The sequence below is a fragment of the Nocardioides hankookensis genome (assembly GCF_042658885.1).
GTDB classification, from domain to species: Bacteria; Actinomycetota; Actinomycetes; order Propionibacteriales; family Nocardioidaceae; genus Nocardioides; species Nocardioides hankookensis.
Map to the genome: position 1 here is coordinate 113,950 of NZ_JBHSRJ010000004.1, position 113,819 is coordinate 227,768.

A 113,819-nucleotide genomic window follows, 5' to 3' on the forward strand; every position below is an offset into this window, starting at 1 on the left:
CGCCGCGGTCGTCAGCCCGCCCTCGAGGAAGCAGTCCTCCCACAGCCAGAGCTCCGCCAGGCCCGCCGCCTCGGCGTGCTCGACGACGGCGCGCAGCTCCTCGGGCGGCGACTGCGGGCGGAAGACGACACCGGTGACCAGACTCATGCTGCTCACGCTCTCATGTCGATCCGACACCCGCTCGCCCGTCATCGCGGTGTACGAGGATGAAGTCCCACCACCGAGGAGTGACCGTGAAGTACCTGATGTTCGTCGCAACCGACCCCGACCGACCCGCCGACGTCGACGAGACCGGCACCGTGCCGATCGAGGAGTGGGTGGAGAAGAACGACGCCGCCGGCACCCGCCTGCTCGGCGAACGGCTCCGCCCCGCCGACCAGGCCGTCGTCGTACGCCGTCGCGACGGCAAGGTCAGCGTGACCGAGGGCCCGTTCGCGGAGACCCATGAGTGGATCGTCGGCTTCGACGTCCTGGAGTGCGCCGACCTCGACGAGGCGATCGAGGTCGCGGCCGCGCACCCGATGGCCGCGTCGGGTCGCCTGGAGCTGCGGGCGTTCTGGGAGGACTGACCCTCAGGACGCGATGTCGGGGCTGACGCCGTCGTCGCGGGCGGCGACCCGGGCGCGGTTCTCGGCGCGCCGGTCGACGAACTTGGTCGCCTGCGCGTCGAGGGCCTCGAGGAAGGCGCCGAGCTGCTCGCGGGCCTGCTCGCCCTCGGGGCCGAGGTCGGTGCGGTCGAAGACGTTCCACGCGCGCAGCACCGGCATGATCACCTCGTCGTGGTGCAGCCGCAGGTCGTAGATCCCGGCTTTCGCGATGATCATCGAGCTGCGCCGGAAGCCGGCCATGGTGGCGCCCGGCATCTCGAAGCCGATGACCTCCTTGGCGATCGCCTGCATCGTGGCGTCGGGCGCGATCTCCAGCGCCGCGGCCACGATGTTGCGGTAGAAGATCATGTGCAGGTTCTCGTCCTTGGAGATCCTGGCCAGCATCTTGTCGGCGATCGGGTCGTTGGTCACCTTGCCGGTGTTGCGGTGGGAGACGCGGGTCGCGAGCTCCTGGAAGGACACGTAGGCGACTGCCTCGAGGGCCGTCTTGTCGCCGGAGTCGTAGCCGGAGGTCATGTAGTCCATCCGGGCCCGCTCGAGCTCGACCGGGTCCACGCCGCGGGTCACGACGAGGTAGTCGCGCATCGCGATGCCGTGCCGGTTCTCCTCCGCGGTCCAGCGCCCCACCCACGTGCCCCATGCCCCGTCGCGACCGAAGCGGGTCGCGATCTCGCGGTGGTACGACGGCAGGTTGTCCTCCGTCAGCAGGTTGGTGAACATCGCGGCCTTGGCCGTCTCTGACAGCTGCGACTGCTCCGGCGCCCAGTCCTCACCGCCGAGGAACGCGAAGTCGCGCCCCTGGCTCCACGGGACGTAGTCGTGGGGGTGCCACTCCTGGGCGACCCCCAGGTGGCGGTCCAGGTTCTCGGCGACGACGGGCTCGAGTGCCTCGAGCAGGTGCTCCGGTGCGGTCACCCGGCCATCGAACCACTTCTAGACTGGCAGCACCATGACCTCCAAGACCACGACGAAGCTGCGCCTCGGTGTCCGTGCCCTCGACAGGCTGATGAAGTCCACGCCCGCGATGTCGGTCGCCAAGATGACGCCCGAGCAGCTCGAGAAGGCGCAGACGACGGTCATCCCGGACGGTGGTGTCGCGGCGCTGCTGCTCGGCCGGCTGCGCAAGGGCGTCACGGTCCGCACCGACAGCTTCCCGGCGCGCGGCGGCGACCTGCCGCTGCGGATCTACACGCCGGACGCCTGGTCGCGGACCCCGCGACCGGTCGTGCTGAACATCCACGGCGGCGGCTTCGTGCTCGGCAGCGCCCGGCAGTGCGACTGGATCTGCAGCACCGTCGCCGCGGACCTCGACGCCGTCGTGGTGTCGGTGGACTACCGGCTCGCGCCGTCCCACAAGTTCCCGGCGGCCGTCGAGGACTGCTACGACGCCCTGCTCTGGACCGCCGCCCACGCGGCCGCCCTCGGCGGCGACCCGGCGCGGATCGGGGTGATCGGCGACAGCGCCGGTGGCAACCTCGCCGCCGTCGTGTCGATCATGGCCCGCGACGAGCACGGACCGGCGATCGGGCACCAGGCGCTGGTCTACCCGGCCACCGACATGACCGACGCCTCCCGCGACGACGAGTCGTTCCTGGGCAACGTCCTGGGCATCGTCCTCAGCAACGACGACATCGAGGTCTTCCGCGAGCACTACCTCAGCGAGGAGGTCGACCGCACCGACTTCCGGCTCTCGCCGATCCTCGCCCCGGACCTCTCCGGCCTACCGCCCGCGGTGGTCGTCGTCGCCGGTCTGGACCCGCTGCACGACAGCGGCGTCCGCTACGCACAGGCCCTCGCCGATGCCGGCAACGACGTGACGGTGGAGGACTTCCACCAGATGCCGCACGGGTTCCTGAGCTTCCCGTACTTCTCGCACGCCGCCCGGCCCGCGATGGCCGCGATCGTCGCGTCGCAGCGCGCCGCGCTCTATTGACGTACGCCGAGCGGTGCGACCCACCGCTCGAGTGCCGCGGCGACCGCCGCGGGCGAGATCGGCTTGGTGAGGTAGTCGTCCATGCCGGCGTCCAGGCAGCGCTCGCGGTCGCCGTCGATCGCGCTCGCGGTCATCGCGATCACCGGCGTACGCCGCCCGTCGGCCTCGCGGACCCGGATCTCGCGGGTCGCGGCGAACCCGTCCATGACCGGCATCTGCACGTCCATGAACACCAGGTCGTAGTCCCGTGCGGCCATCGCCGCCAGGCCCTCGACGCCGTCGTCGGCGAGGTCGACCTCGAAGCCGCACGCCCGGACGATCCCCTCGGCGACGATCTGGTTGATCTCGCCGTCCTCGACCACGAGCACCCGCCCCCGGGACGGGGCCGCGACCGGGTCGGCCTCGCTCGGCTGCGGCACCGGCGCGGGGCTCGCCGGCGTGAGCACGTCGAGCAGTGTCGTGCGCAGCCGCGAGAGCGGGACCGGCTTGGAGAGCAGCGCGGCGAACCCCGCCGCAGTCGCCTCGGCCGGGCCGACGGCCGGGCTCGACGTCAGCAGCACCAGCACGGTGCCGTCGAGCTCGGGCGCGGCGCCGACCGCGCGGGCCAGGTCGAGGCCGTTCATCCCCGGCATGCACAGGTCCAGCACGCCCAGGTCGTACGGCGTGCTCGCGGCCGCCGCGCGGGTCAGGGCGTCCAGCCCGCTGGGCCCGTCGGCGACGACGTCGACCGTCATGCCCCAGGCCGTGAGCTGGTCCTCGAGGATCATCCGGTTGGTCGCGTTGTCGTCGACGACGAGCACGCGCTCGCCGACGAGGACGTCGCGGGTGGGGAGGGCTGCGGGCCCCGGCTCGTCCACGACGCCGAGGGGCACCGAGAACCAGAACGTGCTGCCCTGGCCGAGCACGCTGTCGACGCCGATCGCGCCGCCCATGGCCTCCACGAGCTGGCGGCAGATCGCGAGGCCGAGGCCGGTGCCGCCGTACCGCCGCGTGGTGGACGAGTCCGCCTGGGAGAAGGGGTCGAAGAGCCGGGTCAGGTCGGTGGTGTCGACGCCGATGCCGGTGTCGCGGACCTCGAACCGCACCGTCGCGACGTCGGCGCCGTCGGCGCGGCGACCCGACTCGTCCCACTCGGTCGTGCGGCCGGTGACCTGGGCGCGGACCACCACCTCGCCGGTCTCGGTGAACTTCACGGCGTTGCTCGCCAGGTTGAGCAGCACCTGGCGCAGCCGGGACGGGTCTCCCTGGAGCCGGGACGGCATCCCGGGCGTGCAGGAGGCGAGCAGCTCGAGCTGCTTCTCGCCGGCCGACTCGGCCACCAGCTCGGCGACCTCGTCCACCATCCGCACCGGGTCGAAGTCGATCGTCTCGAGCTCGAGGTGCCCGGCCTCGACCTTCGAGAAGTCGAGGATGTCGTTGATGATCATCAGCAGCGCGTCGCCGGCCGTGCGCACGCCCTCGGCGTACGTGCGCTGCCGGTCGTCGAGCTCGGAGGCGAGCAGCAGGCCGGTCAGCCCGATCACGCCGTTCATCGGGGTCCGGATCTCGTGGCTCATGGTCGCCAGGAACTCCGACTTCGCGCGGGAGCCCTCCAGCGCCGCGTCGCGGGCGGCGGCGAGCTCGAGGCGAGCCTGGCTCTCGGAGCGGAGCAGCCGCGCCGTGCGCACGAAGGCGAGGGCGACGAGCGACAGGTTCCCGAGGAGCATCGTCGACGGATCGATGACCATGCCGAGGCGACTGCCCAGCGACCACAGGGCCGTCGGCACCAGCAGCGGGACGATCGCGATGATGAGCTTGCCGTGCGTCCGTCGGTCGTCGAGGTCGTGCTGGACCCCCTCGACCGCGGTCGGCCGGCGCAACGTCGCGGTGGCGAGCGCCATCGAGCTGAGCATCCAGCCGGCCTGCGCGAACGCCGAGAAGGTGCCCTCGATGGCGAGCACGTAGAACGCGAGGTCTGAGAACAGCCAGCACCAGATGCCGATCGCGAGCGGCACTCCGACCGCGCGCCGGGTCCGGCCGTGCAGCAGGGCGCGCAGCGCGAGCCCGATCAGCAGGGCGTCGAGGACCGGGAAGGCCACCCAGGCCACCCGCGTGAACTCGCCGGTCGTGTCCTCGGTGGCGAGCTGGTCGACGGTGCAGGTCCACACGACCAGCACGCTCACGACCGCGACGGTCACCACGTCGAGCAGCGCGTCCGGAGCGAAGCGGCGTCCGTCGCTCCGGGCGACGGTGACCACCACGAGCGCGCCGACCAGGCACGCATAGCCGATCAGGTACGGCGCGTCCGCGACCGACCGGTCCGCCTCGCCGGTGCTCCAGGTGTGGGCGACGAGCACGGCGTCGCCGACCGCGGCCAGGGTGATGCTCGCGGTGAGCAGGGCCGGGACCAGGCGTCGGCCCGGTGCGGCGCCGAGGAGACCCAGGACGGCCAGGACCACGGGGACGATGTTGCCGAAGAGGTACGTCGCGTCGCCCAGCCGTCCGCTCGGGCCGGCCAGGTGGATCGCGACCACGGCGACCTCGATCGCCCACAGGACGCGCACGACCACCGTGCGTCGACTCGCTTCCACACGCCCCCCTGCGTTCGCCGCGTCGGTGCCCCACCTACGCCAGGTCGTCCCTATCGGCACCAGCGGGCGGGACCTGCGAACTTGTGACCACTGGTGCAGGCGTGACGTATCGTGCGCGGGTGCGAATCTCGGCCTCGGCGCTCCCGTGTCCCTGAAGCTGGTGCTTCCCCTCCTCCTGACCGCCGGCCTGCTCGTCCCCGGCGCTGCCCCCGCCGACGCCGCTGCGCCGCCACGGGCCACGCAGCGGGCGGACGTGCCCTGCCAGGACGAGCAGATCGGCGCCCAGGAGAAGCTGCCGACCCGCATGCTGATGGCACCCGGCAACGGCGGACCCGGTCTGACGCTCTCGCTGTCGCTGGCGGCTGCCTCGGTCGGGCCGCTGGCCCCGTCGAGCGAGTACGTGGCGCGCACCAAGACCACCCTGACGCGGGCGCGGCTCGAGCAGGTCGAGCGAGACGGCCTGCGCACGGCGTACTTCGCGGGTTGGCGCTCCCAGGTGCGCCAGGACACCAGGCGTCTCGTCGAGCGGGTCGCGACCTGCCCGGACGAGGCCCAGACGCTCCTCGGCTACAGCCAGGGCGCCCTCGTGGTCCGCACCATGCTGCGCAACCTGTCCCGTACGGCGACGGGACGCGACGTCCTCGACCACCTCGCCGGAGTCGTGCTCGTGGGCGATCCGACCGCCAACCCGCGCGAGCGCATCACCCACCTGGGCGGCTCCCGCGGCACGGGCATCCTGCCGGTCCGGGTCCCGCTGCCCCGCACGCTGCTCAGCCGCGGGTTGGTCACGGCGCTGTGCACCGGCGACGACCCGGTCTGCAGCTCGACGAAGAAGTCCCGTCGGGGCAAGCCGACCCGGGCGACCGGGCACCAGCGGGTGGAGAGCCACCTCGGCTACAGCCTCGGGTTCAGCGGCCACGACACCAGCACGAAGGCGAAGCGGATCGGCTGGCAGATGGGCGCCCAGCTGGACGCGCGGCTCCGCACGACCCCGACCTGGACGACGAACAGGCTCGGCCTGTCGCCGGCCAGCCAGTTCTTCACTCGCGAGGGGGACCCGTTCACCCAGCCGGCGACTGCCGCGGGCTTCGTGCTGGCGCCGGCCGCCACGACGCTTCCCGCCGGGGTGGTGGCGTCGTCGGACCTGGACCTGTCGGGGACCGCGCCCGACCCCGACCACGACGACGTCGTGGTCGGCTACACGAGCACGACGGTCGCTCCCGCGGTCGTCCGGCAGCAGAGCTTCTCGCTCAACTCCTGGGCGCGGCAGACGGCCCGGCCCGGCGTGAGCCGCATCAGCCACGCCCTCGGCGGAGGCCCCGCCAACGGCGAGAGCTACCAGGCCGACGTGTCTGCCGACGGTCAGCACGTCGCCTTCGTCTCCCGGGCCTCCGACCTGGTTCTCGGCGACCCCAACGGCGCGGCGCCCGACGTCTTCGTCTGGGACCGCGGGACGGACACGACGAGGCGGCTGGGCGTCGGGGACGAGTCGACCGGCTGGCCCCAGCTCTCCGCCGACAGCCGCTACGTCGAGTTCACCACCAAGGCCCAGCTGGCCGGTGACACCGACAGCCTGGCCGACGTCTTCGTCTGGGACACCCAGGCCGACACCGTCCAGCTCGCGTCGCCCGGCACGGCCGTCCCGGTGTCCGCCGGCTCGATCACGCCCGACGGCTCGACCGTGTTCTTCCGCGAGGACCCGACGGGTCAGGGCGCGATGGGCAACACCGTCCGCAGCTGGGACCGGGTGGGGGAGACGGTGAGCACCGTGGCGCCGCCCGCGAGCCAGGACTGGATGGTCGACCCGGAGTTCGGTCGGCCGTGGGTCGCCTCGCCTGACGGGCGCTACGTCGCGGTCGTGCAGCAGTCAGGGGCAGGACCGGCGGCGCTCTGGGACCGGCAGGCCGACGCGCAGCACGGGTCCGCCTGCGTGACGGCGTACGACGCCCGCTCGGCGTACGGCGACGTGGCCGCCGACGGCAGTGTCTTCTCGTACGCCGAGTACCAGACGCCCGCCAGCAGCCGCTACCCGGTCAACAGCGTCATCGAGTGTGCGACCGCGAGCGGCACGAAGGCCATGGCCACGAACGCGCCGACGCTCCAGTTCGGGTCGACCGGTCAGTTCGAGCTGACGACCAGTGCCGTCGTCCCCCAGTTCCGGGCCCGCCCCGCCGGTGCCTGGACCCAGCCCGTCGGTGCCGGCGACCTCCGGGGGTACGGCAACATCTACACGGTCGGTCTGGCCACCGCGGACGACGACGCGTCGACCGTGGTGTTCGGCTCGGCCAAGGCCAACATCCTGGAGACGGACCCGGCCCAGTACGGGCAGAGCGAGGTCTACCTGTGGGACCGGACGGTCAGCCCCTGACGTCCTCGCCGGCCGTCGTGCTCGCCAGGTGTGCGGGTACGACGGCCAGCGCGGCCACGGCGAGCAGCGCCGCGAGCGCGAAGACGTAGAACCCCCACGGGTAGGCGATGCCCGCGGTGACGAGCGCGCCGGTGATCGAGGGACCGACGATGGCGCCGACGCGGCCGATGCCGGCGGAGAGCCCGAGCGCGGTGCCCTTGAGGTAGTCGGGGTAGAGGTGCCCGACGAAGGCGTACACGAGCACCTGGGCGCTGAACACGAAGACGCCGGTGACCAGCACGGCGACGTACACCAGCGCCGTGCTCTCGAGCTTGATCGACAGCAGCGCCAGGCAGACCGCGGCGATGCCGAACCACACCAGCACCGTCGGCTTGTTGCCCCGGGAGTCGGAGATCCGGCCCGCGACCAGAAGACCGGTGACGGCGCCCAGGTTGAGGACCAGCAGCAGCGTCGTACCTGCGTTGATGGAGTAGCCGGCCTCGCCCATGATCTTGGGCAGCCAGGTGTTGAGGCCGTAGACGAGCAGCAGGCCCATGAAGGACGCGACCCAGAGGCCGAGGCTGATCCGCAGGAACGGGCCGCGGACCACGTCGGCGGCGCGGCTCGGCCGCCGGGTCTCGGGGGCCTCCTCGCGGGAGCGGAGGTAGGACTCCGACTCCGGCAGCTTGACCCAGAAGACGGGCAGGAAGAGGAGTCCGGCGACACCGCCGATGACGAACATCGCCTCCCAGCCCCACGCGTCGATGACCCACAGCGCCAGCAGCGCGGTGAGCACCGCGCCGACGTGGTAGCCGGTCATCACCCGGGTCATCGCGCTGCCGTTGCGGGAGGCGGGCGCGTGCTCGGACATGAAGGCGAGCGCGATCGGGAGGCAGGCGCCCATGCCGAGGCCGCCGAGGAAGCGCAGGGTCGTGAAGGCGGCGACGCTCGGGGCGAACGCGACCGCGATCGTCAGCACCGAGAACCACGCGACGCAGGCGATCAGCGTGCGGCGCCGCCCGAACGCGTCGGTCACCGGCCCGATCACGGCGGCGCCGATGCCCACGCCGACCAGGCCCATCGTGGCGGCGGTCGTCAGCGAGGCGTCGGTGAAGCCGAGGTCGCCGGACTTGCTGATGACGGGGATGACCGCGCCGATGACGACGAGGTCGAAGCCCTCGAGCGCGACGGCGAGCCAGCACAGCACGATGGGCCAGAGCCCGGTGGCGGTCGGCGTACGACGTCCGGTGTCGATGGTGGCGGGTCTGGTGCTGGTCATGGTGGAGCCTTCCGAGAGGTGTGCCCACACGGTGTCCCGGGGGAGAGCGCGGTCACACCTCGGACTTCCACTGACCGGAAGTGGTGACCGATGGGTAACCTGCGCCACACCGGCCCGCGCGGACGTGCGAGGATCGCGCCCGTGAGCACGAGTGTGGAGACCAGTGACGTCATCGTGGTGGGCGCCGGCCTGGCCGGGCTCGCGGCCGCGGCGGAGGTAGCGGACGCCGGCAAGCGGGTGCTGCTGCTCGACCAGGAGCCCGAGCAGTCACTCGGCGGCCAGGCGTTCTGGAGCCTGGGTGGCCTGTTCTTCGTCGACAGCCCCGAGCAGCGCCGGATGGGCATCAAGGACTCGCGCGACCTGGCCATGCAGGACTGGCTCGGCAGCGCGCAGTTCGACCGCGAGGAGGACCGGTGGCCGCGCCGCTGGGCCGAGGCGTACGTCGACTTCGCGTCCGGCGAGAAGCGTGCCTGGCTCCGCGAGATGGGTCACCGCACGTTCCCGATCGTCGGCTGGGCCGAGCGCGGCGACGGCCGCGCCGACGGGCACGGCAACTCGGTCCCGCGCTTCCACATCACCTGGGGCACCGGCCCCGGCGTGGTCGACCCGTTCGAGCGACGCGTGCGCGAGCACGCCGCCACCGGCCGGCTGACCTTCGGCTTCCGGCACCAGGTCGACGACCTCATCGTCGAGGACGACGCCGTCGTGGGCGTCCGCGGCACGCTCCTGGAGCCCAGCGCGATCGAGCGGGGCAAGGCGTCGAGCCGGGTCGCGGTCGGCGAGTTCGAGCTGCGCGCGCAGGCGGTGATCGTGACCAGCGGCGGCATCGGCGGCAACCACGACCTGGTCCGCAAGACCTGGCCGAAGCGGCTCGGCACGCCCCCGAAGACGATGGTCGCCGGCGTCCCCGCGCACGTCGACGGCCGGATGCTCGGCATCACCGAGGCGGCCGGCGCCCGGGTGATCAACCCGGACCGGATGTGGCACTACGTCGAGGGCATCCGCAACTGGGACCCGATCTGGGACAACCACGGCATCCGGATCCTGCCCGGCCCGTCGTCGCTCTGGCTCGACGCGACCGGCAAGCGGCTGCCCGCGCCGTACTTCCCGGGCTTCGACACGCTCGGCACCCTCACGCACCTGCGCACGACCGGCTACGACTACTCGTGGTTCGTGCTCACCCAGAAGATCATCGAGAAGGAGTTCGCGCTCTCCGGCTCGGAGCAGAACCCCGACCTCACCGGCAAGGACATCAAGCTGCTGCTCAGCCGGGTGAAGTCCGGGGCGCCCGGGCCGATCGAGGCGTTCAAGCAGCACGGCGACGACTTCATCGTGGCCGACGACCTGGCCGACCTGGTGCGCGGGATGAACGAGGTGGGGGACAAGCCCCTGATCGTCGAGGCCGAGCTGCGCGAGCTGATCGAGGCGCGCGACCGCGAGATCGACAACTCCTTCACCAAGGACGCCCAGGTGACCGCGATCCGCGGCGCCCGGACCTACCGCGGCGACAAGCTGATCCGGGTCGCGAGCCCGCACAAGATCCTCGACCCCAAGGCGGGTCCGCTCATCGCCGTACGCCTCAACGTCCTGACGCGCAAGACGCTCGGCGGCCTGGAGACCGACCTCGACGGGCGCTGCCTCACCTCGGACGGTACGCCCCTGCCCGGGCTGTACGCCGCGGGCGAGGTCAACGGCTTCGGCGGCGGCGGGATGATGGGCTACAACGCGCTCGAGGGCACGTTCCTCGGAGGTTGCCTCTTCTCCGGTCGTACGGCGGGCCGGGCCGCCGCCCAGGCCATCTGAGCCGAGTCGGGACTTCTGGTCACCCGATTCGGGAGTTCTGGTCACGCGCCGCGCAGCGGCGAACCGGTTGTCGTCCACAGGCGCAGTACGGCGGCGTTGCTCCACAGGTACGGCGCCGCGCCGCCCGGTGACCGGGGGCTGATGCGCACCCTCGGGTGATGAACCAGTCATGGCCAGAGGTCCCGTTCACCCGTGCCGACCTCGTCGAGCTGGGCCGCACCCCCGCCGACCTGCGCCGCGGTCGACGTCGCGGGGAAATCCGCCAGGTCGTCGTCGGGGTCTGGGTCGCCGCGTCGGCGCCCGACACCCTGGACCTGCGGGCGAAGGCCGTCGCCCGGGCGGTCCCGCCGCACCACGTGGTCACCGATCGCACCGCCGCCTGGCTTCACGAGGTCGACGTCCACGTGCGAGCCGAGCACGTGGCCGGTCCGCCGATCGAGACCTGCGCACTCCGAGGCAACGAGCCGACCGTGCGGGCCGGCACCGACGGTCGCACGCGCGACCTCGCACCGCGCGACGTCATGGAGCTCGACGGCGTACTGGCCACCACGCCGCTGCGCACCCTCCTCGACCTCGGCTGTCACCTGCGGCGCCGAGAGGCGTACGCCGCGATGAATGCCCTCGCGCGTGGCCACCGGCTCAGCGTCGACGACGTCCTCCGTGAGATACCCCGGTTCCGAGGCCGCCGCGGGGTGATCCAGCTGCGCGAGCTCGCGACCCTGCTCGACCCGAGCATCGAGTCCCAACGCGAGTCCTGGCTCCTGATCACCATCCACGACGCCGGCCTGCCGCTGCCCGAGCCGCAGTACTGGATCGTGATCGACGGAGTGCCGACGTACCGTCTCGACTTCGCCTATCCCTGGCTGCGCGTCTGCGTCGAGTACGACGGCCGCGACGCGCACGACGGGCGGGAGGCGTACGACGAGGAGCGTCGCGGCTGGCTGCGCCGCCATGGCTGGACCGTGATCGTGGTCCGCGACGGCGACTTCACGGGCGAGGCGCTCGACCGGTGGCTCCGCGAGCTCCGCGCGGCGCTGGTCCCGGCGTACTCGAACCGTCGGTGGTGACCAGAACTCCCGACTCGGGTGACCAAGAGTGACGACTCGGGTGACCAAAGGTCACGACTCGGCGGGGAGTCAGTGGGCGCCGGTGAGGTTGAGGCCGACGACGCCGGCGACGATCATCGCGAGTGACAGGGCCTTGACCCAGCCGAGGGACTCGCCGAGGAAGAGGTAGCCGACGACGGCGACCAGCGCGGTGCCGGCGCCCGCCCAGATGGCGTAGGCGACGGACACGGGGACGGTCTTCACGATCACCGTGAGCAGCCAGATCGCGGCGGCGTACCCGGCCATCACCGTGATCGTCCAGGGGACGTTCGTGAAGCCCTGGGCCTTGGGCAGCAGGGCGCTCGACGTCACCTCCAGGGCGATGGCGACGGTGAGCAGGATCGCGGCGAGCATGATGAGTTCTTCCGTGTGTAGCGACTGCTACAACTGTAGCACTCGCTACGCTGGGGGCGTGAGCCGCCGTGACGACCTGCTGGACCAGGTCACCGACCACGTGCTCGAGCACGGCCTGGTCGGCCTGACGCTGCGCCCGGTCGCCGCCGCGATCGGCACCAGCGACCGGATGCTCATCTACCACTTCGGCAGCCGCGACGGCCTCGTCTCCGCCGTCGTCGCCCGCGCAGGGGACCGCAGCGTGGTGGCCGTCGACGCGCTGCCGGCGGCCCCGAACGTCCGGACCGCCGTCAACCGGCTCTGGGCGGCGTACGGCGAGGAGCCGCTCAACCGCTGCATGGACGTCTACGTGCAGGCCGCCGCGACCGGACTGTTCGGGAGCGAGCCCTACCTGAGCGAGGCGCGGGCCAGCAACGAGCGCTGGACCGCGGCGCTGCGCGCCTTCCTGGTGCGCAGCGGCGCCCCCGTCCGTCGGGCCGGGCGCATCGTCACCCTCGTCGACTCCGCGCTCTACGGCTTCCACCTCGACCTCGCCACCGACCCGTCCGACGAGCTCGCCCGCGGGGTCGACGACCTCGCTCGGGCGGCCCAGGCCCTGGCGGGGTGACGCCCGGTTGACCAGGGCGAAACACCTCGTCGCCACAATGGCGCGGTGACCGATCGCCTCGCCGCCGTGCACCCCGACCGCATGCACCTGGGCCTGATGCTGGCCCTGACGTTCACGACGGGGATCGTCGACGCCGTCGGCTACCTCGGTCTCGACCGGGTCTTCACGGGCAACATGACCGGCAACGTGGTGATCCTCGGCATGGCGCTGGTCGGCGCCGACGACCTGCCGATCCTCGGCCCGGCACTGGCGCTGATCGGGTTCATGGCCGGGGCCGCGCTGGGCGGCCGGGTGCTGCGTCGGGCCGACCGGGCCTGGACCGGCCTGACGACCTGGCTCTTCCTCGCGGTGGCGGTCGTGACCCTCGGGCTCGGCGTGACGCTCCTCGTCGTCGGCGAGTCGCCGTCGCGGCCGGTGGGCATCACCGTCACGACCCTGCTCGGCGCCGCGATGGGGGTGCAGGCGGCGACCGCCCGGTTCATCGCGGTCAAGGACGTCACCACGGTCGTCGTCACCTCGACGATCACCGGCCTCGCGGCGGACTCCGTCCTCGGCAGCGGCAAGGGCGGCGGCAGCGCCCGCCGGGCCGCGGCTGTCGTCCTGATCCTGGCCGGCGCCGCCACGGGTGCCGCCCTGCTGCGCTGGCACCTGGGCGCCGGTCTCCTGCTCGCCGGCGTGGTGATCCTGGCGACCGTCGCTCTCGGCGCGACGCACGCGCGGGCGTGGGAACGGCGTGCCGTCGCGCGCGTCGGGCTGTCACGCGGTGACAACGTGGACACCGCGTGACAACCGAGCGCGGCCAGGCGTCAGCCCGCCACGTGTCCGTAGCGCGTGAGCACGAGCCGCTCGAGCAGCTGCGCGACCATGTAGAGCAGGATCGAGGCGAGCGTCGTGACGACCAGCAGCGCCCAGACGGTGTCGTACTGGTAGAGCGCGAGCGCCTGGTTGACGGCCTTCCCGACGCTGTCCGGCGTCGTGTAGAACTCCGCGATCAGCGCACCCGTCACCGCGCCCGGCACCGAGATCCGGATCGCGGCGAAGAAGCTCGGCAGCGCGTGCGGGAAGGCCACGCGACGCAGCACGGCCGACTCGGAGCCGCCGTACACGTGCACGACGTCGACCATCTGCTGGGTCACCGACCGGAGCCCGAAGGAGATCGTCACCAGCGCCGGGAAGAAGACGACGATCCCGCTCATCGCGGCGACCGTCCAGAAGCCGTTGCCCACCACGAGCGTGATGATCGGCGCGAGCGCCACCAGCGGCACGGTCCGCACGATCATCGCCACCGGCATGGTTGCCGCCTCGACGCCCTTCCAGAGGTACGTCGCGGTTGCGACCGCCGTCGCGGCCAGCAGCCCGGCGGCGAAGCCGATGCCGGCGTCGATCAGCGTCTGCCACAGCGGGTGCAGCACCGACGAGCGGTTCTCGCTGGCGGAGTCGTCGCTGAAGAGCCAGCTGAGCACCTGCTCCGGCGTCCGCGCGACCAGCTCGTTGACGCCACCGACGTTGAGCAGCACCTGCCACGCGATGACCAGGCAGACCAGCACGAAGAGCAGGTTGAAGAGCGGCCGCCCGACCGCCTTGAGCGCGGTCACGGCGCGGTGCCCTTCGCCCAGGGGGTGACCATCCTGCCGATCCAGCCGATGGCGAAGTAGGCGAGCCCCGACACCAGTGCGCAGCCGAGCCCGAGCGACCAGGCCAGCGCCGTCTCGCGGTTGTTCTGGGCGAGGTAGAGCGACGGGCCGACCCCGATCTCGAGGTGCTTGTCGAACCACTCGCCGAGGAGCGCGCCGAGGTACGCCGCGGGCGCCGCGATCTGGAGGGTGGCGAAGAGCGCCGGCAGCGCGGAGACCACCCGCACCCGGCGCAGCTGCTGGACCCGGCCACCGCCGTACACCTCGACGACGTCGAGGCTCGCCTGGTCGACGTTGCGGAAGCCGAGGACGGCGCCGACGACGGTGGTGAAGATGACCGAGATGGCGGCCAGGTCGATGGCGGTGGGGGAGGTGCCGCCCTTGACCGGGATCTCGTGGGCGACGATCAGGATCGGCGCGAGCACCACGATCGGCAGGCAGTAGGTGATGACCGCGAACTGCATGACGACGGGCTCCAGGAACGGCAGCAGCAGCACCAGCACGGCGAGGACCAGCGCGATGCTGACGCCCCAGGCGTAGCCGGTCGCGGCCTCCTTGAGGGTGACCGAGAAGATCTCGCGGTAGTAGTCGAAGCCGCGGTCGCGGAAGACCGCGACGACGTCCGGCGGTGGTGGCACCTGCTTGGGGGTGAAGAAGAGCTCGGCCAGGACCCACCACAGCCCGACGACGGACACGATCCCGATGACGCCCGGGACCCAGCGACGGAGCCGGCCGGCCATCAGTCGCCCATCGCGGCGCCGCCGGTGCCGAAGAGCAGCTCGGAGGCGTGGTCGTGCAGGGCGTGGAACTCCGGTGTCCGCATCATGTCCGGGGTGCGCGGGCGCGGCAGGTCGACGTCGATGACCTCCTTGACCCGCCCGGGCCGCGGGCTCATCACGGCGACCTTGTCGGAGAGGAAGATCGCCTCCGCGATGCCGTGGGTGACCATCAGCGTGGTCGCCGGCTTCTCGGTCCAGATCCGCAGCAGCTCCAGGTTGAGGCGCTGGCGGGTCATGTCGTCGAGGGCACCGAACGGCTCGTCGAGCAGCAGCACGCTGGGCTTCACGACGAGCGCGCGGGCGATCGAGACACGTTGCCGCATGCCGCCCGAGAGCTGGGAGGGACGCGACTTCTCGAACCCCTCGAGCCCGACCAGCTGGATCAGCTCCTTGACCAGCGCGTCGTCCGCCTTCTCGCCCGAGACCTGGAAGGGCAGGCGGATGTTGGACTCGACGCTGCGCCACGGGAGCAGCGCCGAGTCCTGGAAGGCGATCCCGAGCTCGTGGTCGCGCCGCAGCTCGGCCGGTGTCTTGCCGTCGACCAGGGCTCGGCCGCTGGTGGCGGTCTCGAGGCCGGCGAGGATCCGCAGGATCGTCGACTTGCCGCACCCCGACGGCCCGAGCAGCGACAGGAAGCTGCCGCGGTCGGTGTGGAGGGTGGCGTCCTGGAGGGCGGTGACCTCACGTCGCCCGGAGGCGAACGTCTTGGTGAGGTCCTGGATGTGGATGCCGGTGCCGGAGGCAAGCTCGCCCTTGAGGGCGTGCTTGCCTCCGGTCGGTGTGGACTCTTGGCTCATCAGCCCTTGAGGTCCGGGTTCTCGGCGTACACCTCGTCGACGAGCGAGCTGTCGAAGAGGTCCTCGGTCGAGATGTCGATGCCGGCCGCCTTGATCGAAGCGATGTTGGCGTCGATCATCTCCGGGCTCATCGTGAAGAGCCCGTTGGCGTCGGTCTCGTCGCTCTTGACCAGGACCTCGCACTGCTGCTTGGCCTGCTCGATCTCCTTGTCGAGCTCGAGCGGCGGGTCGATGTCCTTGCCGTAGTCGTCGACCGCGAGCTTGGCGCCCTCCTCGTAGCCGGCGTCGCCGTTGCAAGCGTCGGTCCAGCCCTGGATCTCGGCCTTGAGGAAGGCCTTCACCTCGTCGGGGTGGTCGGCGATCATGTCGTCGGTCGTGATCACGGTCTCCGCGACGAACGGCAGGCCGTTGTCGGCGAAGGGGAGGTCGACGGTGTCGAAGCCGTCGCCCTTCACCAGCAGCGACTCGTTGGTCAGGTAGGCGACCAGGCCGTCGATCTGCTTGTCCTCGAGCGGCGAGATGTCGAACGAGTTCGGCACGATCGTCAGGCAGCTGGGGTCGATGTCGTTGGCCTTGAGGAAGGCGTTGAAGAGACTGAGGTTGGGGTCCTGGACGCCGATCTTCTTGCCGCACAGGTCGGCGGGCGTGGCGATGTTGCCCTTGTCGGCCAGCGACAGGATGCTGAACGGGTTCTTCTGGTACGTCGCGCCGACGATCTTCAGCGGGAAGCTCGAGTTCGCGACGGCGGCCGCGGTCGAGACCGCGTTGCTGAGCCCGAACTCCGCCTTGCCGGTCGCCACGATCTCCTCCTGCGCGACCGGCCCGGCGAGCAGGTTGACCGAGGAGAAGCCGGCGTCCTTGTAGTAGCCCTTCGAGTCGGCGATGAACTCGCCGGCGAACTCGGAGTTCTTGATCCAGGACAGCTGGACGCTGACGTCGCCGTAGTCCCCGCCCTCGGCCGCGGCGGAGCTGGAGTCGCCGGAGGCGCCGTCGGAGCCGTCCGAGTCGGAGCCGCAGGCCGCGAGACCCAGCGTGGTGACGGCGAGGACGGCGGTGAGCTGGAGCGCGGTGCGTCGGGCACCCTTGCGCGACAACCTGTGCGACCGGAACGACAAGGTCATGGGGTTTCTCCTAGGTACGGCGGATCACGGGCGTCCGAGACGGCCCGAACGTAGGAGCGCCACGTTGCGGAACTTCGCGACCGACGTAACGCGAGCGTTAAAACGCTCGTTTCAGCGCCGCTCCCCGAGGAAAAGTCCGTTGTCGTCAGGTGGTGGTCAGGACCACCAGCTGCTGCGTCGCCCGCGTCATCGCCACGTAGTGGTCGACGACGCCCTCGATGCCGGTGCCGAACGACCCGGGGTCGATCAGCACGACGAGGTCGAACTCGAGGCCCTTCGACAGCACGGGCGTCAGTGCACGCACCCGGACCGTCGTCGGCGTCGCCGTACCGTCGGCGCTGATGACGCACGCGATCCCGTCCGCGTTGTCGTCCAGCCAGGACCCGAGGACCCGGTCGAGGTCACCGGCCGCGCCGTGGACGACCGGGAGCCCGCTGCTGCGGATCGACGTCGGCACGTTGGCGTCGGGGAGCGCGGCCCGGATGACCGGCTCCGCCTCGGCCATCACCTCCTCCGGCGTGCGGTAGTTGATGCTCAGCGACGCGATCTCGACCTGGTCGAGGCCGACCCGCTGGAGCCGTTCCTGCCAGGACTCGGTGAAGCCGCGCCGGGCCTGCGCGCGGTCGCCGACGATGGTGAGGCTGCGCGAGGGGCAACGCGCCAGCAGCATCCGCCACTCGGCGTCGGTCAGCTCCTGGGCCTCGTCGACGACGACGTGCGCGAACGGTCCGTCGAGCGGCTCGGACTCGACCGTGCGCAGGCCGCTCTCGTCGACGAGCGCGTCGCGCAACCCCTCCTGGCGCAGGCTCGTGACGATGCCGCCGTCGTCGTCCGCGGCGATGAGGTGGTCGACGACGTCGGCCATCTGCTCGCGCTGCGCGGCGATGTCGGCCGCGCGCTCGCGCCGGATCCGCGACGTCTCCGGGTCCCCGAGCCTGCGGCGGGCAGCGTCGAGCAACGGCAGGTCCGAGACCGTCCAGGCCTGGGGGTCGTCGCGCTGGAGGGTGCGCACCTCGTCGGGCTCGAGCCAGGGCGCGCACCTGCGCAGGTAGGCCGGCACGTCCCACAGGTCGCCGACCACGTCGGTCGGCTCGAGCAGCGGCCACGCCTTCGTCAGCGTCGAGCGCAGCCCGACGTGCTGGTTGAGGGCACGACGGACCTGGTCGTGGGTGGCGTCGGCGCCGTCGAGGTCGTCGTACTTCTCGAGGAGGATCGTGACCAGCTCCTCCCAGATGTCGTCGCGGGCCTCGTTGTGCGGGCTGCCGGCGACGGAGTCGAAGGCGTCGCGCCAGTCGTCGGCGCTGAGCCAGAGGTCGGCGTACGCCGTCTCGATCTCCATGCCCTCGGTCGGCGGTTCCTCGTAGAGCCCGACCGCCGGCTCGATGGCGCCGACCATGGCGGTCGTCGCCTTGAGACGGGCGACGTGCGGGTCGGCCTCCGGCGGGAAGGCGCCGGGGACGGGGACGAGGTCGCGCAGGGTGCAGGTCTGCACGCCCTCCTCGCCGAGGCTGGGCAGCACGTCGCCGACGTAGGAGAGGTAGGGCTGGTGCGGCCCGACGAAGAGCACGCCGCCGCGGCGGTGGCCCAGGCGCGGGTCGGCGTAGAGGAGGTACGCCGTGCGGTGCAGCGCGACGACGGTCTTGCCGGTGCCGGGGCCGCCGTCGACCACGAGCGCGCCGCGGGAACCCGCGCGGATGATGGCGTCCTGGTCGGACTGGATGGTGCCGAGCACGTCCCGCATCCGCGACGAGCGGCTGCCGCCGAGGCTGGCGATGAACGCCGACTGGTCGTCGAGCGCGGCGGCGTGGCCGTCCAGGCCGGCGTCGGTGAACACCTCGTCCCAGTAGTCGCTGATCCGGCCGGCGGTCCAGCGGTAGCGGCGCCGGCTCGCGAGCCCCATCGGGTGCGCGTGGGTGGCGCCGAAGAACGGCTCGGCGACGGGCGAGCGCCAGTCGACCAGGAGCCGGCCACCGGTGCTGTCGGTGAGCCCGAGGCGACCGACGTACACGGCCTCGCCGTCCTCGCCGACCATGTGCCCGAGGCAGAGGTCGAGCCCGAAGCGGCGCAGGGTGCGCAGGCGGGCCGTCAGCCGGTGCACCTCCTGGTCCCGGTCCAGGGCGACCTGCCCGGCCCCGCCGGCCTCGCCGTCGCGGGCGCCCTCGGGTGCACCGGGGTCGCGGCGGGCGGTGTCGAGGCGCTCGGAGAGGTCCGCGATCGACCGCGCGAGCGAGTCCGCGATGGCCGCGAAGTGCTCCTCGTCCGCGGCGATCAACCGGGGGTCGGCCTTGGCGGCGAGGTCGTCGGGCAGGGCGAAGGCGCTGGTCACGACAGGAGATTCTGGGGGCTGGTGGGGGCCTTGCCGCAAGCCCGGGGGTCGGCTATACGTTGGAAGTGGAGGGGGTCAGTACTCGACCCGGTCTCCCTTGCTGAGCCAGGCCTCGAACGGCGCGAACGAGTCCGCGTGCCGGTTGCCGTGGACCAGCGTCGGCCAAGTCGTCCGGTCGCGCGCGAAGAGCTCGTAGAACTCGCGGTCGTCGAAGCCGCCGCGCGCCGCGTCGTCGCGGTCCGCGGCGTACACGACCCGGTCGAGCCGGGCCCAGAGCGCGGCGGAGACGCACAGCGGGCAGGGCTCGCAGGACGTGTAGAGCACGCAGCCGGCCAGCGAGAAGTCGCCGAGGTCGGCGCAGGCGGCACGGATCGCAAGCACCTCGGCGTGCGCCGTGGGGTCGTTGTCGCGGGTCACCCTGTTCTGCCCCGTCGCGAGCAGGGCGCCGTCGCGGACGATCACCGCGCCGAACGGCCCGCCGCCCTCGGCGACGTTGGCCACGGCGAGCTCGAGGGCGTGGGCGAGCCAGGTCTCGTCGGTCATGGGGTCTCCTGTGTCGTGGCCAGTCGCCAGAGCCGGTCGCGGCTCATCGGCAGCTCGTGGGGGCGGACGCCCAGGGCGTCGCGCACGGCGTTCGCGATCGCCGGCGCGACCGGGTTGTACGGCGCCTCGCTCATCGACTTCGCGCCGCGCGGACCGAGCTCGTCGTACGTGTCGGCGAAGAGCACCTCGGTCGGCGGGACGTCCGCGACCTGCGGCACCCGGTAGTGGCGGAACGCCCGCGTCACGACCTCGCCGTCGCGGACGACCATCTCCTCCTGGAGCGCGCTGCCGAGGGCCTGGGCGACGCCGCCCTCGACCTGCCCGCGCAGCTGCTCGGGGTTGATCACCCGGCCCGCGTCGACGGCGTGCACGGAGCGCAGCACCCGGAGCTCGCCGGTGACCCGGTCGACGGCGACCCGGACACCGTGCACGTTGAACGCGACCGAGCGGGGCGTGCCGGAGTGGTGGCCGGAGCGGCTCAACGGTGGGGTCTCCCCGGCGTCGAGGGCGGCGCGCAGCGCGCGGGCGGCCCGGGTCACCGCCATCCCGGCGACCACCGAGCCGGTGGAGCCGAAGGCGCCGGTGTCGTACGCCGCCGCATCGGTGTCGGAGGAGTGCAGCCGGATCCGGACCGGGTCGATCCCGAGCTCCTCTGCGACCAGCTGGACGTGCACGGTGGCGGAGCCGTTGCCGAACTCGGCGCTGCCGACCCCGACCGTGACGGTGCCGTCGACGTCGATCGCCACGGTCGCCTCGCTGTGGTGGCCGCGCGGCGGGATGGTGGCGATCATCGAGGCCGCCGTGCCCTCGCCGACGGCCCAGCCCTCCGGCGCCTGCTCGCCGCCGGTGGCCAGCGCCTCCTCGACCAGGTCGAGGCACTGGTCGAGGCCGTAGCTGCCGAACACCAGGTCGACGTCGGGCGCGTCGTTGACGATGAAGTCGTCGCCGGGGCGGACGACGTTGCGGCGGCGCAGCTCGACGGGGGAGAGGCCGAGCTCACGGGCCAGCTCGTCGAGCGCAGACTCGATGCCGAAGATGACCTGGCCGAGGCCGTAGCCGCGGAACGCACCCGAGGGCAGGTTGTTGGTGTAGACGGCCTCGGCGTCGACCCGCTTGTTGGCGCAGCGGTAGAGCGCGACCGACTCGTGGCAGCCGTGGAAGAGCACGCCGACCGAGTGGTTGCCGTAGGCGCCGGCGTCGCTGAGCACGTCGACGACCAGCGCCGTCAGCACACCCTCGGCGTCGGCGCCCGCGGTCACCGACACCCGCATCGGGTGCCGGCACGGCGCCAGGGTGAACTGCTGCTCGCGGGTGAGCTCGAGCTGGACGGGCTGCCGGAGGCGGAGGACGGCGAGGGCGACCAGGTCCTCGACGAGCATCTCCTGCTTGCCCCCGAAGCCACCGCCGACCCGGCCCGCGACCACGCGCACCCGGTCCTCGTCGAGGCCGAGGACATGGGCGAGCTCGGCCCGCACCAGGAACGGCACCTGCGTGCTGCTGCGGACGACGAGGCGGCCGTCCTCGTCCAGCCACCCGCGGGCGCCGTGCGTCTCCAGCGCGGCGTGCGTGACGCGCGCGGTGCGCCAGGTGCCGCTCACCGTCGCGGCGGCGCGGGCGAGGCCGGCCGTGACGTCGCCGACCTCGCCGTGCGTCTGGGCCACGACGTTGCGGCCGGTCTCGGCGATCCGGGACTCGGGGCCCTTGTCGTCGTGCAGGAGCGGCGCGCCGGCGGCCCGGGCGGCCTCCGGGTCGAAGACGGCGGGCAGCACGTCGTACTCGATCTCGACCAGCGCCGCCGCCAGCTGCGCCTCGCGCACCGAGGTGGCGACGACGGCCGCGACCCGCTGGCCGCGGAAGCGGACGACGTCGTCGAGCATCCGCGTGTCGTCGGGGTCGTCGAGCCGGCTCTCGTGGCGAGCGGTCGAGTAGAGGACGTCGGGGACGTCGAGGTGCGTGAGGACGAGGCGTACGCCGGGGGCCGCCTCCGCCCGGCTGGTGTCGATGCGGGTGATCCGGGCGTGGGCGTGCGGGCTCTGCACCAGCGCCGTGTGCAGCACGCCGGTGGCGGGCAGGTCGAGCGTGTAGGCCTCGGCGCCGGTGACGACGCGCTGCGCCGCCGGGGCGCCGAGCGAGGCGCCGAACGCCGCCCCGTCGGCCGTCGTCGGGCCGACGTTGGTGCGACCCGCCAGCGCGTCGCGGATCGAGCGGTAGCCGGTGCAGCGGCACAGGTTGCCCTTGAAGCAGCGCTCCAGCGCTGCCCCGTGGCGAGCACCCTCGGGCGCACCGGCCGCGGTCATCACGAAGCCCGCCGTGCAGAAGCCGCACTGGAAGCCGGCCGCGTCGGCGAACGCCCGCTGCACCGGGTGCGGGTCCTCGGCAGTGCCGAGCCCGGCCAGTGTGGTGACGTCGTGCTCGACGGCCCGGGCTGCCGGGTAGAGGCAGGAGTGCACGGGCGCACCGTCGACGTGCACCGTGCAGGCGCCGCAGTCGCCGGAGTCGCAGCCCTTCTTGACGTCCAGCCGGCCGGCGTCGCGCAGGAAGGTGCGCAGGCACTGGCCGGGCGCGGGGGTCGTGCCGACCGGCTCCCCGTTGACCTTCATGCCGCGAGCTCCTCGCGCACCTCGCGGGCCAGCACGCCGGTGACGTGGGCGCGCCAGTCGGCGGGCCCGTGCGGGTCGTCGAACCAGCAGTTGACCGAGGCCAGCCCGGCGTCGAGGTCGTCGACGTCGAGCACGACCGGCCGCGTGGTGGACGCGGTCAGGGTGACGGTGCGGCCGCAGCCGACGACGACGGCGGCGGCCCGCCCGAGCCGGGTGAGCGCCGTACGCCGGAACGCGAGCGGCTGCGACAGGGCGGTCAGGGGTACGTCGACCGCGCGGATCACCTCGCCGGGCAGCAGCGTGGTGGTGCCGGCGCCGGTCACGAGGTCGGCGACCGGCTGCACGCGCGAGCCGCCGTCGGGGGTCCAGACCTCCACGGACGCTCCCAGCCCGGCGGTGAGCGAGACCATCGCGCCTGCGGGCAGGGCGAGGGCGAGGTTGCCGCCGACGGTGGCGAGGTGCTGCACCTTCCACGACATCAGGAACGAGTCGGCGGCGGCCGACACCAGCGAGGCGGCCGGTCCCCAGGGGGCACCGAGCACCCGCTCGATGGTGCACGTGGCGCCGATCCGGAGGACGCCCGGAAGCTCCTCCCAGTCCGGCCACCCGAGCGTCGTCAGGTCGACCAGCCCGCTGACCTCCGGCTGCGGCTCCGAGAAGAGCCAGGTGCCGCCGGCGAGGAGCGTCTCGCCCGTGGCGAGCGTCAGGTCGTCGCGCCCACGCGCCAGCCGGTGGCTGGTGACGGTGACCAGGTCCATCACTCGACCTCGGCGAGCCGGCCGTAGGACGCGCTGATCTCGGCGACCCGGTCGCGAGCGGGCCGGCCGAGCGTCGACAGCACGCCGTCGGCGACCACGCTGACGAGGCTCATCGCCGCCGCGTAGCTGTCGAAGGCCAGGGTGCTGTTGACCGGGCACTCCAGCCAGTACGTCGCAGCGGCTGCGTGCCGGCGCGCGGTCGGGTCGGCGACCAGCACGACCGTGGCACCCGAGCGCCCGGCCTCCTCCAGGAACCCGCCGAAGTCCGCGGGCCGGCGCCGGAAGCCGACGACCACCACGGCGTCGTCCGCGCCGAGGTCGGCCAGCTCCTCGCCGAGCACCTGGCCCGGCAGGGGAGCGAGCCGCACGTCCCCTCGGGCGTGGGCGAGCTGCTGGCGCAGGTGCAGCGCCACCGGGTGGCTGTTGCGCCACCCGACGACCAGCACCCGCCGGGCGCCGGCGAGCAGGGCGACCACGTCGCCGAGCGCCGGGCTCTCCAGCGCGTGCCGCAGCGACTCCTGCTCGTGCGCGAGGTGGTCGAGCACCGTCGACGCACCGTCGAGGCGCCGCGGCTCGCCCGCCGTGCGCAGGGCACGCAGGTGGTCGCGCACCTCGTCGAAGTCGGTGAAGCCGAGGCTGCGGAAGAGCCGGCTCATGGTTGCCTTCGAGACGCCGGCCAGGTCGGCGAGCTCCGCGGACCGGTAGGTCGCCAGGTCGTCGAGGTGCTCCATCAGCGTCTCGGCCGCCCGCCGCTCCTGCGGCGAGAGGACGGCGTACCGCTGCGTGATCCGCTCGTCGATGCGCTCACTCATGCGCGTGCTCCGATCCGGGCCGCGACCTCCAGGACCGCCCGCTCCAGCGCGTCCAGCCCGGCGGTGACGTCGAGCTCGCGGACGTCCTCCTCGGGGTGGTGGCTGATGCCGTCGTGGCAGCGCAGGAAGAGCATCCCGACGTCGGTGGTGAGCCCGACCGCCATCGCGTCGTGCCCGGCCCGGCTCCACAGCCCGACCGGGTCGTCGTCGCCGGTGCTGCGGATGCCCGCCATGACGGCCTCCTGGAGCCAGGGGGCGCAGGGCATCGCCGGCGCGTGGTGGGTCTCGCGGACCTCGAGCCGCAGCCCCCGCCGCGCGCACGACTCCTCGATCTCGGCGCGCAGGCTCTCCCACATCGCGTCGCGCTCGGGATCGGTCGCGGCCCGCAGGTCGAGGCTGAGGTCGGCGCGGCCGGGGATCACGTTGATCGCGCCGGGCTGGACCTCGATCCGCCCGACGGTCGCGATGCACTCCGACGCCCGGGCGCGCTGCTCGATGAGGACGATCGCCTCGCTGGCGCCGACCAGCGCGTCGCGCCGACGGGGGTACGGCGTACCGCCCGCGTGCCGCGCCTCCCCGATGAACGAGAGGCGGAACCGCCGCGCCCCGGCGATCGTGGTGACGTAGCCGAGGGACCGGTCCTCGGCCTCGAGGTAGGGGCCCTGCTCGATGTGCGCCTCGAGGTAGCCGACCAGCTCGTCGGGCCGGCGCGCCGCATCACCGACCCGGCGCGGGTCGAGCCCGAAGTCCAGGAACGCCTGGTGCAGCGTGACGCCGTCGCGGTCGCGCAGGTCCCACCAGTCCTCCTCCCAGACGCCGGCCAGCGCCTGGCTGCCGAGCAGCGCCTTGCCGAAGCGGGTGCCCTCCTCGTCGCTGAAGCCGATGACCTCGAGGGCGAAGGGCAGCTCGCGGTCGCGCAGGCGCTGGGCGACGGCGATCGCCATCACGACACCGAGCATCCCGTCGTACGAGCCGGCGTCGGGCACCGTGTCGAGGTGGGAGCCGACGAGCAGTGCCGGCAGGCCGGGCGTCGAGCCCTCGCGGCGGCCGCACTGGTTGCCGGCGGCGTCCTGCCAGGTGCGCAGCCCGGCCTCCTCCATCCAGCGCCCGGCGACGGCATTCGCGCTGGCGTGCTCGCGGGACAGGTAGACCCGCTCCAGCTGCGGCGGGGTGGCGGTGAAGCGGTCCAGCTCGGCGCACCGGTCGAGCACCTCGCGTGCGGTCGTCACGACGCGTACACCTCCTGCGCGGCGGCCACGCCGCCCGTCGTGCGCAGCACCTGCTCGAGCGCCGCGAGGGTGGTCAGCACGGCGTCGGTGCGGGCGTTGTAGCCCATCGTCCCGATCCGCCAGACCTTGCCGTGCAGCGGACCGAACGACGTGCCGATCTCGATGCCGAAGTCCGCCAGCAGGGTGGCGCGGGCCGCGTCACCGTCCATGCCGTCCGGGATCTCGACCGCGACGACGTTGTGCATCTTGTGAGCGACGTCGCCGAAGACGCCAAGACCCAGTCCACGCACGCCTTCCAGCATCGCGAGCCCGTGCAGCGCATGGCGCTCGACGGCGGCGTCCAGCCCCTCCTCGACGAGCAGCCGGGCGCACTCGCGGGCGCCGTACAGCATCGTGGTCGCCTCGGTGTGGTGGTTGAGCCGGCGCGGGCCCCAGTAGTCCATGACCTGCGCGAGGTCGAGGTAGTTGCTCGCGATCCGCTCGCCGGGGGCGTCGGTCTCGTCGTCCGCCCGGATCCCGGCCTCCACGTGCTTGCGTCCGTCGATGACGGCGGCGGCGCGGTCGGAGATCGTGATCGGCGCGCTGCCCGACGGGCCGCCGAGGCACTTCTGGAGCCCGGCGGTGACGACGTCGAGCCCCCAGGCGTCCGCCTCGAACGCGTTGCCGCCGAGCGACGCGGTGGCGTCGCAGTAGAGCAGCACGTCGTGGCGCCGGCAGATCTCTCCGAGGTCGGCGAGTGGTTGGCACATCGTCGTGGACGTGTCGCCCTGGACGACGGCGAGGACCTTCGGCTGCACGCGGCGTACGGCGTCCTCGACCTGCTGCGGCTCGAAGACCTCGCCCCACGGCACCTCGATGGTGTGCACCTCGGCGCGGCAGCGCTCGGCGATCTCGGTGAGCAGGTGGCCGAACCGGCCGAAGACCGGCACCAGCACCCGGTCGCCGGGCTCGAGCAGCGACACCAGCGCGGCCTCGATGCCGGCGCGCGAGGTGCCGTCGACGAGGAACGTCTGCTCGTTCGCGGTGCGGAAGACGTCGCGGTAGAGCGCCATCGTCTCGTTCATGGTGGCGGTCATCCACGGGTCGTACTGCCCGACCAGCTGCGCCGACATCGCCCGCAGCACGCGCGGGTCGGCATTGATCGGCCCGGGGCCCATCAGCAGCCGCGGGGGCGGGTCGATGGGACCGATCACGCGGCTCGTCACGAGGGCCTCCTCAGCTGCTGGCCCCACCGGTGGTCGGGGCGGTCGACGTCGATGGCGTTGCCGCGCACGACCGACCGCGTGACGCGGCCGCCGTAGGTGATCCCGTCGTACGCCGAGATCGGGTTGCGGTGCGCGAGCCGGGTGGCCTCGATGCGGAACTCGACGCCGGTGTCGTAGACGGCGAGGTCGGCATCGGCGCCGACCTCGATCCGGCCCTTGGTCGTCAGGCCGACCAGGTCCGAGGTGTTGCGCGACATCCAGCGGCTGACGTGCTCGAGGCCGATGCCGCGGCGCCGCGCCTCGTGGGCCACCGCGCTGAAGCCGACCTGGAGCCCGGACACGCCGCCCCAGGCCTGCTGGAGGTCGCCGCCGCCGCGCCCCTTCTCCTCGGCGGTCGAGGGTGAGTGGTCGCTGACGACCATGTCGATGATCCCGGACCGCAGGCCCTGCCAGAGCTCCTCGCGGTTGCCCGCGTCGCGGATCGGCGGGCAGCACTTGAACTGCGAGGATCCGTCGGGGATGGTCTCGGCCGCGAAGCACAGGTAGTGCGGGCAGGTCTCGACCGTGACCCGCAGCCCCTCCGCCTTCGCGTCCGCGATCGCGTCCAGGGCGCGCGCGCTGGAGAGGTGCAGGACGTGCACCCGCGCGCCGGTCTCGCGGGCCCCGTCGAGGACCCGCGCGATCGCGGTCAGCTCCGCCGCGTCGGGCCGGGAGTGCAGGAAGTCGCGGTAGGCGCGGCTGGGCTCCGAGGGCGCGACGTCGAGCACCTGGGCGTCCTCGGCGTGCACGATCATCAGCCCGTCGAAGCGCGCGACCTCGCGCAGCGCGTCGTGGAACTGGTCGGGGTCGAGCGGCGGGAACTCGTCCACGCCGCTCGGCGCCAGGAAGCACTTGAAGCCGAAGACACCGGCCTCCCACAGCGGCTCGAGGTCGGCGACGTTGCCCGGCACCGCACCGCCCCAGAAGCCCACGTCGACCATCAGCTCGTCGGCGGCCGCCTCCTGCTTGAGCCGCAGGTGCTCGACGGTCGTGGTCGGCGGGATCGAGTTGAGCGGCATGTCGACCAGCGTCGTCGCGCCGCCGAGCGCGGCGGCCTCGGTGGCCGAGACGAAGCCCTCCCACTCGGTGCGACCGGGCTCGTTGATGTGCACGTGCGTGTCGACCACGCCGGGGACGACGTACGCCGTGTCCGGCACGCGCAGCACCACCCCGTCGACGGGGTGGTCGAGCGCCTCGATCGAGGCGATCCGGCCGTGCTGGACCACGACCGTGGCCGCCGTCAGCTCCCCGTCGACGAGCACGCGCTCGGCCTGCAGGGCGTCGATGCGCACTCAGCCCTCCTCTCGGAGCGCGGTCTCTCGCAGGACGGTCGCCTCGATCAGCCCGTAGGGCCGGTCCGCCGCGTAGAAGACCTCGCCGGGGTTGTCGAGCCCGAACGGCTCGAGGTCGACGAGGAAGTGGTGCTTGTTGGGGCAGCTGATGTGGATGCTGCCGGCCTCCGAGACGGCATCGAGCGCGGCGACGCCCATGGCGTGGATGGTCTGTTGGAGGGCGAGGCTGTGGGTCGAGGCGAAGGCGTCGAGCATCGCGGCCCGGACGGCGTCGTACGCCGCGTCGTACGAGTCCGGCTCGCCGGCGTAGCGCCACGTCGCGCTCACGCTGGTGGCCAGGACCCGGTCGTCGGTCTCGGCCAGGGTCGTGTAGCGGTCTCGCGGGAAGCCGTGGAACTCGCTGCCCGTCGACTTGAGCACCACCAGGTCGGTGAGGCCGGCGCTCACCATCGTCTGCTCGCCGTCGGTCTCGACGAGCGCCGTCCGGGTCTCCTGCCCGCTGCGGACGAAGGAGTGCCCGTTGGCGGGCAGTCGGTGCCAGGAGTACTGCTCGGCGCTCAGCCAGGTCCCGGTCACCCACGGCTGGGCCCGCCAGTGCCCGGCCAGGACGAGCAGGAAGTCCTCGGGCGAGGTCACGCCGTGCTCGCGGGCCAGCGCGTAGACGGTGTTCTTCTGGGTGTCGGTGGCGTGCACGTGGGCGTTGTCGCCGTCTGTGTACGCCGTCGCGAAGTCGCCGCGCAGCTGGGTCGTGACGTTGAGGTCGTGCAGCACGTGGTCGTCGCTGCCGCGGTCGACCTTGACGACCCGCACCTCCGCCTTGCCGTGCTGGAGGTCGGTCAGTGCATAGGCCATCAGGACCCCCGGTAGGTGGTGTACGAGTACGGGCTGAGCAGCAGTGCCACGTGGAAGTGGTCGTCGCTGGTGTCGACCTCGAACGTGAGCGCCACGGCGGGGAAGAACGTGTCCCGCTCGTGCTCGGCGAACCAGACGCCCGTCTCGAAGCCGATCAGGTAGAGCCCCAGGTCGAGGTCGAGGTCGAAGCGGACCCGGCCGTCTACGTCGGTGGTCGTGGTGGCCAGGTCGGTGCCGTCAGCGTCGGACACCGTGACGCGCATGCCGACCGCGGGCACGCCGTACGTCGAGTCCAGGACGTGGGTCGAGAGGGTGCTCATGAGACGAGTCCTTCCAGGCGGAGCAGGGCGATCTCGCGCAGCTGGCCTGCGGTGACGGCGAGCTCGGTGTCCGGGTCGTTGGCCAGCCGCTCCTCGAGCAGCGCCAGGATCTCCTCGGCGCTGCGCCCCGCCGCGCGGACCAGGTAGATCCGGTCGAACCGCTCCTCGTACGCCGCGTTGCCCTCGGCCAGCCGGCGCTGGACGTCGGCGTCGTGCGGGTCCACCCCCGCCTGCTCGCTGCCGGACATCTGTGCGCTGGTGCCGGAGCCGGCGTGCCGCTCGCCGATCCGCGGGTGGTCGGCGAGCGCCTGCTCGACCTGCGCCGGTGTCCAGGTCCGCGCGAGGGCGTCCGCCTGGCCGAGCAGGTCCGCGAGCCCGGCGTACGGGCGGCCGTCGACGACGCCGGCCACCCAGGCGTCGATGTCGACGCACGGGCGCACCGCGTCACCGGCCTCCGTGGCCGGCATCGAGTTGAACTCCTCCAGCAGCAACGTTCCTCCTCCGGCCGTGACACTAGGGATCCGATGTAAAGCCGGACCGAAACAACCGTTTCAGAGACGTTACTTCTCCGGGTCAGTCCAGGTCGATGGCCAGCTGGAGCAGATCTCGGTCGCGGCCGGGCCCGGCGACCAGGCAGACCCCGACCGGCAGCCCCTGCGGCGTGCTGCGCGGGACGCTGACGGCGGGCAGCCCGCCGAGCCCGGCGAGGCAGGTGAGCGACATGTTCGCGGCGCGTACGGCGTCCAGGCCGGCGCCGACCAGCGGCGCGACCGTGGCCGCCGACGGGAGCACCAGCACGCGGTCGCCGACCAGCTCGCGGATCCGCGCCCGGGCCGCGTCGACCACGGTGCGCGCGGCCGCCGCGCGGTCGTCGTCGATCAGCGCCGCCGCCTCGAAGCGGCTGCGCACGTCGGCGCCGAGCTCGTCGAGCCGCGGCGCCACCCAGGCGCCGCGCTCCTGCCAGGCCTCCCAGGCCTGGAGGGTCTGGAACGCGGAGAGCCAGCCCGGCAGCTCACTCAGGTCCCACGACTCCCGCATCGCGCCGTGCTCGGCGGCGTACCTGTCGACGACCGTCGCGACCTCGTCGCTGGCGATGGACAGGAGGCCGGGAACGCTGACCAGGTCGCTGGCCGGGTTGCGCGGAGTCGGCGGCAGCACGACCTCCGCGACCTGCTGGAGCAGCTCGGCGCTCCGGGTCACCCAGCCGACGGCGTCGAAGGACCGGGAGAGCGGAAGCAGGGCGTACGTCGAGGCCGCGCCGTGCGTCGTGCGGATGCCGAAGAGCCCCTGGTACGCCGCCGGCACCCGGATCGAGCCACCGGTGTCGGTGCCGAGCCCGATGCTCGCCTGGCCGAGCGACACCGCGCTGCTCGAGCCGGACGTCGAGCCGCCGGAGATCCGCAACGGGGCCTTCGGGTTCGGGGGCGTGCCGTAGTGAGCGTTGGTGCCGGCCAGGGAGTAGGCGAACTCGTCGGTGCGGGCGATCCCGCGCACCGACGCGCCGGCCTCGAGCAGCAGCTCGACTGCCCGGGCGTGCACCGGCTCGACGCGGGCCTCGGCCAGCCAGGCCGGGTTGCCGGCGCCGACGCGGTGGCCCTGCACGGCGTACAGGTCCTTGACGGCGACGCTCTCGCCGTCGAGCGGGCCGCTGCCGAGCGGCGGCACGAGCGGGTCACCGACGACCCGCCAGATCCGGGTGTCGAGCGCCGGCGCCGGCACCGAGACGTGGGCGGCCGTGACCTGCCAGCCCTCGTCGGTGCGCACCCACATCTGGGTCTGCTGGCCGCGCCCGCCGCGGGCGAGCTCGGTGACCGCGATGACGAGCGCGTGGTCGTCGTCGACGGCCTGCACGTGGGTCTGCACGATCCGGCGCTGCGGTGCGCCGCCGCGGCTGCTGCGGAAGGCGCTGATCTGGTCGTGGCCGACGAGCAGGCCGTGGGCGTCGCCGCGCAGCGTGGTCGGGCCGTCGGCGAACAGCCGGTCCAGTGTCGGGACGTCGTCGGCCATCAGGGCGCGCTCGTACTCCCAGAACGCCTCGACGAGTCCTGCAGGCACAGGGGTCATGCAGGGAAGTCTGCCGTGCGGATGCGTGCGTGCACGCCCTTCACGACGTCGACGACCTGGGAGATGTTGAAGTCGGTGGCCGCCGAGAGGTAGGCGTAGGCCAGGCGCGGGTCCATGCCCCAGCGGCTGCTGAGCAGGGCGATCGCGGCCCGCACGCAGTTCTGCACCGCGACGTCGAGGTCCTCGTCCATGCCGGTCGGGACCAGGAACTCCGAGGTCTCCGCGAGCGGGCCGGCCAGCTCTCCGAAGCGGCGTACGGCGCTCTCGTGCGGCACCACGTCGAGACGGACCGTCGCCCGCAGCGAGGCCTCCATCGCGGTCAGCGACACCTCGCCGTCGCCCTGGGCGAAGTGGGGGTCGCCGACGTAGGCCAGCGCGCCGTCGACCTGCACCGGCAGGTAGAGCGTCGCGCCGACGGTGAGGAGGTTGATGTCGATGTTGCCGCCATGAGCACCGGGCGGCACCGAGTGCGGGCGCTCGCCGTCGGAGACGGCGACGCCCATGATCCCGAGGAACGGCGCGAGCGGGAACTCGACCGTCGGCCCGGCTCCGGGCTGCAGCGGCAGCCGGCCGTGGGTGCCGCTGTCGTCGACGGTGGCGAAGGCGCTGAAGACGTCGCCCTCGAGCGGGTACTCCCCGGGCAGCGCCCCCTTGCCGTGCCGGTTGGAGATCACGCCGTACGGCACCCGGGGGAGCGTCTCGACCACCGTCATCGCCAGCAGGTCGCCGGGTCGCGCGCCCTCGACGCGCACCGGCCGGCTGACCACGTGCGGCCCGTCGACCCCGAACGTGTGCGGCACCTCGCTGGCAGCGATCTCGATCGCGTCGTCGAGCACGCCCGCCACGTCGTACTGCCCGAAGAACCGCTTCGGGTCTCGACCCTGGTCCTCGAGGATCCCCTCGTGGCTGACCGTGTCGAAGGTGACCTCGGTCCCCGGCTCGACCGTCAGCACCGGGTCGTCGCTCGCGCACGGCAGCCGGCCCCAGAGCACGTGGTCGGCCGTCGACGGCAGGTAGCGGTCGCCCCAGATCGGCCCCGACCCGGGCTGCAGCAGGTCGCTCATGCGCAGCGAGGCTAGGCAACGCGTGTTTCAGGCGTGTTCCGCCGGTGGGTCTCGATACGCCGTCGTTCGTTCCTCACGACGCCTACTCGACCAACGACAAGATCCTCGCTGGTCGAGTAGCGAGCGCCAGCGAGCGTATCGAGACCCGTCAGCTGTACAGGCGGTCCACGACGTCGGAGTACTTGGTGTTCACGACCCGGCGCTTGAGCTTCAGCGTCGGGGTGAGCTCCTCGGACTCGGCGGTCCACTCGACGCCGAGGAGCTCGAAGGACTTCACCTGCTCGGGGCGGGAGAGGCGCTCGTTGGCGGCGTCGACGGCCTGCTGGACCATCGCGCGGATCTCGGGCTTCTCGGCCAGCTCGGCGAGCGAGCCGAACTCGAGCCCCATCTGCTGCGCCATGATCGGCGCGATCTCGCCGTCGAGGGTGAGGATCGCGACGACGTACGGGCGGCTGTCGCCGATCGCCATGGCGTGGCCGATGAGCGGCGACTCCTTGAGGAAGTTCTCGATGTTGGACGGCGCCACGTTCTTGCCGGCCGAGGTGATGATCAGCTCCTTCTTGCGGTCGACGACCGCGAAGAAGCCATCGTCGTCGAGGGTGCCGATGTCGCCGGTGTGCAGCCAGCCGTCGTCGTCGATCAGCGCGCGGGTGGCGTCCTCCTGGAGGTGGTAGCCGGGGGTGTTGACCGGGCCGCGCACCAGGATCTCGCCGTCCTCGCCGAGCGTGATCTCCATGCCCGGGTTGGCGCGGCCGACGGTGCCGAGCTTGAAGCCGCCCGGACCGTTGGCGGTGACGGCGCCACAGGTCTCGGTCATGCCGTAGACGTCGTAGACCTTGAGGCCGAGCCCGGCCATGAACTTCGCGACGTCGAGCGGCATCGGCGCCGCGGCCGAGCCGGCCCAGGTGACCTGGTCGAGACCGAGCAGCAGCTTGAGGAAGCCGAGGATGCCCTCCTCGGCCTGCTGGTACGCCGCCTCGATCTCCGGCGTCATCACGCCGCCGACCTCCTGGGCCTCCACCCAGGCGAGCGCGGACGCCATCGCGGTCTCGACCATCTCGCGGTTGTCGGGGTCCGCGGCGAGCTTGGCGGAGAGCCCCGTCTTGATCTTCTCCCAGACCCGCGGGACGCCGAAGAACATCGTCGGGTGCACCTCGCCGAGCGTGGCGAGCAGCTGCGCCGGGTCGTCGATCGCGTGCACGTGCCCGCCGATCACCTGCGGCCCGTACAGCCCGAGGACCCGCTCGGCGATGTGGGCGAGCGGCAGGTAGCTCACGCCGACCTGCGGCTCGGTCAGCCCGGAGGACTCCTGGGTGCCGACGGTCTCGAAGAGCACGTTGTGGTGGGTCAGCACGACGCCCTTCGGGTTGCCGGTGGTGCCCGACGTGTAGAGGATCGTGGCCGGCGCCTCGGGGCTGAGCTCGGCGGCGCGGGCCTCGACGGCGCCGGGGTTCGCGGCGCGGTACGCCGCACCCGCGGCCACCAGGGCCTCCCACTCCTCGTCGATCATCACGACGCGCAGGATGCTGTCGACCTCGTCGAGCGCCTTGCCCCACCGGGCCCGGTGGTCGGCGGTCTCCACGAAGACCACGCTCGGCCGCGCCTGCGACGCGATGTAGGCGACCTGCTCGGGGGAGAGCGTGTTGTAGATCGACATCGGCGTCGCCGCGGCGTGCACCGCGCCCATGTCCGCGAGGAAGTGCTCCACCCGGTTGTTCGCCATGATCGCCACGGTGTCGCCCGTGGCCACGCCGATCTCGATCAGCGCCGCGGCCATGTCGAGCGCCCGCTCACGGGTCTCGGACCAGGTCAGGGTGCGCCACGACTCGCCCTCCGGCACGTGGTGCTTGTCGGAGTACGCCGGCTCGTCGCCGTACTGACCGACGGTGTCGGCCAGCGCGTCGACGAGGGTGCGCCCCTCGACCTCGGCCTGGATGCGGGTTCGCTCGGTGAGCACGGCGTCGGACATCGGTCGCTCCTGGTGCACGTCGGGGTGGCGTGCGTCACAGCCTCCCCGATCCGTACCCCGAGGCGCCAGGGAACGTTCGAAAACGCCTCGGGGTTCCGCGAGCGTCAGATGCCGAGCGAGCGCCCGATGATCTCCTTCTGGATCTCGGTGGTGCCGCCGTAGATCGTCTGGATCCGGCTGTCCGTGAAGGCCTTGGCGATGGGGTACTCCATCATGTAGCCGTAGCCGCCGTGCAGCTGGACGCCGGCGTCCACGACCTGCTTCTGCAGCTCGGTGGTCCACCACTTCGCCATCGACGCGAGCGCGGGGTCGACCTCGCCGGCGTTGAGCTTGAGGATGCAGTCGTTGATGAACACCCGCGCCACGTGGGCGTACGTCGCCATCTCCGCCAGCACGAAGCGGTTGTGCTGGAACGAGCCGATCGGCTTGCCGAACGCCGTGCGCTCCTTGGCGTAGGTCAGCGAGATGTCGAGGACGTGCTCGATCGCGGCGACCGCCATCGCGGCGATGGAGATGCGCTCCTGGCCGAGGTTCATCATCAGCGAGATGAAGCCGGAGCCCTCCTCGCCGAGCAGGTTCGCCTTCGGCACCTCGACGTTGTCGAAGAACAGCTCGGCGGTGTCCTGGGCCTTCATGCCGACCTTGTCGAGGTTGCGGCCGCGCTCGAAGCCCTTCATGCCGCGCTCGACCACGAGCAGGCTGATGCCCTTGTGGCCGGCGTCGGGGTCGGTGCGGCAGACCACGATGACGATGTCGGAGAGGATGCCGTTGCTGATGAAGGTCTTCGACCCGTTGAGGACGTAGTGATCGCCCTTGTCGACGGCGCTCGTGCGGATCCCCTGCAGGTCGCTGCCAGCGCCCGGCTCGGTCATCGCGATCGCGGAGATCAGCTCGCCGCTGACGAGGCCGGGCAGCCAGCGCTGCTTCTGCTCGTCGGTCCCCAGCGCGGAGATGTAGGGGACGATGATGTCGCTGTGCACCGGGAAGCCGGGTCCGCTGGCGCCGACCCGGGCCATCTCCTCGGCGACGACGGTGTTGTAGCGGAAGTCCTTGACCCCGGCGCCGCCGTACTCCTCCTCGACGTCGAAGCAGAGCAGGCCCGCCTCGCCGGCCTTGGTCCAGACCTCGCGGCTGACCTGGCCGTCCTTCTCCCACTCGTCGTGGAAGGGGACGACCTCCTTCTCCAGGAAGGTGCGCACCGAGGTGCGGAAGTCCTCGTGCTCCTGCTCGTAGATGCTGGGACGCTCGGTCATCAGCTGACCCACTCCTTGATCTGGGCGACGGTGCCGACGGGGTCGTCGGACACGGGGGAGATCTGCAGGTTGGTCACGCCGGCCTCCTTGAAGGCGGCGATCCGCTCCTGGACGTACGACGCGGGGCCGACCAGGTTGCCGGCCTCGAGCCACTCGAGGGGCACCAGTGCCTCGGCCTCCTTCTTCTTGCCGTCGAGGTAGAGGTCCTGGATCTCCTTGGCCTCCTTCTCGTAGCCGTAGTGGCACGCGAGCTCGTTGTAGAAGTTCTTGCCGCGGGCGCCCATGCCGCCGACGTACAGCGCGTACATCGGGCGCATGAAGTCGAGCAGCGCCTTGGTCTCGGGGCCCTCGCCGATGGCGGTCATGCCGCCGGCGGCTATCTCGAGCGGCGCCAGGTCTGCGGAGCGCTTGGCCGCGCCCTTCGCGAGGGCCTCGCCCCAGACCTGCTGGGCCTTCTCGGGCAGGAAGAGGAACGGCAGCCAGCCGTCGGCCAGCTCGGCGGTCATCGCGACGTTGTTGTCGCCGAGGGAGGCGACCCAGATCGGGACGACGTTGCGCTCGACCTGGGTGAGGATCTTGAGCGGCTTGCCGAGACCGAGGCCCTGGTCGGCGGGCAGCGGCAGCGTGAAGATCTTGCCCTGGTGCTCGAGCCGCTCGCGGCGCAGGCCCTGGCGCATGATCGAGATGACCTCACGGGTGCGGCCGAGCGGACGGTCGTAGGGCAGGCCGTGGAAGCCCTCGATGACCTGCGGGCCGGACGCGCCGAGGCCGATGATCGCGCGGCCGCCCGACACGTTGTCGAGGCCGGCCGCCGTCTGCAGCAGGGCGCTCGGCGTCCGCGAGAAGACGTTGAGGATGGCGGCGCCGATCTCGATGGTCTCGGTCTTGGCTGCCAGGTAGCCCATCAGCGTGGGGGAGTCGAAGCCGTAGGCCTCCGCGACCCAGACGGTGTCGAGCCCGGCCTTCTCGAGGGCGACGACCTGGTCGGCGGCCTCGCGGGGGTTGCCGGAGTACATGAGGGGGGTCGAGAGCTTCATTGTGACAGCATAACTGTCACGGTCGTGCCGGGGTCAACGTGTGGCCACGTGGACGATCCGGAGCACCCCCTGGTCGTCGCGCCCGAGGGTGAAGACCGCCTCCCGGTAGTCGGTGTACGCGCCGTCCGGCGGCACCTCGCGGTAGAGCGCGGTCACGGCGGTCGCGTCGTCGTACGCCGAGATGGAGCGCAGCGCCCGGGTGCTCTCGACCTTGGCGTCGACGTGGCCGTAGCCGACGGGCAGGTCGGGGGTGCCGAGCGGGTGCCAGAGCGCCAGCGCCTCGTCGCGGAGGTCCGCGTTGAGCAGGTCGACGTACGCCGCGACCACCTGCTCCGCCGTCGAGCTCGCGTCCACCGCGGGGACCGGTCGGCCGGTGTGCCTGACCAGCCGGTCGAGCACACGCTGGGCCTCGGGCCCGGGCGGGCCGCCGATGCCGCGGCCGTCGTTCCAGATGCCGCACCAGCCGTCCGCGGTGACCAGGTCGCCCCAGCGGGTCGTGCCGACCAGCACCCAGCTGGGCGTGTCGACGGGGCACTCGTCGTTGCTCACGGGCTCGTGGTGGTCGGCCCGGTCGGCGAGAAGGACGGCCAGGTCGTCGGCGGAGACCGGCACCCCCTGCGGGTCGTGGTCGGTCTCGGTCTCGTAGCTGACGCAGAGGGTCGCGACCATCATCTCGTCCGGCCGGGCGACCGGCGAGGTCCCGGTGCCGGAGTCGGACTGCTGGTCGCCGCACGCGGGGCGGGCGCGAAGTTGGGGAGCGAGCCTCGCGCGCTGGGCACGTTGGGCGCGCAGCAGGGCGATGAACCTCGACCACGGGCGCTCGGGGTGAGCGCGGGTGCTGGTGCCGACCCGCAGCTCGTGGCAGCCGTAGAGGTCGCCGCCGACCGGGACGATCCGGCCGTCGGCGTACTCGAAGGCGAGCAGGTAGCCGATGCCGAGGTCCAGCTCGCAGCCCTTCGGTGGCGCCTGCGGGGTCTGCTGGTTGACGACGTCGGCGAGCTCGTCGACGTCGGTGACCAGCGCGTCGGAGGGCGTGTCGAAGCCGGCCCCCGTGCCCTGGCACAGGTGCACCGCCACCGCGCCGGCGGGCACGGTCTCGGTGTCGGCCTGCGCCCGGGGAGCCGGGCAGGTGAACGCCTGCGGCTCCGGCGGGGTCGGGGTGGGGGACGGTGTCGGCGTGGCAGGGTGCGTGACGCCCGGCTGGTCGCCGGAGGTCAGCGTGGGGACGACCGCGAGGGCGACGACGGCCACGGCCGCCACGACGACGACGGAGACCGTCGTACGGCGGCGGTGCCTGCGGTGCAGGTCGCGCGCGGCAGCGGCGCGGCCGGGTGCCGGAGGCGGCTGGGGCACCAGTGCCTGGAGCTGGTCACGGAGCCGGTCGTCGGTCATGCGTCCTCCTCGTCGCGCAGCACGGGGGAGGAGCGCAGGGCGGCGATCGCCCGGGCGGCCTGGCTCTTGACGGTCCCGACGCTGCAGCCCAGGACCGCGGCGGTCTCCCGCTCGGTGAGGTCCTCGACGTAGCGCAGCACGACCACGGCCCGCTGGCCTCGGCTCAGCGTGGTCAGCGCCGCGAGCAGGTCGCGGCGCAGCGCCAGGTCCGGTGCGGTCGTCGGCGTCTCGGGCAGGTCGGCGGTCGCGCGCTCGCCGTTCCAGCGGCGCCGCCACCAGGAGACGTACGTCGTGAACAGCGCGCGACGTACGTACGCCTCGAAGCCGCCCGCGTCGGCGATCCGGTCCCAGCGGCCGTAGGACTTCGCGAGCGCCGTCTGCACCAGGTCCTCCGCGAGGTGGGCGTCGCCGGTCAGCAGCCAGGCGCTGCGCCAGAGCGCGTCGCCGCGGGCAGCGACGAAGTCGTCGAACGACCCCGCCTGCTCCCGCTCCTCGGCCACCGCAACCCCGTCCACCCGCACACTCCTTCCAGCCCCGGAACGCGCTGGAGGTGCCGAAAGGTTGTCAGGTGGAGCTGCGGCCGTGCCAGCTGTCCCAGAGGGCCGCGTAGGAACCGCCCGCCTCGACCAGCTCGTCGTGCGAGCCGAGCTCGGCGATCCGGCCGTCCTCGACGACGGCGACCCGGTCGGCGTCGTGGGCGGAGAAGAGGCGGTGCGCGATCGCGATCACGGTGCGGCCCTCGAGCACGGCGGCCAGCGAGCGCTCCAGGTGGCGGGCCGCGCGCGGGTCGATCAGCGAGGTGGCCTCGTCGAGCACCAGCGTGTGCGGGTCGGCGAGCACCAGGCGGGCGAGCGCGATCTGCTGCGCCTGCGCGGCCGTGACCGCGCGACCACCCGAGCCGACCTCGGTGTCGAGGCCCTCGGGGAGCGCCTCGACCCAGTCGAGCGCGTCGACGGCGTCGAGCGCCTCGCGGACCTGGTCGTCGGAGGAGCCGGGGCGGGCGAGCACGAGGTTCTCGCGGACCGAGCCCACGAACACGTGGTGCTCCTGCGTCACCAGGGCGACGTGGCCGCGCAGGTCGTCGAGCGGCAGCTCGGTGAGGCCGACGCCGCCGACCGTGACCGAGCCGGTGCGCGGCGGGTGGATGCCGGCGAGCAGGCGCCCGAGCGTGGACTTCCCGGCGCCCGACGGGCCGACCATGGCGATCCGCTCGCCGACCCCGACGTCGAGGTCGACACCGTGCAGGACGTCGCGCCCCTCGACGTACGAGAAGCGCACGTCGTCGGCGGCGATCTGCTCGCCGGTGGGCTCGCGGCCGCTGACCTCGCGGTCGTCGGGGACCTGCGCGACGCCGAGCAGGCGGGCGAGCGAGGCGGCGCCGAGCTGGAGCTCGTCGAGGATCGAGACGATCCGGTCGACGGGGTCGATCAGCATCTGCACGTAGAGCGTCGCGGCGGTGACCGCGCCGAGCGAGACCTGACCCTGCGTGTAGAGGTAGCCGCCGAAGAGCAGCGTGGCCACCGTCGGGATCAGGTAGGCGATCTCCATGTTGGGGAAGAAGACGGTGCGCAGGTAGAGCGTGTAGCGCTCGGCCAGGTAGGACTTGTGGATGTCGTCGTCGCTCGCCCGGACCCGCCGCTCACCCAGGCCGAGCGCCTCGACGGTGCGCGCCCCCTCGACGGTCTCGGTGAGCGTCGCGTTGATCTGGGAGTACGTCGCACTCTCGCGCAGGTAGCCGTCCTTGGCGCGCTTGAGGTACCAGCGCAGGCCGATCACCAGCGGGGGCACGCCGAGCAGGCAGGGCAGTGCCACCCACCAGCCGACCGTGATCGCGGCGACGAAGGTGAGGACCGCGGTGACGACCGCGATCGTCCACTCGGGCAGGGCCATCCGCACCGACCAGCCGAGCTGGTCGACGTCGCGGCTGGTCCGGGTGAGCAGGTCGCCGGAGCCGGCGTCCTCCACGACGCCGACCGGCAGCGCGAGGGTGTTGTCGACGAAGTCCTCGCGGAGCTCGGCCAGCACCTGCTCGCCGAGCACCTGGCTGAGGTAGCGGGCGAAGCGGGTCAGGACGGTCTGCGCGACCAGGAAGACCGCGAGCAGCCCGATGATCGTGTCGACGTGGTCGGTGGTGGTGCCCTGCTCGACGGACTCGACGAGACCACCGAGCAGGCGCGGCGCGGCCAGGCCCGCGACCGCAGCAGCGACGTGCAGCGCGAGCGCGCCGTAGAGCATCCTCGGGTGGCGGCGGGCCAGCGTGCCGACGTACTTGCGGACCGTGCGGGTGTCGGCGACGGGGAGGTGGGTGGTCATCGTGCGACCTCGCTGACGGCCAGCTCGGCCTCGGACTCGCGGGTGACGACGCGGCGGTAGGTCGGGCTCGTCTCGAGGAGCTCGGCGTGCGTGCCGGTCGCGACGACGCGGCCTCCGTCGAGGAACGCGACGACGTCCGCGGCGTCCAGCATCAGTGGGCTGGTGGAGGTGACGACCGTCGTACGCCCGGCCCGGTGGCCGCGCAGGCGGGACGCGATCCGGGCCTCGGTGTGCGCGTCGACGGCCGAGGTCGGCTCGACGAGCACCAGCACCTCGGGATCGGTCGTGAGCGCCCGCGCCAGCACCAGCCGCTGCCGCTGTCCGCCGGAGAAGCTGCGGCCTCGCTCGGCGACCAGGGTCTCGAGGCCGTCGGGCAGCGCGTCGAGCACGTCGCCCGCGGAGGCGGTCTCGAGGGCCCGGGCGACGTCGCCGTGGCCGCTCAGGTCGAGGCCGGCACCGAGCGGGCCGGAGAAGAACATCGCGCCCGTGTCGGAGACGACGATGCGCTCGCGGACCTCGCGGGGGTGCAGCGAGGTGAGCGGGACGCCGCCCAGGCTGACCTCGTCGTCGACGGGCGACGCGGTCATGCCGAGCCGGTCGGCGAGCGCGGCGGAGTCGTCGGGCTGCTCGCTGACGATCGCGGTCAGCTGCCCGGCGCGCACCGTCAGTCCGGTGCGGGCGTCGACGAGGTCGGAGCCGACGGCCGGCGACGGCGCGATCTCTGCGGGTACGGCGACGTCCGGCTCCAGGGCCAGCACGTGCACGATGCGGGCCGCCGCCACCCGGGCACGGATCACCTTGTTGGCGTACTCGGTCGCCGTGCGCAGCGGGATCATCAGGAACGCCGAGTAGCCGTAGAACGCGACCAGCTCGCCGGGGGTGATCGTGCCCTGCACGGCGTACCGCGCGCCGATCCAGACCACGACCACGACGAAGAGGCCGGGCAGGAAGACCTGGAGGGCGTCGAGCACCGACTGGAGCTTGGCGACCTGGACGCCCGCGGTCCGGGTGGTCTGCGACTCGCGGCGGTAGCGGTCGGCGAAGACCTGCTCGCCGCCGATGCCGCGCAGCACCCGCAGGCCGCCGACGATGTCGCTGGCGGTGTTGGAGAGCCGGCCCATCAGGTGACGCTGGTGCGCGCTGCGGCGCTGGAGCGGGCCGAGGATCGGCGCGACGCCGACCATCAGCAGCGGGACGCCGACGAGCACGACGAGGCCGAGCGTCACCGAGGTGCGCAGCAGGATCGCGGAGACGATGAAGAAGGAGACGATCGCGCCGGAGAAGCGGGCGGAGACGTCCATGACCTGGCCGATGTGGGACAGGTCGTTGGTGCCGATCGCGACGACCTCGCCGGTCGAGACCTTGCGCGGCAGGGTGCCGCCGAGGCGGGTCGCCTGGCGGGTGACGAGCTGGACGACGCGGTACGCCGCGAGCAGCCAGTTCGTGACCGCGAACCGGTGTCGCATGATGCCGGCGCCGGCCTGCACGAGGCCGATCCCGAAGAGGACGGCGGCCCACTCGAGCAGGGCCGAGCGGTCCTTCGCGGCGACGCCGTCGTCGATCGCGTGGCCGATCACGGCCGGCATCACGGCCTGCGCGCTCATCCAGACGATGCCGAAGAACATGCCGCCGGCCAGCGTCGGCCACTGCATCCGCGCCATCCACCACAGGAACCGGCCGGGGGTGCGCGTCTCCGGCGTACCGGGGTGGTCGAGGGGGAGCTGGCGCACCCGACCCACGCTACGGAGGGAAGCCCTTCGTCAGCGAATTGTTTTCGCGGTGACGGCCGTCACCCGCCGCCGGAGACGGTGTCGAGGTCGCCGCAGGAGCCCTTCGCGAAGTCGATCGCGTTCTTGGCGCCGGGGATGCTCATCCGCAAGGTGATCTGGCCCGGCTCACCGTCGAGGTGCAGCCCGATCTTGAACGCCGTCGCGCCGCCGGACTCCTGGAACGCGTGGTCGTCGCACCGGTTCGGCTTCATCGTCAGGCCGACGCGGGAGGGGGCGTCGGTGCCGTGGACGGTGACGTCGGGGCGCCAGACGTCGGTGCCGACGGGAGCGATGATCGGGGTGCCGGAGACGCTGTCGATGGTGAGCGTCGACCCCGCCGTCCCGGTCGGGCGGACGACGAGGGTCAACGTGCCGGGGTCGCCGACCTCGCCGCTGAAGTCGACGTCGTCGTCCCAGGAGAGGTCCGCGACGCGGGCGACGGCGAGCTCGAGGCAGCGCGCGGTGGTGAAGCGGCCGGCGACGTTCGTCTCGTCCTCGACGGGCAGGATGGTGGACTTCCCGCCGTACGTGACGGTGACGGTGCCGCTGCCGCGCGGGTGGTCGCAGGCGGGCAGCGGCGGGAGCAGGAACTGGAAGCCGCGCTCGGACTGCGACGGGATCGGGCGCAGCCGGGTGCCGGGCAGCGGCGTGCGGTAGCGCGGGTCGCGGTAGGTGATGCGGGTCGGCGTGACCTCGCCCGCGGTGTCGTTGTCGATCCACACCTCCATCCGCCCGGCCGCGGCATCACGCGAGGACTGGCGCATGTCGGCGATGAGCCTGCCGGTCGGCGGGGGCTGGGTCGGCATCGGCAGCGGGCTCAGCGTGCGGATCGACCGGGACGGGGAGGGCTCCGGCGCATTCGCGGACGTGCTGTCGCCGGACGAGCAGGCGGTGGCCAGCAACGCCACCGCGACGAGCCACACCATCCTGCTGGGTCCCATGGGAGCAGTGTGGCGCAGGCTCAGCCCGCGAGTCCCTCGATCACCTCGGCTCCGGGCAGGTCGGCGGCGAGCCGACCCGGGATCAGCAGCTTGGAGCGGCGTACGCCGGAGCCGATCACCGCGACCTCGATGTCGAGCACCCGGGGGTCCACGAGCAGCCGCCAGCCGACGGGCAGCCCGACCGGCGTGATCCCGCCGTACTCCATGCCCGACTCCTCGACCGCGCGGTCCATCGCCAGGAACGACGCCTTGCGCACGTCGAGCGTCCGCTTCACGACGTTGTTGACGTCGGCGCGGGTGTCCGCGCGCACCAAGCACGCGGCGACCCGTTCCTCGCCGTCTCGGCGCCCGCCCACCAGGACGCAGTTGGCGCCGGTGTCCATGCCGAGGTCGTACGCCGCCGACATCGCCGCGGTGTCGGCGATCGCGGGGTCGATCTCGACCACGCCCACCTCGGCCGCACGCGGCCAGTCCCGGAGGGCGGCGGCCACGGGGTCGGCCAGCAGGTCAGGGCGGTCCAGGGCGGGCACGGTCTCGAGGCGGCCCAGGCTCGGCGTCGTCATGGCCTCATCCTGCCCGCCGAATCGTGACTTCTGGTCAGTCGAGTCCGGACTTCTGGTCACGTGCGGTGACCAGAACTCCCGATTGGGGTGACCAAGAGTCACGATTCGGCCAGACGGCTTCACCTGGGGTTCACGTCCCTTCCGTCCCACGGACACCAGCCCGGGCTGTGCTGAGGACATGCGACCGGCCCAGTCCATGGTGCAGCAGCCCCTCGTCATCGCACACCGCGGCGCCTCCGGCTACCGGCCCGAGCACACGCTCGCGTCGTACCGCCTGGCGATCGCCCTCGGTGCCGACTACGTCGAGCCCGACCTGGTGTCGACCAAGGACGGCGTGCTCGTCGCCCGGCACGAGGCCGAGATCAGCCGCACGACGAACGTCGGCCGGCGCGGCGAGTTCGCGGACCGGCTGACCACCAAGGAGATCGACGGCCGTGCGGTGTCGGGCTGGTTCGTCGAGGACTTCACGCTCGCCGAGCTCAAGACGCTGCGGGCGGTCGAGCGGCTCCCCGAGGTCCGGCCGCAGAACACGCGCTTCGACGGGCGCTACGACATCCCGACGTTCGAGGAGATCCTCGGCCTCGTCACCGCGGAGTCCGAGCGGCTCGGCCGTGAGATCGGCGTCTACCCCGAGACCAAGCACCCGTCGTACTTCGACAGCATCGGGCTCGCGCTGGAGGAGCCGCTGCTCGACACCCTCGCGGTGCACGGGTACGGCGGCCCGGAGGCCCCGGTCTTCATCCAGTCCTTCGAGCCCGCCAACCTCCAGTGGCTCCGGTCACGCACCGGCCTGCCGCTGGTGCAGCTGGTCGAGGCCACCGGTCCCAGCCGACAGCTGAGCGACCTGGTGACCTCGACCGGCCTGCGGCGGGTGGCCCGGTGGGCCGACGCGGTCGGCGTCGCGAAGGACCTGGTGCTGCCTCGACACCCCGGGGTCGGCACGATCGGCGACCCGTCGTCGCTGGTCGACGACGCCCACGCGGTCGGCCTCCAGGTGCACGTCTGGACGATGCGCGACGAGAACGTCTTCCTGCCGACCGGCTACCGACGCGGCGAGAGCCCGTCCGACCCCGGTGACTCGATCGAGGAGACGCAGGCGTTCCTCGACGCGGGGGTGGACGGGCTCTTCACGGATCAGCCGGACACGACGCTGGAGGCCCGGCGCCTTCACGCCTCCGGCATCAGGATCCAGGCGGCGATGTAGGCGACGGCGACCGCGCCCACGCTGAAGATGCCGGCCACGACGGCGAGCAGCCGGACCAGGGTCGGGTCGAGCCCGAGGTAGTCGGCCACGCCGGAGCAGACGCCGGCGATCATCCGGTCGTCCCTGCGGCGGGTCAGGCGCTTGCTGGTGGTGGTGTTCATCGGAGCTCCTCGTCGTTCTCGTCCGCGATGTCGGTCTCGGTCTCGATGACCGTGGTGTCGTCGGTGGTGGGGGCGGGCGGTACCCAGCCGACCTGGCGCGTCGACCAGCGCTTGCTGCCCGAGACGCCGATGGCGAGCAGTCCGGCGAGGCCGGCCAGCACCCACGGCACCGGCAGCAGCCAGCGCACGTCGTCGCCGCCGACCGCGTCGGTCTGGATCAGGGCCCAGACACCGACGAGGCCGAGGAAGGCGATCCCCATGACCAGGTGGCCGACGTTGACGGAGTGGCGCCCGGACTGCTTCTCGGGGTCGTGCGTGGTGGTGGTCATCGGGTCACCTCGATCTCTCCGACGCTGAGGTTGAGGTCCAGCGTGATGGTGGGCGCGTCGACGGGTCCGACGATGCGGTGCTGCTCGACGCCCCAGTCGCTCTCCTCGGCGCCGAACAGCTTGATGTCGCCGGGGCCGTCGATGGTCGCGTCGATGTCGGCGCGGACGCCTGGCGGCAAGGTGACGTCGATCGTCCCGACGTGGCCGTCGACGGTGATCGTGCGGCCGTCGAGGTTGTCGATGTCGCTCACCTGGGAGAGGTCGATCCGCTGCTCACCCGCGTCGAGCGAGTAGTCCGCCTCGACGTCGGCCGCCGTCGCGGGAGTCGCGGTGTAGGAGTCGGCGTCGATCTGGTCCGCGGCGGTCGCCACCGTGAGTCCGACGGTCGCGACCAGGCCGAGCAGGATGATGCCGCCCGCCCGGCCGAAGAACGAGCCGACCAGCAGCATCACGCCGCAGATGCCGACCGCCAGGGCCGGGTAGGCGCCCGGGGCGACGTTCGCGCCGGCCAGGTCGATCATCCCGAGCAGGCCCTCGCACAGGGCGATCAGCGCGAGGGTGAACCAGAAGAGGATGGGTCCGCGCTTGCGCGGGTTGGGCGGACGCACGTACGGCGCCGGCGCGACGTAGGGCTGCTGCGGGGGCGGCGGCGGTGCGTAGTAGCTGGCAGGGGGTGCGACGGGGGTCGCCGGGACGGCGGCGTACGGCGCGGGTGCCGACGGGGTGGCGGCGTCCTTGGGCGGGTTGTTGCGGGTCAGCAGCCACAGGGCGACCAGCGCGACGATCGCGATCGGCCACGGGAACCAGAAGGCACCCCACGAGTCGCCGATCAGTGCGAGCGCGGCGACGCCGCCGACGATGACGAGCGCGACCGTGCGGGTCCGCTCGTCGAGGTTGAACGGCGCCTTGTCGTCGCCGTCCTCCGGGACGAGCAGCCAGCATGCGCCGTACAGGATGAGGCCGGCACCACCGAAGAAGACGAACACGACGAACGCGACCCGCAGGATCAGCGGGTCGACGTCGAGGTGCCGGCCGAGGCCGCCCGCCACCCCCGCGACCTTGCGGTCGGTGGTGGAGCGGCGCAGCCGGCCGAGGTCGCGGACCTGGTCGCGGTCGACGCGAGGGCCAGTGGCCCCGGTCGGGTCCTGCGGCGGCGGGCCGGAGGGAGCTTCGGGCGGTGTGGTGGTCATGGCACCAAGCCTGCGTCCTCGGCGAGCCCCGGACCATCGGGGACGCCCCTGATCCTGGACCGGGGGAGGGAGCCCGCGGTCAGGGTCGCGCCGGGGTTCGCCCTCATGGTCCGGGGTGCCCCGCTATGTGACGATTGACCCCGACATGAACAGCACGCACGCCACCGCCGACGCAGGCGCGTCGGTCCCGATGGGAGGCCGGCGCGCCTACCGCGACACGCAGGAGCCGATCCTCGGCGGCGTCGCCGCCGGGCTCGCGCACCACCTCGGGTTCCCGGTGCTGTGGGTGCGGGCCGCCTTCGTCATCGCGGCGTTCCTCGGTGGCTCGGGCGTCCTCCTCTACGCCGCCCTGTGGTGGATGCTCCCGTCCGACGCCCACTTCGAGACCGCGGCCCCGGGCATCGAGAGCGCGACTCGCGGCGGCCGCCGCCCCGGTCGGATCCGCCGGCTCACCGACGTCGGCCCGGCGATCGCCCTGGCGGCGCTCGGTCTCGGCGCGATCCTGCTGCTCGAGGCCGTGCTCGGCCGCGGCGCCGTCTTCTGGCCGCTCGTGATCGGCATCGTCGGCATCGCGCTGCTCTGGCGGCAGGCCGACGAGGCGCAGCGCGAGCGGTGGCTCGACAGCTCCGGCCGGATCAACCCCAAGCGGGTCGTCTTCGGTGACGGCGGCTGGGCGTCGTACGCCCGCGTCGCCGCAGGCATCGGGCTCATCGTGCTCGCGCTCGTCCTCTACTCCTTCAGCGGCGGCTCCGTCGGGATGGCCCGCGACGTCACCGTCGCCGCCCTGCTCACCGTCGTCGGGCTGGCGATCGTCATCGGGCCCTGGATCTACCGCCTGGCCTCCGACCTGAGCGACGAGCGCGCCGAGCGGGTGCGCACCCAGGAGCGCGCCGACGTCGCCGCGCACCTGCACGACTCGGTGCTGCAGACGCTCGCCCTGATCCAGAAGAACGCCGACGACAGCGCCACCGTCGCCCGCCTCGCCCGCGCCCAGGAGCGCGACCTCCGGTCGTGGTTGTACGCCGGCGAGTCGACCGACGAGCGCACCGTCGCCAGCGCGCTGCGCGGCGTCGCGGCCCGCATCGAGGACGAGTACGCCGTCTCCGTCGACGTCGTCAACGTCGGCGACTGCGACCTCGACGAGCTGCTGCGCCCGATCGTGCACGCCACCGGCGAGGCCGTCACCAACGCCGCCAAGCACGCCGGCACCGGCAAGGTCGACGTCTACGCCGAGGTCGGCGACACCGCCGTGGACGTCTTCGTGCGCGACCGGGGCCGCGGCTTCGACCTGGCCACCGTGCCGGCCGACCGGTACGGCGTACGCAACAGCATCGTCGACCGGATGCAGCGCCACGGAGGATCGGCCGAGGTCCGGTCCACGCCCGGCGAGGGGACCGAGGTGCGCCTGCACCTGACCCGGCACCAGGACGCACGAGCAGCACAGGAGGAAACCCATGAGTGACCCGGTCAGCGTCGTGATCGTCGACGACCACGCCATGTTCCGGCGCGGCGTCCGCGCGGAGCTGGAGAGCGCCGGGCGTGGGCTCGTCGACGTACGCGCCGAGGCGGCCGACGTCGACGAGGCGATCGCGATGGTCACCGAGCACCGGCCCCAGGTGGTGCTGCTCGACGTGCACCTGCCCGGCGGCGGGGGAGTCGAGGTGATGCGCAGGATGGCGACGTCCAACGCGTCGCCGGACACCCGCTACCTCGCCCTCAGCGTCAGCGACGCCGCCGAGGACGTCATCGGCACCATCCGAGGCGGCGCCCGCGGCTACGTCACCAAGACGATCACCGGACCCGAGCTGGTGCAGGCGATCGGCCGGGTCGCTGAGGGCGACGCCGTCTTCTCGCCCCGCCTCGCCGGCTTCGTGCTCGACGCCTTCTCCGGATCGATCGACGTCGCCGCGGTCGACGAGGACCTCGACCGCCTCACCGAGCGCGAGCGCGAGGTGATGCGGCTGATCGCCCGGGGCTACGCCTACAAGGAGGTGGCCAAGGAGCTGTTCATCTCCATCAAGACCGTCGAGACCCACATGTCGAGCGTGCTGCGCAAGCTCCAGCTGTCCTCGCGACACGAGCTCACCCGCTGGGCCTCGGACCGCAGGCTGCTCTGAGCACCGCCGACCGGGACGTCATACGGATGGTGTGTCCGCATGCTCTTTCCGTATGACGTCCGGCGGCGGGCCCTGGGCTGTCACACTGTGGCTGTGAGGGCGAGCGCGCGGTCATGGTGGACCGTGTTGACGCGCCGACCTGACACGTGGCGGGCGCGCGCGGCCTCGTTCGTCCTCTTCATCGGCGTCCTCTGGCTCCTCACGGCCTGGTGGCTCGACGACCTCCGCCAGGCGTCCCTGGTCGTTGCCGCGGCCGCGGCCGGTGCGTGCCTCCGGGGCGCTCTCCAGGGTGCCCGCAGGTTCGCGGCTCGCCGTCGGAGGACCCCGGACCGACCGGAGCCCGCCCCCGGCAGCTGATAGACAACCTTTCCCACCGGGCGGGGAACGTCACGGCGCGGGCGGGGACAGTGTCGTTCCAGCGCCATTGCGTCGCCATGACATCCGCGGATCCTCCCTAGGATGAGCGCATGGACTTCCTGCGCCACCTGCTGCTGGTCATCCACCTGCTCGGGTTCGCCGCGCTCTTCGGTGGCCTGCTGGTCCAGGCGCGGCGTCCGGAGAAGGTCGTCAACGGCCTGATGCGTGACGGCGCCGGTACGGCGTTCGTCGCGGGCCTGTTGCTGGTCGGCGTCATCGAGGCGGGCGACGGATCGGTCGACCACGCCAAGATCGCGGTCAAGAGCCTGATCGGTCTGGCCATCCTGGTGCTGGTGATGGCCAACCTCCGCAAGGAACGGATCGCGACGGGTCTCTGGGCGATCCTGCTGCTCCTCACGGTCGCCAACGTCTGCGTCGCCGTGTTCTGGGTGCCCGCCCACGTCTGATCCAGACCAGTAGGTCCCGCGGGATCTTCGCTCAGGTCGTCCCCGGGATGGCCGATATGCCTCGTCGAACGGCACGAACGACGAGAGGCAGCCCACCGTGGATGAGATCGACGAGATCGTCCAGGAGTTCCTCGTGGAGAGCCACGAGAACCTGGACCAGCTCGACCGCGACCTGGTCGCGCTCGAGCGCGAGCCCGACTCGCGAGACCTGCTCGGCAGCATCTTCCGCACCATCCACACGATCAAGGGCACGAGCGGCTTCCTCGCCTTCGGTCAGCTGGAGTCGGTGACCCACGTCGGCGAGAACCTCCTCGCCCGGCTGCGGGACGGCAAGATGTCGATGAGCCCGCAGACGACCGACGTGCTGCTCGCGATGGTCGACACCGTCCGCGACCTGCTCGCGACGATCGAGCAGACCGGCGGCGAGGGCGACACCGACGTGAGCGTCGTGGTCGGCCAGATCACCGCCATCCTGGACGGCAAGACCCCCGAGCCGGTGGTCGCACCGGTTCCGGAGGCCGTCGTCGAGGCTGTTGTCGAGGCGGCCGTCGAGCTGGCGCCCGAGGCCCCCGTCGTACCCGTCGCCGCCCCGGCCGCCCTGGTCCCCACCGCGGCCGAGCCGGTCGTCGAGCACGAGGACCAGGTCCACCGTCGTACCGTCGCCGACTCCTCGATCCGCGTCGACGTCGACCTGCTCGACACCCTGATGCGCCTGGTCGGTGAGCTCGTGCTCACCCGCAACCAGATCGTCCGCCAGGCCGGCGACCAGCAGGACGTCGACCTGATGCGCTCCTCCCAGCGCCTCAACCTGATTGCCAGCGAGCTGCAGGAGGGGGTCATGAAGACCCGCATGCAGCCCATCGACAACCTCTGGTCGAAGCTGCCGCGCGTCGTCCGTGACCTCGGCGCCAACTGCGGCAAGCAGGTCTCGCTGACCATGGTCGGCAAGGAGACCGAGCTCGACCGCACGCTGCTCGAGGCCGTCAAGGACCCGCTCACCCACCTCGTCCGCAACGGCGTCGACCACGGGCTCGAGAGCCCGGAGGACCGCGTCGCCGCCGGCAAGCCGGCCGAGGGCGTCCTCACCCTGCGCGCCTACCACCAGGGCGGCCAGGTCGTCGTGGAGGTCAGCGACGACGGCGCCGGCATCGACTCGGAGAAGGTGGCCGCGAAGGCCGTCGAGCGTGGCCTGCGCACCCAGGCGCAGATCGCGCAGATGTCGCCCACCGACGTCCTCCAGCTGATCTTCGTGCCCGGCTTCTCGACCGCCGCCGCCGTGACCAACGTGTCCGGCCGCGGTGTCGGCATGGACGTCGTGAAGACCAACATCGAGGGCATCGGCGGCACCATCGAGGTGGAGTCGGTCGTGGGCCGCGGTACGACGTGCCGCCTGCGCATCCCGCTCACCCTCGCGATCGTCCCCGCGCTCACCGTCGAGTGCGCCGGCGACCGGTACGCGATCCCGCAGGTCAGCCTGCTCGAGCTCGTGTCGCTGGACGCCGACCGCGCGGCGAACGCCGTCGAGGACATCAACGGCGCCTCGGTCTACCGCCTGCGCGGCACCCTGCTCCCGCTCGTCCGCCTCGCCGAGGTGCTCGGCGTCGAGTCCGACCGCTCCGACGGCCACGTCGTCATCGCGGTGCTCCAGGCCGAGGGCAAGCGCTTCGGCCTCGTCATCGACCGGGTCCTCAGCACTGAGGAGATCGTCGTCAAGCCGCTCGGCTCCCAGATGAAGGCGATCGGCACCTACTCCGGCGCCACCATCCTGGGCGACGGTCGGGTCGCGCTGATCCTCGACGTGCAGGCGCTCGCCCGCCGGGTCCTGAACGCCGACGCGCTCGAGCTCGAGGACGCCGACGACCACGACGCCCGGGGCGTCGCCTCCGAGAGCCTGCGGTTGCTGGTCGCCGGTCTCGGTGGTGGCCGCAAGGTCGCCATCCCGCTCTCGTCGGTCACCCGCCTGGAGAACTTCGACCAGTCGGCCGTCGAGCGGATCGGCAACCGCGAGGTCGTGCAGTACCGCGGCGGCATCCTGCCGGTGGTGCGCCTCAACAACTACTACGGCGCGATCAGCGACCGCGAGGGCGACGAGCTGGTGGTCGTCATCTACACGGTCGGTGACCGCAGCGTCGCCATCGCCGTCGACGAGATCGTCGACATCGTGGACGAGAACACCGAGTTCCACGCCGAGGTCACCGACCACGGCGTCCTCGGCTCGACCCTGGTCCGCGACCGGATCGTCGAGGTCCTCGACGTCCGGGCCGCGATCCTCTCCGCAGACCCGACCTTCTACACCGCGTCCGACGAGTTCGACGCTGAGCTCCAGGAGACGATGTGAGCACCCGACTGGTGACCTTCACCCTCGACGGACGCCTCTTCGGCGTCGAGGTCAACGCGGTCCAGGAGGTCCTCCGCGGACAGCCCCAGACCCGGATCCCGCTGGCACCCGACAGCGTCTCCGGCCTGATCAACCTCCGCGGGCAGGTCCTCAGCGCGGTCGAGCTGCGGGCGCGGCTCGGCCTCCCCGACCGGGACGCCGACCAGGAGCCGATGCTCGTGGTCGTCCGGGTCGCGGGCGAGACCATCGCCCTGCTCGTGGACAGCATCGGTGCGGTCATGGACGTCGACGACGACCAGTTCGAGCTGCCGCCCGACACGCTCAGCGGCCCGTCGCGGGAGTTCCTGCACGGCGCCTACAAGCTCGACAGCCAGCTCCTGCTGGCCCTGGACGTCGACAGAGCCGTCGCCGCCTAACTCGTACTTCCCCGACCAACACCCGGAGAACAGTCATGTCCCTGAACATCACCTGGACGGTGGGCCGCCGGCTCGCCGCGATCGCCGTCATCGGCGCCGCCACCTCTGCCGTCGTCGCCGGCGTCGCCTACTCGGGCTTCCGCGGCCTCGAGTCCGACGCCGAGGGCCTGCAGAAGTACGAGGACGCGCGCTCGCTCATGCACGCCCTCGACACGCGCTCCAGCGAGCTGAAGGTGGACGGTCTCAAGGCCGTCGCGTACGAGGACAACGCGTCGCTCGCCCAGGACGTCGTCGACGACACCGCCACGATCAACGACCTGATGGCTCAGCTGTCCGCGATCGGGCTGGGCGCCGCGAGCGACCAGGAGGAGCAGTTCAACCAGGCGTGGGCCGGGTACGAGAAGGCGATCGCCGACTTCGTCGACGCCGCGATCAAGGACCCGAAGGCCGCGCGCGCCAACGTCGAGCAGGTGCAGGCCGCCAACGACCAGATGGACGACCTGCTCTCCGGTGCCATCGACCAGATCGAGGGCGCGGCGGACGACGCCCGCCACGAGGCGCAGACCACCCGCTCGCACGCACTCACGCTGCTGTGGGTCGCCGCGCTGATCGGTCTCGCCGCGCTGGTCGCGCTGGCCTTCCTGATCACCCGCTCCATCACGCGGCCGCTGCGGCGCAGCATCGACGCCCTCAGCGCCTTCGCCGGCGGCGACCTCACCCAGCGGGTGGACGAGAACTCGGCAGCCGAGCTCGGTGAGCTCGAGGTGTCCCTGAACCAGTCGATCGACTCGGTGTCGCGCATCGTCAGCGACGTGGTCGGCTCGGCCGACGCGGTGGCTGCTGCCTCGGAGGAGCTGTCGGCGTCCTCGCAGCAGATCGCTGCGGGTGCCGAGGAGACCTCGGTCCAGGCCGATGTCGTGGCGGGCGCGGCCGATGAGGTGTCGCGCAACGTGCAGACGGTGGCCGCCGGCGCCGAGCAGATGGGTGCCTCGATCCGCGAGATCGCGCACTCGGCGAACGAGGCCGCCCGCGTGGCCTCGCAAGCCGTCTCGATGGTCGAGGTGACCAACGAGACCGTCGCGAAGCTGGGTACGTCGAGCCAGGAGATCGGCAACGTGGTCAAGGTGATCACCTCGATCGCGGAGCAGACGAACCTGCTGGCGCTGAACGCGACGATCGAGGCTGCGCGTGCTGGTGAGGCCGGCAAGGGGTTCGCGGTGGTGGCGAACGAGGTCAAGGAGCTGGCGCAGGAGACCGCGCGGGCGACCGAGGACATCGCGCGTCGGGTCGAGGCGATCCAGGGCGACACCACGGGTGCGGTCGAGGCGATCGGTGAGATCTCGACGATCATCACCTCGATCAACGACTACCAGCTGACCATCGCCTCGGCGGTGGAGGAGCAGACCGCGACGACGAACGAGATGTCGCGCAACGTGGCGGAGGCCTCGAGTGGTTCGGGCGAGATCGCCGCGAACATCTCGGGTGTCTCGGGTGCGGCGCAGGCGACCACGCAGGCGCTGTCACAGTCCCGCTCGGCCATCGACGAGCTCGCGGGCATGTCCGCGGAGCTGCGCAGCCAGATCTCCCGCTTCCAGCGGGCCTGATCCCTCCGTCCATCACTCTCCCGGACAAGGACACTCCATGAACCGCCTGCGCAGCTTGTCGGTCGCGCGCCGACTGACGGCCGTCGCCGTCGTCAGCGGCCTGACGATGGCGATCCTCGGCGCCGTCGCGATCTCGGGCATCAACGACCTGCGCGCCTCGTCCGAGGAGCAGCACACGATGGATGCGGCGGTCGGCATCATCGACGAGATCGACGCGGTGTCGCTCGAGATCACCAACGACGCGTACCTCGCCGCCAGCCTCGACGACCCGTCGGGCGTCCCGGACGACCTCCAGGAGCACGTCGACGAGCTGACGAGCCTGCTCGACGAGCTCTCGGGCATCGGTCTGGAGGACACCAAGCTGGCGATCAGCACCAGCGGGGAGGACGCCCAGCAGTTCAAGGCCGCCTTCGAGGGGCATGTGACCGCCGTCAGCGCCTTCGTGCAGCAGGCGCTGGCGAACCAACCTGCCGCCCGGCACCGGCTCGACGAGCTCCAGGGCACGGCGGCGACGGTCGACGACGTGGTCACCCAGACCGTCGACCTCTTCACCTCGACGGCCGCTTCCTACAACGCGGACCAGGACGCTCTCCGCAACCGGATCCTCAGGGACACGATCGGGGTCGGTGTCCTCGGCCTGGTGCTGATGGTCACGATGATCACCCTCATCTCGCGTTCGATCGTGCGGCCGCTGCGTCGCAGCGTCTCCGTGCTGACCGCGTTCGCCGGTGGCGACCTCACCCAGCGGACCGAGGAGACCTCGACCGCCGAGCTCGGCGAGCTGGAGCACGCGCTCAACCAGTCGATCGACTCGGTGTCGAGCATCGTGACCGCGGTGCAGGGCTCGGCGGACGCGGTGGCTGCTGCGTCGGAGGAGCTGTCGGCGTCCTCGCAGCAGATCGCTGCGGGTGCTGAGGAGACCTCGGTGCAGGCCGGCGTCGTGGCGGGCGCTGCTGACGAGGTGTCGCGCAACGTGCAGACCGTGGCCGCGGGTGCCGACGAGATGGGTGCCTCGATCCGTGAGATCGCCGCGTCGGCCAACGACGCGGCCCGGGTCGCGACCGAGGCCGTCACCATCGTCGAGCGCACCAACGAGACCGTCGCGAAGCTGGGTACGTCGAGCCAGGAGATCGGCAACGTGGTCAAGGTGATCACCTCGATCGCGGAGCAGACCAACCTGCTGGCGCTGAACGCGACGATCGAGGCCGCGCGTGCTGGTGAGGCCGGCAAGGGCTTCGCGGTCGTGGCGAACGAGGTCAAGGAGCTGGCGCAGGAGACCGCGCGGGCCACCGAGGACATCGCGCGTCGGGTCGAGGCGATCCAGGGCGACACCACGGGTGCGGTCGAGGCGATCGGTGAGATCTCGACGATCATCACCTCGATCAACGACTACCAGCTGACCATCGCCTCGGCGGTGGAGGAGCAGACCGCGACGACCAACGAGATGTCGCGCAACGTCTCCGACGCCTCGACCGGCTCCGGCGAGATCGCCACCAACATCAACGGCGTCGCCACGGCGGCCGTCACGACCACCGACGCCGTCAACCAGACGCTCTCGGCCATCGGCGAGCTCGCCCAGATGGCGGCGACCCTCCGCGTCGAGATCTCTCGATTCCACCAGGGCTGATCCGCCCACCACCCCCCACTGGTAGCTAGGAAGACACAACTGTGACTGAGTTCGTCGGCTCTCGGGCCTCTGGCCACGCGCTGGTCCGCTGGTTCCGTGACACCAACGTCCGCCCCAAGATCCTCACCGCCGTCGGCCTCTCCGCCGCCGTGGCGGTCGCGGTCGGCACCCTCTCCATCTGGGCCCAGGCGGACGCCGCCACCCGCGCGGACAAGCTCTACTCCCAGAACGTCGAGGGCGTCAGCGCCGTCGAGGACATCGGGACCGCCATCGCGGGCATGCGCATCGAGGTCCGCAACGCGGCGCTCGGCCCGCTGCCCAGCCTCAAGAAGGGCGCTGACATCCGGCTCTCCCAGGACGAGGCGCAGTTCGACGACGCGGTCGCGGCGTACGACGACCTCCCGCTCGACGACGCCCGCCGCGCTCAGCTCGCCGAGCTGCAGAAGGCGGTCAAGGGCTACGTCGCGGCCGAGCGGAAGGTGCTGCGGCCGCTGACGGAGATCGACGACCTCGCGTTCTGGTGGAACGCCAACGAGCTCCAGGCACAGCCGTACGTCGAGACGATGCAGCGGCAGCTGGACGCCCTGACGGCCGCCGAGGCCGCCGACGCCGCAGCATCCGCGGCGGACGCGCACCACACCTACGCCCGCAACCGGCTGATCACGATCGTCCTGCTGGCCGTCGGGATCTTCCTGTCCGTCCTGCTCGGCTGGCTCGTCGCCCAGGCGACCGCCCGGCGGGTGGCGCGGGTCGGGGACGTCGCGCGGGCACTCGCCGAGGGCGACCTCACGCGTCGCGCCGACCTCGACTCGTCCGACGACGTGGGCACCATGGGTGCCGCGCTGGACGAGGCGACCGAGCAGCTGCGTGCGCTCATCGGCTCCGTCGTCGGCTCGGCCGACGCGGTGGCTGCTGCGTCGGAGGAGCTGTCGGCGTCGTCGCAGCAGATCGCTGCGGGTGCTGAGGAGACCTCGGTGCAGGCCGATGTCGTGGCGGGTGCTGCGGACGAGGTGTCGCGCAACGTGCAGACCGTGGCTGCGGGTGCTGACGAGATGGGTGCCTCGATCCGTGAGATCGCCTCCTCTGCCAACGACGCTGCTCGTGTTGCCAACGAGGCGGTGAGCATCGTGGAGCGCACGAACGAGACGGTGGCGAAGCTGGGTACGTCATCCCAGGAGATCGGCAACGTGGTCAAGGTGATCACCTCGATCGCGGAGCAGACGAACCTGCTGGCGCTGAACGCGACGATCGAGGCCGCGCGTGCTGGTGAGGCCGGCAAGGGGTTCGCGGTCGTCGCGAACGAGGTCAAGGAGCTGGCGCAGGAGACCGCGCGGGCCACTGAGGACATCGCGCGTCGGGTCGAGGCGATCCAGGGCGACACCACGGGTGCGGTCGAGGCGATCGGTGAGATCTCCACGATCATCACCTCGATCAACGACTACCAGCTGACCATCGCCTCGGCGGTGGAGGAGCAGACCGCGACGACGAACGAGATGTCGCGCAACGTGGCGGAGGCCTCGAGTGGTTCGGGCGAGATCGCCGCGAACATCTCGGGTGTCTCGGGTGCGGCGCAGGCGACCACGCAGGCGCTGTCGCAGTCCCGCTCGGCCATCGACGAGATGGCCCGGATGGCGGCCGAGCTGCGCTCCGCCGTCGCCTTCTTCAAGGCCTGAGTTTCGAGGCCTGAGTTTCAAGGCCTGAGCAAGGCTCCTGCAAGACCCTGACCGTGCGACCGGACCGAGGGCTACGATCGCGCCATGGCGTACTCCGTGATCGGCGGGCCGGCCCTCGGCTTCGACCTGGCTCGCCTCCCCGGCGGGCACCAGGTCGCCGGGGTGCTGCGGGCGGCGCTCGCCGCCGGGCCCGACGACCTGGAGCAGCTGGCCGCGTGCCACCCCGGTCCCGGTGACCGGGAGGAGTGGCGACGCGCCTCGGCGGCCGCCACGGACACCCCCACGATGACCGACGCGCTGGCGCTCGCCGGCGCGGCCGTCGAGGAGGGCGCAGCGGGGGAGACCGCGCTGCTCCGCCGCCTGGAGACCAGCCTGCTCGGCGACGTGCGCGCGCTCGAGCGCCTGCTCCGACGCGACCTCCTCGACTGGACCTGGCTCGACAGCGGCTCCGTCGCCGTCCAGGACCCGGTCGCCTCGCTGGCCGCCGACGTGCTCGTCGACGCTGCCGCGAGCGCCTACCTCCGCGACCAGCTCCCGGACGACCTGCGCCGGGCGATGGCCGGCCCCTACGTGCGCGCCGGGCTGGCCCGCGACCACGACGACGTCACGGTCGGGCTCCCCGACGTCGACGCTCGTCTGGTCACCTTCGCCGGTGCCGACGCCGAGGTGCGCGAGGCGTGGCGCCGGGTCGTCGACGACCTCCGCGTCCACACCGCCCAATGGGCGCCCGCGATGCACCAGGCCACCTGGGCCCTCTCGCTCGCCGACCGGCTCCGCCTCGCGTGCGACGCCCAGCTGGCCGCCGTCATCGCCTTCGAGCGCGCGGACTTCGAGGCCCGCGACGCGGCGTACGGCGTCTGGAACGCCTGGTCGGGCGTCGTCCAGGCCGGCGCCGTCAGCGACCTCCTCGCTGCCGAGGACGCCGACATCCTGCTGCGTCCCTGGCGCCTGGTCCACGACCGGTCCTGACCACCGGATCTCCGGAGCCTTTCTCACCACACCCTGCTCAGGTCGTCCGAGGGACGGCCGATGTGATCTCTTGCCTGCCGCTGCGGCTGGTGCAGAGGTTGCAGAGGTGAGGTGCAGAGCATGGCCCGGATCCGGGTACTCGTGGTCGACGACTCCGTCGTCATCCGCAAGCTGGTGTCCGACCTGCTGGCGGAGGACCCCGACATCGAGGTGGTCGGCACGGCCGTCAACGGTCGCGCGGGCCTTCAGAAGATCGCGCTCCTGAAGCCCGACCTCGTCACCATGGACGTCGAGATGCCCGAGCTCAACGGCATCGAGACCGTCCGCAGCCTGCGTCAGTCCGGCAGCCGGATCCCGGTCATCATGTTCAGCACGCTGACCGAGCGCGGCGCCGAGGCCACCCTCGACGCGCTCGCCGCGGGCGCCTCGGACTACGTCCCGAAGCCCGCGAACGTCGGCAGCGTCGGCCGCTCGATGGAGCAGGTCCGCGAGGCGCTGATCCCGCGGATCAAGTCGCTCGTGCACCGGCCCGGTGTCGTCAGCACGACGGGCACCGTGGCGCCGGTGCGCCCGGCCCCGGTCGTCCTGCGCTCCCCGGCCCCGCGTCCGTCGGGCGGCCACCGGCTGCTCGTCATCGGCGCCTCGACCGGCGGCCCGGAGGCCTTGAGCACGCTGCTGTCCGCGCTGCCGCCGCTGCCGGTGCCGATCGCGGTCGTCCAGCACATGCCGCCGCTCTTCACCACGCAGTTCGCCGCCCGGCTCAACCGGCAGCTCGACGTCGAGGTCACCGAGGCCGTCCACGGCCAGGTGCTGCGACCGGGCACGGTCTGCATCGCCCCGGGCGAGTTCCACCTCGAGGTCGTCTCCGACAAGCGTGGCCTCGTCACCCGCCTGACCCAGGACCCGCCGGAGAACTACTGCCGCCCGGCCGTCGACGTGCTGTTCCGCAGCGCCGCCGCGGCCGTCGGTGGCTCGGTGCTCGGCGTCGTCCTGACCGGTATGGGCGCGGACGGTGCCAAGGGGTCGCGCAACATCGTCGACCGCGGGGGCGCCGTGCTCGCCCAGGACCAGCACACCTCCGTCGTGTGGGGGATGCCCGGCGCGGTCACGAACGCCGGCCTCGCCGAGCGGGTGCTGCCCCTCGCCGAGCTCCCCGCAGAGATCACCCGCCGTCTCGGCCACGTCAACAGTCCAGTCAATGCAGTAGCAGGAGGTGCACGGTGACCATCAGTCCCCAGGCCTTCACCTTCGTCCGTGAGCTCGTCCGTGCCGAAAGCGCGATCGTGCTCGAGACGGGCAAGGAGTACCTCGTCGAGTCACGGCTGGTGCCGTTGGCTCGCGCGGCAGGCCATCCAGATGTCGACGCGTACGTCGCCGACCTGTCCAAGCGCCGTACCCCCGCGGCGATGAAGCAGGTCGTCGAGGCGTTGACCACGAACGAGACGTCGTGGTTCCGCGACGCCGACCCCTTCACGGCGCTGCGCCAGAACGTCTTCCCGGCGTTGGCGAAGACGCGGTCCAACCGCACGCTGCGGATCTGGGCGGGTGCGTGCTCGAGCGGCCAGGAGCCGTACAGCATCATCATGACCGCCCTGGACACCCCCGAGCTGGCCGGTTGGAAGATCGAGCTCGTCGCCACCGACCTGTCGGAGGAGATGCTCAACCGCTCGCGCAAGGGCGAGTACTCGCAGCTGGAGGTCAACCGTGGCCTGCCGGCGACGACGTTGGTCCGGCATTTCGAGCGCTCCGGCCTCAACTGGCGGATCAACCAGTCGATCAGGGACCGTGTGGAGTTCCGCAGCCTGAACCTGACCCGGCCCTTCCCGCCGATGGGTCGGTTCGACATCGTGTTCCTCCGCAACGTGCTCATCTACTTCGACCTGCCCACCAAGCGCGACGTGCTCAAGCGCGTGCGCCAGGTGATGGCGCCCGACGGCCACCTCTTCCTGGGGGCGGCCGAGATGACCATGGGCGTCGACGACGCCTGGGAACGGGTGCCTGCAGGTCGGTCTTCGGTGTATCGGATCAGAGAGGAACAGAGCACATGCGTGCGTTGATTGTCGACGATTCTCGAGCGATGCGCCGGATCGTCGGCCGCATCCTCGAGGGCGCCGGTTTCGAGGTGCTCGAGGCCGGCGACGGCCAGGAGGCACTGGGCGTGCTGGAGGGCCTCGACGGCCCGCCCGAGCTGGCCTGTGTCGACTGGAACATGCCGGTGATGGACGGCTTCACGTTCATCACCGAGGTCCGCAGGCGGTCCGAGTGGCGCTCCATCACGCTGATGATGGTCACCACCGAGAGCGAGATGGACCAGATCGTACGAGCGCTGGCGGCCGGCGCCCACGAGTACCTCATCAAGCCGTTCACTGGTGAGGCCATGCTGGAGAAGCTCGACCTGCTCGGGCTCCTCCCGACTTCGACGGGGGTCTGACATGACCATCTCAAGCGCGCCCGACGAGGCGCTCGTCCTCGCTGCCATCGAGCAGGTGTGGGGCTCCATGCTCTTCGCGTCCGCCGAGCCGTGGCCGTCCGACCGGGCGGCCGACTTCGGCACCGGCGTCCAGGCGCAGATCGAGCTGCGCGGCGACTGGAACGGTCGCCTCGTCCTCACCTGTGACAGCGACGTCGCGACCCAGATCGCCGGCGCCATGCTCGGCCTGGGGCCGGACGAGGAGCTGCCGGAGCCGGACATCCACGACGCGGTGGGCGAGGTCCTCAACGTCGTCGGCGGCAGCGTCAAGGGCGCCCTGGTGGGCACCTGGGCGCTCGGCCTGCCCGGCGTCACCGAGACCAGCGAGGCGCCGGGGCGCGACGAGTCGTTCGTCGTGTCGTGGGGCGACGCTCCGGTCTACGTCCAGATCCTCCCGGACGCGGCCTGAGCGCCGGCCGCGGCCAGGAACAGCAAGTAGTAGCGAGCAAGAAGGAAAGATCATGAAGATCCTCATCGCCGACGACAGCAAGGTCATGCGTCAGATCGTGCTGCGGACCATGCGACAGGCCGGATTCGGGCACCACGACTTCGTGGAGGCCGTGGACGGCGCCGAGGCCCTGGACAAGGTCGCCGCCGAGGCGCCCGACCTGGTCCTCTCGGACTGGAACATGCCGAACAAGACGGGCATCGAGCTGCTCCGCGCCCTGCGCGGCACGGGCAACGCGATCCCGTTCGGCTTCGTGACCTCGGAGGGGTCGGAGGACATGCGTGAGACCGCCAAGGCGGCCGGCGCGATGTTCCTGATCGCGAAGCCGTTCACGGCCGAGCACTTCGAGTCCGAGCTGTCCGGAATGCTGGGCTGACCTGCCATGCTTCCCGACCGCAAGGACATCAAGGACCTCTTCGAGGGACTGCTCGGCCGCGACGTCGACATCACGGAGGGGCGGCCGGTGGACATCGGCATCCCCAAGCCCGTGATCGCGTCGTACGTCGACGACGCGCAGCGCCTGCGAGCGGTCGCGGTGATGAGCTTCGGCCTCGCCGCCCGCTCCGGCGCGGCGCTCGCGCTCGTGCCCCGGGGTGCCGCGGAGGCGGCCGAGGAGGACCGGCTGCTGCCGGACAACCTCTTCGACAACGCCTACGAGATCTGCAACGTCCTCGCCGCGCCGTTCGGTGACGCCATGGGCACCCACCTGAGGCTCTCCGAGGCGTACGCGCCGTCGTCGCCGGTGCCCTCGCACCTGCTCTCGGTCGCGTCGCAGCTCGCCGCGCGCGAGGACGTGGACCTCGAGATCACCGGCTACGGCAAGGGCACGCTCAGCCTCGTCGTCTCCGTCTGAGAGTCGTCCGACCTGGGGGCGGCCACTGACGGTGGCCGCCCGTAGGCTGGGGCGAGATGAGTACGTCGATCCCGCTTCCCGGCCTCGAGTCCGTCGCGCCCTCCGATCCGCCTCGCCGCGGCCCGAGCCGTGACGCGCTCCTCGAGGGACTGAACGAGCCGCAGCGCGCCGCCGTGATGCACGAGGGCGCGCCCCTGCTCGTGGTCGCGGGCGCCGGCTCGGGCAAGACGCGGGTGCTGACCCGACGGATCGCCTGGCTGATCTCGGAGCGGCGCGCGCACCCGGGCTCGATCCTCGCGATCACCTTCACCAACAAGGCCGCCGCCGAGATGAAGGAGCGGGTCGAGGACCTGGTCGGCAAGCGCGCCCGGATCATGTGGGTGTCGACGTTCCACTCCGCCTGCGTGCGGATCCTGCGCAAGGAGTCCGACAAGCTCGGCTACAAGTCGAACTTCTCGATCTACGACGCGGCCGACCAGAAGCGCCTGATGACCCTGGTCTGCAACGACCTCGACCTCGACCCGCGCCGCTACCAGCCCGGCGCGCTGCTGCACTGGGTCTCCAACCAGAAGAACGAGCTGCGCGACCCCGAGGACGCCACCAAGGACGCCCGCAACAACCTCGAGGAGACGTACGCCGCGGCGTACACGACCTACCAGCGCCGCCTGCGTGAGGCGAACGCGCTCGACTTCGACGACCTGATCATGGCGACGGTCCACCTCCTCCAGACGTTCCCCGAGGTGCGCGAGACCTACCGGCGCCGCTTCCGCCACGTGCTGGTCGACGAGTACCAGGACACCAACCACGCGCAGTACGCGCTCATCCACCAGCTCTGCGCAGACAACCCTGAAGACCTCGACAGCACCGAGGAGCGGGTCGAGCCGGCGGAGCTGATGGTCGTCGGCGACGCCGACCAGTCGATCTACGCCTTCCGCGGCGCCAACATCCGCAACATCCTCGACTTCGAGCAGGACTTCCCCAACGCGACATCGATCCTGCTGGAGCAGAACTACCGCTCCACGCAGACGATCCTCAACGCCGCGAACGCCGTCATCGGCCACAACAAGGGCCGCAAGGAGAAGCGGCTGTGGTCCGAGGCCGGCGACGGCGACCGCATCGTCGGGTACGTCGCCGACGACGAGCGAGACGAGGCCCGCTTCGTCTCCGAGGAGATCGACACCCTGGTCGACGAGAAGGCCGCCCGGCCCGGCGACGTCGCGATCTTCTACCGCACCAACGCCCAGTCCCGGGTGTTCGAGGAGGTGTTCATCCGCACCGGCCAGCCCTACAAGGTCGTCGGCGGGGTGCGCTTCTACGAGCGCCGCGAGGTGCGCGACGCCCTGGCCTACCTGCGGATGCTGGTCAACCCGGCCGACCAGGTCTCGTTGCGCCGGATCCTGAACACCCCCAAGCGCGGCATCGGCGACCGGGCCGTCGCCTGCGTGCAGGCGCTCGCCGACCGCGACCGGATCATCTTCTGGGAGGCACTGCAGCGCGCCGAGGACGCGCCCGGCCTGGCCACGCGCTCGCTGAGCGCGATCCAGGCGTTCGTGGCGATGGTCCAGGAGCTCCAGTCGATGGTCGACGCGGGGGAGCGCGCCGACGTCGTGCTCGAGAGCGTGCTGGCCCGCTCCGGCTACCTGACCTCGCTCGAGGAGAGCGACGACCCGCAGGACGAGACCCGGCTGGAGAACCTCGCCGAGCTGGTCGCCGTCGCCCGGGAGTTCGCCGAGGACCCGCTCGCCGGCCCGTCGGCGGACCCGACCGACGTCGAGGCCGGCATCGTGGCGCCCGGGCTGGCCGACTTCCTGGAGCGGGTCGCGCTCGTCGCCGACACCGACCAGATTCCCGACGACGACCCCGACGACCAGGGCGTGGTCACCCTGATGACGCTGCACACCGCCAAGGGCCTGGAGTTCCCGGTCGTCTTCCTCACCGGCCTCGAGGACGGCGTCTTCCCGCACGCCCGCGCGCTCGGCGACCAGCCCGAGCTCGAGGAGGAGCGCCGGCTCGCGTACGTCGGGGTCACCCGCGCCCGCGCGCGCCTCTACATCTCACGAGCGGTGGTCCGCTCCGCCTGGGGCGCCCCGTCGCACAACCCCGGCTCGCGGTTCCTCGACGAGCTGCCGGTCGACCTGGTCGACTGGCGCCGCACCGAGGCGGCCCAGGCCCAGTGGGGCCGGCCCGACCTCAGCGGCTCCGCCGGCCAGCGCCTCGGCGCCCCGACGGTCGCCGGCCGCCGCAACTTCTCGGCCGCCGCCGTACGCGCCGACGCCGCCGCCCGCGCCAAGCCGGCCCGCGAGATCCCGAGCCTCGAGCCCGGTGACCGGGTCCTGCACGACTCGTTCGGCATGGGCACCGTCGTCGCGCTGGAGGGCGTCGCCGAGAAGGCCGTCGCCTCCATCGACTTCGGCTCCGAGGGCGTCAAGCGACTGCTGCTCCGCTACGCCCCCGTGGAGAAGCTCTAGCCCGAATCGGGACTTCTGGTCAGTCGAATCCGGGGTTCTGGTCGCGTCAACTGACCAGGACTCCGGAACGGAGTGACCGAGAGTCCGGACTCGACGTCAGGTCAGGGCTGAAGCCCGTGCACGACCAGCGCGGCGTACGGGTCGACGGGGTCGCCGCCGCCGGGACGCACCTCGAGGTGCAGGTGCGGGCCGGTCACGTTGCCGGTGGAGCCGACGTAGCCGATCAGCTGGCCGCCGGTGACGGTGTCGCCGACGTTGACGACGTACGACGTCTGGTGGCAGTACCAGAGCTCGGTGCCGTCATCGAGGGTGACGACGGTCTTGTTGCCGTAGGCCCCGTCGTAACCGACGGAGGTGACGACGCCGTTGGCGACCGCGTGGATCTCGGTGCCGCTGGGCGCCGCGAAGTCCAGACCCGTGTGGAAGTGCGACCACAGTCCGCTGTAGTCGCCGAAGCGGGCGGTGAGGTGGTAGCCGGAGACCGGCAGCTGCCACTGGTTCAGGCGGAGCTTGTCCGCCTGGTTCTGGGCCTGCTCGGCGAGCTTGACGAGGGCGGCGTTGCGCTCGCGGTTCTGCGCCTCGGCCTCGTCCTGGAGCTTGTCGTCGGCCGCGTCCGCGAGGGCGTCGCGACGGGAGTCGCGGCTCACGGTGGAGCGGTTGAGGAGGCTGACCTTGCCGATCTGGCTCGCGCCGCTGAGAGCGCTCGCCTGGCTGAACCGGGGGCTCTCCTCGCCATGGAGCCCGCCGGCTGCGGTCACCGCGCCACCGGCCGAGATCGCTAGTGCCGCCAGGCCCAGCAGGACCGGAGCGCCGGGGAGGCCGCGGAAGAGGGGAGCGCGCGAGGAGCTGCGGCGCGCGCCGGGCCTGGAGGGCTCGGTGCGCGGCGTGTGGGTCGCGCGGACGCCGCCGATGCGCGACGTCTGGTAGACGGTCGGGCGCTCCGCGAGCTCGCGCGGCGGGTAGACCGTGACCGGGAGCACCTGCGTCTCCTCGTCCTCGCGGAGGACGGGGGCGGTGCGGACGGCGGGGGACTGGGCGGACCTGCGGCCGGGCTTCTCTGCGCGACGCTTACCCGCGACCGGGGTCGGGAGGTCCGAGGGACGGCGGCCGGGGCCGCGACGTACCGCTCGGTGGTTGCCCATACGTTTGCTTCTCCGCTGCTCGGGGTTCAGACGGCGAGGTGCGACTGTAACGGATTGATCACGGAGCCGGGTAACCAACGCCGAGAACTTGTGGACGAAAATCGTCGAGGACGACCTTCTCATGACTTCGCCCAGAACTGACATCGGCCGTTCGGTCACGCTCCACACCCTGCGTGTCGACTTTTTACCTTCGACGCCGCGACGTGGTGCGGCTCACGCCTGGGCTAGCCTCGCGGGCATGACCTCCTCACCGGGTGCAGCGGTACGTCGGATCCGCATCGTCGTGGGCAAGCCGGGGCTCGACGGGCACGACCGCGGCGCCAAGATCGTCGCCCGCGCGCTGCGCGACGCCGGCCACGAGGTGGTCTATACCGGTCTCCACCAGACCCCGGAGCAGATCGTCGAGACCGCGATCCAGGAGGACGCCGACCTGATCGGGCTCTCCGTGCTCTCCGGCGCGCACATGACCCTCTTCCGGCGCCTGCTCGAGCTGCTCGCCGAGCGGGACGCCTCCGACATCGTCGTCTTCGGTGGCGGGATCATCCCGGAGGAGGACATCCCGGTGCTCGAGGACCTCGGGGTCGCCAAGGTCTTCACCCCGGGCGCGACCACCGGCGAGATCAGCGGCTGGGTGGCCGAGCACTTCGCGGAAGCCTCCGGCTGAGCGCGGTCCAAACCCCTGCCGTCCGTGCCCCACGTCACGTCTGCCCGGCCTCGTCGTACGCCGAGGGACGGGTCTAGGGTGCGAGAGACACCCTTGAGTACGTGGCGGGCGCTCTGCTCCTCGACGGGGCAGCGCCCTGCCCGCTCCGAGAACTAGAGACTTGGTGGATCTGTGGATCTGATGGAATTCCAGGCGAAGGAGCTCTTCGCCAAGCACGGTGTGGCAACGACCCTCGGCGCCGTCGTCGAGACCGCGGACGCGGCCAAGGCGGCTGCCGAGCAGCTCGGTGGCGTGACCGTCATCAAGGCCCAGGTCAAGGCCGGCGGTCGCGGCAAGGCCGGCGGCGTGAAGCTCGCCAAGACGGCCGACGAGGCCTTCGAGCACGCGTCGAACATCCTCGGCATGGAGATCAAGGGCCTGACCGTCAACCGCGTGCTCGTCACGCCGGCGACGCCGCCCGAGGAGGAGTACTACTTCTCCTTCCTGCTGGACCGCGCCAACCGCCAGTACCTCTGCATCGCCTCCGTCGAGGGTGGTGTCGAGATCGAGGAGGTCGCGAAGACCAACCCCGACGCGGTCAAGCAGATCGCCATCGACCCGGGCACCGGCGTCGACGCCACCAAGGCCCGCGAGATCGCGACCGAGGCGAAGTTCCCCGAGCCCGTCTTCGAGCAGGCCGTCGAGATGATCGAGGCGCTCTACAAGGTCTTCGTCGAGGAGGACGCCACGCTCGTCGAGGTCAACCCGCTCGCGCGGCTGGCCGGCGACAAGCTGGAGGCCCTCGACGGCAAGGTGTCGCTCGACGACAACGCCTCCGAGGTGCGTCACCACGACCACGAGGCGTTCGAGATCAAGGACGAGACGGACCCGCTCGAGGCGAAGGCCAAGGACAAGGGCCTCAACTACGTCAAGCTCGACGGCCAGGTCGGCATCATCGGCAACGGCGCGGGCCTGGTCATGTCGACGCTCGACGTGGTCGCGTACGCCGGCGAGGCGCACGGCAACGTCAAGCCCGCCAACTTCCTCGACATCGGTGGCGGCGCCAACGCCCAGGTGATGGCCGACGGCCTCGACGTGATCCTCAACGACCCGCAGGTCAAGAGCGTCTTCGTGAACGTCTTCGGTGGCATCACGGCGTGCGACGAGGTCGCCAACGGCATCAAGGGTGCGCTCGAGATCCTCGGCGACGCGGCGACCAAGCCGCTCGTCGTACGCCTCGACGGCAACAACGTCGACAAGGGCCGCGCGATCCTCGACGAGCTGAACCACCCGCTGGTCACGCAGGTCGACACCATGGACGGCGCGGCCGACAAGGCCGCCGAGCTCGCGAACGCGTAAGGACGAAGAAACAGATGTCTATCTACCTCAACAAGGACTCCAAGATCATCGTCCAGGGCATCACGGGCGGCATGGGCTCCAAGCACACCACCCTGATGATCGAGTCCGGCAGCAACATCGTCGGTGGCGTGAACGCTCGCAAGGCCGGCACCACCGTCGAGCTCGCCGGCACCACCCAGCCGGTCTTCGGCTCGGTGGAGGAGGCGATGAAGGAGACCGGCGCCGACGTCTCGGTCGTCTTCGTGCCCCCGGCCTTCACCAAGGACGCCTGCATCGAGGCCATCGACGCCGGCATCGGCCTGCTCGTGGTCATCACCGAGGGCGTGCCGGTCCAGGACACCGCCGAGGTCTGGTCCTACCTCCAGTCGGACAAGAACCACTCCGGCACCCGGATGATCGGCCCGAACTGCCCCGGCATCATCACCCCGGGCGAGTCCCTGGCCGGCATCACGCCCCACACCATCGCGGGCACCGGCCCGATCGGTCTCGTGTCGAAGTCGGGCACGCTGACCTACCAGATGATGTACGAGCTGAAGGACTTCGGCTTCTCGACCGCCATCGGCATCGGTGGTGACCCGATCATCGGCACCACCCACATCGACGCCCTGGCCGCCTTCGAGGCCGACCCCGACACCAAGGCGATCGTGATGATCGGCGAGATCGGCGGCGACGCCGAGGAGCGGGCCGCGGCGTACATCAAGGACAACGTGACGAAGCCGGTCGTCGGCTACGTCGCGGGCTTCACGGCCCCCGAGGGCAAGACCATGGGCCACGCCGGCGCCATCGTCTCCGGCTCCTCGGGCACCGCTCAGGCGAAGAAGGAGGCCCTCGAGGCCGTCGGCGTGAAGGTCGGCAAGACGCCGTCCGAGACCGCCGCCCTCATGCGCGAGGTCCTGCAGGGCCTCTGACCCACCGCCTACGTCGACCCGCCCGGGAGTCCCGGGCGGGTCGTCGTCATTTCCCGCAGGCGTCGGCGGAGAAGACGCACATCAGCTTCTCGACCCCGTGCGCGCGGTTCTGCAGGAGCTGCACCGTCTGCTGGCCGACCTCGACGGAGCCAGCGCTGCCGAAGTAGGTCTTGTCCAGCAGCAGCGCGTTGCCGACCCGGGTCACGACGTAGGCGTTGCCCTCACCGGTCGGCCCTGCGGAGTCGCCGTACTGGTCCATGTAGGCCAGGGCGTCGTCGCCCGAGGTGGCGCGCAGCTTGACCGGCTGGATGTAGTCGCCGCCACCGGTCGACTGGTCCGGGCAGTCGACGACGGCCTGGCGCATGGCGGCCAGGGCGTCGGTCGCTGCGCCCTCGGTCGGGTAGAGGGCGAGGGTGCGCTGCTCGCCGCCCTCGGCGAGGTCGCTCCAGACGGCGCCGAGGACGTCGGTCGTCTCCGGCTGCTCCGGCGTCCAGACGTCGCTGCCACAGATCGCGATCGACGAGAACACGACCTCGCCGCGCTCCTTGCCGACATGGGCGGGATCGTCGGTCGTGCCCATCCCGTCACCGAGCGCGAAGTCGTCGGGCACCGACGTCACCCAGGTGACCTCGTGGGTCGTGGGGGACGCGCTGTGGGCGACACCGGGGTCGCGGCTGCTGCCGGTCGTGTTGTTCGACGCGGCCATCGCGATCGGTGTCGCGATGATCGCCACCGCGGCGACCCCGCCGATGGCGGCGAGCGCGTTGTTGCGGCGACGCATCCGGGTGCCGCGACGGCGTACCTCGGAGGCGGGGAGCGGGTTCATGGTCAGTCCTGGGTCGGTGAAGTTCTCGAGCTCGTCGATGGGGTCAGGCATGGCTGAGTCCTTCCTCGTCGGCGAGCAGTGCGGCCAGCGCGGCGCGGCCCCGGCTGAGCCGGGCCTTGATGGTTCCTTCGGGTACGCCGACCTCGCGGGCGACGTCGTGCACGGGCAGGTCGGCGATGTGGTGGAGCACCAGCGCCTGCCGCTGTGCCTCGGGGAGCTGCTTGAGGGCCGCGACCAGGGCGACGTGTGCCTCGCTGGGCGCCGCGCTCTCGAACGCCGGGCCGACGGCCCGGTCGACCGGCCGGCGGCCGCGCACGGTGCGCCGCCAGCGGCTGACGGCCAGGCGGTACGCCGTCGTGCGCACCCACGCTTCCGGGTGCTCGGCCTTCTCGAGCCTTCTTCGGTGCGCCCAGGCGCGGACGAACGCCTCCTGCACGCACTCCTGCGCCTCGTCGCGGTTGCCGATCATGGCGTAGACCTGGCCGGTGATCCGCTGGAACGACGCGGCGTAGAAGTCGTCGAACTCGCGTTCGTCCATCGACTCTGGTCCCGTCTCGTCAGGTCAGCAACGGTTGCTGATCGTGGGGGATACGCCCGAGCGGGACCCACGGTTGCATGCGGGACGAGAAAAGTTCCGGAGGCGCTCAGCCGGACTTCGGGGGCGGCATCTCCGACAGCCGGTCGAGCGCGCGCTGGGTGAGTGCGACGAACGCGTCCTGGTCGATCGTGACGCCCTTGACCGGCACGAAGCCGACCTGGGCGACGGCGGTGCCGTCGCGGACGATGCCCATCAGGAAGTTCATCGTCCTGTCGTCGGTGACCTCCGTGCTCACCCGCCACACGGTGAGCTCGGTGTCGCCCTTCTGGGTGGTGCGGAGGCGGGTCACCCGGGTGCCGATCTGCTTCTTCGAGCAGCGGCCGAGCTTGTCGCGCACGTCGCCGACGAACGCCTTCGCCTTGCCGGCCGGGAGCGTGCCGACCGTCTCGGTCAGCCCGAACTCGTCGGGCAGCTTGGCCTCCGGCACCAGGAACGTCCGGGTCACGTTGTTGCTGATCCCGCCGGAGTCGAAGTCCGTGCCGTCGCAGTGCGTCGCCGCCGGGTTGGTCATCGCCTTCCGCGGCTCGGTGCCCACCCACGGCCGGTCGACGCCGGCGGCGGGTGGCAGGTCGACCTCGTCGAGCATCCCCGGGACCTGGGCGACCGGGACCGGCGCGGTGACGGTCGGCTTCGGGTCGGTCGTGCAGGCTCCGCCCTCGGGCAGCTCGCAGAGCTGGTTGACGCCGGTGCCGAGCAGCTTGGCCACGGCGGCCGGACGGGGGCCGTCGCCGGCCGCGCTGGTGCTGACGGTCGTGGTCGTGTAGCTGCCGGTGCGGGCCACCGCGGCCACGATGTCGGAGTCCGGGTCAGTGCGCGTGTTGAGCGTGAAGAGCATCGCCTCGTCGCCGACGCCGGAGAGCTCGTAGGTCTCGACCAGCTGCGCCCGGTTGTCCCGGCAGGCCGCGAACCAGCCGACGGCCGCGTCGAAGCTGCGCTCGGCCGCCCGTTCGGTGTGCGCCGCCTCGGCGGTCTGGGCGAGCGTGGGAGCGGGCTTCTTGCCCTGCTGCTTGCCTGCCTGCTGACCCTGCTGCGGGGCGAAGGTGCGGAACACCGCGGCGTCCGGCCGGTTGCGCGGTGCGGCGTACCGCGTCTGCTGGCAGGCCACCGCCTTGCCGTCGCCCGCGGAGTTGTCGTCGGTGGTCGCGACCGTCCAGCCGCCCTTGGTCGACACGAGTCGGCTGGCGCTGTCGGCCCCGAGCATCGTCTCCTCGGGCAGGTCGACGACCGTCGACCCCGGCTCCGGTGCGTGGGTCGGCTCGACCCGCTCGCCGGCGAGCGTGGGTCGGACGCCGTCGGCGTCGGTCACCAGCGTCCCCGCGACCACCAGGGCCGCCGCCGTCGCCACGACCCCGATCACGGTGTGGGTACGCCGGCGGGTCGCGCCGGCGCGGCGCAGGATCGTGGGCCGCGGCCAGCGGTTGGTCTCGACGTGGCTGCGGACCGCCTCCAGCACCGAGCGCACCTCGGTCGAGGGCACCTCGCGGTGCAGGGAGAAGGTCGACGTCGCGGTCTGGAGCTCGCGCTCCGCCTCGGTGCGGGGGAGCCCGACCTCGCGCGCCATCGCGGTCAGCGAGCTGCTGGTCAGCTCGGTCACCAGCAGCACGCGGCGCTGGGTCATCGACAGCCGGCCGAGGGCGTCCAGGGTCGCCTTGACGTCGGGGTCGAGGTTCTTCTCGCGGTGCCACAGCTTCGCCGTGTGCCGGCGTACGGCGTGCCGGCAGGCGTGCTCGCGCACCCAGGCCTCCGGGTCCTCGACCCGCGAGACCTTGCGCCAGTGGTGCCAGGCGACGACGAAGGCGTCGCGCACCGCTGCCCGCGAGGACGGGAGGTCGCCAGTGAGGCAGTACGTCAGCAGCAGGAGGCGGGTGCGGACGTCCTTGTAGAACTGGTCGAACTCGTCGGGCTCGGTCATGGCGCCGTCCACGGTAGCCGGACGCCCCGATCCGTGCCGATTCGGCGTGTGCACCCGGATCCGGCGCCCGCGGCGGGCGATGATGGCGACACCATGACGTCGCTGCTCCCCGGATCGCTCTCGACCGGACCGGCCTCGGTCGCGCGCGGCCGAGGCGCCTCTGACGCGCGGCACCGGTCGCCGCTGGTGCCCGTCGCCCTCCTCGGCGGCGTGGTCGCGGCGGGTGCGACGCTCCTGATCTGTCTGGCGGTCGGGGTCGTGGGCTGGTTCCTCGCCGACGCGGGTGCACACGGAACCCCACGCGGGGGGCTTCGCGTGGGGGCGCTCGGTTGGCTGCTGGCCCACGGCTCCGGACTCAGCGTCGACGGGGTCGCCGTCACCCTGGTCCCGCTCGGGATCACGGCCCTCTGCGCGTGGTCCTGCTGGCGGGTCGGGCACCGGGTCGGCGACGCGATCTCGGGCCACGGCCCCGACGCCGACCGGATCGCCGACGGGGAGCGGGACTGGACGGTCCCGATCGCCGCCTCGATGTTCACCGTCGGCTACCTCCTCGTGGCGATCGTCACAGGCGTGGTGGCCTCCACCCCCGAGACCGCACCGTCGCTCGCGCGGGTCGTCGGCTGGTCCTTCCTGATCTCCGCGGCCTTCGGCTGGGCCGGCGTCGCGACCGGCTCCGGGCGGCTCGCGATCTGGGCGACCGTCGTACCGCCCTGGATGCGCGCCGCGCTCGCCGGCGGCCTGCGGATCCTCGGCGCGTTCCTGGTCGTCTCGACCGCGGTCTTCCTGGTCGCCCTCGCGGTCGACTTCGGTACGGCGGCCAGCGTGATGTCCCGCCTCCACCTGGGTGCCGGCGACGCGACCGTCTACACGCTCCTGACCGCGATGCTCGTCCCCAACGCCTCGATCTTCACCAGCAGCTACCTGCTCGGCCCCGGCTTCCTGGTCGGCACGGGCACGGTGGTCTCTCCGACCCTGGTGTCGCTGGGCCCGGTCCCGATGTTCCCGCTGCTGGCGGCGCTGCCCGACAACGGCGCCACGCCGGCGTGGGCGACCTACCTGGTCGCCGTGCCCCCGGTCGTCGCGGCCGTGGCGGCTGCCCGCGCCCAGCGCCGCACGCCCACCCTCCGGTGGGAGGAGGGCGCCCTGCGCGGCTGCGTCGGTGGCGTGACCGCCGGCATCCTGCTCGGGATCCTGGCCGCCGTCGCCGGCGGTGCCGCGGGACCCGGCCGGATGCAGTCGGTCGGCCCGGACGCGATGGACGTGCTCGTGCACGCGGTGACGGCATTCGGTCTCGGCGGCGTCGTCGGTGGCCTGGCCATGACCTGGTGGCAGCGCCGCGCCGCCCGCCACGCACCCTAGACTCCTCGCGTGCCCGAGCCCGCTGCCGTCGTCGTCCTCGTGTCGGGTGCCGGCACCAACCTCCAGGCGCTGATCGACGCCTCCACCGACCCGGCGTACGGCGCCCGCGTGGTCGCCGTCGGCGCCGACCGTGAGGGCATCGAGGGCCTGGCGCGCGCCGAGCGCGCCGGCATCCCGACCTTCGCCGTGAAGCTCAAGGACTTCGAGAGCCGCGAGGAGTGGGACGCCGCGCTCGCCGGCGCCGTCGCGGCGTACGACCCCGACATCGTCGTGCTCGCCGGCTTCATGAAGCTCGTGGGCACCACGTTCCTCGGCCTGTACGGCGGCAAGGTGGTCAACACCCACCCCGCCCTGTCCCCGTCGTTCCCCGGGATGCACGGGCCCGCCGAGGCGCTGGCGTACGGCGTGAAGGTCACCGGTGCGACGCTCTTCGTGGTCGACCCGGGCGTCGACACCGGCCCGATCATCGCCCAGGCGACCGTCCCGGTCGCCGACGACGACACCGTCGAGACGCTGCACGAGCGGATCAAGGGAGCCGAGCGGACGATGCTCGTCGCGTCGGTCGGCCGGATGGCCCGCGACGGCTTCGTGGTCGAGGGGCGCCGGGTCCGGATGGGCGGCCTCGGCCCTCTAGACTGACGCCACACGACTGGCGAAGGTGGGACCACCACCAGGGAGTGACGCCGGGAGCATCGACCGCCTGGGTGCTTCCCCACGCCGAGCAGGAGTGTCCCCATGTCTGACCACCGGATCCCGATCAAGCGCGCACTGGTCTCCGTCTACGACAAGTCCGGGCTCGAGGACCTCGTCCGGGCGCTCCACGACGCCGGCGTCGAGCTCGTCTCCACCGGTGGCTCGGCGGCGCTGATCGCCGGGCTGGACCTGCCGGTCACCAAGGTCGAGGACCTGACCGGCTTCCCCGAGTGCCTCGACGGGCGCGTCAAGACGCTGCACCCGCGCGTGCACGCCGGGATCCTCGCCGACCGCCGCCTCGACTCCCACGTCGAGCAGCTGGCGGAGCTCGGTGTCGAGCCCTTCGACCTCGTGGTCTCCAACCTCTACCCCTTCGTGCAGACCGTCGCCTCCGGTGCGACGCCCGACGAGTGCGTCGAGCAGATCGACATCGGCGGCCCGTCGATGGTCCGCGCGGCCGCCAAGAACCACCCGTCGGTCGCGATCGTCACCTCCCCGGACCGGTACGCCGACGTGGTCGCCGCGCTGGCCGACGGCGGCTTCACCCTCGAGCAGCGCAAGCGGCTCGCCGCCGAGGCGTTCGTGCACACCGCGTCGTACGACGTCGCCGTGGCGTCCTGGATGGGCAACGTCCTCACCGACACCTCCGACGGGACCGGGTTCCCGGCCTGGACCGGCGCGACCTGGGAGAAGGCCGCGGTGCTGCGTTACGGCGAGAACCCGCACCAGCCGGCCGCGCTCTACCGACACTGGCGGGGCGGCCTGGCCGCAGCCGAGCAGCTGCACGGCAAGGAGATGTCCTACAACAACTACGTGGACACCGATGCCGCCCGCCGGGCGGCCAACGACTTCGACGACCCCGCGGTCGCGATCATCAAGCACGCCAACCCGTGCGGCATCGCGGTCGGGGCCGACGTCGCCGACGCGCACCGTCGCGCCCACGAGTGCGACCCGGTGTCCGCCTTCGGCGGCGTGATCGCCGTGAACCGACCGGTCTCGGTCGAGATGGCGCGTCAGGTGGCCGAGGTGTTCACGGAGGTGATCGTCGCGCCGGCGTACGACGAGGGCGCGGTCGAGGTCCTCCAGGGCAAGAAGAACATCCGGATCCTGGTGTGCCCCGTCGACGCGCACCCCGACCCGGTCGAGTTCCGCCCGATCAGCGGAGGGATGCTTATGCAGCGCGTCGACCACGTCGATGCCGAGGGCGACGACCCGTCGACCTGGACGCTCGCGACCGGCTCGGCCGCCTCGCCCGAGGTGCTCGCCGACCTGGCGTTCGCCTGGCAGGCCTGCCGCTCGGTGAAGTCCAACGCGATCCTGCTCGCCAAGGACGGCGCGTCCGTCGGCGTCGGCATGGGCCAGGTCAACCGCGTCGACTCCTGCAAGCTCGCCGTCGAGCGCGCGGGGGAGCGGTCGGTCGGCTCGGCCGCCGCGTCCGACGCGTTCTTCCCGTTCGAGGACGGCCCGCAGATCCTCATCGACGCCGGCGTCACCGCGATCGTCCAGCCGGGCGGCTCGGTGCGCGACCAGCTCACCATCGACGCGTGCAACGCGGCCGGGGTGACGATGTACTTCACCGGCACCCGGCACTTCTTCCACTGATCATCGAACGGCAGGATGACCCCGTGACTGCACAGAAGCTGGACGGCTCCGCCACGCTCAAGGCGATCAAGGTCGAGCTGACAGAACGCGTGGCCAAGCTCCGCGAGCAGGGCGTCGTGCCCGGCCTCGGCACCGTCCTGGTCGGCGACGACCCGGGCTCGCACTGGTACGTCGGCGCCAAGCACAAGGACTGCGCCGAGATCGGCATCGAGTCGATCCGGGTGGACCTGCCGGCGACCGCCACCCAGGCCGAGGTCGAGGCGGAGATCGACCGTCTCAACGCCGACCCGGGCTGCACCGGGTTCCTGGTGCAGCAGCCGACCGGGCTCGACGAGTTCCGGCTGCTCTCGCGCGTCGACCCCGACAAGGACGTCGACGGCCTGCACCCGACCAACCTCGGCAAGCTGGTGCTCGGCGAGGCCGGCCCGCTCCCGTGCACGCCGATCGGCTGCATCGAGCTGCTGCGCCGCCACGACGTCGAGCTGAACGGCGCCGAGGTGGTCGTCGTCGGCCGTGGCCTCACCGTCGGCCGCCCGCTCGGCCTGCTGCTCACCCGCCGGTCGGAGAACTCCACGGTCACGCTGTGCCACACCGGCACCCGCGACCTGGCCGCCCACACGCGTACGGCGGACGTCATCGTCGCCGCCGCCGGGGTCCCCGGCATCATCAGCGGCGACATGGTCAAGCCCGGGGCTGCCGTGCTCGACGTGGGCGTCTCGCGGGTCGACGGCAAGATCGCCGGCGACGTCGCGGACGACGTGTGGGACGTCGCCGGGTGGGTCTCGCCCAACCCCGGCGGGGTCGGCCCGATGACCCGGGCGATGCTGCTGTCCAACATCGTGACCGCTGCCGAACGTCAGGTGTCGTGAGCGAGCTCGAGCCACCGCAGGAGGAGCCACGGGCCTCGGCCGAGGGGGACGAGGTCGAGGACGGCGCCCGGCGCTACCCGTCGACGATCGGCGGCGCGTTCTACCTCGGCGTGCTCGCGGTCGTCGCGATCTCGCTGGGCATCGTCACCTCGGGCGACTGGCGGCTCGGGGTGCGCTGGTTCGGCGGCGCGCTGCTCTTCGCCGCGCTGGTCCGGGCCGTGCTGCCGGCCAAGGACGCCGGCATGCTCGCCGTGCGCAAGCGCTGGTGGGACTGCTTCCTGCTCGTCGCCACCGGGGTCGCGCTGATCCTGCTGGCCGTCTCGATCCCCGACCAACCGGGCCTGTAGATGCCGACCCGGCGCTGGTTTTCACCTCGAGGCGAAAACCAGCGCCGGGTCGGCTGAAAACCAGCGCCGGGTCGGCGTCAGATCAGGCCGAGCTCCGTCACGGCCGCGCGCTCGTCGGCGAGCTCGGCGGTCGAGGCGTCGATCTTGCCGCGCGAGAAGTCGTCGATCTCGAGACCCTGCACGATCGACCAGTCGCCGTCCTTGGTGGTCACGGGGAAGGACGAGATCAGGCCCTCGGGCACGCCGTACGAGCCGTCGGAGACGACCGCCATCGAGACCCAGTCGTCGGCGGGGGACCCGAGCAGCCAGTCGCGGGCGGCGTCGACGGTGGCCGAGGCGGCCGAGGCGGCCGACGAGGAACCACGCGCGTCGATGATCGCGGCGCCGCGCTTGGCGACGGTGGGGATGAACGTGTCGGCGATCCAGGCCTGGTCGCCCACGACCTCGGCGGCGTTCTTGCCGCCGACCTCGGCGTGGAAGATGTCGGGGTACTGCGTCGCCGAGTGGTTGCCCCAGATCGTCATCTTCTTGATGTCGGTCACGGCGGCGCCGGTCTTCGCGGCCAGCTGCGAGATCGCCCGGTTGTGGTCGAGGCGGGTCAGCGCCGAGAACCGCTCCTGCGGGATGTCGGGCGCGTTGGTCATCGCGATCAGCGCGTTGGTGTTGGCCGGGTTGCCGGTCACGCCGATGCGTACGTCGTCGGCCGCGACCTTGTTGAGGGCCTTGCCCTGCGCGGTGAAGATCGCGCCGTTGGCCGACAGCAGGTCGCCGCGCTCCATGCCGGGGCCGCGGGGGCGGGCGCCGACGAGGAGGGCCAGGTTGACTCCGTCGAAGATCGTCTCGGCGTCGTCGCCGATCTCGACGCCGGCGAGGTTCGGGAACGCGCAGTCGTCCAGCTCCATGACGACGCCCTCGAGCGCCTTCAGGGCCGGGGTGATCTCCAGCAGCCGCAGCTCGATCGGGCGCTCGCCCAGCAGCGAACCGCTCGCGAGGCGGAAGAGCAGGCTGTATCCGATCTGACCGGCGGCGCCGGTGACGGCGACCTTCAACGGGGTTGAGCTCACGACGGGACTCCTTGACACACGTAGGAGGAAGGTGGGTTTCCGGTTCCCGACGCTAGCAGCGGTGGGACCCCCTGCAATGCTGGGGTCCATGACGGTGCGCGCGCTGGTGGCCATCGCGCTCGCCCTGTCTCTCGCCGCCTGCGGCAGCGCCTCCGTCTCGAGCCCGCCGTCCGGCATCGACGAGCTGACGATCCCGACGCCGTCGCCCGACCCGCACGACTTCGTCGACGGTGTCGACAACCCCTGGCTGCCGCTGCCGCCCGGCCGCACCTGGACCTACGACGTCGTCGACGTCCACGGCGGCCACGAGCTCACGGTCACGGTCGAGCCCGGGCCCGAGGTCGCGGGCGTGGCCACGACGGCGCGGGTCAGCACCGAGCCCGGAGCGACGACGACCGACTGGTTCGCGCAGGACGCCCGCGGCAACGTGTGGTGGTTCGGGCGCGAGGGGGAGTGGACCGCCGGCGAGGACGGCGCCGAGGCAGGACTGGCGATGCCGGCCGACCCGCGCGTGGGCGACGGCTACCGGATGGCTCTCCAGGAGGGCGTCGTCGAGGACGTCGCCACCGTCTTATCCGTGCGCGGCTCGGCCACGGTCCCCGCGGGCACGTACGACGACCTGCTCGCCACCCGCGTGACCTCCGACCTCGGGTCGACCGGGTCGACGGACCAGTACTGGTCGCGCGACCTCGGCCTGGTCGAGGAGCAGGGCGCCGGACGGACCCTGCGGCTCAGCGAGGTCTCCGGCTAGGGCCGGCTACTGCGGCGGGCGGATCTGCGTGTCGTCGGGCCCGGGCTCGTCGTCGACCACGATCGTCTCCTCCACCACGACGACCTCGTCGTACTCCGGCTGCACCTGCCCGGCCTGCTCGGCGGCCTGCTGTGCCTGCCACTGCTCGGGGGTGGAGCCGACCGGGTGCCACTGCTGGCCGGCGGGGTCCCACTGCCAGCCGTCCTGGACGATCGGGGCGGGCTCCTGGTTCCACTGCTGCTGGTACTGGTCCGGAGCGGCGTAGCCCGGGACCTGTGCGGCGGTGCGCGGCCGGCTGAAGCTGATGCCCGAGCCGGGGACCGCGTCGCCGACCCGGCCGAAGAGGATCGGGTAGAGCAGGCCCGCGATGGTGGCGCCGACCAGCGGCGCGAGGATGAAGAGCCAGAGCTGGGCGATCGCGTCGGTGCCGGCGAAGAGCGCGGGGCCGATCGAGCGGGCCGGGTTGACCGAGGTGCCGGTGGCCGGGATCGCGACGAAGTGGATGGCGGCGAGCGTGAACCCGATCGCCAGCGGGGCGAGCGACGGGTGCTCGTTGCGCTCGTCGGTGACAGCGAGGATCACGGTGACGAACACGGCGGTCAGCACCAGCTCGAGCAGGAACGCCGCCCACCAGGCGTAGCCGCTGCCGGCGTCGCCGAACGCGTTCTGGCCCATGTGGCCCTCGGCGTCGAACGAGTCGAAGCCCTGCATGAGCACGAAGAGCACCAGGGCGCCCAGGATCGCGCCGACGAGCTGCGCGACGACGTACAGCCCGACCTGGCGCCACGGCATCCGGCCGCCCATCGCGGCACCGACGGACACGGCGGGGTTGAAGTGCGCGCCGGAGACACGGCCGAACGCGTAGGCCATCACCATCACGACCACACCGAACGTGAGCCCGACCGTGGTGACCGTCGACGGCAGCAGCCGCCCGTCGTTCGCGACCTGCGACGTCTGGTAGACGACCACCGACCCGCAGCCGAAGAGCACCAGGACGAACGTCCCGAGCACCTCGGCGGTGAGCTTCTGGCGGATGGTGGAGTCGGCCATGCCCTGCCCCTAACTCGTCGAGCGTCCCGTGTGACGCGCCGAGAGCACGATACCCGTGGGAACCCCCGGCTAGACCTGCCTGACACCGGGTGCGAGGGTGGATCTGTCGCCTGCGTCAGGTATCTTGACGTCAAGGAACTTTCCCCAGCGCTGCCGAGATCCAGGAGTCGCCCAGACCATGGCCAAGATCATCTACACGCACACGGACGAGGCGCCGCTCCTGGCGACGTACTCCTTCCTCCCGATCGTGCAGGCGTACGCCGGCAAGGCGGGCGTGGACATCGAGACGCGCGACATCTCGCTCTCCGGTCGGATCCTGGCCCAGTTCGGGCTGGTCGACGACGCCCTCGCCGAGCTCGGCGACCTGGCCAAGACGCCGGAGGCCAACATCATCAAGCTCCCCAACGTCTCCGCCTCCGTGCCGCAGCTGAAGGCCGCGGTCAAGGAGCTGCAGGAGCAGGGCTTCGAGCTCCCCGACTACCCGGAGAACCCGCAGTCCGACGAGGACAAGGCGACCCGCGCCAAGTACGGCAAGGCGATGGGCTCCGCGGTCAACCCGGTGCTCCGCGAGGGCAACTCCGACCGTCGCGCGCCGCTGTCGGTCAAGAACTACGCGAAGACCCACCCCCACCGCATGGGGAAGTGGAGCCCCGACTCGAAGACCAACGTCGCGACGATGGGCAAGGACGACTTCCGCTCCAACGAGCAGTCCGTCGTCATCCCGAGCGACGACACGCTGACCATCAAGCACGTCGCGACCGACGGCACCGAGACCGTGCTCAAGGACGGCCTGAAGGTGCTCGCCGGCGAGGTCGTCGACGGGACGTTCATGGACGTCGCCGCGCTGCGCCGCTTCCTCACCGAGCAGATCGCCCGCGCCAAGGCCGACGACGTGCTCTTCTCCGTGCACCTCAAGGCCACGATGATGAAGGTCTCGGACCCGATCATCTTCGGCCACGTCGTGCAGGCGTTCTTCCCGACCCTCTTCGAGCAGTACGGCGAGCAGCTGGCCGCCGCGGGCATCTCCCCGAACGACGGCCTCGGCGGCCTCCTCGGCGCCGTCGCCGCGCTCCCCGAGGGCGACGCGATCAAGGCGGCCGTCACGGCCGGCCTGGCCGACGGCCCCGCGATGGCGATGGTCGACTCCGACAAGGGCATCACCAACCTGCACGTGCCGTCCGACGTGATCATCGACGCGTCGATGCCGGCGATGATCCGCGGCGGCGGCCACATGTGGGGCCCCGACGGCAACGAGGCCGACACCCTCGCGGTGATCCCGGACTCCAGCTACGCCGGCGTCTACCAGGCCACGATCGACGACTGCCGCACCCACGGCGCCCTCGACCCCTCGACGATGGGCTCGGTGCCCAACGTCGGCCTGATGGCCCAGGCGGCCGAGGAGTACGGCTCGCACGACAAGACCTTCGAGGCCCCGTCGGCCGGCACCATCCAGGTCGTCAACAGCGCCGGCGAGGTGCTCATCTCCCACGACGTGCAGCCCGGCGACATCTGGCGCGCCTGCCAGACCAAGGACGCGCCGATCCGCGACTGGGTCAAGCTGGCCGTCACCCGCGCCCGCGCGTCCTCGACGCCGGCCGTCTTCTGGCTCGACGAGACCCGCGCCCACGACGCCAACCTGATCGCCAAGGTCAACGAGTACCTGCCCGAGCACGACACCGACGGGCTGACCATCGAGATCATGGCGCCCGCAGCGGCCACGACGTACTCGCTGGAGCGGATCCGGAAGGGCGAGGACACCATCTCGGTCACCGGCAACGTGCTGCGCGACTACAACACCGACCTCTTCCCGATCCTCGAGCTCGGCACGTCGGCGAAGATGCTCTCCGTCGTCCCGCTGATGAACGGCGGCGGCCTCTTCGAGACCGGCGCCGGCGGCTCGGCCCCCAAGCACGTGCAGCAGCTGGTGAAGGAGAACTACCTGCGCTGGGACAGCCTCGGCGAGTTCTTCGCCCTGGTGCCGTCGCTGGAGCTGTACGCCGAGCAGGCCGGGACGCCGGGCGCGAAGGTGCTCGCCGACGCGCTGGACCGCGCGACCGGCACGTTCCTCAACGAGGACAAGTCGCCGACCCGCAAGCTCGGCGGCATCGACAACCGCGGCTCGCACTTCTACCTGGCGCTCTACTGGGCCCAGGAGCTGGCGGCGCAGACCGAGGACGCCGACCTGGCGGCGGCGTTCAAGCCGCTGGCGGACAAGCTGGCCGCCGACGAGAAGACGATCGTCGACGAGCTGATCGCCGTCCAGGGCTCGCCCGCCGACATCGGCGGCTACTACCGGCCCGACGACGCCAAGGCGGACGCGGTGATGCGCCCGTCGGCCACCCTCAACGCGGCCCTGGCGTCCCTTGCCTGACGAGACGGAGACCGAGACCCAGTCGGCGTACTCGATCTGGGACCAGCCGCCGGCGCTCGGGCGTCGGGGGATGATCCTCGCGGTCGTGATCCCGGTGCTGATCGCCGCGGCGGGCTTCGGCGTCGTCACCCTGATCTCGGAGGGCTCCGACACGGCGGCCACGACGATCAAGGTGCCGACCGGTGACTGGATCCCCGGTCAGCCGACGGGCTCGGAGTCGATCCAGGGCACGCTGGCGGTCAACGCCCAGCGCTGCGTCTACCTGAAGAACCCGTCGGGCGAGATCTGGCCGGTCTGGCCGGCCGGCTTCCGCGCCCGGCTGGACTCCGCGGGCAAGGTCAGCCTGTACGACGGGAAGGACCACCTGGTCGCCCGCGACGGTGAGGGCGTGCAGGCGCGGGGCATCTTCACCACGCCGGACAACTTCTCCGGCGAGACCTGCCTGCCTGCCGAGGACGAGGTCGCCGTCGTGCAGTCGGAGGTCACCCGGGTCGGGTGACCTCCGACCGCTCGTCACTCGTAGCGGAACGTCGAGACCAGCTCCTGGAGCTGGACCGACATCTGCGACAGGTCGGCGACGGCGCCGTGCAGCTGCTGCACGCTGTCCGTCGTCACCTGCGACGCGTCGGCGACGCGGCCGACGGTCTGGGCGATCTCGCCCGAGCCGGTCGCGGCGTCGGCGACGTTGCGGTTCATCTCCTGCGTGGTGAGCGTCTGCTCCTCCACCGCGGCGGCGATGGTGGTCTGCGAGTCGCTGATCCGGGCGACGACCGTGCCGATCTGGCCGATCGCGTCCACGGCACCGGCGGCGTCGGACTGGATGGCGCCGACCCGCTGGGTGATCTCCTCGGTGGCCCGCGCGGTCTCCTGCGCGAGCTCCTTGACCTCGTTGGCGACGACCGCGAAGCCCTTGCCGGCCTCGCCGGCGCGGGCGGCCTCGATGGTCGCGTTGAGGGCCAGCAGGTTGGTCTGCTCGGCGATCGAGGTGATCACCTTGACGACGTTGCCGATCTCCTGCGACGAGATGCCGAGCTTGCCGACGGTCTCGCCGGTCTCCTCGGCGGTGCGGACCGCCTCGGTGGCGACACCGGCGGCGTCGTGGGCGCTGCGGGCGATCTCCTGGATGGAGGCACCCATCTGCTCCGAGCCGGCGGCGACGGTCTGCACGTTCTGCGAGACGGCGTCGGCGGCGGCGCTCACCAGCAGGGCCTCCGAGGAGGTCTGCACGGCGGAGTCGGAGATCGAGTTGGAGGTCACGGCGATCTCCTCGGCGGCGGCCGCGACGGTGGTCGCGGACTCGGCCATCGTGGTGACGATCCGGCGCAGCGAGGCCATCGTGGTGTCGAACGACGCCGCGAGCTGGCCGATCTCGTCGCGCTGCTTGATCTCCGGCGAGGCGGTCAGGTCGCCCTCGGCGACCTTGTCGACGGCGACGACGAAGCGGCGTACGGGCCGCACGATGGAGCGGGTGACGGCGAGACCCATGCCGAGGGCGAGCAGCAGCGCGAGGCCGGCGACGATGTAGATCGTCCGCTTGGCGTCGGTCGCCACGGCGTCGGCGTGCTTGTCGAGCGCGGCGGTGCGCTTGTCGACCGAGTCGACGAGCTTCTGGGTGCTCTTGAGCAGGTCCGACCACGTGGTGGCCAGGTCGCCGGCGTTGAGGAACTGGAAGGCCGCCTGCATGTCGGCATCGGTCTTGACCGCGCCGAGCTGCTGCGCCCACGTGTCGGACGCGCTGAAGAAGTCGGTCCACTGCTGCTTGATGGTCTCGAAGTCGTCGCGCTCGGCGCCGCTCAGCGCGGCCTCGTCGAAGCCGGTGAGCAGGTCGTCGACGATCTTCTTGTCAGCCAGGAGGCCGGACATGTTGTCGGCGTCCGGCTTGACCGCGTCCGCCGGGTTGGTCTGGGTGGCCTCGGCGAAGATGAAGCCCTGCCAGCCGCTGACGTCGGCGTCGAGGTAGCGCAGCTCCTTGACGTCGTCGCGCATCTCGGCGAGCCGCTGCTGGTCGGCCCGGAGGTCGACCTGCTGCTGCGCGGCGTGGACGCCGGTCCCGGCCACGACGGCCAGGAGCAGGCAGAGGATGCCGAAGGCGAGCGTGAGCCGGCGGCCGATCGACAGGTGGTGGAGCAGCTTGCGCATGGTGGGGGATGCCTCGCGTCGTCAGGTGGTGGAGCTGTCACCGCACCTATCGGCGATGCGGTCGATGACCTGAGGCGCCGATAGCCTGAATCACATATGACCCCGGAATACGACCGCCCCGACGCCGGGTTGCAGACGGCGTGACGACGACACCCACCGCCGCTGCCGAGGTGACACCGCGGGCCGCCGCCTCCCACTACCGGGTGGCGGTGCTGGCGCTGGCACTCGGTGGCTTCGCGATCGGCACGACCGAGTTCGTCACGATGGGTCTCCTGCCGCAGATCGCCGACGGCGTCGGGGTCTCGATCCCGACCGCGGGGCACTTCATCTCGGCGTACGCCCTGGGCGTGGTGGTCGGCGCCCCGGTCATCGCGATCTTCGGCGCCAAGCTGCCCCGGCGTGCCCTGCTCGTCGGCCTGATGGCGGCGTACGCCGTCTTCAACGTGCTGAGCGCCCTCGCCGGCAGCTACGGCGTGCTCTTCGTCGCGCGCTTCCTCGACGGGCTGCCGCACGGCGCCTACTTCGGCGTCGCGTCGCTGGTCGCCGCCGGCCTCGCCGCTCCCGAGCACCGTGGCCGCGCGGTCGCGAGCGTGATGCTCGGGCTGTCCGTCGCCAACGTGGTCGGGGTCCCCGCCGCCACCTGGCTCGGCCAGCAGGTCGGCTGGCGCTCGGCGTACCTCTCCACCGCCGGGCTGGCGCTGCTCACCGTCGTGCTCGTCCTCGCGTTCGTCCCGTCGATGCCGGGCAACCCGGCCGCGACCGGTCGCAAGGAGATGCTGTTCTTCCGCAACGGCCAGGCGCTGCTGACGCTGCTCGCGGGCGCGGTCGGCTTCGGCGGGCTCTTCGCGGTCTACTCCTACATCGCCCCGATCGTCACCGAGGTGGGCGGGCTGCCCGACGCGGCGGTGCCGGTCTTCACGGCCGCCTTCGGCGTCGGCATGGTCGCCGGCACCTGGCTGGCCGGGCGGCTGGCCGACTGGGACGTCTTCGCCACCCTGATCTGGTCGGGCGTGCTGTCCGGCCTGGTGATGCTGCTCGTCTGGGCGACCGCGCCGTACGGCTGGTTGCTGGTGCCGGGCATCTTCCTGGTCACCGCGATCGGCTCGGTCCTCGTCGTCAACCTCCAGCTCCGGCTGATGTCGGTGTCCGGCGAGGCGCAGACCCTGGGTGCGGCGATGAACCACGCGTCGCTCAACATCGCCAACGCGCTCGGCGCCTGGCTCGGCGGCCTGGTCATCGCCGCGGGCTACGGCTACCGCGCTCCCGCGCTGGTCGGGGCGGCCCTCTCGGTCGCGGGCATCGCGGTGCTCTTCTGGTCGGCAGCCGTTGATCGGCGCTCGACCAGCTCCTGACAGAATGACCGCCATGTCCACCACGACCGAACCCGAGGTCTCGACGGCGGTGGCGGGGACCAGCACCTCCCGCCCGCGCGTGCTCTCCGGCATCCAGCCGACGGCCGACTCGTTCCACTTCGGCAACTACCTCGGCGCGCTCCGTCAGTGGGTGGACCTCCAGCAGGAGTACCAGCCGTTCTTCTTCATCGCCGACCTGCACGCGATCACCGTCGAGCAGGACCCCAAGGTGCTGCGGGAGCGCACCCTCCGGGCGGCCGCACAGCTGATCGCGATGGGCATCGATCCGAACCGGTCCGCGATCTTCGTCCAGTCCCAGGTGCCCGAGCACGCCCAGCTCGGCTGGGTGCTCCAGTGCCTCACCGGCTTCGGCGAGGCGCGGCGGATGACGCAGTTCAAGGACAAGTCGGCGAAGGGCGGTGAGGGCGCCGCGAGCGTCGGCCTCTTCACCTACCCGATCCTCCAGGCCGCCGACATCCTGCTCTACCGGCCGCACTACGTGCCGGTCGGCGAGGACCAGCGCCAGCACCTCGAGCTGACCCGCGACCTCGCGCAGCGGTTCAACAGCCGCTACAAGAAGACCTTCCGGCTCCCGGAGCCCTACATCCTCAAGGCCACGGCGAAGATCACCGACCTCCAGGACCCGACCGCGAAGATGTCGAAGTCGGCCTCCTCGCCCTCCGGCATCGTCGAGATGCTCGACGACCCGGCGGTCTCCGCGAAGAAGATCCGGTCCGCCGTGACCGACTCCGACGCGGTGGTCCGCTTCGACCCCGAGACGAAGCCGGGCGTCAGCAACCTGCTCACGATCTACTCCGCCCTCACCGCTCGCCCGATCGCCGACCTCGAGACGGCGTACGACGGCAAGGGGTACGGCGACCTCAAGAAGGACCTCGCCGAGGTCGTCGTCGACTTCGTGACGCCGTTCCGTGAGCGCACCCTCGAGCTGCTCGACGACCAGACCTACCTGTCCGGCGTGCTGCGTCAGGGTGCGGAGCAGGCCGGTGAGGTCGCCCGCGCGACGTTGCGCGACGTCTACCAGCGGGTCGGCTTCGTGGCGGCTGGCCAGTAGGGTCGAGGAGTGCCGACGATTGGAGTGGCGGTCGCCATCCCGGAGCCCTGGGCGAGCGAGCTGCAGGACTACCGGACCGCCGTGGGGGACACCACCGCGGCGATGATCCCCACCCACATCACGCTCGTGCCGCCCACCGAGATCGACGACGTGCAGGTCGCCGACGTCGAGAAGCACCTGGAGGAGGCCGCGGCCTCGGTCTCCAGCTACTGCGTACATCTGCGCGGAACGGGTACCTTCCGGCCCGTGTCACCCGTCGTGTTCGTCACCCTGGTCGAGGGCATCTCGCAGTGCGAGCAGCTCGCCGGCGTCGTACGCCGAGGGCCGCTCGACGTCGCGCTCCAGTACCCCTACCACCCGCACGTGACGATCGCCCACCACCTCGAGGACGAGCTGCTGGACCGGGCCTTCGACGAGCTCGGTGGCTTCGAGTGCGAGTTCGAGGTCTCCGACTTCCACCTCTACGTCCACGACGACGACGCCGGCTGGCAGCCGACCCGTCGCTTCGCCCTCCAGGGCACCGCCGGCTGACGATGCCCTCGCCCAAGGAACGTCTCGCGGAGCTGCGTCGACGGCGGCCGCTGGTCGACCACGCCGTACGCATGCAGGAGCACTACGGCGCGGTCAACGCCGGCCAGCAGGCCGGCGCGGTCACCTACTTCGCGTTCCTGTCGTTCTTCCCGATCCTCGCGCTGGGTTTCCTCGTCGTCGGCTGGATCGCGTTCGCCTACCCGCAGGCCGAGTCGAACCTGACGACGGCGGTCAACAACCTGCTGCCCGGCATGATCGGCTCCGACCCGGACCAGATCTCGCTCGACGACTTCCAGGGCGCGAAGACCACCCTGGGCGTCGTGGCGCTCGTCAGCCTCGCCGGGGTGCTGTACGCCGGGCTCGGCTGGCTCTCCGGGATGCGCGCCGCGCTCGAGATCGTCTTCGAGGTGCCGAAGAAGGACCAGCCCAACTTCGTGTTCGGCAAGCTCCGCGACCTGGTCACGATGGTCCTGATCGGGGTCATCCTGATCGTCTCGGTCGGCGTCTCCGGCCTGGTCAGCAGCTACTCGAAGAAGCTCCTCGACACCGTCGGCCTCAGCTCGACCCTGTCGCCGCTGCTCCAACTGCTCACGATCGCGCTGGGTATCGGCGCGAGCATGCTGCTCTTCTTCTCGCTCTTCAAGCTGCTCGCCGAGCCCGCTACTCCAACCCGCTCGCTGTGGTCGGGCGCGCTGCTCGGGGCGCTGGGCTTCGAGGTGCTCAAGCGCCTCTCGGGCTTCCTGCTCGCCTCGACCAAGGACCAGCCGGCCTTCCAGGCCTTCGGGATCGCGCTGATCCTGGTCATCTGGATCAACTACTTCTCCCGCGTCGTCCTCTACGCCGCCGCCTGGGCGCACACCTCCCGCGAGGCCCGCGCCGCCCGCCCCGACCCCGTCGCCGCCCCCGTCGAGGGCCCGCCCTCCCCGCCGCTGCGCCGTGACGAGCGCGAGCTCGAGTACCCCGGGGCCGCGACGTACGCCGCCGGCGCCGCCACCATGCTCGGGCTCGTCGCCCTGGTCCGCAGGCTCAGCAGGAAGAAGTCATGAAGCTCGAACGCAAGCACGGCTGGCTCCTCGTCGGCATCGCCCTCTGGAACTTCGTCGTCTGGGGCACGTTCATCAAGAACCTCGCCGCCTCCCACGCCTCGGGGGAGGACCGCCCCAGCGGCTACTACGTCGCCCACACCGTCCTGATCGTCGTCGACCTCGCCATCGGCGTCGTCCTCGGTCTGCTGGGGCTGAAGGTCCTGCGCACCACCCGGAAGTAGCCGCCACGATGCCCGGCTCGGACGACACGGAGACCGTGCTCAGCCACGGCGTCGACCTCGGCTGGGGACAGCCCGACGTACGTCGCCGCGGCGGCGACCTGTGGCTCGAGATCTGGGTGCCGATGGGTGCGTTCGAGACGTCGTACGAGGTGCCCGTCGACCCCGAGCACGTGGCCGTCCTGCGCGACGACTTCCGCCGCTACCTGATGGTCTGGCACTCGCTCGTGCAGGTGCTGGGCCGGCACCGCCACGACCTTGTCGCCCAGCAGGCAGCCGCCCGCGAGTGCCTCGACCTCATCTGCTTCGGCACCGAGGCCGAGGTGTCCGCGCACCTCGGGCGGGAGCACCGCGACGTGGCGATCGAGCTCGTCGGCTTCGGTGGGGACTACGACCGCATGCTCGGCGGGTCGTGGTTCGACGCCCACCTGCCGACGACCCCCGTCGCCTACGACAACGACCTCAGGGAACGCCAGATCAAGACGAACCAGGCGCGGCGCCGACGCTGATCCGTTGGACCCGCCGGAGTGATCGTCAGGAGTGCCGCTCGACCAGCGTCGGACCTCTGGCCGAACGGGGTCTCATTGCCATGCGGGCTTGGCGGCAGGTGTTGCTCGCAGGTGTCCCATGAGCGGCGGAATGCTCCTACCGGTGGTGTCGACCGACCGGGCGGTGAGCAGGCAACCACATCCGCCCGGAATCGGACGGCGTTCGGTTGCTGGCGCACCGGTGCCGGATCGCGCACACGGCCGTTTCGTCGTAGAACTGCGGACCTAAGCGCTCTGCCTCGAGTGCGGCCGCGCCCACTGCCCGGTCCCTGCGGGGCATCAGTCCACACTTCTAGGAGAAGCCGCTGCATCCTGGGCGGTGTGGGACGCCATGAGCCGATGACACAAGCGCCGCCCGTCGTCCGAGATCTGACTCGCGCAATGCCGAGAAATGACAACTGGCCCGCCCGAGAGTCTCGGACGGGCCAGTGTGCGTTGACTCGGTGGGTCTCGATACGCCCGGTCGCGGCTTCGTTCCTCAGCCGCGCGGGCACTCGACCTCCCTGACTTTCGCTGCCCTCGCAGGCTCGGGCAGCGGTCAGTGACCGTGGCGCATGGCTTGGTGCAGGTCCCAGTTGAGGCGCGAGATCACGTCGAGCGGGATCTCCTTGGGGCAGGCGGCGGTGCACTCGCCGATGTTGGTGCAGCCACCGAAGCCTTCGGCGTCGTGCTGGGCGACCATGTCGACGACGCGGGTGTCGCGCTCGGGCTGGCCCTGGGGGAGCTCGCCGAGGTGGGTGATCTTGGCGCCCATGAAGAGCGAGGCGGAGCCGTTGGGGCAGGCGGCGACGCAGGCGCCGCAGCCGATGCAGGTGGCCACGTTGAAGGCGCGGAGCGCGTCCTCGCGGGGGACCGGCACGGAGTGGGCCTCGGGGGCGGAGCCGGTGTTGACCGAGATGTAGCCGCCGGCCTGGATGATCCGGTCGAAGGCGCCACGGTCGACGACGAGGTCCTTGACGACCGGGAACGCGTCGGCGCGCCAGGGCTCGATGACGATCTCGTCGCCGTCCTTGAAGGAGCGCATGTGCAGCTGGCAGGTCGTGGTGACCTCGGGGCCGTGGGCCTGGCCGTTGATCATCAGGCCACACATGCCGCAGATGCCCTCGCGGCAGTCCGAGTCGAACGCGACCGGGTCCTCGCCGTTGCTGTTGAGCTGCTCGTTCAGTACGTCGAGCATCTCGAGGAAGGACATGTCCTCGGAGACGCCGTCGAGCTCGTAGGTGTGCATCGCGCCCTTCGACGCGGCGTCCGGCTGGCGCCAGATCTTGAGGGTGACCTTCACTTGTAGCTCCGCTGCTTCATCTCGATGGCCGTGTAGACGAGTTCTTCCTTGTGCAGGACCGGCGGCTCGCCGTCGCCGGCGAACTCCCACGCCGCGACGTACGCGAACTGGTCGTCGTGGCGCAGCGCCTCGCCGTCCTCGGTCTGCGACTCGGCCCGGAAGTGGCCGCCGCAGGACTCACGACGGTTCAGGGCGTCGATGCACATCAGCTCGCCGAGCTCGAAGAAGTCGGCGACCCGGCCGGCCCGCTCGAGCGACTGGTTGAGGCCCTCGGCGGTGCCGAGCACCTTCACGTTGCGCCAGAAGTCGTCCTTGAGGGTGCGGATCAGGTCGATGGCCTTCTTGAGGCCGTCCTCGCTCCGCTCCATGCCGCAGTACTCCCACATGATGTTGCCGAGCTCGCGGTGGTAGGAGTCGACGCTGCGGGTGCCGCTGGTGTTGAGGAAGTGGGCGACGCGGTCCTCGACGGCCTTCTTGGCCTCGACGACGGCGGGGTGGTCCTCGGCGATCTTCTCGAACGGCCCGTCCGCGAGGTAGTCGCGGATCGTGTGCGGGAGCACGAAGTAGCCGTCGGCGAGGCCCTGCATCAGCGCGGACGCGCCGAGGCGGTTGGCGCCGTGGTCGGAGAAGTTCGCCTCGCCGGTCACGAAGAGACCCTCGATCGAGGACTGCAGGTCGTAGTCGACCCACAGGCCGCCCATGACGTAGTGGACCGCGGGGTAGATCCGCATCGGGGTCTCGTACGGGTTCTCGCCGGTGATCCGGGCGTACATGTCGAAGAGGTTGTCGTACTTCTCCTCGATGCCGTCCTTGCCGAGGCGCTCGATCGCGGCGCTGAAGTCGAGGTAGACACCGCGGCGTACGCCGTCGACCTCGGGCCCGACGCCGCGACCCTCGTCGCAGACGTTCTTGGCCGCCCGCGAGGCGATGTCGCGGGGGACCAGGTTGCCGAAGGACGGGTAGATCCGCTCGAGGTAGTAGTCGCGGGCCTCCTCCGGGATCTCGCGGGGGTCCTTCTCGCAGTCGGCCTTGCTCTTCGGCACCCAGATCCGGCCGTCGTTGCGCAGCGACTCCGACATCAGCGTCAGCTTGGACTGGTGCGTGCCGGTGACCGGGATGCAGGTCGGGTGGATCTGCGTGTAGCAGGGGTTGGCCATGTAGGCGCCCTTGCGGTGCGCGCGCCACGCGGCGGTGACGTTGGAGCCCATCGCGTTGGTGGAGAGGAAGAAGACGTTGCCGTAGCCGCCGCTGGCCAGTACGACGACGTCGGCGAGGTGCGTCTCGATCTCGCCGGTGACGAGGTCGCGGGCGATGATGCCGCGCGCCTTGCCGTCGACGACGATCACCTCGAGCATCTCGTGGCGGGTGAACTGCTCGACGGTGCCGGCCGCGACCTGGCGCTCCATGGCCTGGTAGGCGCCGATCAGCAGCTGCTGGCCCGTCTGGCCGCGCGCGTAGAACGTGCGGGACACCTGCACGCCACCGAAGGAGCGGTTGTCGAGGAGGCCGCCGTACTCACGAGCGAAGGGCACGCCCTGCGCGACGCACTGGTCGATGATGTTGGTGCTGACCTCGGCCAGGCGGTAGACGTTCGACTCGCGCGAGCGGTAGTCACCGCCCTTGACCGTGTCGTAGAAGAGACGGTGGACGGAGTCGCCGTCCTCCTTGTAGTTCTTGGCCGCGTTGATGCCGCCCTGGGCCGCGATCGAGTGCGCGCGGCGCGGGGAGTCCTGGTAGCAGAAGGACTTCACGTTGTAGCCGGCCTCGCCGAGTGTGGCGGCGGCAGCGCCGCCAGCCAAGCCGGTGCCGACGATGATCACGTCGAGCTTGCGGCGGTTGGACGGGTTGACCAGGCGGGCCTCGAACTTGCGGGTCTGCCAGCGCTCGTCGATCGGGCCGGCCGGGGCCTTGGTGTCCTTGATCGGGTCGCCCGGCGTGTAGTAGCCGGCGGCGTCGTCGCCGTGGTCGCCGGGCTCGTCGTGGGACGGGTCGGACGTGAGGGTGGTGTCCGGCATGTCGGTCATGGGTGCTGACCCCTTACTTGGTGATGACGCCGGCGAGGACGAAGATCGGGACGAGGGAGAAGCCGCCTGCGATGACGATCGCGACGATCCAGCCGAGGCTCTTCGCGTTGCGGCGGGCACGGGCGTTGTTGGTGAGGCCGAGCGTCTGGGCCGAGCTCCACACGCCGTGGTGCAGGTGCATCGCCAGGGCGAACATCGCGACCAGGTAGATCAGCGTCAGCCACCAGGTGTCGAACGAGTCGACGAGCAGGTTGTACGGGTCGTTCGTCTCGCCGCCCGCAACGTTGACCTTCGGCACCGTGAACTCCAGCAGGTGCCAGATGATGAAGAGCAGCAGCGTCAGCCCGCCCCAGCGCATCAGGCGCGACGAGAAGCTCGACGCGATGTTCTTCTTCATCACGTACTTCGTCGTCCGCGCCTTGTTCGCGCGCTTCCACAGCGCCGCGGCGCAGTAGACGTGCACCACGAGCGACACGATCAGCACCGAGCGGATGATCCAGAGCAGCCCCTCGCGCGGGAGCATCGGCTCACCGATCGTGCGGAGGTGCTCGGCGTACTCGTTGTAGGCGTCGTGGCCCGAGAAGGCCTTGAGGTTGCCGTACATGTGCAGGAGCACGAACCCGATGAAGATGATGCCGCTGGCGGCCATCAGGAGCTTGAGGGTGATGGTCGAGCGCGATGCACGCGCTCCCCTGACCAGGGTCGTCGTTGCCACGAACGACCACGCTACCTTCCGCGTTCCGTGCTGGGGACCGCAGGGGATGTGACTTACATCTGGTTACCCGGCGGTCGCAACCTGCGTGACGAGCGGCCGGTAGTGGTAGGAGACCAGCTCGTCGACGGCATCGGTCCACGACCTGGTGGCCAGCTCGCGGCCGCGTGCGCCGAGCAGGTGCCGGCTCCGGTCCGCAGCCAGGGCGTGCACGGCGTCGCGCAGGCCGTGGCGCTGCGCGTCGTCGTAGAGCAGCCCGCTCTCCAGGTGTCGTACGACGTCCGGCGCACCACCGGAGCGGGGTGCGACGACCGGCACACCGGCAGCGCCCGCCTCGCGCAGCGCGTGGCAGCAGGTCTCGCGGGTGCCGGGGTGGAGCAGCACGTCGAAGGCGGGCAGCACGGCGGCGAGGTCGCCGCTGCTCAGCTCGCCGGTGAACTTCGCGCCGGGCAGCCGCGCCTCGAGCCAGCCGCGCTGGGGGCCGTCGCCGACGACGACCGGACGGATGCCCGGCACCTGGGCGAGCTCGGCGAGGCGGCGTACCTCGTGCCGGTTGCGCAGGCTGCCGACGTACCCGACGACGACCAGGGGCTGGGGGAGGGAGCGGGCGCGCGACCAGCGGTCGTGCAGCCAGGTGTCGCGCAGGGCGGGCGTGAACGCGGCGGTGTCGACGCCGGGTGCCCAGAGCTCCGGCGTGCCGCCCCACTCATCGGTCAGCTCGGCGACCCGGCCCACCATCCAGCGGGAGGTGACCAGGACGGTCGCGGCGCGCTCGGCGACCCGGGTGCGCCAGTAGTCCGCGGCCACGTCGAGCAGTGGCGACTGCTCGACGACGACGGCCGGGACCCCCAGCCGGTCCGCGTGCTTGAGCGCCTTGCGCCCGACCGTGCGCGGCGAGGTCACGTGCACGAGGTCGGGCCGAAAGGCCACCAGGGCGTCGCGCACCTGGCCGCCGGGCCGATCGAGGGGCCGGATCCGGGAGACCGGGCAGCCGCGGTACGTCGCGAGGCCGGGGCCCGGAGCGATCAGCTGGACGTCGTGGCCGGTGTCGACGAGCCGGTCCACCACCGCCTTCACGGTGGTGGTCGTGCCGTCGACCGCCGGGAAGAACGTCTCGGTCACGAGGGTGATCCGCATGCCCTCACGGTGAGCGCGTCAGGTGGCCGGATCGGGGCCTCCAGGTTGATGTCGGATGAACCCGTCACCTCCCTCTTGACGAGAACACGTTCTCGAATATCTCGGTGTGGGCCCTTTCACATCGGGCCCCCAATGTGCAGACTCACCTAGCACGACCACGACCGGCCCTATCGATCGGAGGCGCGGATGGCGACAGATCTGACGGGTGTGGACGGGCCGACGAGGGCCCGGATCAATGCGAAGACGCTTCGCACCGACAGATGGTGGCTCTATCCGGCGACGACCTTCGTGGTCTTCGCGGCGTTCATCGTCTACTCGACGTGGCGCGCCTTCTCCGGTGCGAACTACTTCTCCGAGCCCTACCTGTCGCCGTTCTACTCGCCGTGCCTCAGCAACGAGTGCGTGTCGGGCGCGTCCGACTTCGGGCAGCCGTTCGGCGGCTGGCCGCTGTCGCCGGCGCTGCTGATCCTGATCTTCCCGCTCGGCTTCCGGCTGACCTGCTACTACTACCGCAAGGCCTACTACCGGTCGTTCTGGCTGTCGCCGCCCGCCTGCGCGGTCGCCGAGCCGCACACGAAGTACACGGGCGAGACCCGCTTCCCGCTGCTCGCGCAGAACGTCCACCGCTGGTTCTGGTACGCCGCGGTCCTGGTCGCGCTGGTCCTGACGTACGACGTGGTGCTCGCGTTCGGCCCCGCGGAGGGCGAGTCCGACGGCATCCACATGGGCCTGGGCACGCTGATCATGCTCGTCAACGTCGTCTTCATCTGGCTCTACACCCTGGGCTGCCACTCCTGCCGGCACATCATGGGCGGCCGGCTGCGGCACTTCTCCAAGCACCCGGTCCGCTACAAGCTGTGGGGCTGGGCCTCGAAGCTCAACGGCCAGCACGCCCGGTGGGCCTGGTTCTCCCTGGTGTCCGTGGCGCTGACCGACTTCTACATCTACCTGCTCGCGACCGGCGCCTTCGACGACCCGAGGTTCTTCTAAATGAGTGAGTCGACCCGACACCCGATGACGGGCAACGAGATGTCCGGCGCCAGCGAGGGCGGCATGGAGCGCCACACGTACGACGTGGTCGTGGTCGGCGCGGGCGGTGCCGGTCTCCGGGCCGCGATCGCCGCGCACGAGGCCGGCGCGCGCACGGCTGTCGTCTGCAAGTCGTTGCTCGGCAAGGCGCACACAGTGATGGCCGAGGGCGGCATCGCCGCGGCCATGGGCAACCGCTGGCCCGAGGACAACTGGGAGGTGCACTTCCGCGACACCATGCGTGGCGGGAAGATGCTCAACAACTGGCGGATGGCCCAGCTGCACGCCCAGGAGGCGCCCGAGCGGGTGCAGGAGCTCGAGGACTGGGGTGCGCTCTTCGACCGCACCGACGACGGGCTGATCTCGCAGCGCGACTTCGGCGGCCACAAGTACGCCCGCCTCGCCCACGTCGGCGACCGCACCGGCCTGGAGATGATCCGCACCCTCCAGCAGCGCACGGTGCAGCTCGGCATCGACGTCTTCATGGAGTGCACGGTCACCGACCTCCTCAAGGACGGAGACCGGATCTCCGGCGCCATCGGCTACTGGCGCGAGAGCGGCCGCTTCATCACCTTCGACGCGCCCAGCGTGATCCTCGCGACCGGCGGCATCGGCAAGTCCTTCAAGGTCACCTCGAACTCGTGGGAGTACACCGGTGACGGCCACGCGCTCGCGATGCGCGCGGGTGCGGCGCTGATCAACATGGAGTTCGTGCAGTTCCACCCGACCGGCATGGTGTGGCCACCGTCGGTGAAGGGGCTGCTGGTCACGGAGTCGGTGCGCGGCGACGGCGGCATCCTCAAGAACTCCGAGGGCAAGCGCTTCATGTTCGACTACATCCCGGAGTTCTTCAAGGCAGAGACGGCCGACACGATCGAGGAGGCCGACCGCTGGTACGACGACAAGAAGAACAACCGGCGTCCTCCCGAGCTGCTGCCCCGGGACGAGGTGGCCCGGGCCATCAACTCCGAGATCAAGGCCGGTCGAGGGACGCCGCACGGTGGCATCTACCTCGACATCGCCTCCCGTCGTACGCCGGAGTTCATCCGCAAGCGGCTGCCGTCGATGTACCACCAGTTCAAGGAGCTGGCCGACGTCGACATCACGGCCGAGCCGATGGAGATCGGGCCGACCTGCCACTACGTGATGGGCGGCGTCGAGGTGGACGCCGACACCCAGGAGAGCGCGGTCACCGGGCTGTACGCCGTGGGGGAGTGCTCCGGCGGCATGCACGGCTCCAACCGGCTCGGCGGCAACTCGCTGGGCGACCTGCTGGTCTTCGGCAAGCGCGCCGGCGAGGCGGCCTCGGCGTACACCGCCTCGCTGGGCGACGCCCGGCCCGCGGTCTCCGAGGACGACGTGAAGGCCGCGCAGGCGAGTGCGCTGGCGCCGTTCGAGGTCGAGGGCGGGGAGAACCCGTACACGATCCAGCACGACCTGCAGCAGTCCATGAACGACCTGGTCGGCATCATCCGCACGGCGTCGGAGCTCGAGGAGTCGCTGCGCGAGATCGAGGTCTTCAAGGAGCGCGCCAAGGGGATGGTCGTCGAGGGGCACCGGCAGTACAACCCCGGCTGGCACCTCGCGCTCGACCTGCGCAACATGCTGATCGTGAGTGAGTGCATCGCCAAGGCGGCGCTCGCCCGCGAGGAGTCGCGGGGTGGTCACACGCGTGACGACTTCCCCAAGACCGACGCCGAGGTGTGGGGCAAGAAGAACCTCGTGGTCACGCTCAACGCCGCCGGTGATGGCGTGGACCTCGCCGAGAAGCCGCTCCCGGTGATGCCGGACGAGCTCAAGAAGTACTTCGAGTAAGGGAGTCACCGACATGGGCTACGACCTGAAGATGCGCATCTGGCGCGGCGACCAGAGCGGCGGCGACCTCGGCGACTACACCGTCGAGGTGTCCGAGGGCGAGGTCGTCCTCGACGCCCTCCACCGGGTGCAGGCAACCCAGGCCGGCGACCTCGCGATCCGCTGGAACTGCAAGGCCGGCAAGTGCGGGTCCTGCTCCGCCGAGATCAACGGCCGCCCCCGGCTGCTCTGCATGACCCGCTTGTCCGACTTCGAGCCGACCGAGACGATCACGGTCACGCCGATGCGGACCTTCCCGGTGATCCGCGACCTGGTCACCGACGTCTCGTTCAACTACGAGAAGGCCAAGGAGCTGCCGTACGCCGAGCTCCCGCCGCGCGACCCCGACGGCAAGCGCCGGATGGCGCAGATCGACGTCGAGCGGGGCCAGGAGTTCCGCAAGTGCATCGAGTGCTTCCTGTGCCAGGACACCTGCCACGTCGTGCGCGACCACGAGGAGAACAAGCCGGCCTTCGCCGGGCCGCGGTTCTTCCTCCGGTACGCCGAGCTCGACATGCACCCCCTCGACACCCACGACCGCCGCGCGCTCGCCCAGGGCGCGGCCGGCCTCGGGATGTGCAACATCACCAAGTGCTGCACCGAGGTGTGCCCGGAGGGCATCAAGATCACCGACAACGCGATCATCCCGATGAAGGAGCGCGTGGTCGACCGCAAGTACGACCCGCTGGTGTGGCTCGGCAACAAGATCGGCATCCGCAACAAGGACTACGACGGCCGCACCGAGGTCTAGCCGGTCGGCCTCAGCTCAACAGGCTCACGAACGCCCGCGACGCGACGTACGTCGCCCCGCCGAGTGCTGCCGCGACGAGGGCCGTCACCAGCACGATGGTGAGGAACGCGCGCAACGCGGCGCTCCGCTTGGTCTGCTCACTGACGACGGACATGGGTGCTCCCTCCCGAGGGGTCCTGACACCACTAAGGACGCACCTGCCGTGCCCCGCGTTGCCCCGCTCAGGTCACGACCTGGTCACGGTTGTCAGGACGCCGGATGAACGCAGCGCCGCGGTCCGTGGTGGTCGCCGTGGGTGACGCGAGGGACGGGATACGTGGTCACCGTTCGCTGTGGTTGCGGGGGCGATTTCCAGTGGCTGGTCGGCCTGCGGGTCCGCTCGGGTCGACCGTTGTGGCCCGGGTAGGCATGGGAGTGGCCCCACCGGCCGTGGTCGGTGGGGCGGTGGTCAGCGGGTTCGTCGCCGTCGGTGGTCGTCGAAGGCGACGGGGTGGGTCTTGCCCTTCGGGCTGGTCCAGAGGAACGCCGTGCGGGAGGTGCGGTGGTAGGTCCAGCCGCCGAAGGTCTTGACCCGGTGGTGGAACCGGCACAACGGCGCCAGGTTCGAGCTGGTGGTCTTCCCGCCCTGGTTGTAGGGCTGGATGTGGTCGAGGTCGCAACCCCGGGCTTCCTTGTTGCAGTGCGGGAACACGCACGTCGGCGTGACGAGGATGGCTTGTTCGCGTTGCCGGTCCGTGGGGGTGTACCGGTCGACGGTGATCTCCTCGGACAGGTCCAACACGGGCCGGAGCGAGACCTTCGTGCCTTGCTGGGTGCACCACTCGAACAGCTGCTCGATGGTGGCGTAGAGCAGGTGTGCGCCTTCGACCGTCACGATGCCGTGGGCTTCGTCGGGCTGGTGGTGGGCATAGATCACCACCTCCCGCGGGACCGCTGCGTCGCCGCCGAGCTGTCCGGCGGCCATGGCGCGGCGGATGTCCAGGTCCAGCTCGGGGTGGTCGGTGAGGAGGGCGTGGGCGCCGGCCTTGATCTGTGCCTCGAGCGCGAGGGCGTCGGTGTAGTCCAGAAGCCCGGACACGGGGACGAGTCCGTCGTTGAGGTGGGTGACGGTGAGACCGATGTCGAGGTGCTGGTCGCGGGACCTATCCAGGCGTACGCCTTCGGCGTGCTCGGGGTCTGCTTCGGCAGCGGCGGTCTCGACCGCGTTCTCGACCTTGACCCAGGAGCACGCCTCGAGGACCGGGGCGAGGTCCCGGTCCACGCTGGCGGCGGCGATGGGGTCGAGGCGGCGGGTGCGGTCGGTGACCCGACGCACCTTCCACACCGCGACCTCACCGGCCATCGCACGCGCCCAGATCCGGGGGAGTCGGTACTTGGCTTCCAGGGCGGCACCGAGGAACGCCCGGCCCTGGTGAGCGGTCATCCCACACGCGGCGGCGAACTCGGCGACCGCGAACTCGCTCATGCCGGGGGCGCCTTCGCCGGCCAGGGCGATCGGTTGGTCGCCGAACATCACCAGCTCACCCAGCTCGTCGACCACCGCGTCCTCCACCGGTGCCGGGTGCGCTTCGGCCCACCGGGCGGCGAGCTCGAACTTCTTCGCTGCGGCGAGTCGTTCGGCGAGGTCGGCCTCGGTCGCGCACGCCAACAGGTCCCGCAGCTGCGGGTCCTGGGTCCGGGTGCGTCGAGCCATGCTCGATCCTACCACGATTCGAACACATGTGCGAGTCGTGCTTGCGAAGAGTTTCGACGAGCTCTACCAGTAGCGGGGTGGTGGTTTCGAGGCTCGCTGCGCTCGCACCTCAACCACCGTGTGCCGGGAAGCGGCCCCAATCACGAGCCTGCGGAATCCGCAGCGCAGGGGGACCGTCTGCGGGGTGGTGGTTTCGACGCTCGCTGCGCTCGCACCTCAACCACCGTGTGCCGGGAAGCGGCCCCGGCCACGAGCCCGACGTGCCCGTGTAGGAAGCCTGTCGGCGCGCGGGCTGTGGTGGTTTCGAGGCTCGCTGCGCTCGCACCTCAACCACCGGCGCCGGGCAGGCGTAGAAAGCCGAAAAGGTCACACTCTGTAGCCGACGTCACGCGGCGCTCCTATCGTTCGCTGCATGACTGTCGAGGGTGGGCTGGACGAGCCCGAGGAGCTGGAGCCTGCGCAGGGCTCGCTCGACCTGGCGGACCCGGCGGACACCTGGACGGTGGCCGACTGGGAGCGCGAGGCCGCGGCCGTGCTGCGCAAGGGCAAGCGGCTCACGGACGACGACGCCGACGACGCGGTGTGGGACAAGCTCACCCGTAGGACGCTCGACGACATCGGTGTCTGCCCGCTCGGGACGCCCGACCAGCTGATCGGGCTCGAGACCACGGGTCGTCCGACCCGGCAGGGCGACTGGGACGTGCGGGCCTACCTCGACGGCCGGGACGCGAAGGCCGCCAACGACGAGGCGCTCGTCGACCTCGACGGCGGCGTGACGAGCCTGTGGCTGCGCGTCGACGCCGACACCGACCTCGGCACGCTCCTCGACCGGGTGCTCCTCGACCTGGCGCCGGTCGTGCTCGACGGCGCCGACCCGGCGGCGTTCGCGGCCTACCTCGAGGGTCGCGAGCTGCACCCCGAGACCAACCTCGGCGTCGCCGCGGAGGACGCCACCATCGAGGTCGCGAAGCAGGCCCAGCGCCTCGAGGTCCGCGGCTTCGTCGTCGACGCCACCCGGGTCCACGACCGGGGCGCCTCGGACGCGCAGGAGCTCGGCTGGTCGATGGCCGTGGGAGCGACGTACCTCCGCACCCTGACCGCGGCCGGGCTGGGCGTCGACGAGGCGGCGAGCCTCGTCGAGTTCCGGTACGCCGCCACCGACGAGCAGTTCCCGACGATCGCCAAGCTGCGGGCCGCCCGCCGCCTGTGGGCGCGGGTGCTGGAGATGTCCCAGGGCGCGGGGGAGATGCGGCTGCACGCCGTGACGAGCCGGCCGATGATGAGCAAGTACGACCCCTGGGTCAACATGCTGCGCACCACCGTCGCGGCATTCGCCTCCGGCGTCGGCGGCGCCGACAGCGTGACGGTGCTGCCCTTCGACAGCCCGCTCGGCCGCCCCGACGCGTTCGGCCGCCGGATCGCCCGCAACACCAGCCACCTCCTCATCGACGAGTCGCACGTCGCGCACGTGGCCGACCCGGCCGGTGGCTCGTACGCCGTCGAGAAGCTCACCGACGACCTGGCCCGCGCCGGGTGGGAGGTCCTCGGGCGCCTCGACGACGCGTCCGACGCCGAGGCCGCCCTGGACGCCGAGATCGCCGCGACCGTCGAGAAGCGTGAGCGCGAGGTCGCGACGCGCAAGCGGCCGATCACCGGCCTGACCGAGTTCCCCCACCTCGGCGAGGCGCTGCCGGAGCGGGAGGCGAGCGACGACTGGGACGCCGTCCGCTCCTATGGCGCCAGCTTCGAGGCGCTCCGCGACGAGCCCGCGACGACCACGGTGCACCTGGCCACGATCGGCACCGTCGCGCAGCACACCGCGCGGGCGACGTTCGCGACCAACCTCCTCGCCGCCGGCGGCATCGCGGTGGCGCAGGACCCCGGCCGCGTGGTGTGCGTGGCCGGCACCGACGCGGCGTACGACGAGCAGGGCGCCGAGGTCGCAGCCGAGCTGCGCGAGAACGGCGCCGAGTGGGTCATCGTCGCGGGCAAGCCGCGCGACTGGGCCGACGACTCCTGCGCGATGGGCGTCGACGCCCTGGACTTCCTGACCCGGACGAGGCTTGTCCTGAGTGCGCGAGGGACGAGCGGTATCGAAGGGAGCAAGCTGTGACCGTCCCGCAGAGCTTCAGTGGCGAGCCCTGGATGTCCCCGGAGGGCATCGAGATCAAGCCGTCGTACGACGAGAGCGACCTCGAGGGCCTCGACGCCCTGGGCACGTTCCCGGGCCTGAGCCCGTTCCTGCGCGGGCCCTACCCGACGATGTACACGACCCAGCCGTGGACGATCCGGCAGTACGCCGGCTTCTCCACCGCCGAGGAGTCCAACGCGTTCTACCGCCGCAACCTCGCGGCCGGCCAGAAGGGCCTGTCGGTCGCCTTCGACCTCGCCACCCACCGCGGCTACGACTCCGACCACCCGCGGGTGCGCGGGGACGTCGGCATGGCGGGTGTGGCGATCGACTCGATCTACGACACCCGCACCCTCTTCGACGGCATCCCGCTCGACGAGATGTCGGTGTCGATGACCATGAACGGCGCCGTCCTGCCGGTGCTCGCCCTCTACATCGCGGCGGCCGAGGAGCAGGGGGTGAAGCCGGAGCAGCTCGCGGGGACGATCCAGAACGACATCCTCAAGGAGTTCATGGTCCGCAACACCTACATCTACCCGCCGGCGCCGTCGATGCGGATCATCTCCGACATCTTCAGCTACACCTCGGCGAAGATGCCGCGCTTCAACTCGATCTCGATCTCCGGCTACCACATCCAGGAGGCCGGGGCGACGGCCGACCTGGAGCTCGCGTACACGCTGGCCGACGGCGTCGAGTACATCCGCGCCGGCCTCGACACCGGCATGACGATCGACCAGTTCGCGCCGCGGCTCTCCTTCTTCTGGGCGATCGGCATGAACTTCTTCATGGAGGTCGCCAAGATGCGCGCGGCCCGGGCGCTGTGGGCGCGGCTGGTGCGCGAGTTCGACCCGCAGAACCCGAAGTCGCTGAGCCTGCGCACCCACAGCCAGACCTCCGGCTGGTCGCTCACCGCCCAGGACGTCTTCAACAACGTGCAGCGCACCGCCATCGAGGCGATGGCCGCGACCCAGGGCCACACCCAGTCGCTGCACACCAACGCCCTCGACGAGGCGATCGCGCTGCCGACCGACTTCTCCGCGCGGATCGCCCGCAACACCCAGCTGCTGCTCCAGCAGGAGAGCGGTACGACGGGCACGATCGACCCCTGGGCCGGCAGCTACTACGTGGAGCGGCTGACCCACGACCTCGCCGAGCGCGCGTGGGCGCACATCCAGGAGGCCGAGCAGGCCGGCGGCATGGCCGCCGCGATCGAGCAGGGCATCCCGAAGATGCGCATCGAGGAGGCGGCCGCCCGCACCCAGGCGCGGATCGACTCCGGCGCGCAGAAGGTCATCGGCGTCAACACCTACCGGCTCGCGGCCGAGGACAAGCTCGACGTCCTCAAGGTCGACAACGACGACGTCTACCGCCAGCAGGTGGCCAAGCTCGAGCGGCTGCGCGCGGAGCGCCACGACGACGACGTACGCCGTGCGCTCGAGGCCCTGACGAGCTCGGCCGAACGCGGCGCCGAGAAGGGCAGCCTCGACGGCAACCTGCTCGCCCTCGCCGTCGACGCCGCCCGCGCCAAGGCCACGGTCGGCGAGATCTCCGACGCGCTGGAGAAGGTCTACGGCCGGCACCAGGCCGTGATCCGTACGATCAGCGGCGTGTACCGCGACGAGTCGAGCCAGGGCGACGGCACCCTCGTCCAGCAGGTCCTCGCCGCGACCGAGGAGTTCGAGGAGGCCGAGGGCCGCCGCCCGCGCATCCTGGTCGCGAAGATGGGTCAGGACGGCCACGACCGCGGCCAGAAGGTCATCGTCAGCGCCTTCGCGGACATGGGCTTCGACGTCGACGTGGGGCCGCTCTTCTCGACCCCCGAGGAGGTCGCCCAGCAGGCGGTCGACGCCGACGTGCACATCGTCGGGGTCTCGTCGCTGGCCGCCGGCCACCTCGCGCTGCTGCCCGCGCTGAAGGCAGCGCTGGCCGAGCAGGGCCGGCCGGACATCATGGTCGTCATCGGCGGCGTGATCCCGCCCGACGACGTACCCACCCTCCAGGAGATGGGTGCGGCCGCGGTCTTCCTGCCCGGCACGGTGATCGCCGAGTCCGCGCTCGACCTGCTCGCGAAGCTGCGGGAGCAGCTCGACCACTGATGCCCTCCGTCGAGCAGCTCGTCGAGGGGATCCGGGAGGGTCGGCGCTCCGCCGTCTCGCAGGCGATCACGCTCGTCGAGTCGACGAGCCGCAAGCACCGCGAGCAGGCCCGCGAGCTGCTCACCGAGCTCGCGGGCGACGCCCAGACCGACGTGGTCAGGGTCGGCATCTCGGGGGTGCCGGGCGTCGGGAAGTCGACCTTCATCGAGGCGCTCGGCTCGCGGCTCACGGCGGCCGGTCACCGCGTCGGGGTGCTCGCGGTCGACCCGTCGAGCGTGCGCACCGGCGGCTCCGTGCTCGGCGACAAGACCCGGATGGCCCGGCTCGCCAACGACCCCCAGGCGTTCGTGCGGCCCTCGCCGAGCGCCGGCACCCTCGGCGGCGTCGCCCGCGCGACCGTGCAGGCGATGGCGGTGCTCGAGGCCGCGTCGTACGACGTGGTGCTGGTCGAGACCGTCGGCGTGGGCCAGTCCGAGGTGACCGTCGCGGGGATGGTCGACACCTTCCTCTTCCTCACCCTCGCCCGCACCGGCGACCAGCTCCAGGGCATCAAGAAGGGCATCCTCGAGATCGCCGACGTGATCGCGGTCAACAAGGCCGACGGCGACCGCCAGCAGGAGGCCAAGGTGGCCGCGCGCGACCTGGCCGGCGCGCTCCGGCTGGTGCGCGGGCACGGCGAGTGGGCGCCACCGGTCGTGACCTGCTCCGCGCTCGAGGACCACGGCGTCGACGACGTGTGGGACCGCGTCGGCGCGCACCGCGAGCACCTGGGTGACGCGGGGCTCGCCGACAAGCGCGCCCACCAGCAGCTCGACTTCACCTGGGCGCTGGTCCGCGACGAGCTCGACCAGCGGCTGCGCCACTCCGCAGGCGTGAAGGAGATCCGGGCCGAGGTCCGCGACGCGGTGCTCAGCGGAGAGCTGCCTGCCACGGTCGCGGCGGACCGGATCCTCGCGGCCTACGACGAGCGCTGAGCGGCGACCGGCGTCAGCCGGGTGGCGTCCTGCTCGGCGTACTCGATCCACAGGGGGCGCTCGGTGTCCTCGCCGAGGCCGGGGAACGCCATCGAGACGCGCTCGGCCGGCCGCCGCAGCCCGGCGAGCACGCGGCTGCGCAGCTCGCCGATCCGGAACGGCTTGGTGACGTAGTCGTCGGCGCCGGCGGCGAAGCCGTCGAGGAGGTCGGACTCGCTGGCCGATCCGCTCACGACCACGACGTACGTCGAGCTGAACTCGCGGATCTGCCGGATCACCGACCACCCGTCGGGCCCAGGAAGGCCACGGTCGACGGTGGTGACCGCGGGACGGTGGGCGCGGACGGCCTCGAGGCCGTCCGGGCCGTCGGTGGCCACGATCGGCTCGAAGCCGGCCTGCCGGAGGAGCACCGAGAGCAGGCGGGCGGTGTCGCGGTCGTCCTCGATGATGACGGCGTACATGGGTCGGCTCCTGTTCCAGGGGGGAAGTAAACAGGCGGTGTCGGGACGTGCCTGGCCCCCTCCCGGAACGGTGGGCCACGTCGACTGTCGCACGCGGCGGCCCCCGTTCGCGGGCGGCACGCCGTTGCCGCGATGTCCCGCGAGGTCGGGACCGGCGGCTCATGTGCCCGGGACTCGGGGACCGACAGGCTCGCTGCCAACCGAATCCCCACCGCTCCGGAGGCAAGCCCACCATGCGCACCACCCGACTCCTCGCGGCCGCGGCGGCCACCGCCGTCGCCGCCGGCACCCTCTCCGCGACGCCGTCCGGCGCCGCGGACCGGCCGGCCGCCAAGCCCGCCAAGCCGGCCGTCCTCGCCCGCGGCCTGCTCAGCCCGCTCAGCGTCGCGGTCGACGGCCCCGACGTCTACGTGACCCAGAACTTCGGCGGCACCCTGTCGCTGCTGCGGCAGGGCACGAAGAAGCCCCGCACGATGTACGTCGCGAAGGGCGGCGCCGAGGTCGGCGCGGTCTCCGCGCGTCGCGGCACCGTGACCTTCGCCGTCAGCGCCAGCGACAAGCAGGGCAACTACACCTCGACGCGGCTGATGCGCATCGGCGACAGCGGCAAGGCCCGCCCCTTCGCCGACCTGCTCTCCTTCGAGAAGAAGCGCAACCCCGACGGCGGCGTGACGTACGGCGCCCGCGGGATCAGCGACGAGTGCGCGGCCGCCTGGCCGGCCGAGGCGCCGCCCGCGGTCTACCCGGGCGTCGTCGACTCGCACCCCTACGCGACGTACGTGACGCGCAGGACGACGTACGTCGCGGACGCCGCGATGAACGCGATCCTCGCGGTCTCCCCGAAGGGCAGGGTGCGGACCGTCGCCGTGCTGCCCGCCGTACCGACCGAGATCACCGCGGAGCTCGCCGAGGGCCTGGGGCTCCCGGAGTGCTCGGTCGGCCTCGACTACTACTTCGAGCCGGTGCCGACCGACGTCGAGCTCGGTCCCGACGGCAAGCTCTACGTCTCGGCCCTCCCGGGTGGCCCCGAGGATCCGAGCCTCGGCGCCCGCGGCCGCGTCTTCCGGGTGAACCCGAGGACCGGCAAGGTCTCCACCCTGGCCGCCGGCCTGGTCAGCCCGGTGGGCGTCGCGGTTGCCGGCAACGGTGACGTCTACGTCTCCCAGCTCTTCTCCGGCGCGCTCGCGAGGATCAAGAAGGGCTCGTCGACCGCGCGGACCGTCCGCCAGCTCTCGATGACCGGCGACGTCGAGCTCCAGGGCGCCGACCTGGTGGTCAGCACGGACGTGCTGCCTCCCGAGGGCGCTGCACCCGATGGGAAGGTGCTGCGCTTCCGTCGCTGACCCCCACCAGCGTCGGACGAGCGAGCGGGCCCCGGGAGATCGGCCGGGGCCCGCTCGTGGCGCTCCGCTAACCTCGTGGTGATGTCGAACGCCGATCCCCATCCCGCAGCCGGCCCCGCCGGCGCCCTGGTCGACGAGGTCGTCCACGGTCTCGAGGACGAGCTGGTCGGTCTCCGGCGCGACCTGCACGCCCACCCCGAGCTGTCCTGGCGGGAGCTGCGGACGACCTCCCTGGTCGCGGCCCGGATCACGCAGGCGGGCTGGCGCGTCACCGAGCTGCCGCGCACCGGGCTGGTCGCCGAGATCGGCACCGACGGCCCGATCGTGGCGCTGCGCGCCGACCTCGACGCACTGCCGGTGCCCGACCTGACCGGCGACCCGTGGGCCAGCTCGGTCGAGGGCGTCACCCACGCCTGCGGCCACGACGTCCACACCGCCGCCCTGGTCGGTGCCGCCGTGGCGCTCGGCCGGGTCCACGAGCAGGGGCTGCTGCCGGGCCGGGTGCGGCTGCTCTTCCAGCCGGCCGAGGAGGTGATGCCCGGCGGCGCGCTGTCGCTGATCGAGCTGGGCGCCCTCGACGACGTCGACCGGATCTTCGGGCTGCACTGCGACCCCACGCTCGACGTGGGCAGCGTCGGCCTGCGCGAGGGCCCGATCACCGGGGCGGCCGACCACCTCGACGTGACGCTGTCGGGCTCCGGCGGGCACACCTCCCGCCCGCACCTGACCGAGGACCTCACCTTCGCGCTCGGCAAGGTCATCACCGAGCTGCCCGCCATCCTGTCCAGACGTCTGGACCCCCGCTCGGGGGTCAGCGTGGTCTGGGGCGTGGTGCGCGCCGGCTCGGCCCACAACGTGATCCCGGCGACCGGCCGGGTCGGCGGGACCGTCCGGATGCTCGACGCCGTCGCCTGGTCGGAGGCGGAGAAGCTGGTCCCGCTGCTCGTGGAGCAGATCGTGGCGCCGTACGGCGTGCACGCGCAGGTCGACTACCAGCGCGGGGTCCCGCCGGTGGTCAACGACATCGGCTCGATCTCGCTGCTCGCCGGCGCGGTGGAGCGGGTGCTCGGCCCGGGTGGGCACGTTCCCACCCAGCAGAGCCTCGGCGGCGAGGACTTCGGCTGGTACCTCGACCGGGTGCGCGGCGCGATGGGCCGGCTCGGGACGCGGACGCCGGGCGGACCGACGTACGACCTCCACCAGGGCAACCTGCGCGTGGACGACCGGGCCGTGGGCATCGGCGCCCGCGTGCTGGCACAGGTCGCGGCGTCGTTCCACGGCGTTCTTTGACGAAATTCGGGCCCTGGGCATGAGTATGTCCGCCCGGTCCGCATCGACTCGATAACAACTTCGTGAACCGGGCGCCCCCGCCGCAGGGAGGCCCTAGGGTTCGATCTGTTTTCTTGCGCCCCTGGGGGCGTCCACAGCTCACGAAGGAGGCGTCTTGCGGCGCACCACGAAGATTGCAGCAGTCCTGGCGGCCGGGATCCTGGCCCTCACGGCGTGCGGTAGTGACAGCGACGGCGGCAGTGACGGCGCCGCCAGCGACCCGACCTCGGCAGCGCCGAAGTCGGACGTCAAGGTCGGCATGGCCTACGACGTCGGTGGCCGCGGCGACCAGTCGTTCAACGACTCGGCCGCCGCCGGCATGGACAAGGCGACCGCCGAGTTCGGCATGACCTCGGACGAGTCCGAGGCCGAGAACGGCGAGGCCGAGAACGCCCGCGAGGAGCGCCTGCGCACCTTCGCGGACGCCGGCTACGACCCGATCATCGCGGTCGGTTTCGCGTACGCCGAGGCGCTGGGCAAGGTCTCCAAGGAGTACCCGGACGTCCACTTCGCGATCATCGACGACTCCAGCCTCGCCGACTCGCCGAACGTCGCCAGCCTGGTCTTCGCCGAGGAGCAGGGCTCGTTCCTGGTCGGTGCCGCCGCGGCGCTGAAGACCGAGTCGGACCACATCGGCTACATCGGTGGCGTCGAGACCCCCCTCCTGCAGAAGTTCGAGGCGGGCTACGTCGCGGGCGCCAAGGAGGTCAACCCGGACATCAAGATCGACACCGCCTACCTGTCGCAGCCGCCGGACTTCTCCGGCTTCGGTGACCCGGCCAAGGGCAAGACCACCGCTCAGGGCATGTACGACGCCGGCGCGGACATCGTCTACGCCGCCGCCGGTGGCTCGGGCGCGGGCGTCTTCGAGGCGGCCTCCGAGTCCGGCACCAAGGCGATCGGTGTCGACTCCGACCAGTACAACACCGCCGACCCGTCCGTGAAGGACGTCATCATGACCTCGATGCTCAAGAACGTCGACGTCGCGGTCTACGAGTACCTCAAGTCCGTCGCGGGTGGCACCTTCCCGACCGGCGTCACCACCTACGACCTCAAGGTCGACGGTGTGGGCTACTCCACCAGCGGTGGGTTCATCGACGACATCACGTCGAAGCTGGACGACTACAAGCAGCAGATCATCGACGGCAAGATCACGGTTCCGACCACGCCGTAGTACTGCAGCACCAGGTAACGGGTCCGCGGGGCGCACGCCCCGCGGGCCCGTTCCTCTTCTCCGTCCTGACCGGGTAGCGTCACGCCCGAACCTGACAAGGAGGTCACGGATCGTGTCCACCCCTGCCTCGGCCCTCGCGGCCGACCCGCCCGCCGCACCGGAGACCGCAGTTCGACTTCGCGGCATCGGCAAGCGCTTCCCGGGCGTCATCGCGAACGACAACATCAACATCGACGTCCGGCGCGGCACGATCCACGCGATCGTCGGCGAGAACGGCGCCGGCAAGTCGACGCTGATGAAGATCCTGTACGGCGTCCAGCCTCCTGACTCGGGCACCATCGAGATCAACGGCGCCGAGGTCACGCTGCACTCGCCCGCCGACGCGATCAAGGCCGGCGTGGGCATGGTCTTCCAGCACTTCATGCTGGCCGACAACCTGACCGTCCTCGAGAACGTCGTCCTCGGCGCCGAGGGCCTCCACGGCATCGGCGGCAAGGCCCGCGCCGAGATCAAGCGCATCTCCGACTCCTACGGGCTCGGCATCGAGCCCGACCGCCTGGTCGAGGACCTCGGCGTCGGCGCCCGGCAGCGCGTCGAGATCCTCAAGGTCCTCTACCGCGGCGCCCGCGTCGTCATCCTCGACGAGCCCACCGCGGTGCTGGTGCCGCAGGAGGTCGACGAGCTCTTCGGCAACCTCCGCGAGCTCAAGTCCGAGGGGCTCTCGGTCATCTTCATCTCCCACAAGCTCGACGAGGTGCTCTCCGTCGCCGACGAGATCACCGTCGTCCGCCGCGGCACGACCGTGCGCACCGTCGAGCCGCAGGGTGTCACCGCCCGCCAGCTGGCCGAGCTGATGGTCGGCTCCGAGCTGCCCTCGCCGAGCACCGAGGCATCGACCGTGACCGACAAGGTCCTGCTCAGCATCGGCCACCTCGGCCTGCCGAGCGACGAGGGCCGGCCCCTGCTCGACGACATCTCCTTCGAGATCCACAAGGGAGAGGTCCTCGGCATCGCCGGCGTCGAGGGCAACGGCCAGGCCGAGCTGGTCGAGGCCATCATGGGCATCAGGTCCGGAGTCACCGGCACCATCGAGCTCGACGGCGTCGACCTCACCAAGCGCTCGACCCAGGAGCGGCGCGAGGGGGGCATCGGCTACATCCCCGAGGACCGGCACCGCCACGGCCTGCTGCTCGACTCGCCGCTGTGGGAGAACCGGGTGCTCGGCCACCAGACCCGCGAGCCCGTCGTCAGCCACGGCCTGGTCAACAAGCGCGTCGCGCGCAACGACACCCTCCGCATCATCGAGGAGTACGACGTCCGCACGCCCGGCCCGGACGTCCTGGCCCGCGCGCTCTCCGGCGGCAACCAGCAGAAGCTGATCGTCGGTCGTGAGATGAGCGGCGAGCCGATCCTGCTGATCGCGTCCCACCCGACGCGCGGCGTCGACGTCGGCGCCCAGGCCGCGATCTGGGGCCACATCAAGAAGGCACGACGAGAAGGGTTGGCTGTGCTGCTGATCTCCGCCGACCTCGACGAGCTGATCGGACTGTCCGACCGGATCGAGGTCATCCTCCGGGGCGCCTTCGTGGGTTCGTTCGACCCGTCGGCCGTCACTCCCGAGCAACTCGGCTCGGCCATGACCGGAGCGGGGGAGGACCTGTGACCAAGGCACGCATCACGAAGCTCGGTCTCGGCGTCGCGTCGGCGCTGCTCGCCCTGCTCGCGGCGTTCGCGATCACCAGCATCGTCCTGATCGCGGCCGGCGACCCCGTCTGGGACGTCTGGAGCCAGCTGCTGTCGTGGCCGCAGACCCGCAACTGGGCCAACATCATCAACAACGCGATGGTGCTCTACCTCTCCGGCCTGGCCGTCGCCGTCGGCTTCCGGATGAACCTCTTCAACATCGGCGTCGACGGTCAGTACCGTGTCGCGGCCTTCGCCGCGGCGGTCGTGGCCGGCGAGGCGTGGCTGCCTGGCTACCTCAACACCGCGCTCGCCATCGTCTGCGCGATGGCGGTGGGCGCGCTCTGGGCCGGCATCGCCGGCGTCCTGCGCGCCACCCGCGGCGTCAGCGAGGTCATCTCGACGATCATGCTGAACTTCATCGCGACCAGCCTGGTCGCCTACCTGCTGCGCGAGGCCGCCGTCCGTGAGGAGGGCAGCAACAACATCGGGACCAAGACCATCCCCGAGGGCAGTCGGATCCCCAACATCGGCCTGGGCGACGGCATCAGCCACATCTACGGCTTCATCGTGATCGTGGCCCTGACCGGGTTCCTCTTCTGGTTCGTCATCAACAAGACGCGCTTCGGCTTCGACCTCCGGGCGACCGGTCAGTCGCCGACCGCGGCGATCGCGAGCGGCATCAGCGTCAAGAAGATGACGATCACCGCGATGCTGATCTCCGGTGCGGTCGCGGGCCTGGTCGGCCTGCCGATCCTCTTCGGTGACAGCTACAACTACGGCTCGACCTTCCAGTCGGGTCTCGGCTTCGCCGGGATCGCGATCGCGCTGCTGGGTCGCAACAACCCGATCGGGATCGCCTTCGGCGCGCTGCTCTTCGCCTACCTCGACGAGCAGTCCAACCCGCTCCAGATCCTGGTCGGCGTCGCCCCCGAGATCGTCGCCATCACCCAGGGCGTCATCGTGCTGACCGTGGTCATCTCCTACGAGCTGGTGCGCAGGTACGGCGTACGACTCGAGCAGCGGGAGGTGGCGCGCGCCTTGGCCACGTCCCGTCCCGACCAGCCCGAGGAGGTCAAGGCATGAGCGTCCCCGCCACGGCGACGGGTGTCGTCGACGCACCCACCTCGCCGAAGCGCCAGCGTCGGCTGCCGCGCTGGTGGTTCGCCGCCGCGCTGGTCTTCGTGCTGGCCTTCCTGTCGCTGCTGCAGACGATCACCGGCGCCAACGACCTGGTGTCGTCCGGCACCATCGCCGCGACCCTCGTCGCCACCATCCCGATCATGCTCGCCGGTCTCGGCGGCCTCTGGTCGGAGCGAGCGGGCGTCGTCAACATCGGCCTCGAGGGCATGATGATCCTCGGCACCTGGGGCGCCGGCTACTTCGGCTACCACCACGGCCCGTGGGCCGGTGTCGCCGGCGCGATCGTGATGGGCATGCTCGGCGGCCTCGTGCACGCGATCGCGACCGTCACGTTCGGCGTCGACCACATCATCTCCGGTGTCGCGATCAACATCATTGCCTTGGGCGCCGTGCAGTACCTCGCCTCGCTGACCTTCGTCGGCCTGCCGGGCGGCGGTCAGACCCAGTCGCCCAAGATCGACGACGTCCAGACGATCACGATCACCTCGCTCGGCGACCACCTGCTGACGGTGGAGCAGAAGGACATCTTCTTCATCTCGCCGCTGGCGGCGCTCGGCCGGGCACTGGTCACCAACCTGTCGGTGCTCACGTTGCTGTCGCTCCTGCTGCTCGTGGTGACGTCGTGGGTGCTGTGGCGCACCTCGTTCGGGCTCCGGCTGCGCTCGTGCGGCGAGAGCCCGGCGGCGGCGGAGTCGCTCGGCGTGCACGTGCTCCGCTACAAGTTCGCGGCCGTGCTGATCTCCGGCGGCCTCGCGGGCCTGGCCGGCGGCTTCCTGGTGATGGTCGCGGCGAGCAACTACCGCGACGGCCAGACGGGCGGTCGCGGCTACATCGGCCTCGCGGCGATGATCTTCGGCAACTGGCGACCCGGTGGGCTGCTGGCGGGCGCCGGGCTGTTCGGCTACACCGACACGCTCGGCCTGCGCCAGGGCGGCGACTCGGTGCACGCCCTGCTGCTCGCGGTCGCCATCCTCGCCATCGCCGCTGCCGCGTGGCAGGCCCGCCAGGGCCAGCAGCGTGCGGCGGTCCTCACCGGGGCGACCGCGGTCGTGATCGCCGCGGTCTACTTCGCGATCGACGAGGTGCCGAGCGACTTCGTGACGATGACGCCGTACGTCGTGACCCTGCTGGTGCTGGCCTTCGCCTCGCAACGGCTACGCATGCCGGCCGCCGACGGGCAGATATACCGCAAGGGCAGCGCAGGGTGACCTTCGACTGGGAGTCGCTGAAGGCCGCCGCCGAGGAGGCGGTCACGCACGCCTACGCGCCGTACTCGCACTTCTCGGTCGGCGCCGCCGCGACCGTCGACGACGGCCGGGTGGTGACCGGCTGCAACGTCGAGAACGCGGCGTACGGCGTCGCGCTGTGCGCCGAGTGCGGGCTGGTCAGCCAGCTGCACATCACCGGCGGTGGCCGGCTGACGCACTTCGTGTGCGTCAACGGCGACCGTGAGGTGATCATGCCGTGCGGCCGCTGCCGCCAGCTGCTGTACGAGAACGGCGGACCCGACCTGCAGCTGTGGACGGTGTCCGGGATCAAGACGATGGACGAGGTGCTGCCCGATGCGTTCGGTCCCGACGACCTCGATTGACCTGACCGACCCCGACGTCGTCGCCGATCCCTACCCGCACTTCGCGCGCGAGCGCGAGCAGCACGCGGTGGCCTGGCACGAGCCGTCGGGGATGTACCTGACCTTCGCGCACGCGACGGTCGGCCAGGTGCAGCGTGACCGCCGGCTGGGCCGGCTCTGGGCCGACAAGGAGCCGCTCGACTACCTCGAGCCGTTCAACCTCCTGCACCGCAACCAGATGATGGAGAACGAGCCGCCGGCGCACACCCGGCTGCGCCGCCCGGTCGCCAAGGCGTTCGCGCGCGGCCACATCGAGCGGCTCCGGCCGCGGGTGCGCGAGATCGCGGGCGGCCTGCTCGCCGACCTCGACCCCGCAGGCTTCGACATCATCGAGGGGTACGCCGAGCCGCTGCCGGTGCTGGTGATCGCCGACCTGCTCGGCGTCCCGCGCTCCTACGCCCACGACCTGCGCGACTGGTCGCAGGCGATCGTGAGGATGTACGAGGTCGCGCCGTCGCAGCAGACGGTCGACGACGCCGTGCGCGCGGCGACGGACTTCGCGGGTCTGGTGCGCGAGCTCGTGGGGGAGCGCCGTACGACGCCCGCCGACGACCTGATCACCGACCTGGTGGCCACCGAGCTCACCGAGGACGAGGTCGTGGCGGCCGTGGTGCTGCTGCTCAACGCCGGCCACGAGGCCTCCGTCAACGTCTTCGGCAACGGCCTGACCGCGATGCTGCGTCGCGGGCTGACGCCTGGCGCCGACGTACCGGCGACCGTCGAGGAGATGCTCCGCTTCGACTCCGCGCTGCAGCTCTTCGAGCGGACCGCGATGGAGGACGTGGAGGTCGGCGACATCGTCGTCGAGGAGGGGCAGAAGATCGCCGCGCTGCTCGGGGCGGCCAACCGCGACCCCGAGGTCTTCGACCAGCCGGACGAGTTCCGGGTGGATCGAGACCCCAACAACCACCTGGCTTTCGGCGTCGGTGTGCACTTCTGCCTCGGCGCACCGCTCGCGCGGATGGAGCTCGCCGAGTCCCTCCCCGCGCTGTTCGAGACCTTC

At 71.5% G+C, this 113,819-nt stretch carries 104 protein-coding genes and 1 riboswitch (2 of these 105 only partly in view); of the genes, 56 read left to right on the plus strand and 48 right to left on the minus strand.

Annotation, left to right across the window (positions count from 1 at the left end; genetic code table 11):
- Positions 1-147 carry the 5' end (the start) of an LLM class flavin-dependent oxidoreductase gene (locus tag ACFPYL_RS06950; RefSeq protein ID WP_379152176.1) on the minus strand. The gene continues 594 nt to the left of window position 1, outside the view, so the window shows 147 of its 741 coding nt (coding positions 1-147); the start codon lies at positions 145-147; the stop codon falls past the left edge of the window.
- 86 nt (positions 148-233) lie between these two features.
- Between ACFPYL_RS06950 and ACFPYL_RS06955 the strand changes: the two genes are divergently transcribed.
- Positions 234-569, plus strand: coding sequence for a YciI family protein (locus tag ACFPYL_RS06955; RefSeq protein WP_379152179.1), 336 nt, complete (start codon positions 234-236; stop codon positions 567-569).
- A gap of 3 nt (positions 570-572) precedes the next feature.
- On the opposite strand, the gene ACFPYL_RS06960 is transcribed toward ACFPYL_RS06955, so the two are convergent.
- Complete coding sequence (locus ACFPYL_RS06960; RefSeq protein WP_379152182.1) at positions 573-1,523, minus strand: acyl-ACP desaturase; 951 nt, start codon at positions 1,521-1,523, stop codon at positions 573-575.
- Positions 1,524-1,557: 34 nt separating this feature from the next.
- Here ACFPYL_RS06960 and ACFPYL_RS06965 point away from each other — a divergent pair, with 34 nt between their 5' ends.
- Complete coding sequence (locus ACFPYL_RS06965) at positions 1,558-2,541, plus strand: alpha/beta hydrolase (RefSeq protein ID WP_379152184.1); 984 nt, start codon at positions 1,558-1,560, stop codon at positions 2,539-2,541.
- Here the strand turns inward: ACFPYL_RS06965 and ACFPYL_RS06970 are convergent.
- A complete protein-coding gene (locus ACFPYL_RS06970; protein ID WP_379152187.1) occupies positions 2,535-5,111 on the minus strand; it encodes a hybrid sensor histidine kinase/response regulator in 2,577 nt (858 codons plus the stop codon). The genes ACFPYL_RS06965 and ACFPYL_RS06970 overlap by 7 nt on opposite strands.
- 160 nt (positions 5,112-5,271) lie before the next feature.
- Between ACFPYL_RS06970 and ACFPYL_RS06975 the strand changes: the two genes are divergently transcribed.
- Positions 5,272-7,479 (plus strand): cutinase family protein, encoded by a 2,208-nt coding sequence (locus tag ACFPYL_RS06975; protein WP_379152189.1) that lies wholly within the window; start codon positions 5,272-5,274, stop codon positions 7,477-7,479.
- Here ACFPYL_RS06975 and ACFPYL_RS06980 read toward each other — a convergent pair.
- The gene (locus ACFPYL_RS06980) at positions 7,469-8,737 is read right to left on the minus strand and encodes an MFS transporter (protein WP_379152191.1); all 1,269 of its coding nucleotides are present in this window, start codon (positions 8,735-8,737) and stop codon (positions 7,469-7,471) included. The genes ACFPYL_RS06975 and ACFPYL_RS06980 overlap by 11 nt on opposite strands.
- Before the next feature lie 141 nt (positions 8,738-8,878).
- Between ACFPYL_RS06980 and ACFPYL_RS06985 the strand changes: the two genes are divergently transcribed.
- Positions 8,879-10,540 carry an FAD-binding dehydrogenase gene (locus ACFPYL_RS06985; RefSeq protein WP_379152194.1) on the plus strand — a complete coding sequence of 554 codons (1,662 nt, stop codon included), beginning with the start codon at positions 8,879-8,881 and terminating at the stop codon, positions 10,538-10,540.
- Positions 10,541-10,698: 158 nt separating this feature from the next.
- On the plus strand, positions 10,699-11,607 hold the full coding sequence (locus ACFPYL_RS06990) for a DUF559 domain-containing protein (protein WP_379152201.1): 909 nt from the start codon (positions 10,699-10,701) through the stop codon (positions 11,605-11,607).
- Between the two features lie 69 nt (positions 11,608-11,676).
- Here the strand turns inward: ACFPYL_RS06990 and ACFPYL_RS06995 are convergent, their stop codons facing one another.
- Positions 11,677-12,000 carry a DMT family transporter gene (locus ACFPYL_RS06995; RefSeq protein ID WP_379152204.1) on the minus strand — a complete coding sequence of 108 codons (324 nt, stop codon included), beginning with the start codon at positions 11,998-12,000 and terminating at the stop codon, positions 11,677-11,679.
- Positions 12,001-12,058: 58 nt separating this feature from the next.
- On the opposite strand from ACFPYL_RS06995, the gene ACFPYL_RS07000 reads away from it, so the two are divergent.
- On the plus strand, positions 12,059-12,607 hold the full coding sequence (locus tag ACFPYL_RS07000) for a TetR family transcriptional regulator (protein ID WP_379152207.1): 549 nt from the start codon (positions 12,059-12,061) through the stop codon (positions 12,605-12,607).
- Between the two features lie 45 nt (positions 12,608-12,652).
- Positions 12,653-13,393 (plus strand): YoaK family protein, encoded by a 741-nt coding sequence (locus ACFPYL_RS07005; RefSeq protein ID WP_379152210.1) that lies wholly within the window; start codon positions 12,653-12,655, stop codon positions 13,391-13,393.
- A 20-nt stretch (positions 13,394-13,413) separates the two neighbouring features.
- Here ACFPYL_RS07005 and ACFPYL_RS07010 read toward each other — a convergent pair whose 3' ends face one another.
- The 26 genes from ACFPYL_RS07010 to ACFPYL_RS07135 all read right to left on the minus strand — a co-directional run bounded on the left by ACFPYL_RS07010 (position 13,414) and on the right by ACFPYL_RS07135 (position 43,279).
- A complete protein-coding gene (locus ACFPYL_RS07010; protein WP_379152213.1) occupies positions 13,414-14,202 on the minus strand; it encodes an ABC transporter permease in 789 nt (262 codons plus the stop codon).
- Positions 14,199-14,981 carry an ABC transporter permease gene (locus ACFPYL_RS07015; RefSeq protein ID WP_379152216.1) on the minus strand — a complete coding sequence of 261 codons (783 nt, stop codon included), beginning with the start codon at positions 14,979-14,981 and terminating at the stop codon, positions 14,199-14,201. Before ACFPYL_RS07015 ends, ACFPYL_RS07010 begins: the two co-directional genes overlap by 4 nt.
- Positions 14,981-15,817: an ABC transporter ATP-binding protein gene (locus ACFPYL_RS07020; protein WP_379152219.1), complete on the minus strand. Its 837-nt coding sequence runs from the start codon at positions 15,815-15,817 to the stop codon at positions 14,981-14,983. Before ACFPYL_RS07020 ends, ACFPYL_RS07015 begins: the two co-directional genes overlap by 1 nt.
- Entirely contained in the window at positions 15,817-16,938 is a 1,122-nt protein-coding gene (locus ACFPYL_RS07025) for an ABC transporter substrate-binding protein (protein WP_379152222.1), read from the minus strand. The genes ACFPYL_RS07020 and ACFPYL_RS07025 overlap by 1 nt, the downstream gene beginning before the upstream one ends.
- A gap of 145 nt (positions 16,939-17,083) precedes the next feature.
- Entirely contained in the window at positions 17,084-19,264 is a 2,181-nt protein-coding gene (gene helR, locus ACFPYL_RS07030) for an RNA polymerase recycling motor ATPase HelR (protein WP_379152224.1), read from the minus strand.
- Positions 19,265-19,339: 75 nt separating this feature from the next.
- A complete protein-coding gene (locus ACFPYL_RS07035; protein ID WP_379152227.1) occupies positions 19,340-19,807 on the minus strand; it encodes a nucleoside deaminase in 468 nt (155 codons plus the stop codon).
- On the minus strand, positions 19,804-22,407 hold the full coding sequence (locus ACFPYL_RS07040; RefSeq protein ID WP_379152230.1) for a molybdopterin-dependent oxidoreductase: 2,604 nt from the start codon (positions 22,405-22,407) through the stop codon (positions 19,804-19,806). The genes ACFPYL_RS07035 and ACFPYL_RS07040 overlap by 4 nt, the downstream gene beginning before the upstream one ends.
- The gene (locus ACFPYL_RS07045) at positions 22,404-23,165 is read right to left on the minus strand and encodes an FAD binding domain-containing protein (RefSeq protein WP_379152233.1); all 762 of its coding nucleotides are present in this window, start codon (positions 23,163-23,165) and stop codon (positions 22,404-22,406) included. The genes ACFPYL_RS07040 and ACFPYL_RS07045 overlap by 4 nt, the downstream gene beginning before the upstream one ends.
- Complete coding sequence (locus ACFPYL_RS07050) at positions 23,165-23,977, minus strand: MurR/RpiR family transcriptional regulator (protein WP_379152236.1); 813 nt, start codon at positions 23,975-23,977, stop codon at positions 23,165-23,167. The genes ACFPYL_RS07045 and ACFPYL_RS07050 overlap by 1 nt, the downstream gene beginning before the upstream one ends.
- Positions 23,974-25,206: an allantoate amidohydrolase gene (locus ACFPYL_RS07055; RefSeq protein ID WP_379152240.1), complete on the minus strand. Its 1,233-nt coding sequence runs from the start codon at positions 25,204-25,206 to the stop codon at positions 23,974-23,976. The genes ACFPYL_RS07050 and ACFPYL_RS07055 overlap by 4 nt, the downstream gene beginning before the upstream one ends.
- Positions 25,203-26,411 carry a pyridoxal-phosphate-dependent aminotransferase family protein gene (locus tag ACFPYL_RS07060; protein WP_379152242.1) on the minus strand — a complete coding sequence of 403 codons (1,209 nt, stop codon included), beginning with the start codon at positions 26,409-26,411 and terminating at the stop codon, positions 25,203-25,205. Before ACFPYL_RS07060 ends, ACFPYL_RS07055 begins: the two co-directional genes overlap by 4 nt.
- On the minus strand, positions 26,408-27,742 hold the full coding sequence (gene allB / locus ACFPYL_RS07065) for an allantoinase AllB (RefSeq protein WP_379152244.1): 1,335 nt from the start codon (positions 27,740-27,742) through the stop codon (positions 26,408-26,410). The genes ACFPYL_RS07060 and allB overlap by 4 nt, the downstream gene beginning before the upstream one ends.
- Complete coding sequence (pucL, locus tag ACFPYL_RS07070; protein ID WP_379152247.1) at positions 27,743-28,594, minus strand: factor-independent urate hydroxylase; 852 nt, start codon at positions 28,592-28,594, stop codon at positions 27,743-27,745.
- Positions 28,594-28,914 (minus strand): hydroxyisourate hydrolase, encoded by a 321-nt coding sequence (gene uraH, locus ACFPYL_RS07075; RefSeq protein WP_379152250.1) that lies wholly within the window; start codon positions 28,912-28,914, stop codon positions 28,594-28,596. Before uraH ends, pucL begins: the two co-directional genes overlap by 1 nt.
- Positions 28,911-29,405: a 2-oxo-4-hydroxy-4-carboxy-5-ureidoimidazoline decarboxylase gene (uraD, locus tag ACFPYL_RS07080; protein WP_379152253.1), complete on the minus strand. Its 495-nt coding sequence runs from the start codon at positions 29,403-29,405 to the stop codon at positions 28,911-28,913. The genes uraH and uraD overlap by 4 nt, the downstream gene beginning before the upstream one ends.
- Before the next feature lie 82 nt (positions 29,406-29,487).
- Positions 29,488-30,978 carry an AtzH-like domain-containing protein gene (locus ACFPYL_RS07085; protein WP_379152256.1) on the minus strand — a complete coding sequence of 497 codons (1,491 nt, stop codon included), beginning with the start codon at positions 30,976-30,978 and terminating at the stop codon, positions 29,488-29,490.
- Positions 30,975-32,042, minus strand: a complete 1,068-nt coding sequence (locus tag ACFPYL_RS07090; protein ID WP_379152259.1) for an acetamidase/formamidase family protein — start codon at positions 32,040-32,042, stop codon at positions 30,975-30,977. The genes ACFPYL_RS07085 and ACFPYL_RS07090 overlap by 4 nt, the downstream gene beginning before the upstream one ends.
- Before the next feature lie 148 nt (positions 32,043-32,190).
- Positions 32,191-34,011 (minus strand): AMP-dependent synthetase/ligase, encoded by a 1,821-nt coding sequence (locus ACFPYL_RS07095; RefSeq protein WP_379152263.1) that lies wholly within the window; start codon positions 34,009-34,011, stop codon positions 32,191-32,193.
- Between the two features lie 104 nt (positions 34,012-34,115).
- Positions 34,116-35,264, minus strand: coding sequence for an acyl-CoA dehydrogenase family protein (locus ACFPYL_RS07100; RefSeq protein ID WP_379152266.1), 1,149 nt, complete (start codon positions 35,262-35,264; stop codon positions 34,116-34,118).
- Entirely contained in the window at positions 35,264-36,301 is a 1,038-nt protein-coding gene (locus ACFPYL_RS07105) for an LLM class F420-dependent oxidoreductase (protein WP_379152269.1), read from the minus strand. Before ACFPYL_RS07105 ends, ACFPYL_RS07100 begins: the two co-directional genes overlap by 1 nt.
- Before the next feature lie 33 nt (positions 36,302-36,334).
- Positions 36,335-37,693, minus strand: a complete 1,359-nt coding sequence (locus tag ACFPYL_RS07110; RefSeq protein WP_379152271.1) for a hypothetical protein — start codon at positions 37,691-37,693, stop codon at positions 36,335-36,337.
- Positions 37,690-38,208 (minus strand): SigE family RNA polymerase sigma factor, encoded by a 519-nt coding sequence (locus ACFPYL_RS07115; RefSeq protein WP_379152274.1) that lies wholly within the window; start codon positions 38,206-38,208, stop codon positions 37,690-37,692. The genes ACFPYL_RS07110 and ACFPYL_RS07115 overlap by 4 nt, the downstream gene beginning before the upstream one ends.
- A gap of 49 nt (positions 38,209-38,257) precedes the next feature.
- On the minus strand, positions 38,258-40,006 hold the full coding sequence (locus ACFPYL_RS07120) for an ABC transporter ATP-binding protein (protein ID WP_379152277.1): 1,749 nt from the start codon (positions 40,004-40,006) through the stop codon (positions 38,258-38,260).
- Positions 40,003-41,736: an ABC transporter ATP-binding protein gene (locus tag ACFPYL_RS07125; RefSeq protein ID WP_379152280.1), complete on the minus strand. Its 1,734-nt coding sequence runs from the start codon at positions 41,734-41,736 to the stop codon at positions 40,003-40,005. Before ACFPYL_RS07125 ends, ACFPYL_RS07120 begins: the two co-directional genes overlap by 4 nt.
- Positions 41,737-41,795: 59 nt before the next feature.
- Positions 41,796-42,716 (minus strand): hypothetical protein, encoded by a 921-nt coding sequence (locus ACFPYL_RS07130; protein WP_379152283.1) that lies wholly within the window; start codon positions 42,714-42,716, stop codon positions 41,796-41,798.
- 20 nt (positions 42,717-42,736) lie between these two features.
- Positions 42,737-43,279 carry a YbaK/EbsC family protein gene (locus ACFPYL_RS07135; protein WP_379152285.1) on the minus strand — a complete coding sequence of 181 codons (543 nt, stop codon included), beginning with the start codon at positions 43,277-43,279 and terminating at the stop codon, positions 42,737-42,739.
- Positions 43,280-43,457: 178 nt separating this feature from the next.
- On the opposite strand from ACFPYL_RS07135, the gene ACFPYL_RS07140 reads away from it, so the two are divergent.
- Complete coding sequence (locus tag ACFPYL_RS07140) at positions 43,458-44,483, plus strand: glycerophosphodiester phosphodiesterase (protein ID WP_379152288.1); 1,026 nt, start codon at positions 43,458-43,460, stop codon at positions 44,481-44,483.
- Here ACFPYL_RS07140 and ACFPYL_RS07145 read toward each other — a convergent pair.
- Genes ACFPYL_RS07145 through ACFPYL_RS07155 form a run of 3 tightly spaced genes read right to left on the minus strand, consistent with a single transcriptional unit; the run spans position 44,447 to position 46,163 of the window.
- Entirely contained in the window at positions 44,447-44,644 is a 198-nt protein-coding gene (locus ACFPYL_RS07145) for a PspC domain-containing protein (protein WP_379152291.1), read from the minus strand. The two genes, ACFPYL_RS07140 and ACFPYL_RS07145, sit on opposite strands and share 37 nt — an antisense overlap.
- Positions 44,641-44,973, minus strand: a complete 333-nt coding sequence (locus ACFPYL_RS07150) for a hypothetical protein (protein ID WP_379152293.1) — start codon at positions 44,971-44,973, stop codon at positions 44,641-44,643. Before ACFPYL_RS07150 ends, ACFPYL_RS07145 begins: the two co-directional genes overlap by 4 nt.
- On the minus strand, positions 44,970-46,163 hold the full coding sequence (locus tag ACFPYL_RS07155; RefSeq protein WP_379152296.1) for a PspC domain-containing protein: 1,194 nt from the start codon (positions 46,161-46,163) through the stop codon (positions 44,970-44,972). Before ACFPYL_RS07155 ends, ACFPYL_RS07150 begins: the two co-directional genes overlap by 4 nt.
- Before the next feature lie 145 nt (positions 46,164-46,308).
- On the opposite strand from ACFPYL_RS07155, the gene ACFPYL_RS07160 reads away from it, so the two are divergent.
- From ACFPYL_RS07160 to pcrA, 17 genes are all read left to right on the plus strand, one after another.
- Complete coding sequence (locus tag ACFPYL_RS07160; protein ID WP_379152299.1) at positions 46,309-47,625, plus strand: ATP-binding protein; 1,317 nt, start codon at positions 46,309-46,311, stop codon at positions 47,623-47,625.
- Positions 47,618-48,280, plus strand: coding sequence for a response regulator (locus ACFPYL_RS07165; protein ID WP_379152302.1), 663 nt, complete (start codon positions 47,618-47,620; stop codon positions 48,278-48,280). The genes ACFPYL_RS07160 and ACFPYL_RS07165 overlap by 8 nt, the downstream gene beginning before the upstream one ends.
- 126 nt (positions 48,281-48,406) lie before the next feature.
- Positions 48,407-48,637, plus strand: coding sequence for a hypothetical protein (locus ACFPYL_RS07170; protein ID WP_379152305.1), 231 nt, complete (start codon positions 48,407-48,409; stop codon positions 48,635-48,637).
- 110 nt (positions 48,638-48,747) lie between these two features.
- Positions 48,748-49,104 (plus strand): hypothetical protein, encoded by a 357-nt coding sequence (locus ACFPYL_RS07175; RefSeq protein ID WP_379152308.1) that lies wholly within the window; start codon positions 48,748-48,750, stop codon positions 49,102-49,104.
- Positions 49,105-49,201: 97 nt separating this feature from the next.
- A complete protein-coding gene (locus ACFPYL_RS07180) occupies positions 49,202-51,442 on the plus strand; it encodes a chemotaxis protein CheW (protein ID WP_379152311.1) in 2,241 nt (746 codons plus the stop codon).
- Positions 51,439-51,858 (plus strand): chemotaxis protein CheW, encoded by a 420-nt coding sequence (locus tag ACFPYL_RS07185; RefSeq protein ID WP_379152314.1) that lies wholly within the window; start codon positions 51,439-51,441, stop codon positions 51,856-51,858. Before ACFPYL_RS07180 ends, ACFPYL_RS07185 begins: the two co-directional genes overlap by 4 nt.
- Before the next feature lie 35 nt (positions 51,859-51,893).
- The gene (locus ACFPYL_RS07190; RefSeq protein WP_379152317.1) at positions 51,894-53,462 is read left to right on the plus strand and encodes a methyl-accepting chemotaxis protein; all 1,569 of its coding nucleotides are present in this window, start codon (positions 51,894-51,896) and stop codon (positions 53,460-53,462) included.
- Positions 53,463-53,499: 37 nt separating this feature from the next.
- Positions 53,500-55,089: a methyl-accepting chemotaxis protein gene (locus ACFPYL_RS07195; protein ID WP_379152320.1), complete on the plus strand. Its 1,590-nt coding sequence runs from the start codon at positions 53,500-53,502 to the stop codon at positions 55,087-55,089.
- A gap of 41 nt (positions 55,090-55,130) precedes the next feature.
- Positions 55,131-56,762, plus strand: a complete 1,632-nt coding sequence (locus ACFPYL_RS07200; protein WP_379152323.1) for a methyl-accepting chemotaxis protein — start codon at positions 55,131-55,133, stop codon at positions 56,760-56,762.
- Between the two features lie 84 nt (positions 56,763-56,846).
- Complete coding sequence (locus ACFPYL_RS07205; protein ID WP_379152326.1) at positions 56,847-57,731, plus strand: hypothetical protein; 885 nt, start codon at positions 56,847-56,849, stop codon at positions 57,729-57,731.
- A 120-nt stretch (positions 57,732-57,851) separates the two neighbouring features.
- On the plus strand, positions 57,852-58,955 hold the full coding sequence (locus ACFPYL_RS07210; protein WP_379152329.1) for a protein-glutamate methylesterase/protein-glutamine glutaminase: 1,104 nt from the start codon (positions 57,852-57,854) through the stop codon (positions 58,953-58,955).
- Positions 58,952-59,788 carry a CheR family methyltransferase gene (locus tag ACFPYL_RS07215; protein WP_379152332.1) on the plus strand — a complete coding sequence of 279 codons (837 nt, stop codon included), beginning with the start codon at positions 58,952-58,954 and terminating at the stop codon, positions 59,786-59,788. Before ACFPYL_RS07210 ends, ACFPYL_RS07215 begins: the two co-directional genes overlap by 4 nt.
- A 20-nt stretch (positions 59,789-59,808) precedes the next feature.
- On the plus strand, positions 59,809-60,162 hold the full coding sequence (locus ACFPYL_RS07220; protein ID WP_379152335.1) for a response regulator: 354 nt from the start codon (positions 59,809-59,811) through the stop codon (positions 60,160-60,162).
- A gap of 1 nt (position 60,163) precedes the next feature.
- Positions 60,164-60,610 carry a chemotaxis protein CheX gene (locus ACFPYL_RS07225; RefSeq protein WP_379152339.1) on the plus strand — a complete coding sequence of 149 codons (447 nt, stop codon included), beginning with the start codon at positions 60,164-60,166 and terminating at the stop codon, positions 60,608-60,610.
- Between the two features lie 52 nt (positions 60,611-60,662).
- Positions 60,663-61,025 carry a response regulator gene (locus ACFPYL_RS07230; RefSeq protein ID WP_056150815.1) on the plus strand — a complete coding sequence of 121 codons (363 nt, stop codon included), beginning with the start codon at positions 60,663-60,665 and terminating at the stop codon, positions 61,023-61,025.
- 6 nt (positions 61,026-61,031) lie between these two features.
- Complete coding sequence (locus ACFPYL_RS07235; protein WP_379152343.1) at positions 61,032-61,502, plus strand: hypothetical protein; 471 nt, start codon at positions 61,032-61,034, stop codon at positions 61,500-61,502.
- A gap of 56 nt (positions 61,503-61,558) precedes the next feature.
- Entirely contained in the window at positions 61,559-63,970 is a 2,412-nt protein-coding gene (gene pcrA, locus ACFPYL_RS07240; protein ID WP_379152346.1) for a DNA helicase PcrA, read from the plus strand.
- A 101-nt stretch (positions 63,971-64,071) separates the two neighbouring features.
- Here pcrA and ACFPYL_RS07245 read toward each other — a convergent pair whose 3' ends face one another.
- Entirely contained in the window at positions 64,072-65,112 is a 1,041-nt protein-coding gene (locus tag ACFPYL_RS07245) for a M23 family metallopeptidase (protein WP_379152349.1), read from the minus strand.
- Between the two features lie 238 nt (positions 65,113-65,350).
- On the opposite strand from ACFPYL_RS07245, the gene ACFPYL_RS07250 reads away from it, so the two are divergent.
- From ACFPYL_RS07250 to sucD, 3 genes are all read left to right on the plus strand, one after another.
- Complete coding sequence (locus ACFPYL_RS07250) at positions 65,351-65,776, plus strand: cobalamin B12-binding domain-containing protein (protein WP_379152353.1); 426 nt, start codon at positions 65,351-65,353, stop codon at positions 65,774-65,776.
- 171 nt (positions 65,777-65,947) lie between these two features.
- Positions 65,948-67,114 (plus strand): ADP-forming succinate--CoA ligase subunit beta, encoded by a 1,167-nt coding sequence (gene sucC, locus ACFPYL_RS07255; RefSeq protein WP_379152356.1) that lies wholly within the window; start codon positions 65,948-65,950, stop codon positions 67,112-67,114.
- A 14-nt stretch (positions 67,115-67,128) separates the two neighbouring features.
- Positions 67,129-68,022, plus strand: coding sequence for a succinate--CoA ligase subunit alpha (gene sucD / locus ACFPYL_RS07260; RefSeq protein WP_379152359.1), 894 nt, complete (start codon positions 67,129-67,131; stop codon positions 68,020-68,022).
- Positions 68,023-68,068: 46 nt separating this feature from the next.
- Here sucD and ACFPYL_RS07265 read toward each other — a convergent pair whose 3' ends face one another.
- The 3 genes from ACFPYL_RS07265 to ACFPYL_RS07275 form a co-directional block, all read right to left on the minus strand.
- On the minus strand, positions 68,069-68,899 hold the full coding sequence (locus tag ACFPYL_RS07265) for a hypothetical protein (protein WP_379152362.1): 831 nt from the start codon (positions 68,897-68,899) through the stop codon (positions 68,069-68,071).
- A complete protein-coding gene (locus ACFPYL_RS07270; RefSeq protein ID WP_379152365.1) occupies positions 68,892-69,386 on the minus strand; it encodes an RNA polymerase sigma factor in 495 nt (164 codons plus the stop codon). The genes ACFPYL_RS07265 and ACFPYL_RS07270 overlap by 8 nt, the downstream gene beginning before the upstream one ends.
- 106 nt (positions 69,387-69,492) lie before the next feature.
- Positions 69,493-71,358 (minus strand): hypothetical protein, encoded by a 1,866-nt coding sequence (locus ACFPYL_RS07275; protein ID WP_379152368.1) that lies wholly within the window; start codon positions 71,356-71,358, stop codon positions 69,493-69,495.
- Positions 71,359-71,451: 93 nt separating this feature from the next.
- Between ACFPYL_RS07275 and ACFPYL_RS07280 the strand changes: the two genes are divergently transcribed.
- The 5 genes from ACFPYL_RS07280 to ACFPYL_RS07300 all read left to right on the plus strand — a co-directional run bounded on the left by ACFPYL_RS07280 (position 71,452) and on the right by ACFPYL_RS07300 (position 76,228).
- On the plus strand, positions 71,452-72,717 hold the full coding sequence (locus ACFPYL_RS07280; protein ID WP_379152371.1) for a cell division protein PerM: 1,266 nt from the start codon (positions 71,452-71,454) through the stop codon (positions 72,715-72,717).
- A gap of 9 nt (positions 72,718-72,726) precedes the next feature.
- The gene (gene purN / locus ACFPYL_RS07285) at positions 72,727-73,356 is read left to right on the plus strand and encodes a phosphoribosylglycinamide formyltransferase (RefSeq protein WP_379152373.1); all 630 of its coding nucleotides are present in this window, start codon (positions 72,727-72,729) and stop codon (positions 73,354-73,356) included.
- A riboswitch (ZMP/ZTP riboswitch) is annotated at positions 73,353-73,430 on the plus strand. (Overlaps the previous gene by 4 nt.)
- Positions 73,431-73,452: 22 nt before the next feature.
- Entirely contained in the window at positions 73,453-75,012 is a 1,560-nt protein-coding gene (gene purH / locus ACFPYL_RS07290; RefSeq protein ID WP_379152376.1) for a bifunctional phosphoribosylaminoimidazolecarboxamide formyltransferase/IMP cyclohydrolase, read from the plus strand.
- Between the two features lie 23 nt (positions 75,013-75,035).
- On the plus strand, positions 75,036-75,881 hold the full coding sequence (locus ACFPYL_RS07295) for a bifunctional methylenetetrahydrofolate dehydrogenase/methenyltetrahydrofolate cyclohydrolase (RefSeq protein ID WP_379152379.1): 846 nt from the start codon (positions 75,036-75,038) through the stop codon (positions 75,879-75,881).
- A complete protein-coding gene (locus tag ACFPYL_RS07300) occupies positions 75,878-76,228 on the plus strand; it encodes a DUF3017 domain-containing protein (protein WP_379152382.1) in 351 nt (116 codons plus the stop codon). Before ACFPYL_RS07295 ends, ACFPYL_RS07300 begins: the two co-directional genes overlap by 4 nt.
- 77 nt (positions 76,229-76,305) lie before the next feature.
- On the opposite strand, the gene ACFPYL_RS07305 is transcribed toward ACFPYL_RS07300, so the two are convergent.
- Positions 76,306-77,292 carry a malate dehydrogenase gene (locus ACFPYL_RS07305; RefSeq protein WP_379152385.1) on the minus strand — a complete coding sequence of 329 codons (987 nt, stop codon included), beginning with the start codon at positions 77,290-77,292 and terminating at the stop codon, positions 76,306-76,308.
- A gap of 88 nt (positions 77,293-77,380) precedes the next feature.
- Between ACFPYL_RS07305 and ACFPYL_RS07310 the strand changes: the two genes are divergently transcribed.
- A complete protein-coding gene (locus ACFPYL_RS07310; RefSeq protein WP_379152388.1) occupies positions 77,381-78,043 on the plus strand; it encodes a hypothetical protein in 663 nt (220 codons plus the stop codon).
- A gap of 6 nt (positions 78,044-78,049) precedes the next feature.
- Here the strand turns inward: ACFPYL_RS07310 and ACFPYL_RS07315 are convergent, their stop codons facing one another.
- The gene (locus tag ACFPYL_RS07315; protein WP_379152391.1) at positions 78,050-79,093 is read right to left on the minus strand and encodes an MIP/aquaporin family protein; all 1,044 of its coding nucleotides are present in this window, start codon (positions 79,091-79,093) and stop codon (positions 78,050-78,052) included.
- A 178-nt stretch (positions 79,094-79,271) separates the two neighbouring features.
- Here ACFPYL_RS07315 and ACFPYL_RS07320 point away from each other — a divergent pair, with 178 nt between their 5' ends.
- Both ACFPYL_RS07320 and ACFPYL_RS07325 read left to right on the plus strand, forming a co-directional pair.
- Positions 79,272-81,464, plus strand: coding sequence for an NADP-dependent isocitrate dehydrogenase (locus ACFPYL_RS07320; protein WP_379152394.1), 2,193 nt, complete (start codon positions 79,272-79,274; stop codon positions 81,462-81,464).
- Complete coding sequence (locus ACFPYL_RS07325; RefSeq protein ID WP_379152397.1) at positions 81,457-81,963, plus strand: hypothetical protein; 507 nt, start codon at positions 81,457-81,459, stop codon at positions 81,961-81,963. Before ACFPYL_RS07320 ends, ACFPYL_RS07325 begins: the two co-directional genes overlap by 8 nt.
- Positions 81,964-81,977: 14 nt before the next feature.
- Here the strand turns inward: ACFPYL_RS07325 and ACFPYL_RS07330 are convergent, their stop codons facing one another.
- Positions 81,978-83,603: a methyl-accepting chemotaxis protein gene (locus ACFPYL_RS07330; protein ID WP_379152400.1), complete on the minus strand. Its 1,626-nt coding sequence runs from the start codon at positions 83,601-83,603 to the stop codon at positions 81,978-81,980.
- Between the two features lie 140 nt (positions 83,604-83,743).
- Between ACFPYL_RS07330 and ACFPYL_RS07335 the strand changes: the two genes are divergently transcribed.
- From ACFPYL_RS07335 to ACFPYL_RS07360, 6 genes are read left to right on the plus strand one after another with little or no spacing between them, the layout of a single operon-like run.
- Positions 83,744-84,955, plus strand: coding sequence for an MFS transporter (locus ACFPYL_RS07335; protein ID WP_379152403.1), 1,212 nt, complete (start codon positions 83,744-83,746; stop codon positions 84,953-84,955).
- A gap of 13 nt (positions 84,956-84,968) precedes the next feature.
- A complete protein-coding gene (gene trpS, locus ACFPYL_RS07340; protein ID WP_379152406.1) occupies positions 84,969-86,027 on the plus strand; it encodes a tryptophan--tRNA ligase in 1,059 nt (352 codons plus the stop codon).
- A 9-nt stretch (positions 86,028-86,036) separates the two neighbouring features.
- Complete coding sequence (locus ACFPYL_RS07345; protein ID WP_379152409.1) at positions 86,037-86,558, plus strand: 2'-5' RNA ligase family protein; 522 nt, start codon at positions 86,037-86,039, stop codon at positions 86,556-86,558.
- 2 nt (positions 86,559-86,560) lie between these two features.
- Entirely contained in the window at positions 86,561-87,604 is a 1,044-nt protein-coding gene (locus ACFPYL_RS07350) for a YihY/virulence factor BrkB family protein (protein ID WP_379152411.1), read from the plus strand.
- Positions 87,601-87,825, plus strand: coding sequence for an SCO4848 family membrane protein (locus tag ACFPYL_RS07355; RefSeq protein ID WP_379152414.1), 225 nt, complete (start codon positions 87,601-87,603; stop codon positions 87,823-87,825). The genes ACFPYL_RS07350 and ACFPYL_RS07355 overlap by 4 nt, the downstream gene beginning before the upstream one ends.
- 8 nt (positions 87,826-87,833) lie before the next feature.
- A complete protein-coding gene (locus tag ACFPYL_RS07360; protein ID WP_379152417.1) occupies positions 87,834-88,331 on the plus strand; it encodes a hypothetical protein in 498 nt (165 codons plus the stop codon).
- A gap of 577 nt (positions 88,332-88,908) precedes the next feature.
- On the opposite strand, the gene ACFPYL_RS07365 is transcribed toward ACFPYL_RS07360, so the two are convergent.
- From ACFPYL_RS07365 to ACFPYL_RS07380, 4 genes are all read right to left on the minus strand, one after another.
- Positions 88,909-89,652 carry a succinate dehydrogenase/fumarate reductase iron-sulfur subunit gene (locus ACFPYL_RS07365; RefSeq protein ID WP_379152420.1) on the minus strand — a complete coding sequence of 248 codons (744 nt, stop codon included), beginning with the start codon at positions 89,650-89,652 and terminating at the stop codon, positions 88,909-88,911.
- Complete coding sequence (locus ACFPYL_RS07370) at positions 89,649-91,667, minus strand: fumarate reductase/succinate dehydrogenase flavoprotein subunit (protein WP_379155386.1); 2,019 nt, start codon at positions 91,665-91,667, stop codon at positions 89,649-89,651. The genes ACFPYL_RS07365 and ACFPYL_RS07370 overlap by 4 nt, the downstream gene beginning before the upstream one ends.
- Before the next feature lie 22 nt (positions 91,668-91,689).
- A complete protein-coding gene (locus tag ACFPYL_RS07375) occupies positions 91,690-92,391 on the minus strand; it encodes a succinate dehydrogenase cytochrome b subunit (RefSeq protein WP_379152423.1) in 702 nt (233 codons plus the stop codon).
- A 63-nt stretch (positions 92,392-92,454) separates the two neighbouring features.
- Positions 92,455-93,525: a glycosyltransferase gene (locus ACFPYL_RS07380; protein ID WP_379152426.1), complete on the minus strand. Its 1,071-nt coding sequence runs from the start codon at positions 93,523-93,525 to the stop codon at positions 92,455-92,457.
- A gap of 186 nt (positions 93,526-93,711) precedes the next feature.
- Here ACFPYL_RS07380 and ACFPYL_RS07385 point away from each other — a divergent pair, with 186 nt between their 5' ends.
- The 3 genes from ACFPYL_RS07385 to ACFPYL_RS07395 are packed head-to-tail and all read left to right on the plus strand — an operon-like array spanning position 93,712 to position 97,159.
- Positions 93,712-94,515 (plus strand): hypothetical protein, encoded by an 804-nt coding sequence (locus ACFPYL_RS07385; RefSeq protein WP_379152428.1) that lies wholly within the window; start codon positions 93,712-93,714, stop codon positions 94,513-94,515.
- Entirely contained in the window at positions 94,516-96,369 is a 1,854-nt protein-coding gene (locus tag ACFPYL_RS07390; RefSeq protein WP_379152431.1) for a fumarate reductase/succinate dehydrogenase flavoprotein subunit, read from the plus strand.
- 13 nt (positions 96,370-96,382) lie between these two features.
- Positions 96,383-97,159 carry a succinate dehydrogenase/fumarate reductase iron-sulfur subunit gene (locus tag ACFPYL_RS07395; protein WP_379152434.1) on the plus strand — a complete coding sequence of 259 codons (777 nt, stop codon included), beginning with the start codon at positions 96,383-96,385 and terminating at the stop codon, positions 97,157-97,159.
- A 10-nt stretch (positions 97,160-97,169) separates the two neighbouring features.
- Here ACFPYL_RS07395 and ACFPYL_RS07400 read toward each other — a convergent pair whose 3' ends face one another.
- On the minus strand, positions 97,170-97,313 hold the full coding sequence (locus ACFPYL_RS07400) for a hypothetical protein (protein WP_379152436.1): 144 nt from the start codon (positions 97,311-97,313) through the stop codon (positions 97,170-97,172).
- A 294-nt stretch (positions 97,314-97,607) separates the two neighbouring features.
- A complete protein-coding gene (locus tag ACFPYL_RS07405) occupies positions 97,608-97,850 on the minus strand; it encodes an HNH endonuclease signature motif containing protein (protein ID WP_379155389.1) in 243 nt (80 codons plus the stop codon).
- 1,414 nt (positions 97,851-99,264) lie between these two features.
- Between ACFPYL_RS07405 and ACFPYL_RS07410 the strand changes: the two genes are divergently transcribed.
- Genes ACFPYL_RS07410 through meaB form a run of 3 tightly spaced genes read left to right on the plus strand, consistent with a single transcriptional unit; the run spans position 99,265 to position 104,053 of the window.
- Entirely contained in the window at positions 99,265-100,965 is a 1,701-nt protein-coding gene (locus ACFPYL_RS07410; RefSeq protein WP_379152439.1) for a methylmalonyl-CoA mutase family protein, read from the plus strand.
- A 32-nt stretch (positions 100,966-100,997) separates the two neighbouring features.
- A complete protein-coding gene (scpA, locus tag ACFPYL_RS07415; RefSeq protein ID WP_379155392.1) occupies positions 100,998-103,079 on the plus strand; it encodes a methylmalonyl-CoA mutase in 2,082 nt (693 codons plus the stop codon).
- A complete protein-coding gene (gene meaB, locus ACFPYL_RS07420) occupies positions 103,079-104,053 on the plus strand; it encodes a methylmalonyl Co-A mutase-associated GTPase MeaB (protein ID WP_379152442.1) in 975 nt (324 codons plus the stop codon). The genes scpA and meaB overlap by 1 nt, the downstream gene beginning before the upstream one ends.
- On the opposite strand, the gene ACFPYL_RS07425 is transcribed toward meaB, so the two are convergent.
- Positions 104,038-104,514, minus strand: coding sequence for a response regulator transcription factor (locus tag ACFPYL_RS07425; RefSeq protein WP_379152445.1), 477 nt, complete (start codon positions 104,512-104,514; stop codon positions 104,038-104,040). The genes meaB and ACFPYL_RS07425 overlap by 16 nt on opposite strands.
- A gap of 233 nt (positions 104,515-104,747) precedes the next feature.
- Between ACFPYL_RS07425 and ACFPYL_RS07430 the strand changes: the two genes are divergently transcribed.
- The 8 genes from ACFPYL_RS07430 to ACFPYL_RS07465 form a co-directional block, all read left to right on the plus strand.
- On the plus strand, positions 104,748-105,857 hold the full coding sequence (locus tag ACFPYL_RS07430) for a ScyD/ScyE family protein (protein WP_379152448.1): 1,110 nt from the start codon (positions 104,748-104,750) through the stop codon (positions 105,855-105,857).
- An 81-nt stretch (positions 105,858-105,938) separates the two neighbouring features.
- Positions 105,939-107,147: an amidohydrolase gene (locus ACFPYL_RS07435; protein ID WP_379152451.1), complete on the plus strand. Its 1,209-nt coding sequence runs from the start codon at positions 105,939-105,941 to the stop codon at positions 107,145-107,147.
- Between the two features lie 154 nt (positions 107,148-107,301).
- On the plus strand, positions 107,302-108,360 hold the full coding sequence (locus tag ACFPYL_RS07440; protein ID WP_379152454.1) for a BMP family lipoprotein: 1,059 nt from the start codon (positions 107,302-107,304) through the stop codon (positions 108,358-108,360).
- Positions 108,361-108,472: 112 nt separating this feature from the next.
- Positions 108,473-110,023, plus strand: a complete 1,551-nt coding sequence (locus ACFPYL_RS07445; RefSeq protein WP_379152457.1) for an ABC transporter ATP-binding protein — start codon at positions 108,473-108,475, stop codon at positions 110,021-110,023.
- Positions 110,020-111,129, plus strand: a complete 1,110-nt coding sequence (locus ACFPYL_RS07450) for an ABC transporter permease (protein ID WP_379152460.1) — start codon at positions 110,020-110,022, stop codon at positions 111,127-111,129. The genes ACFPYL_RS07445 and ACFPYL_RS07450 overlap by 4 nt, the downstream gene beginning before the upstream one ends.
- The gene (locus ACFPYL_RS07455) at positions 111,126-112,394 is read left to right on the plus strand and encodes an ABC transporter permease (RefSeq protein ID WP_379152463.1); all 1,269 of its coding nucleotides are present in this window, start codon (positions 111,126-111,128) and stop codon (positions 112,392-112,394) included. Before ACFPYL_RS07450 ends, ACFPYL_RS07455 begins: the two co-directional genes overlap by 4 nt.
- Positions 112,391-112,777, plus strand: a complete 387-nt coding sequence (locus ACFPYL_RS07460; protein WP_379152466.1) for a cytidine deaminase — start codon at positions 112,391-112,393, stop codon at positions 112,775-112,777. The genes ACFPYL_RS07455 and ACFPYL_RS07460 overlap by 4 nt, the downstream gene beginning before the upstream one ends.
- Positions 112,749-113,819, plus strand: the 5' portion of a protein-coding gene (locus ACFPYL_RS07465) for a cytochrome P450 (RefSeq protein WP_379152468.1). The gene runs 93 nt beyond the window's last position; 1,071 of the gene's 1,164 nt are visible here — the first part of the coding sequence; the start codon lies at positions 112,749-112,751; its stop codon lies off the right edge, out of view. Before ACFPYL_RS07460 ends, ACFPYL_RS07465 begins: the two co-directional genes overlap by 29 nt.

What these genes read in the sequence shown, in the direction of transcription:
- ACFPYL_RS07430 (WP_379152448.1), top strand. Translation starts at nt 104,748, where the DNA reads ATGCGCACCACCCGACTCCTCGCGGCCGCGGCGGCCACCGCCGTCGCC.
- ACFPYL_RS07360 (WP_379152417.1), top strand. Translation starts at nt 87,834, where the DNA reads ATGCCCGGCTCGGACGACACGGAGACCGTGCTCAGCCACGGCGTCGAC.
- ACFPYL_RS07190 (WP_379152317.1), top strand. Translation starts at nt 51,894, where the DNA reads ATGTCCCTGAACATCACCTGGACGGTGGGCCGCCGGCTCGCCGCGATC.
- ACFPYL_RS07455 (WP_379152463.1), top strand. Translation starts at nt 111,126, where the DNA reads ATGAGCGTCCCCGCCACGGCGACGGGTGTCGTCGACGCACCCACCTCG.
- ACFPYL_RS07310 (WP_379152388.1), top strand. Translation starts at nt 77,381, where the DNA reads ATGACGGTGCGCGCGCTGGTGGCCATCGCGCTCGCCCTGTCTCTCGCC.
- ACFPYL_RS07210 (WP_379152329.1), top strand. Translation starts at nt 57,852, where the DNA reads ATGGCCCGGATCCGGGTACTCGTGGTCGACGACTCCGTCGTCATCCGC.
- ACFPYL_RS07350 (WP_379152411.1), top strand. Translation starts at nt 86,561, where the DNA reads ATGCCCTCGCCCAAGGAACGTCTCGCGGAGCTGCGTCGACGGCGGCCG.
- ACFPYL_RS07235 (WP_379152343.1), top strand. Translation starts at nt 61,032, where the DNA reads ATGCTTCCCGACCGCAAGGACATCAAGGACCTCTTCGAGGGACTGCTC.
- purH (WP_379152376.1), top strand. Translation starts at nt 73,453, where the DNA reads ATGTCTGACCACCGGATCCCGATCAAGCGCGCACTGGTCTCCGTCTAC.
- scpA (WP_379155392.1), top strand. Translation starts at nt 100,998, where the DNA reads ATGTCCCCGGAGGGCATCGAGATCAAGCCGTCGTACGACGAGAGCGAC.
- ACFPYL_RS06990 (WP_379152201.1), top strand. Translation starts at nt 10,699, where the DNA reads ATGAACCAGTCATGGCCAGAGGTCCCGTTCACCCGTGCCGACCTCGTC.
- ACFPYL_RS07140 (WP_379152288.1), top strand. Translation starts at nt 43,458, where the DNA reads ATGCGACCGGCCCAGTCCATGGTGCAGCAGCCCCTCGTCATCGCACAC.
- ACFPYL_RS07120 (WP_379152277.1), bottom strand. Translation starts at nt 40,006, where the DNA reads ATGACCACCCACCTCCCCGTCGCCGACACCCGCACGGTCCGCAAGTAC.
- ACFPYL_RS07435 (WP_379152451.1), top strand. Translation starts at nt 105,939, where the DNA reads ATGTCGAACGCCGATCCCCATCCCGCAGCCGGCCCCGCCGGCGCCCTG.
- ACFPYL_RS07410 (WP_379152439.1), top strand. Translation starts at nt 99,265, where the DNA reads ATGACTGTCGAGGGTGGGCTGGACGAGCCCGAGGAGCTGGAGCCTGCG.
- ACFPYL_RS07015 (WP_379152216.1), bottom strand. Translation starts at nt 14,981, where the DNA reads ATGGCCGGCCGGCTCCGTCGCTGGGTCCCGGGCGTCATCGGGATCGTG.
- pucL (WP_379152247.1), bottom strand. Translation starts at nt 28,594, where the DNA reads ATGGCCTATGCACTGACCGACCTCCAGCACGGCAAGGCGGAGGTGCGG.
- ACFPYL_RS07385 (WP_379152428.1), top strand. Translation starts at nt 93,712, where the DNA reads ATGGCGACAGATCTGACGGGTGTGGACGGGCCGACGAGGGCCCGGATC.
- ACFPYL_RS07135 (WP_379152285.1), bottom strand. Translation starts at nt 43,279, where the DNA reads ATGACGACGCCGAGCCTGGGCCGCCTCGAGACCGTGCCCGCCCTGGAC.
- ACFPYL_RS07230 (WP_056150815.1), top strand. Translation starts at nt 60,663, where the DNA reads ATGAAGATCCTCATCGCCGACGACAGCAAGGTCATGCGTCAGATCGTG.
- ACFPYL_RS07205 (WP_379152326.1), top strand. Translation starts at nt 56,847, where the DNA reads ATGGCGTACTCCGTGATCGGCGGGCCGGCCCTCGGCTTCGACCTGGCT.
- ACFPYL_RS07370 (WP_379155386.1), bottom strand. Translation starts at nt 91,667, where the DNA reads ATGCCGGACACCACCCTCACGTCCGACCCGTCCCACGACGAGCCCGGC.
- sucD (WP_379152359.1), top strand. Translation starts at nt 67,129, where the DNA reads ATGTCTATCTACCTCAACAAGGACTCCAAGATCATCGTCCAGGGCATC.
- uraH (WP_379152250.1), bottom strand. Translation starts at nt 28,914, where the DNA reads ATGAGCACCCTCTCGACCCACGTCCTGGACTCGACGTACGGCGTGCCC.
- ACFPYL_RS07330 (WP_379152400.1), bottom strand. Translation starts at nt 83,603, where the DNA reads ATGCGCAAGCTGCTCCACCACCTGTCGATCGGCCGCCGGCTCACGCTC.
- ACFPYL_RS07220 (WP_379152335.1), top strand. Translation starts at nt 59,809, where the DNA reads ATGCGCCGGATCGTCGGCCGCATCCTCGAGGGCGCCGGTTTCGAGGTG.
- ACFPYL_RS07315 (WP_379152391.1), bottom strand. Translation starts at nt 79,093, where the DNA reads ATGGCCGACTCCACCATCCGCCAGAAGCTCACCGCCGAGGTGCTCGGG.
- ACFPYL_RS07395 (WP_379152434.1), top strand. Translation starts at nt 96,383, where the DNA reads ATGGGCTACGACCTGAAGATGCGCATCTGGCGCGGCGACCAGAGCGGC.
- ACFPYL_RS07280 (WP_379152371.1), top strand. Translation starts at nt 71,452, where the DNA reads ATGACGTCGCTGCTCCCCGGATCGCTCTCGACCGGACCGGCCTCGGTC.
- ACFPYL_RS07020 (WP_379152219.1), bottom strand. Translation starts at nt 15,817, where the DNA reads ATGAGCCAAGAGTCCACACCGACCGGAGGCAAGCACGCCCTCAAGGGC.
- ACFPYL_RS06995 (WP_379152204.1), bottom strand. Translation starts at nt 12,000, where the DNA reads ATGCTCGCCGCGATCCTGCTCACCGTCGCCATCGCCCTGGAGGTGACG.
- trpS (WP_379152406.1), top strand. Translation starts at nt 84,969, where the DNA reads ATGTCCACCACGACCGAACCCGAGGTCTCGACGGCGGTGGCGGGGACC.
- ACFPYL_RS07035 (WP_379152227.1), bottom strand. Translation starts at nt 19,807, where the DNA reads ATGACCGACGAGACCTGGCTCGCCCACGCCCTCGAGCTCGCCGTGGCC.
- ACFPYL_RS07165 (WP_379152302.1), top strand. Translation starts at nt 47,618, where the DNA reads ATGAGTGACCCGGTCAGCGTCGTGATCGTCGACGACCACGCCATGTTC.
- ACFPYL_RS07090 (WP_379152259.1), bottom strand. Translation starts at nt 32,042, where the DNA reads ATGAGCGACCTGCTGCAGCCCGGGTCGGGGCCGATCTGGGGCGACCGC.
- ACFPYL_RS07380 (WP_379152426.1), bottom strand. Translation starts at nt 93,525, where the DNA reads ATGCGGATCACCCTCGTGACCGAGACGTTCTTCCCGGCGGTCGACGGC.
- ACFPYL_RS07320 (WP_379152394.1), top strand. Translation starts at nt 79,272, where the DNA reads ATGGCCAAGATCATCTACACGCACACGGACGAGGCGCCGCTCCTGGCG.
- ACFPYL_RS06965 (WP_379152184.1), top strand. Translation starts at nt 1,558, where the DNA reads ATGACCTCCAAGACCACGACGAAGCTGCGCCTCGGTGTCCGTGCCCTC.
- ACFPYL_RS07390 (WP_379152431.1), top strand. Translation starts at nt 94,516, where the DNA reads ATGAGTGAGTCGACCCGACACCCGATGACGGGCAACGAGATGTCCGGC.
- ACFPYL_RS07425 (WP_379152445.1), bottom strand. Translation starts at nt 104,514, where the DNA reads ATGTACGCCGTCATCATCGAGGACGACCGCGACACCGCCCGCCTGCTC.
- ACFPYL_RS07130 (WP_379152283.1), bottom strand. Translation starts at nt 42,716, where the DNA reads ATGGGACCCAGCAGGATGGTGTGGCTCGTCGCGGTGGCGTTGCTGGCC.
- pcrA (WP_379152346.1), top strand. Translation starts at nt 61,559, where the DNA reads ATGAGTACGTCGATCCCGCTTCCCGGCCTCGAGTCCGTCGCGCCCTCC.
- meaB (WP_379152442.1), top strand. Translation starts at nt 103,079, where the DNA reads ATGCCCTCCGTCGAGCAGCTCGTCGAGGGGATCCGGGAGGGTCGGCGC.
- ACFPYL_RS07160 (WP_379152299.1), top strand. Translation starts at nt 46,309, where the DNA reads ATGAACAGCACGCACGCCACCGCCGACGCAGGCGCGTCGGTCCCGATG.
- ACFPYL_RS07250 (WP_379152353.1), top strand. Translation starts at nt 65,351, where the DNA reads ATGACCTCCTCACCGGGTGCAGCGGTACGTCGGATCCGCATCGTCGTG.
- ACFPYL_RS07225 (WP_379152339.1), top strand. Translation starts at nt 60,164, where the DNA reads ATGACCATCTCAAGCGCGCCCGACGAGGCGCTCGTCCTCGCTGCCATC.
- ACFPYL_RS07105 (WP_379152269.1), bottom strand. Translation starts at nt 36,301, where the DNA reads ATGAAGCTCTCGACCCCCCTCATGTACTCCGGCAACCCCCGCGAGGCC.
- ACFPYL_RS07145 (WP_379152291.1), bottom strand. Translation starts at nt 44,644, where the DNA reads ATGAACACCACCACCAGCAAGCGCCTGACCCGCCGCAGGGACGACCGG.
- ACFPYL_RS07045 (WP_379152233.1), bottom strand. Translation starts at nt 23,165, where the DNA reads ATGGACCTGGTCACCGTCACCAGCCACCGGCTGGCGCGTGGGCGCGAC.
- ACFPYL_RS07245 (WP_379152349.1), bottom strand. Translation starts at nt 65,112, where the DNA reads ATGGGCAACCACCGAGCGGTACGTCGCGGCCCCGGCCGCCGTCCCTCG.
- ACFPYL_RS07275 (WP_379152368.1), bottom strand. Translation starts at nt 71,358, where the DNA reads ATGACCGAGCCCGACGAGTTCGACCAGTTCTACAAGGACGTCCGCACC.
- ACFPYL_RS07110 (WP_379152271.1), bottom strand. Translation starts at nt 37,693, where the DNA reads ATGACCGACGACCGGCTCCGTGACCAGCTCCAGGCACTGGTGCCCCAG.
- ACFPYL_RS07150 (WP_379152293.1), bottom strand. Translation starts at nt 44,973, where the DNA reads ATGACCACCACCACGCACGACCCCGAGAAGCAGTCCGGGCGCCACTCC.
- ACFPYL_RS07155 (WP_379152296.1), bottom strand. Translation starts at nt 46,163, where the DNA reads ATGACCACCACACCGCCCGAAGCTCCCTCCGGCCCGCCGCCGCAGGAC.
- ACFPYL_RS07040 (WP_379152230.1), bottom strand. Translation starts at nt 22,407, where the DNA reads ATGAAGGTCAACGGGGAGCCGGTCGGCACGACCCCCGCGCCCGGCCAG.
- ACFPYL_RS06980 (WP_379152191.1), bottom strand. Translation starts at nt 8,737, where the DNA reads ATGACCAGCACCAGACCCGCCACCATCGACACCGGACGTCGTACGCCG.
- ACFPYL_RS07355 (WP_379152414.1), top strand. Translation starts at nt 87,601, where the DNA reads ATGAAGCTCGAACGCAAGCACGGCTGGCTCCTCGTCGGCATCGCCCTC.
- ACFPYL_RS07095 (WP_379152263.1), bottom strand. Translation starts at nt 34,011, where the DNA reads ATGTCCGACGCCGTGCTCACCGAGCGAACCCGCATCCAGGCCGAGGTC.
- ACFPYL_RS07085 (WP_379152256.1), bottom strand. Translation starts at nt 30,978, where the DNA reads ATGACCCCTGTGCCTGCAGGACTCGTCGAGGCGTTCTGGGAGTACGAG.
- ACFPYL_RS07100 (WP_379152266.1), bottom strand. Translation starts at nt 35,264, where the DNA reads ATGACCGAGCGTCCCAGCATCTACGAGCAGGAGCACGAGGACTTCCGC.
- ACFPYL_RS07050 (WP_379152236.1), bottom strand. Translation starts at nt 23,977, where the DNA reads ATGAGTGAGCGCATCGACGAGCGGATCACGCAGCGGTACGCCGTCCTC.
- ACFPYL_RS07195 (WP_379152320.1), top strand. Translation starts at nt 53,500, where the DNA reads ATGAACCGCCTGCGCAGCTTGTCGGTCGCGCGCCGACTGACGGCCGTC.
- ACFPYL_RS07265 (WP_379152362.1), bottom strand. Translation starts at nt 68,899, where the DNA reads ATGCCTGACCCCATCGACGAGCTCGAGAACTTCACCGACCCAGGACTG.
- ACFPYL_RS07270 (WP_379152365.1), bottom strand. Translation starts at nt 69,386, where the DNA reads ATGGACGAACGCGAGTTCGACGACTTCTACGCCGCGTCGTTCCAGCGG.
- ACFPYL_RS07175 (WP_379152308.1), top strand. Translation starts at nt 48,748, where the DNA reads ATGGACTTCCTGCGCCACCTGCTGCTGGTCATCCACCTGCTCGGGTTC.
- ACFPYL_RS07400 (WP_379152436.1), bottom strand. Translation starts at nt 97,313, where the DNA reads ATGTCCGTCGTCAGTGAGCAGACCAAGCGGAGCGCCGCGTTGCGCGCG.
- ACFPYL_RS07025 (WP_379152222.1), bottom strand. Translation starts at nt 16,938, where the DNA reads ATGACCTTGTCGTTCCGGTCGCACAGGTTGTCGCGCAAGGGTGCCCGA.